The organism is Sporomusa aerivorans (assembly GCF_041428895.1).
In the GTDB taxonomy this organism is placed as follows: Bacteria; Bacillota; Negativicutes; order Sporomusales; family Sporomusaceae; genus Sporomusa; species Sporomusa aerivorans.
This window is the reverse complement of sequence record NZ_CP156926.1, coordinates 2,240,001-2,355,343: the sequence shown is the minus strand read 5'-3', so window position 1 is coordinate 2,355,343 and position 115,343 is coordinate 2,240,001. Positions and strand designations below refer to the sequence as shown.

The 115,343-nt window shown below is 45.3% G+C and carries 105 protein-coding genes, 12 tRNA genes, 1 rRNA gene, 1 pseudogene and 4 riboswitches (1 of these 123 only partly in view); of the genes and pseudogenes, 12 read left to right on the top strand and 107 right to left on the bottom strand.

What is annotated here, in order from left to right:
• Together SATMO3_RS10830 and SATMO3_RS10825 are read right to left on the bottom strand one after the other, a co-directional pair.
• Positions 1-175, bottom strand: partial view of a hypothetical protein gene (locus SATMO3_RS10830; RefSeq protein WP_371380781.1) — the 5' portion only. The gene continues 140 nt to the left of window position 1, outside the view; only the first 175 of its 315 coding nucleotides appear in the window; the start codon lies at positions 173-175; its stop codon lies beyond the left edge, outside the window.
• 1,617 nt (positions 176-1,792) lie between these two features.
• Positions 1,793-2,829, bottom strand: a pseudogene (locus SATMO3_RS10825) (cation:proton antiporter).
• Between the two features lie 669 nt (positions 2,830-3,498).
• Between SATMO3_RS10825 and SATMO3_RS10820 the strand changes: the two are divergent.
• Complete coding sequence (locus tag SATMO3_RS10820; RefSeq protein WP_371380779.1) at positions 3,499-3,942, top strand: CBO0543 family protein; 444 nt, start codon at positions 3,499-3,501, stop codon at positions 3,940-3,942.
• Between the two features lie 282 nt (positions 3,943-4,224).
• Here SATMO3_RS10820 and SATMO3_RS10815 read toward each other — a convergent pair whose 3' ends face one another.
• On the bottom strand, positions 4,225-4,560 hold the full coding sequence (locus SATMO3_RS10815) for a cupin domain-containing protein (RefSeq protein WP_371380778.1): 336 nt from the start codon (positions 4,558-4,560) through the stop codon (positions 4,225-4,227).
• Between the two features lie 189 nt (positions 4,561-4,749).
• Positions 4,750-4,926 carry a hypothetical protein gene (locus SATMO3_RS10810; protein WP_371380776.1) on the bottom strand — a complete coding sequence of 59 codons (177 nt, stop codon included), beginning with the start codon at positions 4,924-4,926 and terminating at the stop codon, positions 4,750-4,752.
• Positions 4,927-5,714: 788 nt separating this feature from the next.
• Between SATMO3_RS10810 and SATMO3_RS10805 the strand changes: the two genes are divergently transcribed.
• Complete coding sequence (locus SATMO3_RS10805) at positions 5,715-5,939, top strand: hypothetical protein (protein WP_371380774.1); 225 nt, start codon at positions 5,715-5,717, stop codon at positions 5,937-5,939.
• Here SATMO3_RS10805 and SATMO3_RS10800 read toward each other — a convergent pair.
• The 5 genes from SATMO3_RS10800 to SATMO3_RS10780 form a co-directional block, all read right to left on the bottom strand.
• Positions 5,917-6,156, bottom strand: a complete 240-nt coding sequence (locus tag SATMO3_RS10800) for a hypothetical protein (protein WP_371380772.1) — start codon at positions 6,154-6,156, stop codon at positions 5,917-5,919. The genes SATMO3_RS10805 and SATMO3_RS10800 overlap by 23 nt on opposite strands.
• Before the next feature lie 282 nt (positions 6,157-6,438).
• Positions 6,439-6,585, bottom strand: coding sequence for a hypothetical protein (locus SATMO3_RS10795; protein ID WP_371380770.1), 147 nt, complete (start codon positions 6,583-6,585; stop codon positions 6,439-6,441).
• A gap of 1,122 nt (positions 6,586-7,707) precedes the next feature.
• Entirely contained in the window at positions 7,708-7,938 is a 231-nt protein-coding gene (locus tag SATMO3_RS10790; RefSeq protein WP_371380769.1) for a hypothetical protein, read from the bottom strand.
• Positions 7,939-8,454: 516 nt separating this feature from the next.
• Positions 8,455-9,000, bottom strand: a complete 546-nt coding sequence (locus SATMO3_RS10785; RefSeq protein WP_371380767.1) for a hypothetical protein — start codon at positions 8,998-9,000, stop codon at positions 8,455-8,457.
• A gap of 175 nt (positions 9,001-9,175) precedes the next feature.
• Positions 9,176-9,400 carry a hypothetical protein gene (locus SATMO3_RS10780; protein ID WP_371380765.1) on the bottom strand — a complete coding sequence of 75 codons (225 nt, stop codon included), beginning with the start codon at positions 9,398-9,400 and terminating at the stop codon, positions 9,176-9,178.
• 350 nt (positions 9,401-9,750) lie between these two features.
• On the opposite strand from SATMO3_RS10780, the gene SATMO3_RS10775 reads away from it, so the two are divergent.
• The gene (locus tag SATMO3_RS10775; RefSeq protein ID WP_371380763.1) at positions 9,751-10,116 is read left to right on the top strand and encodes a helix-turn-helix domain-containing protein; all 366 of its coding nucleotides are present in this window, start codon (positions 9,751-9,753) and stop codon (positions 10,114-10,116) included.
• 240 nt (positions 10,117-10,356) lie between these two features.
• Here the strand turns inward: SATMO3_RS10775 and SATMO3_RS10770 are convergent, their stop codons facing one another.
• From SATMO3_RS10770 to SATMO3_RS10655, 24 genes are all read right to left on the bottom strand, one after another.
• Positions 10,357-10,668 (bottom strand): hypothetical protein, encoded by a 312-nt coding sequence (locus tag SATMO3_RS10770; RefSeq protein ID WP_371380761.1) that lies wholly within the window; start codon positions 10,666-10,668, stop codon positions 10,357-10,359.
• Between the two features lie 128 nt (positions 10,669-10,796).
• Positions 10,797-10,955 (bottom strand): hypothetical protein, encoded by a 159-nt coding sequence (locus tag SATMO3_RS10765; protein WP_371380759.1) that lies wholly within the window; start codon positions 10,953-10,955, stop codon positions 10,797-10,799.
• Between the two features lie 15 nt (positions 10,956-10,970).
• On the bottom strand, positions 10,971-11,531 hold the full coding sequence (locus SATMO3_RS10760; RefSeq protein ID WP_371380757.1) for a GH25 family lysozyme: 561 nt from the start codon (positions 11,529-11,531) through the stop codon (positions 10,971-10,973).
• Position 11,532: 1 nt separating this feature from the next.
• The gene (locus SATMO3_RS10755; RefSeq protein ID WP_371380755.1) at positions 11,533-11,850 is read right to left on the bottom strand and encodes a hypothetical protein; all 318 of its coding nucleotides are present in this window, start codon (positions 11,848-11,850) and stop codon (positions 11,533-11,535) included.
• 324 nt (positions 11,851-12,174) lie between these two features.
• Complete coding sequence (locus SATMO3_RS10750; RefSeq protein ID WP_371380753.1) at positions 12,175-12,336, bottom strand: hypothetical protein; 162 nt, start codon at positions 12,334-12,336, stop codon at positions 12,175-12,177.
• Between the two features lie 65 nt (positions 12,337-12,401).
• Complete coding sequence (istB, locus tag SATMO3_RS10745; protein WP_371371064.1) at positions 12,402-13,139, bottom strand: IS21-like element helper ATPase IstB; 738 nt, start codon at positions 13,137-13,139, stop codon at positions 12,402-12,404.
• A complete protein-coding gene (istA, locus tag SATMO3_RS10740) occupies positions 13,136-14,644 on the bottom strand; it encodes an IS21 family transposase (protein ID WP_371371065.1) in 1,509 nt (502 codons plus the stop codon). Before istA ends, istB begins: the two co-directional genes overlap by 4 nt.
• A 236-nt stretch (positions 14,645-14,880) precedes the next feature.
• On the bottom strand, positions 14,881-18,144 hold the full coding sequence (locus tag SATMO3_RS10735; RefSeq protein WP_371380751.1) for a hypothetical protein: 3,264 nt from the start codon (positions 18,142-18,144) through the stop codon (positions 14,881-14,883).
• 179 nt (positions 18,145-18,323) lie between these two features.
• Positions 18,324-22,226, bottom strand: a complete 3,903-nt coding sequence (locus SATMO3_RS10730) for a phage tail protein (RefSeq protein ID WP_371380750.1) — start codon at positions 22,224-22,226, stop codon at positions 18,324-18,326.
• An 11-nt stretch (positions 22,227-22,237) separates the two neighbouring features.
• The gene (locus tag SATMO3_RS10725; RefSeq protein WP_371380748.1) at positions 22,238-23,041 is read right to left on the bottom strand and encodes a DUF2163 domain-containing protein; all 804 of its coding nucleotides are present in this window, start codon (positions 23,039-23,041) and stop codon (positions 22,238-22,240) included.
• On the bottom strand, positions 23,041-23,412 hold the full coding sequence (locus SATMO3_RS10720) for a hypothetical protein (RefSeq protein ID WP_371380747.1): 372 nt from the start codon (positions 23,410-23,412) through the stop codon (positions 23,041-23,043). The genes SATMO3_RS10725 and SATMO3_RS10720 overlap by 1 nt, the downstream gene beginning before the upstream one ends.
• Positions 23,412-23,840, bottom strand: a complete 429-nt coding sequence (locus tag SATMO3_RS10715; RefSeq protein ID WP_371380745.1) for an NlpC/P60 family protein — start codon at positions 23,838-23,840, stop codon at positions 23,412-23,414. Before SATMO3_RS10715 ends, SATMO3_RS10720 begins: the two co-directional genes overlap by 1 nt.
• 439 nt (positions 23,841-24,279) lie before the next feature.
• Entirely contained in the window at positions 24,280-27,339 is a 3,060-nt protein-coding gene (locus tag SATMO3_RS10710; RefSeq protein ID WP_371380744.1) for a hypothetical protein, read from the bottom strand.
• A 210-nt stretch (positions 27,340-27,549) separates the two neighbouring features.
• The gene (locus tag SATMO3_RS10705; RefSeq protein WP_371380742.1) at positions 27,550-27,945 is read right to left on the bottom strand and encodes a hypothetical protein; all 396 of its coding nucleotides are present in this window, start codon (positions 27,943-27,945) and stop codon (positions 27,550-27,552) included.
• A gap of 51 nt (positions 27,946-27,996) precedes the next feature.
• Entirely contained in the window at positions 27,997-28,755 is a 759-nt protein-coding gene (locus SATMO3_RS10700) for a hypothetical protein (RefSeq protein ID WP_371380740.1), read from the bottom strand.
• 53 nt (positions 28,756-28,808) lie between these two features.
• The gene (locus tag SATMO3_RS10695; protein WP_371380738.1) at positions 28,809-29,210 is read right to left on the bottom strand and encodes a hypothetical protein; all 402 of its coding nucleotides are present in this window, start codon (positions 29,208-29,210) and stop codon (positions 28,809-28,811) included.
• 11 nt (positions 29,211-29,221) lie between these two features.
• A complete protein-coding gene (locus SATMO3_RS10690) occupies positions 29,222-29,764 on the bottom strand; it encodes a hypothetical protein (RefSeq protein WP_371380736.1) in 543 nt (180 codons plus the stop codon).
• A gap of 56 nt (positions 29,765-29,820) precedes the next feature.
• Positions 29,821-30,111, bottom strand: coding sequence for a hypothetical protein (locus SATMO3_RS10685; protein ID WP_371380734.1), 291 nt, complete (start codon positions 30,109-30,111; stop codon positions 29,821-29,823).
• Between the two features lie 12 nt (positions 30,112-30,123).
• Positions 30,124-30,717, bottom strand: coding sequence for an RNA polymerase sigma factor (locus SATMO3_RS10680; protein ID WP_371380732.1), 594 nt, complete (start codon positions 30,715-30,717; stop codon positions 30,124-30,126).
• Positions 30,718-30,999: 282 nt separating this feature from the next.
• Positions 31,000-31,290: a hypothetical protein gene (locus tag SATMO3_RS10675; protein WP_371380731.1), complete on the bottom strand. Its 291-nt coding sequence runs from the start codon at positions 31,288-31,290 to the stop codon at positions 31,000-31,002.
• 150 nt (positions 31,291-31,440) lie between these two features.
• Positions 31,441-31,653 (bottom strand): hypothetical protein, encoded by a 213-nt coding sequence (locus SATMO3_RS10670; protein WP_371380729.1) that lies wholly within the window; start codon positions 31,651-31,653, stop codon positions 31,441-31,443.
• Positions 31,654-31,949: 296 nt separating this feature from the next.
• Positions 31,950-32,135: a hypothetical protein gene (locus SATMO3_RS10665; protein ID WP_371380727.1), complete on the bottom strand. Its 186-nt coding sequence runs from the start codon at positions 32,133-32,135 to the stop codon at positions 31,950-31,952.
• A gap of 346 nt (positions 32,136-32,481) precedes the next feature.
• Complete coding sequence (locus SATMO3_RS10660; RefSeq protein ID WP_371380726.1) at positions 32,482-32,706, bottom strand: hypothetical protein; 225 nt, start codon at positions 32,704-32,706, stop codon at positions 32,482-32,484.
• A 732-nt stretch (positions 32,707-33,438) separates the two neighbouring features.
• A complete protein-coding gene (locus SATMO3_RS10655) occupies positions 33,439-33,633 on the bottom strand; it encodes a hypothetical protein (RefSeq protein ID WP_371380724.1) in 195 nt (64 codons plus the stop codon).
• 221 nt (positions 33,634-33,854) lie between these two features.
• Here SATMO3_RS10655 and SATMO3_RS10650 point away from each other — a divergent pair, with 221 nt between their 5' ends.
• Positions 33,855-34,229 (top strand): helix-turn-helix domain-containing protein, encoded by a 375-nt coding sequence (locus tag SATMO3_RS10650; RefSeq protein ID WP_371380723.1) that lies wholly within the window; start codon positions 33,855-33,857, stop codon positions 34,227-34,229.
• 245 nt (positions 34,230-34,474) lie between these two features.
• Here the strand turns inward: SATMO3_RS10650 and SATMO3_RS10645 are convergent, their stop codons facing one another.
• From SATMO3_RS10645 to SATMO3_RS10600, 10 genes are all read right to left on the bottom strand, one after another.
• Entirely contained in the window at positions 34,475-34,648 is a 174-nt protein-coding gene (locus tag SATMO3_RS10645) for a helix-turn-helix domain-containing protein (RefSeq protein ID WP_371380721.1), read from the bottom strand.
• A 517-nt stretch (positions 34,649-35,165) separates the two neighbouring features.
• Positions 35,166-35,327, bottom strand: coding sequence for a tyrosine-type recombinase/integrase (locus SATMO3_RS10640; protein WP_371380719.1), 162 nt, complete (start codon positions 35,325-35,327; stop codon positions 35,166-35,168).
• Positions 35,328-35,750: 423 nt separating this feature from the next.
• Positions 35,751-35,825: transfer RNA gene (locus SATMO3_RS10635), tRNA-Arg, on the bottom strand.
• Between the two features lie 221 nt (positions 35,826-36,046).
• A complete protein-coding gene (locus tag SATMO3_RS10630; protein WP_371380717.1) occupies positions 36,047-36,433 on the bottom strand; it encodes a zinc ribbon domain-containing protein in 387 nt (128 codons plus the stop codon).
• A 104-nt stretch (positions 36,434-36,537) separates the two neighbouring features.
• On the bottom strand, positions 36,538-37,872 hold the full coding sequence (locus tag SATMO3_RS10625) for an MFS transporter (RefSeq protein WP_371380715.1): 1,335 nt from the start codon (positions 37,870-37,872) through the stop codon (positions 36,538-36,540).
• A gap of 249 nt (positions 37,873-38,121) precedes the next feature.
• Positions 38,122-38,637: a transcription repressor NadR gene (locus tag SATMO3_RS10620; protein ID WP_371380714.1), complete on the bottom strand. Its 516-nt coding sequence runs from the start codon at positions 38,635-38,637 to the stop codon at positions 38,122-38,124.
• Between the two features lie 136 nt (positions 38,638-38,773).
• Complete coding sequence (locus SATMO3_RS10615) at positions 38,774-40,393, bottom strand: ATP-binding protein (RefSeq protein WP_371380713.1); 1,620 nt, start codon at positions 40,391-40,393, stop codon at positions 38,774-38,776.
• A gap of 137 nt (positions 40,394-40,530) precedes the next feature.
• Positions 40,531-40,606, bottom strand: a tRNA-Val gene (locus tag SATMO3_RS10610).
• A 1-nt stretch (position 40,607) separates the two neighbouring features.
• Positions 40,608-40,682, bottom strand: a tRNA-Glu gene (locus tag SATMO3_RS10605).
• 1 nt (position 40,683) lies between these two features.
• Positions 40,684-40,759, bottom strand: a tRNA-Asn gene (locus SATMO3_RS10600).
• A 167-nt stretch (positions 40,760-40,926) separates the two neighbouring features.
• Between SATMO3_RS10600 and SATMO3_RS10595 the strand changes: the two genes are divergently transcribed.
• Positions 40,927-42,039 carry an aminopeptidase gene (locus tag SATMO3_RS10595; RefSeq protein ID WP_371380711.1) on the top strand — a complete coding sequence of 371 codons (1,113 nt, stop codon included), beginning with the start codon at positions 40,927-40,929 and terminating at the stop codon, positions 42,037-42,039.
• 181 nt (positions 42,040-42,220) lie between these two features.
• Here the strand turns inward: SATMO3_RS10595 and speE are convergent, their stop codons facing one another.
• Positions 42,221-43,057 carry a polyamine aminopropyltransferase gene (gene speE / locus SATMO3_RS10590; protein ID WP_371380710.1) on the bottom strand — a complete coding sequence of 279 codons (837 nt, stop codon included), beginning with the start codon at positions 43,055-43,057 and terminating at the stop codon, positions 42,221-42,223.
• Between the two features lie 677 nt (positions 43,058-43,734).
• On the bottom strand, positions 43,735-44,247 hold the full coding sequence (locus SATMO3_RS10585; protein ID WP_371380708.1) for a YmaF family protein: 513 nt from the start codon (positions 44,245-44,247) through the stop codon (positions 43,735-43,737).
• Between the two features lie 180 nt (positions 44,248-44,427).
• Here SATMO3_RS10585 and SATMO3_RS10580 point away from each other — a divergent pair, with 180 nt between their 5' ends.
• Complete coding sequence (locus SATMO3_RS10580) at positions 44,428-45,531, top strand: GGDEF domain-containing protein (protein ID WP_371380707.1); 1,104 nt, start codon at positions 44,428-44,430, stop codon at positions 45,529-45,531.
• On the opposite strand, the gene SATMO3_RS10575 is transcribed toward SATMO3_RS10580, so the two are convergent.
• Positions 45,494-45,817: an AzlD domain-containing protein gene (locus SATMO3_RS10575; protein ID WP_371380705.1), complete on the bottom strand. Its 324-nt coding sequence runs from the start codon at positions 45,815-45,817 to the stop codon at positions 45,494-45,496. The genes SATMO3_RS10580 and SATMO3_RS10575 overlap by 38 nt on opposite strands.
• Positions 45,807-46,493: an AzlC family ABC transporter permease gene (locus SATMO3_RS10570; protein ID WP_371380704.1), complete on the bottom strand. Its 687-nt coding sequence runs from the start codon at positions 46,491-46,493 to the stop codon at positions 45,807-45,809. Before SATMO3_RS10570 ends, SATMO3_RS10575 begins: the two co-directional genes overlap by 11 nt.
• 114 nt (positions 46,494-46,607) lie before the next feature.
• Between SATMO3_RS10570 and SATMO3_RS10565 the strand changes: the two genes are divergently transcribed.
• Positions 46,608-48,125: a PLP-dependent aminotransferase family protein gene (locus SATMO3_RS10565; RefSeq protein WP_371380702.1), complete on the top strand. Its 1,518-nt coding sequence runs from the start codon at positions 46,608-46,610 to the stop codon at positions 48,123-48,125.
• A gap of 122 nt (positions 48,126-48,247) precedes the next feature.
• Here the strand turns inward: SATMO3_RS10565 and SATMO3_RS10560 are convergent, their stop codons facing one another.
• Positions 48,248-48,877 (bottom strand): hypothetical protein, encoded by a 630-nt coding sequence (locus SATMO3_RS10560; RefSeq protein ID WP_371380701.1) that lies wholly within the window; start codon positions 48,875-48,877, stop codon positions 48,248-48,250.
• Positions 48,878-48,999: 122 nt separating this feature from the next.
• Here SATMO3_RS10560 and SATMO3_RS10555 point away from each other — a divergent pair, with 122 nt between their 5' ends.
• A complete protein-coding gene (locus SATMO3_RS10555; protein ID WP_371380699.1) occupies positions 49,000-49,713 on the top strand; it encodes an SIMPL domain-containing protein in 714 nt (237 codons plus the stop codon).
• 53 nt (positions 49,714-49,766) lie between these two features.
• Here SATMO3_RS10555 and purH read toward each other — a convergent pair whose 3' ends face one another.
• From purH to SATMO3_RS10310, 49 genes are all read right to left on the bottom strand, one after another.
• The gene (gene purH, locus SATMO3_RS10550; RefSeq protein WP_371380697.1) at positions 49,767-51,308 is read right to left on the bottom strand and encodes a bifunctional phosphoribosylaminoimidazolecarboxamide formyltransferase/IMP cyclohydrolase; all 1,542 of its coding nucleotides are present in this window, start codon (positions 51,306-51,308) and stop codon (positions 49,767-49,769) included.
• A gap of 19 nt (positions 51,309-51,327) precedes the next feature.
• Positions 51,328-51,945 (bottom strand): phosphoribosylglycinamide formyltransferase, encoded by a 618-nt coding sequence (gene purN, locus SATMO3_RS10545; protein WP_371380695.1) that lies wholly within the window; start codon positions 51,943-51,945, stop codon positions 51,328-51,330.
• A 12-nt stretch (positions 51,946-51,957) separates the two neighbouring features.
• Positions 51,958-53,010, bottom strand: coding sequence for a phosphoribosylformylglycinamidine cyclo-ligase (gene purM, locus SATMO3_RS10540; protein ID WP_371380693.1), 1,053 nt, complete (start codon positions 53,008-53,010; stop codon positions 51,958-51,960).
• A 20-nt stretch (positions 53,011-53,030) separates the two neighbouring features.
• On the bottom strand, positions 53,031-54,452 hold the full coding sequence (gene purF / locus SATMO3_RS10535) for an amidophosphoribosyltransferase (RefSeq protein ID WP_371381702.1): 1,422 nt from the start codon (positions 54,450-54,452) through the stop codon (positions 53,031-53,033).
• 143 nt (positions 54,453-54,595) lie between these two features.
• A complete protein-coding gene (gene purC / locus SATMO3_RS10530) occupies positions 54,596-55,303 on the bottom strand; it encodes a phosphoribosylaminoimidazolesuccinocarboxamide synthase (RefSeq protein ID WP_371380691.1) in 708 nt (235 codons plus the stop codon).
• A gap of 44 nt (positions 55,304-55,347) precedes the next feature.
• Positions 55,348-55,839: a 5-(carboxyamino)imidazole ribonucleotide mutase gene (gene purE, locus SATMO3_RS10525; protein WP_371380689.1), complete on the bottom strand. Its 492-nt coding sequence runs from the start codon at positions 55,837-55,839 to the stop codon at positions 55,348-55,350.
• A 136-nt stretch (positions 55,840-55,975) separates the two neighbouring features.
• The gene (locus tag SATMO3_RS10520; RefSeq protein ID WP_371380687.1) at positions 55,976-57,346 is read right to left on the bottom strand and encodes an NCS2 family permease; all 1,371 of its coding nucleotides are present in this window, start codon (positions 57,344-57,346) and stop codon (positions 55,976-55,978) included.
• A 485-nt stretch (positions 57,347-57,831) separates the two neighbouring features.
• Positions 57,832-57,933: riboswitch (purine riboswitch) on the bottom strand.
• A gap of 104 nt (positions 57,934-58,037) precedes the next feature.
• Positions 58,038-58,517 (bottom strand): C40 family peptidase, encoded by a 480-nt coding sequence (locus SATMO3_RS10515; RefSeq protein ID WP_371380686.1) that lies wholly within the window; start codon positions 58,515-58,517, stop codon positions 58,038-58,040.
• Between the two features lie 218 nt (positions 58,518-58,735).
• Positions 58,736-59,263, bottom strand: coding sequence for a UbiX family flavin prenyltransferase (locus SATMO3_RS10510; RefSeq protein ID WP_371380684.1), 528 nt, complete (start codon positions 59,261-59,263; stop codon positions 58,736-58,738).
• Between the two features lie 16 nt (positions 59,264-59,279).
• Entirely contained in the window at positions 59,280-60,104 is an 825-nt protein-coding gene (locus SATMO3_RS10505; protein WP_371380683.1) for a GNAT family N-acetyltransferase, read from the bottom strand.
• A gap of 227 nt (positions 60,105-60,331) precedes the next feature.
• Complete coding sequence (locus SATMO3_RS10500; protein WP_371380681.1) at positions 60,332-61,807, bottom strand: class I adenylate-forming enzyme family protein; 1,476 nt, start codon at positions 61,805-61,807, stop codon at positions 60,332-60,334.
• Positions 61,808-62,053: 246 nt separating this feature from the next.
• Positions 62,054-62,623, bottom strand: a complete 570-nt coding sequence (locus SATMO3_RS10495) for a DJ-1/PfpI family protein (protein ID WP_371380679.1) — start codon at positions 62,621-62,623, stop codon at positions 62,054-62,056.
• 63 nt (positions 62,624-62,686) lie between these two features.
• A complete protein-coding gene (locus tag SATMO3_RS10490; RefSeq protein ID WP_371380677.1) occupies positions 62,687-63,007 on the bottom strand; it encodes a hypothetical protein in 321 nt (106 codons plus the stop codon).
• Position 63,008: 1 nt separating this feature from the next.
• Positions 63,009-64,346 carry a YeiH family protein gene (locus tag SATMO3_RS10485; RefSeq protein WP_371380676.1) on the bottom strand — a complete coding sequence of 446 codons (1,338 nt, stop codon included), beginning with the start codon at positions 64,344-64,346 and terminating at the stop codon, positions 63,009-63,011.
• Positions 64,347-64,620: 274 nt separating this feature from the next.
• Positions 64,621-64,791, bottom strand: a complete 171-nt coding sequence (locus tag SATMO3_RS10480; RefSeq protein WP_371380674.1) for a hypothetical protein — start codon at positions 64,789-64,791, stop codon at positions 64,621-64,623.
• Between the two features lie 19 nt (positions 64,792-64,810).
• Positions 64,811-65,410 (bottom strand): hypothetical protein, encoded by a 600-nt coding sequence (locus SATMO3_RS10475; protein ID WP_371380672.1) that lies wholly within the window; start codon positions 65,408-65,410, stop codon positions 64,811-64,813.
• Between the two features lie 96 nt (positions 65,411-65,506).
• Positions 65,507-65,611: riboswitch (SAM riboswitch) on the bottom strand.
• Between the two features lie 52 nt (positions 65,612-65,663).
• A complete protein-coding gene (locus SATMO3_RS10470) occupies positions 65,664-66,707 on the bottom strand; it encodes a mannosyltransferase family protein (RefSeq protein ID WP_371380670.1) in 1,044 nt (347 codons plus the stop codon).
• A gap of 307 nt (positions 66,708-67,014) precedes the next feature.
• A complete protein-coding gene (locus tag SATMO3_RS10465) occupies positions 67,015-68,304 on the bottom strand; it encodes a sensor histidine kinase (protein WP_371380668.1) in 1,290 nt (429 codons plus the stop codon).
• Positions 68,294-68,977 carry a response regulator transcription factor gene (locus tag SATMO3_RS10460; RefSeq protein WP_371380666.1) on the bottom strand — a complete coding sequence of 228 codons (684 nt, stop codon included), beginning with the start codon at positions 68,975-68,977 and terminating at the stop codon, positions 68,294-68,296. Before SATMO3_RS10460 ends, SATMO3_RS10465 begins: the two co-directional genes overlap by 11 nt.
• Before the next feature lie 39 nt (positions 68,978-69,016).
• Positions 69,017-70,666, bottom strand: a complete 1,650-nt coding sequence (locus SATMO3_RS10455) for an ArnT family glycosyltransferase (RefSeq protein WP_371380664.1) — start codon at positions 70,664-70,666, stop codon at positions 69,017-69,019.
• Between the two features lie 510 nt (positions 70,667-71,176).
• Positions 71,177-72,884: ribosomal RNA gene (locus SATMO3_RS10450) — 16S ribosomal RNA — on the bottom strand.
• A 271-nt stretch (positions 72,885-73,155) separates the two neighbouring features.
• Complete coding sequence (locus SATMO3_RS10445; protein ID WP_371380662.1) at positions 73,156-73,773, bottom strand: histidine phosphatase family protein; 618 nt, start codon at positions 73,771-73,773, stop codon at positions 73,156-73,158.
• Positions 73,763-75,103 (bottom strand): DVU_1553 family AMP-dependent CoA ligase, encoded by a 1,341-nt coding sequence (locus SATMO3_RS10440; RefSeq protein ID WP_371380661.1) that lies wholly within the window; start codon positions 75,101-75,103, stop codon positions 73,763-73,765. The genes SATMO3_RS10445 and SATMO3_RS10440 overlap by 11 nt, the downstream gene beginning before the upstream one ends.
• Positions 75,100-76,497 (bottom strand): radical SAM (seleno)protein TrsS, encoded by a 1,398-nt coding sequence (gene trsS, locus SATMO3_RS10435; RefSeq protein WP_371380659.1) that lies wholly within the window; start codon positions 76,495-76,497, stop codon positions 75,100-75,102. Before trsS ends, SATMO3_RS10440 begins: the two co-directional genes overlap by 4 nt.
• Before the next feature lie 2 nt (positions 76,498-76,499).
• Positions 76,500-76,817 carry a hypothetical protein gene (locus tag SATMO3_RS10430; RefSeq protein ID WP_371380657.1) on the bottom strand — a complete coding sequence of 106 codons (318 nt, stop codon included), beginning with the start codon at positions 76,815-76,817 and terminating at the stop codon, positions 76,500-76,502.
• The gene (locus tag SATMO3_RS10425; RefSeq protein WP_371380655.1) at positions 76,804-77,940 is read right to left on the bottom strand and encodes an aminotransferase class V-fold PLP-dependent enzyme; all 1,137 of its coding nucleotides are present in this window, start codon (positions 77,938-77,940) and stop codon (positions 76,804-76,806) included. The genes SATMO3_RS10430 and SATMO3_RS10425 overlap by 14 nt, the downstream gene beginning before the upstream one ends.
• A gap of 123 nt (positions 77,941-78,063) precedes the next feature.
• Positions 78,064-79,188 carry a DVU_1551 family NTP transferase gene (locus SATMO3_RS10420; RefSeq protein WP_371380653.1) on the bottom strand — a complete coding sequence of 375 codons (1,125 nt, stop codon included), beginning with the start codon at positions 79,186-79,188 and terminating at the stop codon, positions 78,064-78,066.
• Positions 79,167-80,228 carry an XdhC family aldehyde oxidoreductase maturation factor gene (locus SATMO3_RS10415; RefSeq protein ID WP_371380652.1) on the bottom strand — a complete coding sequence of 354 codons (1,062 nt, stop codon included), beginning with the start codon at positions 80,226-80,228 and terminating at the stop codon, positions 79,167-79,169. The genes SATMO3_RS10420 and SATMO3_RS10415 overlap by 22 nt, the downstream gene beginning before the upstream one ends.
• 43 nt (positions 80,229-80,271) lie before the next feature.
• Positions 80,272-80,712, bottom strand: a complete 441-nt coding sequence (locus tag SATMO3_RS10410; protein WP_371380650.1) for a DVU_1555 family C-GCAxxG-C-C protein — start codon at positions 80,710-80,712, stop codon at positions 80,272-80,274.
• A gap of 36 nt (positions 80,713-80,748) precedes the next feature.
• Positions 80,749-81,060, bottom strand: coding sequence for an XdhC family protein (locus SATMO3_RS10405; RefSeq protein WP_371380648.1), 312 nt, complete (start codon positions 81,058-81,060; stop codon positions 80,749-80,751).
• On the bottom strand, positions 81,053-81,823 hold the full coding sequence (locus SATMO3_RS10400; protein WP_371380646.1) for an XdhC family protein: 771 nt from the start codon (positions 81,821-81,823) through the stop codon (positions 81,053-81,055). The genes SATMO3_RS10405 and SATMO3_RS10400 overlap by 8 nt, the downstream gene beginning before the upstream one ends.
• The gene (locus SATMO3_RS10395; protein ID WP_371380644.1) at positions 81,816-82,091 is read right to left on the bottom strand and encodes a hypothetical protein; all 276 of its coding nucleotides are present in this window, start codon (positions 82,089-82,091) and stop codon (positions 81,816-81,818) included. The genes SATMO3_RS10400 and SATMO3_RS10395 overlap by 8 nt, the downstream gene beginning before the upstream one ends.
• Positions 82,092-82,291: 200 nt before the next feature.
• Positions 82,292-82,906 (bottom strand): DVU_1556 family methyltransferase, encoded by a 615-nt coding sequence (gene trsM, locus SATMO3_RS10390; RefSeq protein WP_371380642.1) that lies wholly within the window; start codon positions 82,904-82,906, stop codon positions 82,292-82,294.
• On the bottom strand, positions 82,903-83,112 hold the full coding sequence (locus SATMO3_RS10385; protein WP_371380640.1) for a DVU_1557 family redox protein: 210 nt from the start codon (positions 83,110-83,112) through the stop codon (positions 82,903-82,905). The genes trsM and SATMO3_RS10385 overlap by 4 nt, the downstream gene beginning before the upstream one ends.
• Before the next feature lie 12 nt (positions 83,113-83,124).
• Positions 83,125-85,431 carry a pyridine nucleotide-disulfide oxidoreductase/dicluster-binding protein gene (locus SATMO3_RS10380; protein WP_371380638.1) on the bottom strand — a complete coding sequence of 769 codons (2,307 nt, stop codon included), beginning with the start codon at positions 85,429-85,431 and terminating at the stop codon, positions 83,125-83,127.
• Between the two features lie 127 nt (positions 85,432-85,558).
• Positions 85,559-88,315 carry a molybdopterin-dependent aldehyde oxidoreductase gene (locus tag SATMO3_RS10375; RefSeq protein WP_371380636.1) on the bottom strand — a complete coding sequence of 919 codons (2,757 nt, stop codon included), beginning with the start codon at positions 88,313-88,315 and terminating at the stop codon, positions 85,559-85,561.
• A 79-nt stretch (positions 88,316-88,394) separates the two neighbouring features.
• Positions 88,395-89,420: a molybdopterin-binding protein gene (locus SATMO3_RS10370; RefSeq protein WP_371380634.1), complete on the bottom strand. Its 1,026-nt coding sequence runs from the start codon at positions 89,418-89,420 to the stop codon at positions 88,395-88,397.
• Positions 89,421-89,731: 311 nt separating this feature from the next.
• Entirely contained in the window at positions 89,732-91,765 is a 2,034-nt protein-coding gene (locus tag SATMO3_RS10365) for a sigma-54-dependent Fis family transcriptional regulator (protein WP_371381701.1), read from the bottom strand.
• A 186-nt stretch (positions 91,766-91,951) separates the two neighbouring features.
• A riboswitch (molybdenum cofactor riboswitch) is annotated at positions 91,952-92,067 on the bottom strand.
• Between the two features lie 175 nt (positions 92,068-92,242).
• On the bottom strand, positions 92,243-92,749 hold the full coding sequence (gene thiW / locus SATMO3_RS10360; RefSeq protein ID WP_371380633.1) for an energy coupling factor transporter S component ThiW: 507 nt from the start codon (positions 92,747-92,749) through the stop codon (positions 92,243-92,245).
• 84 nt (positions 92,750-92,833) lie between these two features.
• On the bottom strand, positions 92,834-94,168 hold the full coding sequence (locus tag SATMO3_RS10355; RefSeq protein ID WP_371380631.1) for a chloride channel protein: 1,335 nt from the start codon (positions 94,166-94,168) through the stop codon (positions 92,834-92,836).
• A gap of 61 nt (positions 94,169-94,229) precedes the next feature.
• On the bottom strand, positions 94,230-94,454 hold the full coding sequence (locus tag SATMO3_RS10350) for a hypothetical protein (RefSeq protein WP_371380629.1): 225 nt from the start codon (positions 94,452-94,454) through the stop codon (positions 94,230-94,232).
• 38 nt (positions 94,455-94,492) lie between these two features.
• A complete protein-coding gene (locus SATMO3_RS10345; protein ID WP_371380627.1) occupies positions 94,493-96,073 on the bottom strand; it encodes an L-lactate permease in 1,581 nt (526 codons plus the stop codon).
• A 128-nt stretch (positions 96,074-96,201) separates the two neighbouring features.
• Positions 96,202-97,164 (bottom strand): oxalate oxidoreductase subunit beta, encoded by a 963-nt coding sequence (locus SATMO3_RS10340; protein ID WP_371380625.1) that lies wholly within the window; start codon positions 97,162-97,164, stop codon positions 96,202-96,204.
• A 16-nt stretch (positions 97,165-97,180) separates the two neighbouring features.
• Entirely contained in the window at positions 97,181-98,425 is a 1,245-nt protein-coding gene (locus SATMO3_RS10335; RefSeq protein WP_371380623.1) for an oxalate oxidoreductase subunit alpha, read from the bottom strand.
• A 12-nt stretch (positions 98,426-98,437) separates the two neighbouring features.
• A complete protein-coding gene (locus SATMO3_RS10330) occupies positions 98,438-98,728 on the bottom strand; it encodes a 4Fe-4S dicluster-binding protein (RefSeq protein ID WP_371380621.1) in 291 nt (96 codons plus the stop codon).
• A 44-nt stretch (positions 98,729-98,772) separates the two neighbouring features.
• Positions 98,773-99,465 carry an oxalate oxidoreductase subunit delta gene (locus tag SATMO3_RS10325; protein ID WP_371380619.1) on the bottom strand — a complete coding sequence of 231 codons (693 nt, stop codon included), beginning with the start codon at positions 99,463-99,465 and terminating at the stop codon, positions 98,773-98,775.
• A gap of 57 nt (positions 99,466-99,522) precedes the next feature.
• Positions 99,523-101,682 carry a CDC48 family AAA ATPase gene (locus SATMO3_RS10320; RefSeq protein WP_371380617.1) on the bottom strand — a complete coding sequence of 720 codons (2,160 nt, stop codon included), beginning with the start codon at positions 101,680-101,682 and terminating at the stop codon, positions 99,523-99,525.
• Positions 101,683-102,060: 378 nt separating this feature from the next.
• A complete protein-coding gene (locus SATMO3_RS10315) occupies positions 102,061-102,771 on the bottom strand; it encodes a response regulator (protein WP_371380615.1) in 711 nt (236 codons plus the stop codon).
• A 49-nt stretch (positions 102,772-102,820) separates the two neighbouring features.
• Positions 102,821-104,707, bottom strand: coding sequence for an ATP-binding protein (locus SATMO3_RS10310; protein WP_371380613.1), 1,887 nt, complete (start codon positions 104,705-104,707; stop codon positions 102,821-102,823).
• 476 nt (positions 104,708-105,183) lie between these two features.
• On the opposite strand from SATMO3_RS10310, the gene pyc reads away from it, so the two are divergent.
• The 3 genes from pyc (at position 105,184) to SATMO3_RS10295 (ending at position 110,787) form a co-directional block, all read left to right on the top strand.
• Positions 105,184-108,633, top strand: a complete 3,450-nt coding sequence (pyc, locus tag SATMO3_RS10305; RefSeq protein ID WP_371380611.1) for a pyruvate carboxylase — start codon at positions 105,184-105,186, stop codon at positions 108,631-108,633.
• Between the two features lie 40 nt (positions 108,634-108,673).
• A riboswitch (TPP riboswitch) is annotated at positions 108,674-108,770 on the top strand.
• A gap of 63 nt (positions 108,771-108,833) precedes the next feature.
• Positions 108,834-110,132: a phosphomethylpyrimidine synthase ThiC gene (thiC, locus tag SATMO3_RS10300; RefSeq protein ID WP_371380609.1), complete on the top strand. Its 1,299-nt coding sequence runs from the start codon at positions 108,834-108,836 to the stop codon at positions 110,130-110,132.
• Between the two features lie 13 nt (positions 110,133-110,145).
• Positions 110,146-110,787: a hypothetical protein gene (locus SATMO3_RS10295; protein WP_371380607.1), complete on the top strand. Its 642-nt coding sequence runs from the start codon at positions 110,146-110,148 to the stop codon at positions 110,785-110,787.
• A 72-nt stretch (positions 110,788-110,859) separates the two neighbouring features.
• On the opposite strand, the gene SATMO3_RS10290 is transcribed toward SATMO3_RS10295, so the two are convergent.
• A complete protein-coding gene (locus SATMO3_RS10290) occupies positions 110,860-112,569 on the bottom strand; it encodes a methyl-accepting chemotaxis protein (protein WP_371380605.1) in 1,710 nt (569 codons plus the stop codon).
• A 185-nt stretch (positions 112,570-112,754) separates the two neighbouring features.
• Between SATMO3_RS10290 and SATMO3_RS10285 the strand changes: the two genes are divergently transcribed.
• Complete coding sequence (locus SATMO3_RS10285; RefSeq protein ID WP_371380603.1) at positions 112,755-113,699, top strand: NAD-dependent epimerase/dehydratase family protein; 945 nt, start codon at positions 112,755-112,757, stop codon at positions 113,697-113,699.
• A gap of 122 nt (positions 113,700-113,821) precedes the next feature.
• On the opposite strand, the gene SATMO3_RS10280 is transcribed toward SATMO3_RS10285, so the two are convergent.
• The 9 genes from SATMO3_RS10280 to SATMO3_RS10240 form a co-directional block, all read right to left on the bottom strand.
• Positions 113,822-114,352: a GDSL-type esterase/lipase family protein gene (locus SATMO3_RS10280; protein ID WP_371380601.1), complete on the bottom strand. Its 531-nt coding sequence runs from the start codon at positions 114,350-114,352 to the stop codon at positions 113,822-113,824.
• Between the two features lie 182 nt (positions 114,353-114,534).
• Positions 114,535-114,623: transfer RNA gene (locus tag SATMO3_RS10275), tRNA-Leu, on the bottom strand.
• Positions 114,624-114,637: 14 nt separating this feature from the next.
• A tRNA-Cys gene (locus tag SATMO3_RS10270) sits at positions 114,638-114,712 on the bottom strand.
• Between the two features lie 7 nt (positions 114,713-114,719).
• Positions 114,720-114,794: transfer RNA gene (locus SATMO3_RS10265), tRNA-Gly, on the bottom strand.
• Between the two features lie 5 nt (positions 114,795-114,799).
• Positions 114,800-114,875: transfer RNA gene (locus SATMO3_RS10260), tRNA-Phe, on the bottom strand.
• 3 nt (positions 114,876-114,878) lie between these two features.
• Positions 114,879-114,955: transfer RNA gene (locus tag SATMO3_RS10255), tRNA-Asp, on the bottom strand.
• 80 nt (positions 114,956-115,035) lie between these two features.
• Positions 115,036-115,111 (bottom strand) — tRNA-Val (locus SATMO3_RS10250).
• A gap of 71 nt (positions 115,112-115,182) precedes the next feature.
• Positions 115,183-115,257: transfer RNA gene (locus SATMO3_RS10245), tRNA-Glu, on the bottom strand.
• A gap of 4 nt (positions 115,258-115,261) precedes the next feature.
• A tRNA-Lys gene (locus SATMO3_RS10240) sits at positions 115,262-115,337 on the bottom strand.
• Positions 115,338-115,343: the final 6 nt, after the last annotated feature.

Below are 115,343 nucleotides of genomic sequence, written 5' to 3'. Positions count from 1 at the left end.
GGATTCGACGCTCCTTTTCTTTTTCTATATCCCGCTGATGCTGATCGTTCCGATGTTCGTAACCCGGCGGATCACCTGGTCTGGGTGCAGCGGCTTCAGCTGCAGAGGCAAATAAACCCACTTGCATTAATCCTACCATTGAAAATACAACCAGATTTTTAACTATCTTCCGCATGATAACACTCCCTGTATTTGAATTGAATCCATATATTAATATAGCAGTCATAAATTAGAATATGTTTAGATAGTATTGTAAGATTTTAAAAAGTTATCCAGCGGCAAAACCGAACCGAAATAAAACAGCCCATCTCCCGGTCAAATGGCTGAGAGATGGGCTGTGAATTATTGCATTACCGCAATCACTTCAGAAGCTGCTGATCTGGTCGAACGGTGTTCCTTAATGCCGAATGCTATATTTAGTCAATAGCTAATAGCAGTACCTGGATTAATATAAAGATGCCCGGCCACACAGGCCGGGCACAGCTAAGGAGATAGCTTTTCAATTAAGTAATGATCCGGAGTGGTGGATTAGGTTAGCAAGTTGAGCTAAAATCATCCTCAAAGCCGCAGAAAAATAGTAAGATGATTATAATGATTATTATAAAGATAAAACTACCTCCACCACGACCACCGAAGCTTCCAAATCCCATAAAAATCCCTCCTTTGTTGTGACGTGATGTACATTGTATCTTATGACTCACAAGGAAAATCTGTTACATTGATAATAAAAAAGAACCCGGCAGCGCTGACCGGGTAGCATGGAGATATATGTAAACCATAATATGGAGTACTTTTATTGTAATTGGCTAATTTTAGAATTACTTTAGAAAATCTTCATCCGGATTTACGTCGGTAAGGATTAAATAAAAACCGCCCCCCGGAGCATATTTTTATGTGTTTTACACATTTGGCATTAACGAATGTCTTACCCATTACAAACACCTCTTGCAGAACATGAGTTTTGCAAATGCAAGAGGAAATAAATAGAAATACCGACCATACACCGTAATATAAAAACGCCCGGCCCCACACGGGCCGGGCAGAGCTAAGGAGATAACCTAATGATCCATGGTGGGGATTAGGCGGCTAGCAAGTTGAGAAATCATCCTCACAACCGCAAAATAGTAATAAAATAATTATAATGATTATTACAACGATAAAACCGCCTCTACCACGTCCACCGAAGCCTCCAAATCCCATAAAAGTCCTCCTTTGTTGTGTGTCGTGACGTGATGTATATTGTATCTTATGATTCACAAGGAAAATCGGTTACAGTGAAAATAAAAAAGAACCCGGCAGCACCGACCGGGTATAGAGAGGAAGTTTATGTAAAGGAGATATTTTTATTATAATTGGCTAATTTTAGAATTACTTTAGAAAAGCTCCATCCGGATTACGCGGCAAGGATTAGCATAGATTGCTCAGTAAAAATGAAAAAATTTGACAAAGTCCGGAGCTAAAGCACAGCTTATAACACCCTAAACACAAAGTAAAGTATTACAGCTAACATAAGTAAACGCATCCATGTCGACCAACGCCGACGTTTAAGCACGACTTGCTGTTTGGCTAACTCATAAGTAAAAAACATCAGCATCGCCTCCCTATCTCTACTTAATATATCGTCAAACACAATGCTTGCGTATATAGGACTATCGTCTAAAATAAAAACCGCCCCCTGAGGATGCGGCAAAATCATTCGCACTAGCAATATTTTTAATTATATAGTTAAAAAGTTATTTACATTCATTAATTAACACCCTCCTCGTTTGATTGCTTTTGTGCCAGTTCTTTCCTAGTGAACAGCCCCTTTAACATGAGTGGTGTTACCAGCGTGGTTAGGATAACTACGACAATTACTGCGGTAAAGTTTTCTGGATGCAGTAAGTTGGCCTCTAAGCCGATCCGCTGCTAAAATGAGCGCAACTTCCCCGCGTGATACCATGCCAGCCCCTATTCCCAGTGATGATATATTGCTAAAACCAGTTAGTCTCGCTCCTAGCCCCGATCCTAACAGCTTGGTTAAAATGGCAACTATCGTAAGCCCGATAATCATCCAACCCTGGCCGCCTGTCCCGGCAAAAGAAACAGAAAGCCCGATACTGACAAAAAACACCGGCACAAAAAAAGCATAAGCGATAGGCTGGATTTTGCTCTCCACTTTGTGGTACTTAGTTTGCGAAATCGCTATACCGGCAGAAAACGCTCCGATGATCCCGGCAACACCAAGTAATTCAGACAAATAGGCAAAAAAGAAACAAATGATTAGCGCCGCACTGGCAACCGTTTCAGATACTCGCAAAGGAGCTAATATTCTTAATACCCACGGTACACCTTTCCAGCCAAGTAAAGCAATTGCGGCAAAGAACAAGAATTTCTTGCCGATAATTAAACTAAGACTTACTTGCTCTGCCGTGAGCAGGCTCATCACAATCGCCAGCACTATAACGACTAAAATGTCATCCAGCACAGCCGCCCCCAATATGGTTGTGCTTTCATGGCTTTTTAACTGTCCAAGTTCTTTGAGTGTTTGGGCAGAAATACTCACCGAGGTAGCCGAAAATAGCAGGCCTAAAATAACGCATGGCTTTGGTCCATGTCAATTACTAAACCGGCCAGGTAGCCAAAAAGTAATGGCGCGGCAATTCCGCCTACTGCGACGGCAATGGACGAATTAAGATTTTGATTAAGAGCCTTAATATCTGTTTCAAGACCGGCAATGAACATTAAGAGTAAAACGCCGATCTCGCTAATCTGCGTAATCATTTCGGAGGGGGAAATCCACCCCAACACCGCCGGACCGATAAGAATACCGCTAACAAGTTTACCCAATACTGCTGGCTGTCTTAGCTTAACACTTAGCGCTCCACCGAATTTAGTTGGTAAGTAAAATGATCAATATTTGTAAAAACAAAAACATTGATAGCACACCTTCCCCTGTTATATCAAGACAGTAATTTTTGACTTATTTACTTCAGTCTTATCTCTTATATCACCATCCTTTACTATGCATCTCTTATTACACAACAAAAAGCAGCCCTTTTTTTGCATAAAAAGAGAAAACTGCTTTCAAAAAGTCTGGGCCTCCCCCCTGAGTCACCCAGACGACTTGAAAACAGTTTCCTGTCCAACCGAATTTAATGTTTATTCAACTGTACTAAACTTTATCAAAAAGTGGGTAAGATGTCAAATCTAAAAGAGCCGGCGCACTAGCCAGAAGATTAGCATGACTCGTTTTCTCTATGGGCAAGCTAAAAAAAATATACTTTTTTAAGGGGAAGAATCATGGATGAAAAACATAAAGCCCCTCCCTGCCAAAATAAATTGGTTGAGGGATGGGCTTTGCGTTTCACTTCGCCAATGTCTACCTAAAAAATGATACGGGATAACATGATCGTCTTTGAGTTAAACCCGGTTAAATGACAATCCAACAGCATGACGCAAACTGTATGTTCTAGATAATTAATGATGGGAAACATTATCTACAAAGGAGGCAAGCACATGGTTTGGGCTTTTTGGATAGGTCAATTTATTTTTTCATGGGCCATGTGGCTAGCTTTTGCTAGAAAAGGAAGATGGTACGAATATCTGTCGGTATGTATATTTGCATCATGGTTATCATTAGTTGTTGAAGCTATTATGGTGTATTATTCTCTGTGGTCTTATTCTGGGCACCCACTGCTGGCGTTATTTGTAAATGGTCTTGGGAGTTATATAGTGACCATTTATTTATTTGTTCAATGGCTGCCTAATGACCGTTCAGCTAAGTCGATATTGGGGTATTATTTTAAATGGACTCTGGCAGTAATATTCTTTGAGTATATTCATTTATGGCTTGGGCACATCAGCTATCAGAATGGGTGGAACATAGGTTATTCATACTTATCTGATTGGTTTCTCTTTTGGCTGTTTAATAAATATCATAATTTCGTAACTCAAAAATAAAAGAACCCGGTATTCTGTCCGGGTAAAATGGGGGAACTCTATGAACAACTGCCATCTGTTTACTGGTTCATTATATGCAGTGATTATGAAAATACAATGAAAAGCGCATCCCTGAGGATGCGGCAAAGACTTCAATTATGTTGTTATAATGTGTACTATGCGGTATTGTTTGCCGTCTATAATTAAGTAATTGTTAAACAGACTTATATTAATTACTATTATCTTTCTATGGTAACCCTAGGAATTCGTAGTGAAAAATATTGTGGTAGAGAAGAAAAAAGGTTAAAGTTTGAGAATAAGTGCGATGAATTCTAAATCGGCATCACCGATATTCTCCAGCGAATGGCTTTCGCCGTTATCAGTAAATATAATATCGCCTGCTTTGACATCTTTTAAAGAGCCATTATCATTTACTTGGGCATGGCCAGAGACGATGTAATAAACTTCGCAGTCACCTTCGTGTTTATGATAGGGAGTTTTACGTCCTGATTTCAAGGTGATTTTGGCAAAGAGGCTGCTTTTGTTATGCAGCTGAGAATTTTCGAGTAGCGTTGTCAAAGTGCCTTCTCGTTCACCAGTTCGCTGTTCAACGTTCATATCTTGGGCTTTGATAATCATATTTGTCACCCTCCAGTTTTATTATATTACGAAGCCGATACTACCAACTGCATCCTAATATTACATTCTTCCTATATAAATACGACTCCTGCAGTTGGGCAAGTATTTAATATCAATTTCGAGTAAGGTATTCAGTTTAATGCTCCACAAACTACTTGTTTTCCTCGTGGTAAAGCCGCACTTCCCGGTTCATACTTCGGCATAAATACAGCATCCCATGCCACCTGCCTTCATGGCCGGAGCCAATCGCACATCCAGGACCCGGTCAAATTCGTAACTTTTGCCATTGGGCCAGTGCATGAAAAGAGGCTTGATATTGCCTTGTTCGTCATGCTCAGCTGTGACAGTTACAAATGTTTTTGCCATGTTACCACCTCAATCAGACGGCGGAACATATGTTTGCACTTTACAGCAAAAACAGCTGGAAAATAAAAAAAGGACCCGGTGCTTTGGCCGGGTAAAGCTAGGTAATGTATGGCTTTATTATGGAGACGCTTTTATTATATTGGGCTGATATTAGGATTGCCTTTAAGAATAAAACCGCTTGGGTGAGCGGCTAAGACCAAGCATAAGAATTCATTATAACATCTACCCAAAAGCTAGCTAGTACAAGTATCATCAAAATCGCTGAAAAAGAGGAAAAACAAACTAATTATTAAAACGAGAAACCAAAGAGCTCTATTCGTTTCTCCAAAAAACATCACGCAACCTCCTTCGTTGATGTGTTTTTATATACTATTCTTAAGCTAGCAATCGTGCAACCATGATCAGGTCAATTTTCCCAGGTCCAATAAAAAAAAACGCACACCGCGAATGCATTACTCCAGAATGCGTCGAATGGAGTGTTGACGAATGTAATGTACGAATTGCGCGGCAAAAAAATGGTAAAGTTAAATTATCCCGGTGAATAGCTTATCTGGGATGAAGATGCTGGCGACGGAAGGGTGTACCAATGACGTGAATGAATTAGTTCCGGTAATGGAAGATTTTGATTTATTATTGCCACAGGGCAGAAACGTGAAGCAATTAAAAGACATATATCAAATTAAACCCGCAGAATCCCCGGCCTAGCGTCCAGCCCAGGGGAGACACCGGACGACTGTGTACAGAAGAGATTGACAGCCACTACGGTTATTAAAGAGGAGGCAATAAAAATGTTTGTAGGTCTACCAGACCACTGCTATGTGAATTTACCGAGTACCGGGGAGGTAATAGCAATAAAACGCGAGGAGTCAGGCTACTACCCTATACAATCCCGAGCCACTGCTGACGAGTTAAATCAGGCGATAGGCGTGACCAAAGCCCAGGTAAAGGCTATGCTTGTCGGTTCAATGCTTGGCTGGGACGTACCAGGGGCTAACCCAGAAATGTACGAATAATGGTCGGGGTGTAAGCCCCGGCTGTAATGCAGGAGCCTACGTGCTGCGGCCATAGCCCCATGAAAGTAGCGATAATAAATGAATACCCAAGGTGGATGCCGACATGGACAGAATTATAGCCATGCGACAACAGTATAAAACCGAGAATACCGCCAATTAAGCGGTATTTTTCTGCCCAAAATAAAAAAGCCACCCTATCAACAATAGAGCAACTCACATTAGTTTTACCTTGCGAATTATATTAATTAATTTCACAATAGGGATATCATTCCAATATTTAATAGTTCCATATCCTCTCTGTACAGATATTAACATAGTTATACATGTTGTGCCTAATAATAATATATATATTACGTCAAGCATATAGATCCAGTCCTTTCTCTTACCTTTAGTTGACTCTATTATAACGAGAAAATCTTGCAAATATATGACGAGTTTGTGACAAATTAATTACAAATTAAAATCCGCCCACCAGGGCGAACCCGGCAGGCGGCGGTGATCACTCTTGCTTTCTTTCTAGTGCACTGGCAATCCGCTGCAACGCTTTATTTATGCCATTCAGTTGCATTAGCACGTAAATAACCACAACAACATACAAAACCATGAATATCATCCCAACCGGAAAAAATCCACCATCCATCATCATTGCCACACTCCTTTTAGATAGCTTAATCTGTATACAAAGGAGTTATTCATAAAGAATAATCCCCCGGTTTCCCGAGGGTTAGAATCAAGGTTGCTTACAATACATATAAACCAAAGAACATAAAGTAATAACCCCAACGGCCATCATGCCATATACAAAATCTAAAAGCATACTACCCCTCCAAACAAAGAATATTACAGTCTATGTCAAAAAATCCTTTTTATGCCTTAAAAAATAAAAAAATCAGACTGAATGGCGCAGACTCGCAATAAGTCATTGAAGTAACATGATACTTTAATACCAAAATCACTCGAAACCACAAAAGTTAGTCTGTGACATGACAAACTATTGTATTATTTTTCCATAAGACATTTACCCTCATCACAGAATAGGTACACTTGCTTATTCACAATCCAGCAATTATACCTCATGCCCACCCCCCCTGCTTTGAGTGATGCTGCCATACGAACGTCAAGCAATTTGTCAACCTCGTACTTACGCCCGTCTGTCCAATGTAGGCAAAGGGGTTTTATTTTGCCATCTGGATCATGATAGGCAGTTACACCTACGGGTACTTTGTATTTATTTTCCATTCAGCTCCTCGTTTATAGAACATTTGCTTGTATTTAATTTAGAACATATGTTCACGATCAACAAGCGGCAATGAGTGGAAATAAAAAAGGACCCGGCACGCTGGCCGGGGTAAAACTAGGTAATGTATGGTTTTATTATGGAGACAATCTTATTGTATTGGGCTGATATTATAATTACCTTTAAAAAATTAAACCGCTCGGTGAGCGGCTAGGTTATTAATCCTAACATTTTTTTCGTAATCCATTTATAGAATACATCGCCACATCTAATACAAATACATGTATTCCATCCGTGCATCGCTTTATATCCAGCGGTGTGAGCACGTCCTCCACATTCATGCTTAAATACCATGCTTGCCTCCCTCAACAAATTCAATGCAATAATTTTAAGCTATTTGTATTTCAAAAGAATTTGTTAAAAGCTCATATTACAATAATGAAAACAAAACCGCACCCCGGAGGATGCGGCAAAGCACAAATTCATTTTTACGTATGCGTCACTACCCCGGTTACTCCTGGGGTTCTTTTATTATTCGCGCGGAAAAGATTCCACAACAATAATTTTAATCTGCCACCGGCCATTGACATATTCGATATATTCAGAGTTCATAAAATGTTGTAATACTTGATTAAGGGCCTCTTTAGCCGCAAATAACTGCAACCCTCTATCTGGTGCCGTACTGGGATGATTAATCTCCTTATCAATGGCGTAATAATCATCTATAGTTGTTTGCAAGGCTGTTCTTAGCTTTCTGTCCATTTCTACCCCTCCCGTTTTTCCCATACTAATTCATAGCCAAGCGCATCGGCAATTTCCTCTGCTTCCGACAGTCGTAAGGTCTTATATTGTATCTTGTTATTCAAAAGTATAATTAGTGTTGTCATTCAAAGCTATATCTATATAAGAAAGTCGCATAGTAATTTTATTAGCAGTTTTGAATTTGGCTATAAAATCATCTATTTTACTTGAAAAAACTATTTGTCTATAAAACCCATCTCCATGTTAAAGAAGAAGCACCTGACTTGTCCATTAAAATCATTTCTTTCGATATTTAACATAGCAAAAGCTGTAGAATATATGCTAAAACTAAGATATTAATATAATCATAAGTTTTTTCATATAAACATCTCCTTTTTTAAGCTGCCTTGTGATGTACATTCTTTGTCGTGGGATAATTTCCCTGCAAACGCAAACAGCCGCCCACCAGGACGAGCCCGGCAGGCGGCTGCAGTCATAGTAACATTACGCTACCGGAGTCACTTCGAAGCTAGCCATTTATTCGTAATCGTTATCTTTGTGGCTCTCAGTCAATGGTTTAGTTGCTGCAGGTTGTAAGTTAGCAAAGGAGGGGCTGGTAGATTTAGTTTCAGCACGCTCAAAGACACCTTCTTGCCACATCTGATAGCCATATAACAAAATACTAATTATGTTCGCGTATACCACGTTTAATAAAGGATTCAGACTTACCTCATGAAAAATACCTCTATTGCCAAGATAATACACATGAAACAAATATATAAAACCAAAGTTTAGTATTGTATCCACTGCAAAGTATCTCCAAAATCGACCGTACAGAAAATAGAAAAGCCACATAGTAGCAATGGTATTTGCTCCGAATATATACGAAGGTGCTTTAAATGGGTAAGCTGCTTCTTCCCAAACAAACCAACCTAAGGTTTGCCCCATCTCTACAAATAGTATACATATTACTATCGAAAACAGAGCTACAGGCATAAACCGCTTTCTAGCGTCTTTGGGCATGAAGTATAATGTAAACCATGGTAGAATCATCAGGCTCCATAGTATAACTTGATTACTCATCGCTAAACCTCCTCGACTATTGACTCTGATATATTATTTTCCGAACAATTAAATTTTAGTATCAAAAAATTTTCCGTTAGGCGGCAAAATAAAAAATCCCAGCCCCCGGCCAAATGGCTGAGAGATGGATTTGAGCTATTACGCTACCGGAAGCACTTCAAAGCTGATGATTTTGTCAAAAGCCAGATACTCTTTGCTGCCGGTCATTTTGTTCAGCACATAGACCGCAGTACCAGTACCAACTGGTACGGGTGAGCCAGGTCACGAAACCGTCAAGGTCTGCATTAGGCAGCTTGTATTCTCGTTCACTGGAGTCGATCATTGTGACGCGTAGGATTGTTTGTTCGGGATCACGGGGATCTTCCGATTCTTCCGGTGCGGGATTGTACGGAAGAAGCACCTATTAAGCCCCACAATAAGCCCCAAGCACGAAAAAAGCCTTCTCAGTAAACCTGAGAAAGCTTGATTTTCCTATGGTGCTCCCGGCTCCGGAGGCCGGTGCTCTATCCCCTGAGCTACGGGCGCATAACTTAAGGCTAAGCATAGTCTACATCTTTAGGCATTTTCTCTTGTCAAATCTGCAGTATGTTTACAGGAAAGCGGGTGCTCCACCTCCTGGTGTATTGTATCATATCTTCTGAGATTCATGTGAATAGCTGTTGAAATTTTATTTTGTCTTCCATTGACAAATAACACAAAATTATGCTATATTTGTGTTAACTCAAGATTAACACAAAGGAGATGTTATAGATGGCAACTGTAAAGATAGCGAGAACATTAGGTGGACGTTTGAGGGACGCCAGAGAACGGATGGATAATATGACGCAATGGGACGTTGCGAATCGTATGGGTGTAGGTCAAACGGTAATCCAACGGTACGAAACAGATCAAGTGAAAAACCCTCGTAAGGACTATCTTGAGAAGTTTGCTGAAATCTATGGAGTAAGCTATAGCCATCTTGTAGATAATCCTTACGACCTCGATCATATTCCTGAAGAAATCAAAGAGATGCTTTACGATAAACAAGCGTTGCCCTTCATTGCTGAAGCATTCATAAGATATCAAGAGGATAAAATTAAGAGAGCTAAAGAAGCTATTGAACGTAACGTGAGATAACCGTTACGTTTTTCTTTTGTCTATCTCTTTCTTCACCAATGGCGAATACTTCAGACATGTTTAGCAATCGAGCCACTACAGGAATGAACTTCTGGAAAATCCCTCTACAAATCTCAGACATAAGTTTTCGGCTTAAGGTATGGACAGCAAAAGTTATCCTCAACAACATCATATAGAAACGACAAAAGCGGCCTACAGAGCATCCTAAGATACCCTATAGACCGCAACGCAGCATAGCTGCTAGTGTATAAGACTATAGATCAGCGCAAGAGCCAATCCGTACTTTTCAAGTTTTTCGCGTTTAATTTGAGCCTCCAATTGTTTTTCCCGTTGTTCTAGCTGATCGATGTATGCTGTCGATTTCGTCAAGGATGTCTGTACAACTTCTAAGTTCTGCTCTAGCAGTTTCGATTTGTTCCCTAATGTTACCAATTGAGTCTGCAGTTTCGTTGAGTCCTTCTGATATTGCGCCAGCTTTTGTTGCGCTGTCTGCAAGTCCGTTTCTGATTTCATTAGTTCGTTCTCTAGCTTCACTACTTTGCTTCTGAGCATCGCTGAGTCCTGCTCTAATATTGTCAACTGCGGTTCCGTCAATTGATACACTTGCTCGGCCGAAGAGCAAATAGGTACAGACACAAGCAAGCACAACAATAATACCAATGAGCGTAACTTTTGTCTTATCAATGGCAGATCACCACCAGTACTAACCCAAGTACTACTGCAGCACCGAGCCATACTTTCCACTTGGGAAACTTATGGCGTTCTGCGTAAGACTCTACAGAATCATCAATAGCATGACCAGCTTCGTTAACTTTGGTAACTAACTTTTGTTTATCCATCGCTTCGCTCACTCCTTAGTATTTAATGTTCCCATCAAAGTATTTACCGTTGATCTCAAGTGAATCTGTATACTGCCACATGTAGCCCTTGAGATCGTCACGAGTACTCCATTGCGCATTCCATACGGCACAACCTATGCTTCGCCAATCGATATAATCAGTGAGCCAAGAGTAAGACGCATAGATGCCACAATCGAGTCCTATGTTATCTACAAAAACTCTACACATGGCTGTGATCTCAGTTGAATCAAAAGCAAATCCGTGGTTAACCTTATAGTGATCTGCATCCTCCATATCGAAGAACACAGGTAGTTCCAAAAGTACTCCTGCGGAATCAATAGCTTCTCTGCAGTTTATTGCCTCTTGTAATGCATCAGATACCGAGAGTGCATAAGAATAGTGATAGGATCCAACCTTAAGTCCTGCTGCTTTTGCTCCTTGGACATGCTGCAGGAACATTGAGTCTTTCGAATGTAATCCATAAGAACAACGTATGATTGCGAATTCGATTCCTGCGTTAGCTACAGCTTGCCAATCGATATAACCATTGTTTTCACTTACGTCTATGCCTTTCATCTTAACCTCCGACAAACTTAAGTGATACATTGAACAGTCCTACTATGATTGCACCATAGACCCACTTACGGAAATCCTTCAGGTCTTTTAGGTCATCCTTAAATATCCCACAGCGTTCACTGCAGATTTTCTCTTGAACATAGTTAGTAGATATATGTGTTGATAAGTCTTTAATACTCGCGTTAGTTTCCTTAATACTTTCATTAGTTTGTTTCTGTACGTCAATCAACATGTTCATCTGTGTTGGCAACGACAGTAATGGTCTAATGTCATCCTCAAGTTTATCAACGCGTGACTCAAGATGCTCTATTTTATCCATGCATCACCTCCGTTATTTCTTTTTGAAAGCATTAGTAGTCAAATGTAATCCATAAGCTGTCAACATCGGCAACCATATGCGCATAAGGTTCTCGAAGTACTGCGGAAAATAAACTAATGTCACCACCAGGATCGGTGGTGACATTACGATTATCAGTACGAATTCTATTGTCATTGTTATGCGATTCCATGAGACATCTGTAGGCTCTGTAGAGTCCGACAGTGTTAACGGTAGGTTGCCTATGATTTGTTTAAGGAGGTCTATGAGTTTGCTCCACATAAAAATAACGCCCTATTCCGGCGTTTCTACAGGTGTTACTTCGGTTTATTCTATTGGTTCTATTGATGCTCGATAGTTCGCTATGACTTCCTCAGTCCAAACGGCGTTTGCCACCGCAATTACTCTTTCGTCTTCGTTTGATATATCATCACAGGGAGAAAGAACGTGTCTGTGATATTTCTTTGATATTTCTTCACCATCCTCCATAATACGATCTGCTTGTAAGCAGTCAATCAAAATGCAGAGTTTTCCGCCACAAAGTGCAGAGTTTTTCAAGTAATACTTTTGCGGTGCTTTAAGCGATAACTGTCACCAGTCATATTGATAATCTCGCAGTGGTGGATTAGGCGGTCAAGAATGGCTGTTGTAATCGTTGCATCGCCAAGGAACTCAGCCCACTCGTCGAACCCTTTGTTTGATGTAATAATCATCGAAGTACGCTCGGCCATAGAAGACACAAAGCTAAAGAATAAATTAGCCTCTGCCGGGGAGAGTGGCATAAACCCAACTTCGTCAACAATCACCAGAGCAGCCTTACTTAAATATCTGAGTCGACGTTTGCTGGCTCTGGAAATTTCGGACGTTTTTAGAATCTTCATAAGGGTATCCAAGGTTTCAAACGCCACTGCATAACCCAAGTTCAGCCCCTTCACCGCCAGGGACAAAGCAAGATGGGTTTTACCAACGCCGGGAGGCCCCAACAAGCAAACATTGTATGCTTGTTCAACCCACGTCATATCACTTAGCCGCAACATCTGTTCCTTGGAAACACTGCGTTGAAAACCGAAATCAAAAGAATCCATGGTTTTCTCAGCAGGCAGGCTTGCTCTGCGGCGGCGTAGCAGATTCTGTTTTTGTACTCGAAGCCGTTGCTGTTCCAGTAAAAACAGTTCTACACTCTCCACGGGTGTTAGTGAATTTTTACCTGCAAAAAGTGCTTCAAAATCCACGGGAGTCATGCGTAAATCAGAAAGTAGTCCAGTTACCCGGTCAATTGGCCGCATCATCATCGGTCACCACTTTCCTTGGCATAGACATCAAGCGAGCGCTTTTGCGTTGTCACATGATACTTTGCATTGCTCATCGGAAGGGGCAACTCTGGCGGCTGGGGTTGTTTAAAGGCATTGTGTTCCAGATAGTCTTTTATGTAATTCGCGCTGTAAAGGTTACTGTACTGGCAAAAACCTACAGCTTCCAGGACAGCGTCTACAGCATATTGGTCGCAGAGCGTATGGATCAGCTTAAATTGATCTCTGGCATACCGGGATTTCTCTGTACGGATCGTTTGGAGAAAGTCATCCGCCTTGGCAAGAAGAAGCGTACCCAGTGCAACCTGCATCTGGTTCAGAGAGCTGGTTCTGTCGCGCTGGTGGCTTCTGCTTTGGATGAGCAGACCCCGACCGTTGGAAATGCGATGTTGGCAAATGCGATCGCCAAATACAGTCTGAATGTATAAAATGCCATCTTTGGGCACAATACAAACCTCTTTTTGCGCATTGTAAGTGCCAAGTGGAACGGAATAACGGTTGCTGTCATAAATAACGGTATTGTCCTTGCGGACAGTTCTACATAGGTGAGCGCCGTTATTTTCTGCGCAATCGACCAGCGGCCGTAAGTATTCCCGTTCTTCGGCAAATACTTCGGCAGGCACACGCTTTGTTGTTCCGTGAATTTTTGCGTTTGCGGTACGCTCCAACCAATCCAGGCAGCTGCTGTTTAGAATATCATCATCCACGTAAAGCCGGTTTTCCAGAAAATTGCCTTTCACATATTTCACGGTGCTTTCCACCTTCCCCTTGCTTTCAGGGTCAGCACCACGGCACATATAAATACTCAGTTTGCACTCCTGCCGAAGTTTTTCAAATTCATAAGTATGTATGATATCACCGGCATTTTCTGCCACGCAAACGATACTATCCTGGTCAAAAACCATCTCTTGCGGCATTCCGCCCATATACCTGAAGCATTGGTGACATACTCGCACCAAATCCGAAGCGGTGTAGGGGCGGCTCTGTAATTCGGCATATTTAAAACGGGAATGTGCCAGAACAAAAGCTGCAGCATAGACCTTGATGCGGCCACCGTCTACATTTTTCAGCCACTTCTCGCCAAAGTCTACTTGCAATTGCTGCCCCATTGGCAATTCAGGAACAGCTGCATAATCTCGTTGATTGAGTGCTTTGCGCAGATCATACTCATTCCGCAGGTTCTTTACATACCGAGAGACCGTTCGTTCGCTAAAGGTCGCGCTGTAGTGTTCTTTTAACCAATCACAAACCTGTGCTGCGCTAAGCGTAGGATAATCCCGTAGCCAGCTGATGATTGTGTCCTGGTAATCGTCTAGCAGCCTGACCTTGCAGACCGTGGCGACATTAGATTCATACTCATCCACCGTCATATTCCAGTAGCGGTCCACTGTTCTCCAGTTGATGCCAAGACTTTTCGCCACGGTATCTTTTCGGAATCCGCGTTCTTTTAGTTGATGTATTTTGCTATACACAGAATATCCCTTCATTTCTAGCAGCCTCCATACTCAGCGTGCTTCTATTGTATCAGCTGACTGGAAACTGTGTAGTTATTGGCGAAAAACTGTGTGCTTTGTGGCGAGAAAGTTTGTAGTTCTACTGGCTTAAAACTCTGTATTTTAGTTTACCATTTACACTGCTCTACGTATTTGTATTTGATTTGTTTCAAGAACTTCAATTTTATCAATTACACATATTTTTTCTAACGACATTTTATATTCCTCCCTTAAGATACGTAATAAAAACCAGTTGCTACCATGCTATTTGACGTGTCCATTGCAACTTCTGTTGCAGTACTAGCCATTTGATAAATAAACAAATTTGTTGAGCCACCACTTAAGACACCGACTAAACTTCCCGTAAAGGTTAACCCATTTGCCCATAAGGAACACGCGGGGTTGTAAGATGAATTAACTGTAAATGGCAATCCACCAATTCTCATGTTTCCTGTTCCAGTATGTGCTGACAGCGAAAAAGCCAAATGAAAATACACTACGTTTCCTATTTTAGTATAAACCCCACTTTGAACGGAATACGTGCCCGTTCCAGCCGTGGTAGTTCCATAAACATACGGCGTGAAAGTTCCCTCTTCGTAATCGTCCAAAGTATTGGGATCAGATGCAGGTTTTTGAGTTGGGGGGAAAGCTAATTGACCGCCTGAGAGTGAAACAGAAGTAGCAGCATTTATTGTAACTCCACCAGTATCATATACGTTAATTCCAGCACTACCTGTCACATTATACATTGCCAAGTATGGAGTAGTAGCTTTAATAACACCCACGTAGCCTAGATTTGTGCTGCCAGTATTAAATCGTAGTACATGGCTAGAAGCACTCCGTATATATAAGTCTCCAGTATCAACATATGTTCCCCCTGAGAAAGTTGGGGCTATTATAGTAGGACTTTCTAAAGCTGCTAATGTTCTTATTTGTGGTGACTGAGCATTAGGGAATGTTATCCCTGTTTCGTCAGTAATAAGACTTATTGTAAATCCAGTACTTGGAAAGGTAGACGTGCCTCCAGCAGTTAATTGTACTTCGTCAATTTTTATAGAAGGGTAAGACCAAAACGTTGTTGTTATACCTAATAAAATGCAACAATTAGTTCCATCGTGCCCAAATCTAACGGAAGTAAATGGACAATTAGGTGAAAGAGTCGCCGCTGCATAAATCCATTGAGAACCACCACTATAATTATAGCCAGTAATATTAGCTTCCCATACTGACGCGGGACTATTTGAGTAGTTATACCCTGTTATTTTAAAACGCATCATTGTTGAGTTCCAAGTAGTTGGAATAGTTATTTTTATTGTCCCTGTTATAGTGTTATTATAAAAATATCTCGCTATGTCCTTCAGAACGCGTACGCTGCTTATAGTATTGTCTGTTACACCATCACTATTAGTGGCAGTTAATGTTTTTATCTGTGGTGCTGCTAAATTCGGAAATGTTACTCCTGTTTCTGATGTTATAAAAGACAAAGACCAACCAGTGGCAGGTACATAGTTAACACCATTAAATGACACTTGAACTTCTGGTATGTTTATAGATGGATAACTCCAAACTGTAGCTGTAGTGCCTAATAAAATGCAATAGTTTGTACCATCGTGTGCAAAACGAACTGAAGTGAATGGGCAGTTAGGTGAAAGTATCGCCGCCAAACATTCCCACTTAGAAGTTCCCGTATTTACATAGCCGCTTAATATGGCATCCCATGCTGATCCAGGTGATGCGACATGACTATAACCAGAAACGGTCAATTTCATCATTGAAATTACGGTTGTTGATGGTAACGATATTTTTAATGCTCCTGTTACAGCGTTACTATTGTAACTTCTTGCAACATCTCTTAGTACGCGTACACCGGAAATGTTGCTATCATTTGATAGTGCTGTCTTTACTACAGGCGTATTACTAGACGTTGACATAGTAATTCCAGTTTCGTCTGTAATAAACGATAAAGTCCATCCAGCAGCAGGTATTGTCTGATTATTTGTATGTGATAATTGTACTTCATCAATCTTTATCGCTGGATAATTCCATGTTGTAGTTGTTGTTCCTAAAAGTATGCAGCAGTTTGTGCCGTCATGACCAAATCGCACACTGGTAAACGGGCAGCTTGGGGATAGTAATGCCGACAAACCCGTAGTACCCCATGATGAGCCAGGATTATACCCGTTTAAAACGGCATCCCAACTTGCTAGCTCATTTCCAATGTAGTTAAAACCAGAAACCAAAATACGTAACATTGTACCAGACCAAGTATATGGTATAGTAATTTTCAATGTACCTGTAACAGTACTGGAACCATTATAGATTCTAGCTAAATCTCTTAATACTCTCACACTACTTAAAGTATTATCCTTAAATAGTTCTTCATACCAACTTCCCCATGAACCACCAGACTGATTTCTGACGAAACGTTGAAATGCTGTTGAAGGATGAGTTGTAGTTAATACTTGTGTAGCATAACCTGTTGCGTTTATCTTAGTAACCTGCAACGTGAAAGGTATAGTTACTGACACCGGAACATTCAGTAAAGATGCCGTAATAGTATTACTGTTGCTTCGATAGTCTCCCGGTGTGGTTAAATTGTTTAAATCAGTTCCTGCTGCAATGTCTATTCCTTCGTAATCAATAGTTGATAAAGTTTTTATTATAGGTGAACCGGATATGGTTATTCCTGTCTCATCGGTAATGTAACTTAGTGTCCAGCCTGTAGCTGGTATACCTGACATACCGTTGAAAGATAGCTGCACTTCGTCTATTTTTATCGCAGGATAGTGCCAAGCAGTACTTGTTACTCCAAGCAGAATGCAACAATTAGCCCCATCATGGCCGAACCTTACAGAAGTGAAAGGGCAACCAGGAGATAATAAAGCTGATACAGCAGCAGAGTTCCAAGAACCACTACCCGCTGATGCATTATACCCGCTAATAGTGACATTCCACGGTAGAGTACTGGACGAATGGTTAAAACCAGAAACAACAATACGCATCATTGCATTATTCCAAGATATAGGAATGGTGATTTTCAAAGTACCAGTAACTGGAATGTTGCTAGAAAAAATTCTTGCTACATCTTTTAAAACTCTCACATTGCTGATAGTTTTATCCAGGAAAGAGTATTTAGCATCAGACTCTGTTTTTGTGTAAGCATCTGTTATTCCATAGCCAGCCAGAGTAGTTGCTTGATTCGCCTTTTGTCCAATCTTAGCAAGCACAGTAGCGGAAAAATCAGGATCATTCCCAAGAGCATTCGCTAGTTCATAAAGAGTATCCAGTGCTTCGGGCGAGCCGTTGACCAGTTCTGCGATAGCTCCGTCAACGTAGGAGTGTAGAACTTCTTCTGACACACCTTCATCCTTAAGTACTCTAAAGTTTTCTATGATTGCTTCAAATGCTTCTTTAGGAGAACTTTTGACCCCCCATGATCCAGCATGAGTTATATTACCTTGTGCATCCCTTTGTTCGCCATATTCGAATGACATCTAATCACTCCTTTGTTAAGAGTAATGGGACATCGAAATGATGTCCCATTTTTCACCCACAGTTACATTATTGTTACATTCGTAAAAAGTTTCGTTTCTTGTCTCTAGGTCTTCAATAGAAGGTAAAACATTTATAGTTGCAATGATAGTGCCTTCTGAATTTACAATTGCCCACACCGTTACTTCACTCCTATAATCCAATAATAACAAGAACCGCCATATGTCCTCTTAATATCTAACACAGGCGGATCAAGGAATACAATAACTTCGTGTCTGTGACTACTACCAGAACTACTAGTCCCACCAGACACACTACCACTAAAGCTATGACTGTGATAACCGTCCCCATTAGAGCTACCAGTACTGCCACTAACATTAACATTTACATTGTGACTATGATTATCAAAAAAAGAATCGGTATTTGCTGAGACTAGGCTAAATTGCTTTACATATGTTCTATCGTACCCCACAGATATCGTTCTTGTATTGTAGTCAACGTAAGCGAAGGACATATAGTCTGCTGCAGTCGGCAGTTGAACACCAAAAGTACATTGTTCATGCGTAAATCCAGCAGGTAGAGGTATTGTTGCTCCATTTGCTATAGAACCCTTAACCATAGTAACAACCTTAACTTGATATCCTGCTGAATAAACAATGTCAGCCGAAAGTACACCTGATGTTATTTTATCTGCTGATATAACTCCAGCATCTATTTGATTGGCCGTAAGCTTTCCTGAAATCTCCCCTAGCTTAGCAGATATCTTATCGGCAGTAATTGCACCTGCGGCAATTTTGTCTGCAGTAATAGCACCTGCAGCTAACTTTGCGGTTGTTATAGCTCCTGCTGCGATCTTGTCTGCAGTAATAGCATTAGCGGCAATCATAGCATTCACGATTACATTAGCATCAAACAATGTATCCCCGGTGATATGCACCAGTTTGCCATCGAGAGTAATTGTGCCATTCGCGAGGTTAATCTGAGTAATCAACTGATTCGGCTGCATAGCGGAATTGAAAGTCGTTGATGTAACCCTAAGATTGATTGCAGTTAATGCCTGAACAATGGATGTATATGATGATTGATCTATAGGTTTATTCAGTTCGGTTACTATTATAGTTGTCTGGCTAGCTGTCTGTGTGATCTGGTTAGCAAGAGTCCCATCAGTCACCGTCAACTGGTTTATAGTATCATTAAACACAGTCCCACTAACGGCATCTTGAGCTTTAGCAACAGCATCTTTTATCGTAGCATCCATCTTAGCTAACGAGAGAGATTCTTCAGCAATCAGATCAGGGTCTACAGTTGGCTTAACAGTTTTTTCTATAGTTGAACTTAGCGCGCCCTCGCCAAAAAGGTCTACGTAAGCAACCTGAATATCAAAGATGCCCGAAGAAGCTTTAAATGTATAGCTGCTGTTCGGGCTAAAATAAGCGATGTCTCCTGTGCCGTTATTAATGTGAACACTTATGCCCGAGCAGTACGCAGGTAGAGCATCACAAGTAACAATGAATCCTTGGAATATATCTGTTGCTGTAACATTAGTCGGTGCTGCAGGAGCTGTTTTGTTGTACGTTAGAATACAGGGGTTACTATAGAATCCTGCAGTATTATGAGCAAACAAAAATACCGTACCTTTACGGGACGGTAACGTTGGAGTCGCTTTGTTTGCTGTTGTCCTTGCCAATAGTCCTTCTTCTGTTCCAGTATTAGTATCCATCCGCAATTCCCAAAAGGCTACATCTGCTTCAGCCATATTCCATGCGGCCGAACACATATCAGTAAAACTTAAGGTCAATCCAGTTGGAGTTCCGGGTGTAAGTGTCTTGCCTTGACAATAGAACTCAACAACAGGAGATGCATTAAAGTTGGACTTGCGATTTAGTGTGTTGACGGTCACAAACTTAAACTTATAGGTAATACCTTTGATTAAATTAGAAACACATAAGTACTCTTGTGCTTTGCCAATATATGTCCATGCACTGGACTCAAAGGAATCTATAGTCCCATCTAATTCTTCAATACTTTCACTTATCTCATCTACAGATGGATTATCGGACAACATGTAGACTTCAGCATAATCATAAAACTGATATACTGTTGACCACATAAGCTTTACTTCGTTTATCACTTGCCCATTGCCAGATTCCCTAAAGAGTTCCAGTGTCGATAGATTAGTTACAATAGGTACTTCATCGGATATTGGATTGGGAACCTGCACATAATTCTTAGGTTGTATCTGAGCACCCAAAGAATCATTGTAGATACTTGCGTTATACTGCTCTGCTTTAATACTATAGATTCCCTTTTGTTCTGAAATCTCAAGTATCCTGAAGGGCATATCCTGGAACAGCCATTGTTCTACACCATTAGGGAATATCTTCTTGGATACTGTGATAACATCTCCAGGTTCCAAGTGCATTGCCATAGTCGCCGTTTGAAACTGTACAACGATACTACAGAGTTTCATTTTATCTCTATAGAGTCTCGCGAGTCGTAAAGCTTGAGATTGACTTGTGCATCCCGTTAGGTCTACATCTTTGTTTATTATCTTGCCTCGCTCTTTTTGATCTACCGCATCCTCTACGATTACCTTTACACCCGTCCATTGGTTATCTGGATCATAGAACTTGACACTGTAGCGATTCGGCGATTGATCTATAGGATACTGGGTGTGATCTAATGTATCCTGGATGATCGTATCGTCAGTAAAAGCATAGGATACTGGGGTTTCCTTTTCGCATCGAAGGGATATCTTATCAGGAGTAAACACAAGAAAACCACCGAATACTGCAAACATATCCTGCAGAATCTCAATGTGCGACTTAGTTTCAGCAATGATGATATTGAGGCTATGTCTTGGGGTTACTTCCAGAGTATACTCTACAGGATTACTCTGAATATCTATAAGTGACTGCTCTAAACTTGCAATTTCATTGTTGATTTTCTCTTGTTCTTCTGTAGATAACTTGGATGAATGCAGGGATAGATATTGTTGTAATTCTGTGATTTTATTATAGACAGCATCTGCAGTAGCAAGCGTAGTTGGAACTCTAGTTGTCACAAGTTGATCATTATAGTCTGCAACTTCTCTAAAGCTATCCTCGTCAAGCATATCTGCAGTAATAAAATGTCCTGCTCCGTAGCGTTTACTTAAGAGATAGTCTCGCACACACATCGCGGGATTACTTGAGTAAATCTTTGCATTTATGCGGGTATCTCGTACTTTCATTCCTTTGATAATCGCAGTAACTGTTGGGTTTCCTCCGGTCAACTTTTCACTTACAGTTAAGTTAAAACGTGACCATGCGACATTCTTATAGCCACCTACAGTACTATAGTTATCTGGTGCTGGCTGCGAAGATGCGCCATTAGAAAAACGGTAAGTACATCCTTCTAATGGGTATCTTGATATAGTATAAGGACTGTCGTAGCAATTGCATTTACTTATGTTACCAATGGAACTACTTACTTTTTCACTGCCGATAGTTGTACTTGCAACCCATCCATCACTTGCGTGTCCATTAATACTATCGACTAAATATTGAACAGTATTGTGGCCTCCAAAGGGGTTAACAGTAGATACGGCAGTACCATTAGCGAATAAAGTTAATTTCCATAAGGCAGAGTGTCCACTTAGTTCAATATATGCATCCTGATACTTTGTGTTTTGAACGGAAAAAACTGTGGTTTGCTCCATCAGTAAATCATCAGCTCTGACATCAGATATACTTTCGATTTCACCTTCACACCAAACGATATCCTTACTTAATGACTGTTTATCAGATGCAGTTTTATGATAGGTCTGTTGTCCACCCCATTTGCGCGTACCATAAATTATCGGTATACGGCTATTGGAATCTATTTGGTTCATTATTTGGTCAAAATTATAGGTTGCTGAAGAATCACCATAGTTCTGCTTATGAGTCATTGACCAGAGCGATGTACCAAGTGATGCTCCATAGAGTCCAGCTAAAAGCCATTGAGTCGAACTTAAGCCAAATCTAACGCCACCACCAAGCCACCCTGCACCAAAAGCAAAACCGATAATCCCTAATATTGCCTTACCTTTTGATTTACCCATGTTTCACCTCCTTAGCTGCTTCTTATGACTAATTCATACGGGATACTGGGGAATCCAGCGTAATTCTGTGTTTGACCTAAAGCCTTGCATGAGGCAAAACTCTTGTCACAGCCGCGCTCAATCGTATAATTTGTGGGAACAAAAGAAAAAGGATAGTGCAAACTAATGACACTCCCCTGAGATGATTCGATCATTCTACTTTCGTAACCACTTGTGATTATACCGTTGATCCAATAACTATCATCACGAGACTGTTGAACTACAATAGTTTCTGCAGTTGTTCCACTTTGGCAAGTTCCCGTCTGAGTATCTTTTGATGCAAAACATGATTCCTGATCCGCAAATTCACTATTGCAGGACAACTGGAATGTACGAGAGTTCGTAAGATTAGGTACTTGTGATTTTACTGTTACTTCAAAAGTTGCTTCCTTTTGCTTAAGTATGGGAGCATCCAAATACCCTCGCATAACTGGATTAATCTGTGTTGGATCGGTGAGAGCTTCAGGGTAGAGAATCTGAAAGATATCACATATGCATCCTCTGAAGTCAGTTCCAGAGTAAAGTGCTGCAGTAAAACTATCGTCAACATTTGAAACCCTAAGTGTTGTATCGTCTACCTTTGAATCACTACTGGCTTTTACCGTATCGCGCTCAAAAGGTACTGCAAGATACTTTTGTCCGTTATAAGTTATATCTTGGTCAGCAGCGCATAGATACAACTTCCCTGTCTTAAGATGAAAAATATAGAGTTCCACTAGAAAGATACTACTGGACTCCTTGGCCTCCATAAGTTTGATCGGGAGATTGAGTGCCATTACAACGCCACCTCGATTGTTAGCTCTGCAGTAAAGCCTACGATTTTACCATGAGTTACATCTGTGGGATCAAACTCACGTATATCTGTAATAGTCAGTTTGTTCTCTGCAAACCTACAGACCTGTGTTACTCCATCAGGATCAACAAAGTTAAAAACGTTGGAATTGCCACCAACGCTATCATGGAAATTCTTAAGTATTAACCTTTGTTCTGGAGAACCTTTGCAAGTAATCTTCCAGGTTTGCAGTGGGTTTACTGCGACTCTCTGAATCTGCTTCTTTTGTGATTCAAAAGTAACTGTTCTTGTCGCATAAGTTGATGTCTCTTCGACTTCCCATACATACGGAAGAGGGAACGTTGGTATTGCCATTAGCTATCCCTCCTTCGGAATCCACTGATAAACTTTACGCCTCTCATGTTGAGCCAGAAGCGCAGTTTGTCACAAAAAGAAATCCCACCGTTATACTTAGACATCGGTGGAAACGTACTTATGAAACGACCATATGAATCTACTATTACACCACAATGAGCTTCACCATTGATTTCGAACATGACGATATCTCCGTCTTTTAGTATGTCAACATCAGTAATTCTATCGAAGTGCTTAAGGAAATATCTTGCGAGTCTATATTTATCCTTTTGATACCAATCGGGATCAATAGGCTTTCCATCAGATTCAACTAAAGGCCAACCGCATTCTCTATAGTAGAGCTTTATAACTCCAATGCAGTCAAAGCCTTCGAAGGTATCACCAAGGAACCTATATGGTACACCTATGAACTTCTTTAGGTCTGTCATAAGTTCACCTCACTTGTATAATTTTGGTATTATGTGGTATCCTTTAGCTACGGAAGTATATATGGAGTTATTATCTTGAGAAGGACTATAGTATTCACAACCAAAATTGATTACGATAGGCAATATAGCGAACTTTATATTGCAACACAAAAGGCAAAAGGGAAAATCCCACAAGAAACCTACGATAAATTCTCAAGCGCACTTAAGTCATATAACAATGCAAGTATCTTCCAGGGCAAACGATATCCAGTGTATTACTTAAGTGATGTAAAGGATATGTAGATGACATCAATAAGTTTAAGAATGAAGCACTTAGGAATGTACTTGGTAGATTTTATAAGGATTGTGCCGTATCATATATTCTAGGAGAAGCAAATAACAAGACTAGAAAATTGACTGAAGAAATACTCAAGGAGAGCAATTAAGCTCTCCTTTTTGTTTATCTACTAAAACCACTATTCCTGTGTCGACCTAAGATATTACTAAGTGCTGAAGGATTCTTCGCAAGTACCTCAAGCACCTGCTCTGATGACACCTGAGTTACCACAGGAAGAACTGTTGTATTGACACCTGGATTATTCATTAGATGATTCAACATTGCCGTTAAGACCTGCGTTTGCCTCTGTAGCTCATCTATATGATTCTGCTGTTGTTGCATCTGTACGTTGACCACAGGTTGTGTAGCTAAAGATGAATCCTTGAAGTATGGGACATAAGTATTTCTCCCTGGATAATACCCTAGTTTATTGCTTGCGTAGTCCAGGAGTTTCTTTGAATTCTGGGTATTGTTTTCTACAGGTATCGCTACTTCTTCTCCAGCTTCACCTGCGATTGTTGGAGTGGTCAAAACACCACCATTTGCAGCCTTACCGATGCCACTTTTGCCTGACTTTGGAGGAACTGGAGGTAAGGTAGAGCCCGATGAAGTACCACCACTCTTCCCTTTACCAAACATTTGAGATGCAGTGGAAGCCTCATGCTTTACTTTGAATAATGCATATATGGCATCCTTCTGGATATCGTTCCAGATTTTCTTCATGACATCCTTAAAGGAGGAGCCGTTCTGTGCCATGTCAATAAATGAGTCTGCCCACAACTTCCTTATGTTTTGTGAAGCTTGTTTGGCTAGTTCCTTTTGCTTTTCTTCGGATTTGGCTTTTGCACTATTGTTTTCATTCTGTTTATCTGTATTATTCTGTAGTGCCGCAGTATTTTCATTCTGGGCAGCAGCTAGAGCATCAGTCAATATCTTAAGTTTCTCTGTTTTCTCTACTGAATCAGCAAGGAGATTCTCTTGATCAATTTTTGTTTGGATATCCTTCATTTGCTCTGGCAGACTTGCAATTAGTTTCTTGCGCTCATCTTCAAGTTGCTGACCATAGTTAGCGTATTGCTGATACCTTTGCCGTTCTGCGGCTAAACTAATAGCATTTTCATCCCATTGATACAAAGGATTTCTTTTGTTAACTTGAGCTAAAGCAGTGCTTTCAGCTAACCCAATATTTCTTAAGTTACGCTCACGCTGCTTATCGGGATTTAGAGTATCACCTAAGAGCTCCTTATCCCATTGATTCTCAAGTTTACTTGTGTTCTTTGAGGTTTCTAATATTTTTACATCAAGCTCACTAAGAATATCCAACAGCGACTTAAGGGTTTTGAACTGTTGGAAATCTTCGCGATTTCTCACAAGGTAATCCTTACGCTCACCTTTAGACATCCCAGACCAACCTGCGATTGTCGAGGCAGCAGTAGCTTCAAACTCCTGGTCTTCTGCGAGATATTTATCAAGCTGACTTTGGTATTTGTTACGCTCTGTAGTCAACTTAGATTGTTCTGAAGTTAACTGTTGAATACGCTTGGCCATGAGATCATAGCGTTCATTAGTACTCTCGACAGTTTGACCATAGAGAGCTTCTTTAGTATTCAAGTCATCAAGAGCTTCAGAATACTTGTTAGTGCTAACGGACATGTCTGCCATGATACGTTTGTATTCTGCTTGTATCTCTATGCGCTTCCGTTGTTCCTCATTATCGGGAGCATTGGGGCCAGATGGGCCTGTTTTCTGTTCATAGTAACCCTTAGGAGCATACAATCCACTGAGTTCAGATGTAGCTTTTCTTTGTATTTCACGCTCTTTTGCGTTGGCATTATTTTTAATTTCTTCGGCCATAGCATCAGCAGTAGCAGCCTGCTCTTGAAGGATAGCACCGGAACCAGGAAAAATACCTATAGATGACATTTCAGCATTTACTAAACCTAACCCTATATCTTCTCCTAATGTAGTTCCTTGAAGACCCTCGTTTTGCTGGCTAATGAAAGCTGACTGATCACGTAAATACTTAGCCTTTCCTCTATAGTATCTAAACCAAATTTCATCAATTGTTCCCAATGCTTTTCCGATGGCATCAGCGGCTTTATCAAAAGCAATTGCTTCGTTATTAATTGCACCGATCCGATCATTAGATGCATCTACAGCATCTTTCATAAGTTTAATTTGTTCTGCCCTAAGTTCTCCTAATGCGACTTCCATTTGAGAAACTTTTTCGGCATGAACCTTTTGCTCTTGAGTGATGGCCTCTTGGATATCCTTAGAATCCAATATCCTCTTTGCTGCTTCTTCGCCAACAACTGCAGTTAATTCTTTAGTAACTGTAGCCATAGTCTTTTGGACTGTCGCAGTTTTCTCTTCATTGCCCTGGACAGCCTTTAGGTCGGCCTGGAGTTGAACGTAAGTATTGCCTAAAGTCTCCATGAAATCAATCTGTTGTTTAGACACTTCGATTTCTGACTGTTTAGCCGTAATTAAATCCGCTTGTTTTTGTGCAGTCTTTGCTTGAGCATTTGCAGCTTCTCCTGCATAGAAAGCGTAAGTAGCCAGAGAAGCAGCACCAGCAGCAATAAGCTTAGCTATAGCCCCCCAAGGAGTAGCTGTAGTCACGGCATTTAACGCTGTTTGAGCAGTAGTTAATCCTTTAGTTACTGTATTAAATGACTCAAACAAGCCAATTCCTGCACTAACATAAGACAGCATCTGTGGAGACTGTCGCTGCCCAAAGATTTCATTATAATACGACTGACCTTGCGCCTGTCGTATGCGTTCAGCATTAGCTAACTGCCGTCTTTCTATAGCAGGATCACCAGTTTTTTGTCTGGTTTTCTCTTTAGCTAGAGCTTCATTTCTCTCTTGGATTGCCTTAAGTTCAGCTTTAGCAATCGCTTGTCTTTCCCCAGATTCTTCCTGCAGTGCCTTATTGCGGTTTCTCGCAGACAGCGCCTCAAGTTCTGACAGTTGTTTCTGTAGTGTAATCTCTTGTTGCTTGAGAGCTACAACACGTTCCTCATATTTAACTGCAAAAATATCACCTTTGTCTCTAGATTGAATCAAACGATCTCTCTCAAGATTCAACGCTCGTAACTGCCGTGTTATAGCTTTATACTTTTCTTCTGCATTACCTTGAACAACTATATCTATATTTATCTTTTTATATTCATCAGACATTCAATCACCTGCCTGTTATTTCCATTTATAGTCTTCCTTCGTTATCAATCAGGTGCATAAGTCCTTCGTGGCCTTCGAGCACCTTTTTATCTTTAGTCTCATCAGCAGAATTGTTCTTGTGGAGCCCAGCAAGGATACCTTCGATTTCCATCACACTTAACATGAGTATTTCATCTTTAGATAAACTTGTGTGTTCCAGTAGGCCAGCTATTAGGCAGTCCCATTCTGGCTCTCCGTTTGCTCCGTCTTTTTTTTTACCTGTGATAACCCTATGAGAACTTGAACTATTTCTTGAGTAACACCTATGTCTAACCACTTACGTATATCTTCCTTAGATTCTTTGAACCTTAAGGCTATCTCAACTATCTCAAGTAATTCCTCAGTAAACGTTATGCCATAAATAAGTTTTCCATCTTCAGCTCTCTCAAGTGTGCCATACTCATCAGTCTCGGCAATCATAAAGTTACTAAAGAGGAAATCTGGATTTATTTTGGATAAAAATTGTGCAACTTCTTGAATATACAAAAGCGGCACAGGATAAACTTTATGTTTCTTATTGTCGGCATCATATATGAGCACTGAATGTGTATATTTGTTTTCTGCCATATGTACCTCCTAAATAAATAAAGGGTATCCTTTCGGATACCCCCGCAGTATTTACGCAAGTTTAGATATTGTGATCGAGCAGAATTCATCTGTTCCATCACCAGGATCAAGAATCTTAACAGTAATCTTAGGAGAACTTGCCTTATCTCGTGCAGTATCAATAGTGAATTTTCCATCGCCACGAACACGCTTCGCATAGATATCCACTTGATACTTATTACCTTCTTTATCTTCTGTGGTAAATGCCCAAGAGAACTCTGCAACAGAAGGCATAGCGTTCTTCAAGAGCATAGCTTTAGTTGCATTTGCAGAATCCGACTTGAACCAGAAGATATACTCTCCGGTAGTTATGCCAGTACCCCATGTAATTTCACCAGTTGCACTTACGGCAACTTGAGATGCGCCAGGAGTAGCCGCTACAACAACTACAGGAGTACCGTCAGAAGTCATACATTTGACATCAGTTACACCAGTGAGAGAAGTACCTAAGGAAGTATCCGTGGTAGCCTTTTTGATTACCCGTTGAAGTCTTTTTGCAGTACTTGAATCAAGGTCTACAGTTTGACCTACAGTAACTTGAGACAAGCTAAAGTCACATACATCGACCTCAATAGTACCTTCCTTTTTGGAAATGTAAGTATAACGAGGGAATAAGCTATCACCACCGTAGACATCTTCCATTGTTGCCGCTACGTCCAGTTTTAGGGTTTGACCAGAAAGAATCTCAAGGAACTTCCCATCAACTGTCTCAAAGTACCCTTTACCAATGCCATGCAGTAGAATAGCTTGGTTTAAATCAATGCCTGCCATTTACACATCATCCTTTCGTAAATAAAAAAAACCATTATATTTCTGTAACAAGCTTAAGAACTGACTAACTTTTTGTATCTCCATCGGTAGCATATAACACCTTGAACTCCACTTGATACTTGACCTTCATATGTAACTTGAAATTGCTCAATGTTTTTCTTTATAAGTGCATCAATTCTTCTTTTGATTAACATTGCGGCATATCGAGATGATACATATGCATTAAACTCAAGTACTCCATTGTTGATCATATAATTATCTGTTGGAAGTGTATCTATAAAAACGAATGTCACAAAAGGGATCTTCTCAACAGTTACTTCTTCAGGCATACATGCTTCCCGTCTAAAGACATTATTCAATTGATCAATGTCAGATGGATTATTAAATATATTTAGTAACTCTGTATCATTCGAGAGTATAGCGAATAGTTTATCTTGGTACTCAAAGGTGTCCATATGTCACCTCTCTATATATAAATCTTTGCAGTTAACATGAGTGATACTTCTTCAGTGATCGCTTTAGATATAGCATCAGATAAACTTTCAGCTATCTCAGGTAGTGCTGCAGTAACTTCCTCTTGCATAATGTGCATAGGCTCGTGAGGTTGCCACTGCAGGTTCCCATCACGCTCTAAGTCAAATTCTGCGAGTTTATCAGAGGAAACTAATGCTTCCCCATCGATATTCTTGTGTTCACCGGTAGAGCGACCCATGATCGGCATACGAGAGCTCTGGAGCCGCCATTGGTTAAACTGGGGTGATTGCAGGTATTCCTGAAGGTACGGATTATCGGTATCCACAAGTGAACCACTGCCGAACTCTGCGATCCATGCCTTTTGTCCAGAACCAATGATACGACTTGCAACCATACCTTTGACACTCCCAAGTAGAAACCAGTCAGCTTTAGCATTACCCTGGATACCTAAAGTTGACCAACGAGCCTTAATGCGATTACAAATGCGCTCAGACCAGAGCACAACTACACCTTCGATAACTGGAGTTAGGTTCATACTGTTGACCTCTTGATTAGTGTTTGCCTATCGGGAAAACTATCGGGCAGCATAGGCTACACCAACTTTTTCAGAATGGAGTCTGCGATAATCTTGTCATCACCTGTGAGCGTAGAGTTATACTTAATGATCGTTGCTTTGACTACAGCTAACTCTTGTTCCGTAAGATTGGCCGTATTGTAATTCGTAAGCAATACGTTAACGACCTTTGGTGTCGCGAAAGTTACCCATTCGCCATCAATATATGCCTCAGTTATGGATACATCAAAGTTATCTGTAGTCTCTCCTGCGATTGTTGCAGTCTGAATGACTCCTTTGAATTCTGTTTTTTGTCCTACAGTAATCATATTATCACCTCCTTAGATTCCACTGTATTTATTGAGGATCAATTGAATATCACCAATTACAAGTGAGTCGTTGCTAAGATCCATATCCTCCTTTCGAGCGCACTTGTTATCTCCTTCGTCAGTAGTGCAGAGTCCACAGGTTGTACTTAAGTCTCCGAAACTGTCCTGTAGGTACTCAGGGATTCTACAGATTGATTTCGATACCCACCGTTTCCCCGATCTACCGCAGTTTTTCCATTCGCCGCCGTTGTTGCATTCCTGTAGCATTTCATATGGATAACCTGCAGTTTCCGGTGAATGAGCCTCAAGCTTTGACTGTGGATCACGAAAGAGTTCTTGCACTATAGTCGGATCAAGGATAATTTTTGCACATATTTCGTGAGTTTTTTTTAACGCTCTTGATATTTTCATATGGTATGTCTCATATTTTTTTGCAATTTCCTCTTGAGTCCAGCCTTCCACAGAATATAGCCATAGAATATCAAACTGCTTCTCCGATAGATTGCGCTTGATTAGCTGCAGTAGCTCCGCAATTTCTTCCATTCGCTCTTTCTCAAGCAGCACATCTTCAGGAGTTACTGCAGTCATTACTAGGTACTCATCCATAAGTGCGCTCTTGAGACTTAAGTCTACTCTGTGTTGGTCGCATTGATTGCGCCAATCATCAAACTCAAGGTATGCTATAGCATCTGCTGTAGTTATAATCTTGTCCTTTAAATCCTGTAGTATCTTCGCTGTTCTATTTATAGTTGTACCTCTTTTCTGAAAGGATATCTAACGCAATTCTACAGATACTTTAGTTATCTCTACATTCACTGTGTTCTTCGCAATAGACGCAGCATTGGTATTTCTCCCCTTACTCAGTACCTACTGCAACTTTTCTCTTCTTTATCCCAACGATCGCACTTCATTTCTTAAGTCTATACCTCGTTTCTTTACGCCATCAAAGATATTACAGCAGTCCAGCCTCCATTTGTAGTCTACAATAGTACCTACTAAAATCTTTCGTCCCCCTTTTTGCTTCTTCCCTCGCTTATCTTTCGTTTTAACATGAGCAACATGTCGGGAAAACTGTTGAAGATACTCAAGACACTCTGCAGAGCTACATGCTGTTTCTATAGACATTAAATAGATATTACCTGTGTTGTTATCATCTATTTCAAATTGACGTACAATCATTATTACCTCCTTATGCAAAATCCCGTGTTATCTCAAGGCACACAATGTCACACTACGTTGCTACTAAAGCAAATCTTTCTTGAACCTATAGCACATCGCAGCTACTTATATGGTATCTTTGGCTAACTTTCGCTGAACTTAATAAGACCATTAGTAGACATCCTGCTGCTGTGCCTTGCGATCCTCCTTTATGTGCATCAGTACATCCAATTGGTTCGTAAGGAACTCAATCTTATCTGTAGCATCTTCAAGTTGCTCTTTGATTACTGCATAACCCTCATGAGCAGAAGCAAAAGGAGTAAACTTTTGTGTTGCCGCTTCGTATTCCTTCTCGATAACCCTATCGAGTTCCACTGCTGCCAAATCCTCTTTTGCGTTCGCCTATGAAGTTATCGCCGTGCCAATAGATACTTATAGACTATCCCTTGGCCTATCCGTTGGCCTTTCTGAATCTCAACAGGGATAAATCATAACCTGCGGAATTCTTAGTTTTACGCTGTGGGAAACTAATGTCCTCTGCCGTTAGAAATTGCTTTGAATCCTCTGATTAACTTAGGTTCTAACCAATAGCACAAATCAGTTAACCCAATAGATATCGACTGCACCCCAGAGGCAAATCCTCCAGCTAAACTAATGATTTATAAAGCCAACAATGGTCATTAGTTCTTCCTCACTTTCTGTAGTTCAGTTCTTGTACATCCTATAGTTCTATCTGAGAACTTCACATGAATTACTTCAGTTCCCCCGCGCTCTTCGCTCAGCTCTACTTCTCCAATTTTCCAGAAGTAGTCTTCCCAAGGAGGAGACTTGTAGATCAGCCTTACAATATCTCCTTTTTTAATCATGATAGCTACCTCGGCATTCTTTTATATATTCCTTATAGACATCCACCCTAGTCCATCGTATTTATGACCCAAGAAAAAACATGCGATTTTCTTAAGAATTAACATAGCTTTCTCCTCCTTCTCTTGCGCCAATCCCCGTAGCTCTCTATATGCCTCGCCCAATGTGAACACCTTCAGGCATATTGTGTTTGCTTCTAAGGGATGATTCTGTAGTTGGATTATCATTGTGCCAACGAACTATACTCTTGAATTCATTCAGAATAGCCGGAGATATCTACTCGTGATTAACCATCTGATCTATATTGAATTTGCCTATGCAGTGCATTGTAGATTTCTGTAAGTATAATCACTCGCTCACCTCTGCTTTCTCAACAGCCTCGCCTTCACTGCCGCCAAAAAGAACCTTATTGTACCTCTCGCACTTTTCCTCAAGTCTTTCTATTGTGATTTGCTGTTGGAGTATCAGCATGTCTTTCTTGTGCAACTTCTCAAAGAGACTGTCGATGATACCTGCGGACTCTAATAGGAGTTGCCGCAGTTGATCATCAGATAATAACGATGGGTTTTGCATTAGGACTCCTCCTTCGGGAAATGCTTCAGTAAGAAATCGCGCAACCTTAGTATCATCGCTCCTTCTAGGGCCATAAAGTGCTTATCGCATGATGTCTTGATGTTCTCAAGACTATCGATAGTTACATATTCCAGTTGTTTCACTTTCGCTTTGCTCAGATTCTCGCGAGTCCAGATGACTTCAAAGCCCGAAGGCTCTTCTATAGGTGTTGTGCAGTCCCGTCCTCAAGAATCTTAACAGTATCTGCAGTGGTAACCTTCATAATGTCGAAATCTTTATCTTCATACGTCAGGTCATCATTATGAGTATCCAGATCACACCTTAAGGTGCTCCCGTAAGTGCGAGTCATATATTTGTAATGCGCGATTTGCATCTGTAAGTAAGCTTTCGATCGCTGCGGTTCTCCATATGCGCACTGTTGCCATCTCCTTTATGCCTTATTTATTCTAAAATTCGTGTTATTTATAGGCAGACAAAATCCCTAACAAATGCTTAAACGCGAGTTTATCATCAGTATCTGCACTGTACCCCGCAAGTTGATTTTGTAGTGCAATCTTGAGCTTCTCCCGTTGTTCTTCCGTGAGAGAAATCATTTGGTCTCCCTTTACGAATTTTATTATATCACCAGATTATTCTTTCTCCAACACATTTTCTGTGTTATTATCGGTTAAACGAAAGAATTCTCGAAAGAACTCCCTCATTCACTTCTAATGCAAGGTTTTGCGTACATCGTCAAGCCTCCTTAAGTAATAGCTCAATGTTGTACCTCTTGTTGTTGTCTGTCACCTTTGGGTTAATAATGCTGCATCCTTCGCTAAATAGGGCTTTCTTAATATCATCTACAGCTTGCTGGAGGGTATCGTAAGTGCTTTGCGCGTTCCCTAGCTTTCCCTCGGTATTAACCGATGTATATTCTAATGTTACCATACGTTTCTCCTCTCGTTACGTACTTCGCTTGCGCTATGTGGTACTGCAAGAGCTTCAGCTTGTATCGTGCATGATGTCCACCTCTTGTTCTATATAATATAACACACCGTTATATTCGTCAATATATTTCTCACAAAAAAAATAAATTAACTTTATTTATCACATATGTTTCAAATCAAGAACGCTTATTATATACTAGAGAAGACAGGAGGGGTCTTCTAATGAATGTTAATGAAAAACTTAAGTATGTCAGGAAATTACTGAAGATAACTGGCGAAACGGCTGCAAAAGCCATAGGTTTCGATTCGGCATCAACAATATATCAATATGAAAATGGCATAAGACCAATATCCGTAGAAGCACTAAAAAGTCTTGCAGCGTATTACAAAGTTCCTATTGGTTTTTTTCTTGACGAGAATTCCATGACTCTCGAAGAGTATATAGAAGACAAGCGCATAGTAGACACACTAAGGGACTCTAATAGCAAATACTTTGGATACATCTCAGTGGTTCATAAGGCGCAACAGGACAAAATAACTCCAGAGGAGCTTAAAGAAGCATTAGATTTTATCCATAAAATTCGCAAAAGTGACTAAAGGATGCTTTTTCTTAAACTCTTGCTCATACATTGGATCAACTAGAAAGATTCTTTCAGAAAATAAAAAATACCACTTAATTTTAGAACTCCAGTTGTAAATAATGTACTTCATTTGCATCGCCCTCCGAACATATGTTCTGAAATTAGTATAGCACAATCTTATGAATACCTAAAGTACAATTTTTTGACCTCTTTCGACAAGCAGATAACAAAAAAACCACCGTTGTTACACGGTGGCGTTGACTATAGTCTCTCAAATAATTTCTCTCGACCATCTAGATCAAAGGCTTTGCATAATGCTGTGATTTGATCCTCGTGAATATCTCTAAGGTGAATCTCAATTTCACCCAGAGTATTGCGAGGAATGCCTGTTAGATTCGATAAACGTTGTTGTGTCCACTTGTTTTTCTTACGCAACTCCTTGATCCGATTGTGTCTAATGTCCTCTCCTTTCCGATAAATTATAGTCAACAACAGTGTAAACTAGTAAATATTATAGTTTCAATATAATGTCTCCTGGTCTATTCTGAGCAAAAATGTAAACTCCTGCTAATAATTAAGAAATATTTTAAGAACTATTGTTCGCCTAGTACAACCAATCTTTGTTATCTTATGGATTATATTTTGCGTGCTGTAGTTTCATCTCCTCATCGTTAAGACTTAAGTATTCCCTGGAAGTCTTTAGGTCAGCATGTCCATGCCATGATCTTCTGTAAGCTGAAGATATCCCCACCGTTGAGAAGATAGTTCCTTGCAGAGGTGTGACTAGAGATTTTCCCACCAGTAAGCTTTAGTTCTTTCTTTAGCTTCTGAAAGAGCATATTGATACCACTGCAGGTAAGCCTGCGTTTTTTGCTGCTCGGGAATAACCCTTTGCAGCTTTCGTCATCCAGAAATTTTTCGCGCATTCTAGGGTACTGTATTAATGTTCTTCTCAAGGTTTTGCTAAAGGTACATAGTGTTCATTGTTGCCCTTAACGTATTCAATCCGCAGTAAATCATTAGTAATGTTCAGGTCTGCTATCCGCAGGTTCAGCAGTTTTGTCTTACGGATACCCGTAGAAAAGAACACGCACATAACACAATAGTTCCGCATACCAAAAAAATCAGCAAGCTATTGAGTAGCTTGCTGATTTCTTTTGCGGTGAATGTTCGCATTTGCTTTTGTTTAACATTAGGCGCGGTTATAGTTTTTATGGTACTGTTGATGTAGTCCTCAGGATACAGAAAAGAGAAACAATGTTTTAACATGTTAAGTTCTGTTATGTAGGTCTCCAGTGTTCTTCCGGTAATATTTTGCGCCTGTTTCACCGTTAGGAAAATTCTCTTGGCTGTTCTTAAGTCCATTTTGTGACCAACTTCTGCATGTTCATGTGTATTTACTATTGATTTATACAATTGAAATGCCATTGAGCTACGCGTAGAACTTAAGCTGGTGCTCTACAAAAGAAAAAACTAAGTAAACCTTATGGTCTACTTAGTCTTAATCCCATGAATCTTCTGGATTCGCAGGTTCCTATGGTGCGCCCGGCAGGAATCGAACCTGCGCTCCCGGCTCCGGAGGCCGGTGCTCTATCCCCTGAGCTACGGGCGCATTATAAACTGTTAGATAAAGTCTGTGAGCTATGAAAAAAACTTACCTGTTATATGCATTCCAGGTGCTGCGCTCACCTCACTTAAAGGATTATAGCATACATTACATAACAACGCAAGTGGTTTAACTCTGAAATTTATTATTGAGCCACTCCCTGATTTTTGTTAGCGGATGAGTGGCTGACTGCTGCATGATTTTCGGCCATGTTCGTCAAGAAAAATCTACTTGGCATCGGTAGCAGTCTGGCAGTAGGGGCATACCCGCCATTCACGGTTAAGTTCCTTGCCGCACGAAGTACAGGCTGGTTTCAGTGTAAATCCACAGTAAGGACATGCTTTATAATCCTCTTTAATTTTACCTGCGCACATCGGACATTTAATTGTCTCTTCTACCGGTGTTGCTTCCACGTCAATAATATCATCATTACGGCGAGCTTTAAACTGAGGCTTCCGGCCAAGCAGCAAATACAGCGGCAAGAATATAAACAGCGCAGCCAACGTGCCAATCGACCACAACAGTGCTGTACTCATTTCATGGCCGCGTCCCCGGGCATCGTTATATACCCAGTAAGCCGCAATAGCCGCGATCACCAAACCCAAAGTCATCATAAAATACTTTCCCCCTGGCAATAAGCTATACATAAAATTATACCATGCCTCGGCCTAACAGGCAAAAAGAAACACCGGAGCCATCGCCCGGCGCCGTTTTGCTGTTATTGGCTGATCTCATCCAGCGTCCTGCTCTTTGTTTCTTCGCCGAATAACCAAACGACAACAGCCACAGTCAGCATTACTCCGGTAAACATCGTAAACACCTGTGCAAAACCTTCCGGACCTGTAATCAAATATCCCACGATAACAGGAGCCAATATCCCGCCAAAACGCCCTACCGCCGCCGCCCAGCCTGAACCAAAAGCCCTTATCCGGGTAGGATACAGTTCCGGCGTATATGTATAAACAACTCCCCAGGCGCCAAGATTAAAAAATGACATTAGACTACCCCAAAAAAGCACTACTTCAGCGCTGCCGGCCTGCCCAAAGCAGTAAGCGCTGACAGCACTCATCGCCAAATAGATAGCTAGCGTAGCCTTGCGGCCAATGCGATCCACTAAAAAAGCGGCACTAAAATATCCTGGCAATTGCGCCAATGTCATAATAAGTACATATTCAAAAGTTTTAATCACTGTATGTCCTTGTTTAACCAATAATGAAGGCAGCCATGTAAATATTCCATAGTATGAATAAACAATCCCAAACCATATGAGCCAAAGCAGGATGGTCCGTTTGGCAAGTGGAGCAGCCCACAACTCGCTAAAGGCTATTTTGGTACCTGCTGCTGCCGGCATGTCTGTTTTCGCCGCAGCCATAGGCTGCGCCGCCGGCCGGATGCCTGCGGCTTGTTCAATCCCGGACACAATGGCAGCCGCTTCGTTCTGACGCCCTTTATCAATAAGAAAACGGATCGACTCCGGCACGGCCAGCCGGATAAAAAAGACGTACAGCGCCGGCACCGATCCGAGAAAAAAAGCGCTTTGCCAACCATAGTAGGGAATAACAAGGTATGAGATGAGTGCAGCAGCCAGCCAGCCACCAGCCCAGAAGCTTTCCAACAAGACAATGAAGCGGCCACGGCTGGCAGCCGGTGAATATTCCGCCATAAGAGTAGCCGCAACCGGCAATTCCCCGCCCAAGCCAAAACCAACTAAAAATCTAAATACCAGTAATGATTCGTAATTCCATGCCAGCCCACACAGACCGGTTGCAATACTGTAGATAAGCAGCGTAACAGCGAAGACTGCCTTTCGTCCCCACTTGTCGGCAGCTGAACCGGCCAGAACAGCGCCTATTGCCATGCCAAAAAGCCCAATACTGCCGATAACACCAACTTGCGTCGCCGTTAAGGCCCATTCTTTAGCCAGCACCGGCAAAACAAAAGCTATGATACCGGTATCCATAGCATCAAATAACCAGCCAAGACCGGTCATTACCAGCAATTTATAATGGAAGCGGCTAACCGACACCTGCTCCAAGCGACTGATGATATCCATATTTTCCTCCATCTTTACACATATATTTACACCTGTCTTGTCACTATGTTTATTATATCTATACTGTCTAAAAATGGCAACCATTTTAAAATCCATGCTAACCAAGCTATAGCGGTTTATTTTATGTTTTGCATTTATCCGTTCAAGCATTCATACCGGCTTAACTACCTTACCCAGTTATACTTTCATCATTTAAGAATAAAAAAACCGCCAGTTCACGGCTGACAGCTTTTTATCAAAAATTTTAAATTAATCGAGCAGTATCCCAAGCGCTCTAAGCTCAACTCTAATTTTTTGCAGCACCTCATCAGAGGGTGCTTCAACTGTATGCAGATGGACGCCGCCGGTAACCAGGGAAAGAGGCACGGCGCCACTCTCAGCTGTTCTCCGTAAAAACTCCGTCAAATCACGGCGCGAGGTAAGCATCAGATTCGCTTTTATTTCCCCGTAAACAGGATGCTCCACACTGACATCCAAGACTTTGCCGCCATTATCAACAATAACAGCGAGTTCTTCTTCCATGTGGTCACGGTCGTGACGGCAGGCTAGCCGGGCTTTTACAGCACTTGGCGCTGCAGTCGGCAAAATAACATACCCTTGCGGCGTTGCGTAAATATCAATACCTGCGGCCCGTAAAATAGCAATATCCCCCACAATAACTTGTCGGCTAACACCCAGTATTTTTGCCAGGGCTGTACCGGTTATCGGCTGCCTGGTTTGCTGCAATAAAGAGTTAATTCTTTCACGCCGCTCTTTTGCTTCCATAAATCACACTCCAGCATTAGCTGTTCTAAAGCCAGTTTATAATGACCCAAAGCTTCCGTCTTTATCTGTTATTTGCTCTCAATAAAAATAATCCTGCTTAGAAAAACCATTTGCAATTTTTCACCTAGACCGCATGCTAGAGAATGACTGGCACATAATCATCGGTTGCCGGCGGCAGCAGTACAGTGAAGACAGTCCCCATATCCTTTTGGCTGAGCACTTTTATTTTTCCCCCATGATTGCCAACAATGCTAAAGCATACGGATAAACCTAAGCCGGTACCGTTTTCCTTGGTGGTAAAAAACGGAGTACCTAGCTTTTCAATAATGTCCTGCGGAATACTGTCGCCGTTATTTTCCACCGTCACAGCCAGCATATTCTGTTGCCTGTCAATTGCAATATTGATATGGCCGCCAAAGGGGGCCGCTTCAACAGCATTTTTCATTAAATTAATAAAGACCTGTTTAAGCTGGGGCATGTCGCCGACGGCAAAACAGTCTGCAGTCGATGGCTGCAGCCGCACAGTTATATTTTTATTATGTACTTGCCCTTCCATCAATAAGGCCACGTCTTCCACCAATTTGCAGATATTCACCTTCTGAAATTCAGGTTCTTTGAGCGGGCGGGCCAGCATTTGAAATTCACTGATAAGATTATCAATACGCCCAATCTCGGAGAGAATAATTTCAAGATGCTCGGGCGTTGCCGGCCTGTCCGACCGCCGCGACATGAGTTGAATAAAGCCCTTTATTGATGTTAGCGGATTACGGATTTCATGGGCAATCCCGGCGGCAAACTGATTCACGCAAGTCATCCGTTCCAGTTTAAGCCGTTCACGTTCGCGTTCGTGGCGCTTGGCCTGATAGCCAACACCGTACAAGAGCGCCAAGCAAAGCGCCAGCAAAAAGAAACTGCGGGCATCCTCCAGCGATTTTCCCAAAACTCTCATATATAAAGAGGCTAATGGTACAGTTGTCGCCACATGCCAGTCTGCGTTATAGAGTTCGGAATAAATGATAAGCTTATCAATGCCGTCCAAAGGCGAGGTAAATTCATCGATTCCGACATTTTTACGCACCAATCCGGTCATTTGCTCCTTGAGCGGCTGACTCTCCGGATAAAGTTCAGTTATGTGTGGATGGTATAAAAACTGACCATGGCTGTCTAACACAAAGAAATACTGTCTTTCCGGCACGCCTTCTTTCATAATAGCCATCGATATGTCACTAAGAGGAATATAGGCCACAAGCACGGCAATAACACGATTTTCCTCTATTACCGGCACATGAATACTGATAAAGGCTTTAGTTAAACCACCATATATCATCCGGCCTGATATTGCTGTTTTCCCTGTTAGTACGGTCTGAAAGGCATCCCTAAATCGTTGATCCTCAAAGGGAGCACTAATATACCCCGGCATGGATGAGCAATCGCAAATCAGTTTTCCCTTGGTATCGTATAAGGCAATATTGTCGACTCCCAGGGTGGCAGCCGCCTCCAATAGATTCCGCCTCGCCCGCAGAGTTTCCAGACTGCGCACATCCTGGTAATTGGCCAGTAATTTCAGACCGATTAATTTTGTATTAAAATACGTATCAAGAATAGTGGCTTCGTCCTTAAGGCGCTCCCGTTCGCCCGCAACTATTGTTTTATATTGAAAGTTAAAGTAATTTACTATTAATCCAGCTATGACCATTAATAGACATATACCGACAAAAGTCATTGCTATTGAATTTTTTGTTCTGGGTAGCCCCACTAATTCCACCGCCTTTTTTGACATATTTCGCTAAAATTCAAACTATTCCTGCCTCATGCTAATGAACAATGCTGTTTTTTTCACAAAGAACAAATAAAAAAAGCTTTCAGAGTTGTACTCTGAAAGCTTTTTTTATTTGGTGGGCGATGACAGGATCGAACTGCCGACATCCTGCTTGTAAGGCAGGCGCTCTCCCGGCTGAGCTAATCGCCCATGGTGACCCGTAGGGGATTCGAACCCCTGATACCGCCGTGAAAGGGCGGTGTCTTAACCACTTGACCAACGGGCCATGGCTCCTCGAGTAGGACTCGAACCTACGACAAATCGGTTAACAGCCGATTGCTCTACCGACTGAGCTATCGAGGAATCATCGTAACATACTGAATTATATAATAGGAAAAATAAAAATGCAAGTGCCGGACGTATTATTTTTATTTGAACAGCTATCTGTCAAAGGATATTTTTGCTAAAACATCAAATACTGATAAATGGCAGGATAATACCGTGAAAAACCATGTTAAGGAGGAACTAATTTGGATCCAAGAATAAAAACTCTCGTCAAAAATTTGATTGGCTATTCAACCAGTCTCCAGCCAGGCGAAAAAATATTGATTGAAATGTTTGACGATGCTCTCCCACTGGCCAAAGCGCTGATTGATGAGGCTTATGCCGCCGGCGGCGTACCTTTTCTTGAAATCAAAAACAGTCAGTTGCAGCGCTCGCTGCTTATGAAAGCATCTGCGGAACAGCTCAAAATGGCCGCTTCCTGGGAACAAGCCAGAATGAAGGAAATGGATGCTTATATTGCCATCAGAGCCAGTTTTAATATTACCGAAATGGCTGATGTCCCCTCTGCGCAGCTAAAAAGCTACCAGCAGCACTGGGTGAAACCTGTACACCTCGATGTCCGCGTTCCCAAAACCAAGTGGTGCATCCTGCGCTGGCCCAATGCCTCTATGGCCCAATTAGCCAATAGCAGTACGGAAGCTTTCGAAGACTTTTATTTTAATGTGTGCAATCTGGACTACGCGAAAATGGCCAAGGCTATGGACCCGCTTGTTGAGCTTATGGAAAAAACCGATAAGGTAAAAATAACCGGGCCAGGGACTGACCTCAGCTTCTCCATCAAAGGCATTCCTGCCGTTAAATGCTCCGGCCTCAGAAATATACCTGACGGCGAGGTGTATACCGCCCCTGTAAAAGACTCAGTAAACGGAGTCCTGGCGTACAATACGCCGGCGGTATATCAGGGATTCACCTACGACAATATTCGTCTTGAGTTCAAGGATGGAAAAATTGTCAAAGCCACCGCCAACGACAATAGCAAAATTAACCAGATTTTCGATACCGATGAGGGAGCTCGCTATATCGGCGAATTCGCATTGGGTGTAAATCCTTATGTTGAGCATCCAATGAAAGATACCCTCTTTGATGAAAAAATCAAAGGCAGTTTCCATTTTACTCCCGGTAACGCATATGATGCCGCCTTCAATGGCAATAAATCGGCCATACACTGGGATCTTGTCTGTATCCAGAACCCTGAATACGGCGGCGGTGAAATTTGGTTTGATGACCGGCTGATCCGTAAAGACGGTAAGTTTGTCCTGCCTGAGCTAAATGGCTTGAATCCGGAAAACTTAATGTGAGTAAAGAACTCGGCTTGCGCCGGGCCTTGGACAAAGGCATCCGCCAGCCGCGGCAGCCCTTATAAGAAGAAAGGTATGCTTTCCATCAGAACAAAAAAAGCGAGGCAGCTTCGCAGGTTTTTTGAGGATAATACCTCCGGCGAAGCCGTCTCGCTTTTACTTTATTGATCGCTATATGTAACTACTTCAGTAGTTCTTGCACAAAAGCAGGCAGCGCAAAGCAACTTTTCTGAATCTCGCGGTTGTAGTAGCGGGTGCCTAAGGTTTCCGGAATGCCGGTGACATCCACCTCAGCCGGATCATATTGTTTGGACCCGATAGTAAAGCAGTGCAACCCGCCGGGATAGAGCGGAATGCTGGCCAAATACAACCGGGTAACAGGAAACAAAGAGGTAATATCCTGGTAAAGCCGTCTTATCAGCTCCTGATGATAAAACGGCGATTCTGTTTGCTGGACAAATAAACCATCCGGCTTTAATGCACGATGTACATTCTGATAAAATGCATGCGTAAACAGGCCCTCGCCTGGGCCAATTGGATCTGAGCAGTCCACAATAATTACGTCGTATTTGTTTTCTACTTCCTGCATGTGTTTAATGCCATCACCAATCTTAAGACGTAATTTGGGGTGATTTTCATTTAAAGCCTGGCTGATTTCCGGCAGATATTTTTTGCTGACGTCAACCACGAGGCCATCAATCTCCACCATCTCGGCCACCTCTACCGACTGGTGTTTGACAACTTCCCGGATGGTACCGCCATCACCGCCACCAATAACCAGTACCGTTTTAGGATCGGGATGTGCAAAGAGCGGCACATGAGCAATCATCTCATGATAGATAAACTCGTCAAATACGGAAGTCTGAAAGACACCATCAAGTACCAGCATCCGGCCAAATTCATGCGAATCAACAACTGCAACCTCTTGATAGTCTGACTGGCCGGAAAATAGTGTTGCTTTTATCCTGGCGGTTAACCCTAGATTTCTGGTCTGATATTCTGTATACCATAACTCCATAGGTAGGATTCCTCCCCTGCCATTTTACCTTTTAATTATATTCTACCTTATATCATTTGTTTAGGCACAAATTTTATCATAAAATTTGCCACATTTAAAGATAAATCTTTGAAATTGGTATCGGTGCCAATATTTTTTTTAAAAAATAAGTGAAATTAATAACTTTTTTCTTAAAACGTACTTTCTTTCACATTCATAATGGTGTATAATAAACTTACAGATCAGGTTGCCTTTTCCAGTTTATAGCTATTTTATAGATGGGAGGGGGTGAGCTTGTGTTCAGGAATATTACCTTTTACCTGATGTTGGCAATTATTAGTCCGCTGTTTACTGCGACTCTGTTTTTGCTGATATTCACGTCACCTATTTGGTTCTTCATCACATTACCGTATCACATCGGTCAACGCAGTCAACCTGAAGCTGTCGTGTCATTAAAGTAGTCCTCCTCATAACAAAGCTCTTTCGTTGTTGATTCGTATTTATCGGATAAATAACCAAAGAGCCTTGTTTTTTTATCCGGTTAGAAGTCTTAACCGCCCGGATAAGGGCAACATCGGCTTGCACTTTCGCCAAAGTCTCGGTGCAAGCCGTGTTTTTTTTTATTTTCTCTCTCGATTTTTCATCTCAAAAATGTGAGCCGTCAGTACTATATGCTGACGGCTCTTGTAAGTAGCGTCTTATTCTTCCTGGGGACGTTTGCCAAATTTATATTTGTATTTTGGCATTTTCATCGGCGGATCACAAACGTCCTCTTCCTCTTCTTCTTCATACATGCACTCGTCAATTGATTCTTCTTCACAATCCTCTTCCTCTTCCGAATCCAAACAGGCACATGGCCCAAGGCCTGTGGCACCGGCAAAACTGTGACAGTGATTATCTTCTTCGCTTGTCATACCTTCAAAAAAGTGAACATGGAAACCTTCCGGCATCTCAATAGCCGGTCCGGTCATAACATCCTGGGTATGCCAATGACCCAGTTCACCCTCTTCACAGATAAAAGTTGTTCGGCCATGAATCCGGTGGCAATGGCTCCTCCCCTTTTCTCTCGCCGGACCGCTGACCCCCATAATAACATGCTGATGATCATCTGCCACATCCACTTCCGTTAAATAGGTGTGAACATGCGGCATCATTTCATCGTTATAGCCAGGATGATGTTTATGCTTACGGTCTTCCTCCTGAACAGGCATACTCTATCGCACCTCCCAATTGTTATCGCACCATATTCTATGCCGAAAATCAGCTAAATGCTACCCATCTTGTTTACATATTATCCAATATGTGTCAACTAGTTTAAAGTAAGCATATAGTATAGCAGAAGCCACATACCAATTGGGAGGTGATTTATCATTCTCAAAAGCAATGATGACATGTTAAGAGCATTTTCTACCCGCATGTTCGTCCTGGCTCTCGCGACAGGCATTCTAATCTCCTTATCGACGCCCCTCACCTATCTATGCTTAGCCTGGAAAACCAGACAAGCGGAAACAGCCGCTTTAACCCACCAAATCGCCCGCGAAGCGCAAGAAATTATTATCAGTAATTCTGATAACCTTGAGTATACCGTACTTCAGCTTAATAACTTAGTCGCCCGTTATCAGCAGAAGCCGGATATTAAACACATTAGAATAACAACACACCGGATTACAAGTGAAGCCGCGCTGACGACAACGCCGCCTTCCCTTTTTGATACCGTTCAGCGCGCAGATATCAATGTTCGCGGTACAACTCCCGGCTATGTAGAAATCACAGCCACCCTGGCAAGTACTATCATGTCAACAACATTGCTGCTAGGTATCTTCCTTGGTTTGGCACTGCTGACAAACATGTTATTATACTGCCTTCCTGTCAGTATTGTAGATGAGAATAGTACCATATTACGCAATATGTCAGACAAACTAAAAAGAACTGCCGATGAACTGTCGCATGTAAAAAGCATATTGGAACAAACAGCCCTTTTAGATTGTAAGACAGGTCTGTATAATGCCAGTCAATGCATTAAGCGGCTGGATGAAGAGATGAACCGAATACTTCGTTACGGCGGAGCAGTAACCCTACTCATACTGGATATAGATCATTTTCGGATATATAACGATCTTCACGGTCATATCCAGGGGGATGAAGCGCTTGTCACCCTGGCCATGTTACTAAAGACCCAGATCCGCAGTAACGATCTGGCAGGACGTTTTGACGGCGAAAAATTCTTTGTCGTTCTGCCTGACCTTGAAAAAAATCAGGCGGTTACTACGGCTGACAGGCTGCGAGCCAGCATAGCCATTCATCCATTTCCAAATGTAGAACAGTTACCCGGCGGCAAACTTACAGCCAGTATCGGCATGAGTATTTACGCCGGCGGTTCCCTAACCAGTCAGCAATTTATCGAGCAGGCTGATCAGGCACTCGCCCAGGCGAAAAACTCCGGACGTAACAAAGTAGTTATATACCAAGCCAGCGCAATGACAACATTGCCGTAAGTCCCAGCCCCATAGTTATTATAGCGTTCCGGCAGGTATAAGCTACCACAGCCGCAAGAATCCCAGCCAGAAGATAGTGATTGCTGAAGGAAAAATCCACATGCCCTTGCGGCAAAAGCAGTGAAGGCACAATAAGCGCTGTCAGAACAGCCGTAGGAACATGTTTAAGCCAGCGTTCAAACCATTTTGGTAAACCAGTCTGTTTTAGTAGTGCCAAAGCACCGAATCGCGTAAAAAAAGTTACTATTGCCATCCCAAAAATTATAGAAATAAATTCATACCGCATCTTCATCCCCCTTTTCTAATAAGCCGCCTGTAACGCTAGCCGTCAAACAGGCGGCTATTATATACCATTTGCCCGGAAGAAAGGCAGCGCCCGCTACCGCAGTTACTGCAGCCACAAGGCAAACAGCAACACTAACCGGATTGATCAGTCGCGGCATCAGCATGGCTAAAAAGGTAGCCGGCATCGCAAAATCCAATCCCCATGCCAGCGGATCGGGAATATAGCTTCCCACCATTACGCCTGCCACTGTTGAAATTACCCAGGTAAAATACAAGGCCCAGCTGCAGCCCAGCTGATACTTGTCATTATAGCCGTCTTTCGTCACCCTGTTGACGGTAATAGCATAGGCTTCGTCAGTCAGCGGAAAGGTTAACAATAACTGCCTTGCTAACGGCAGCTTGATAAGGTGCGGCGCAAGTGACGCTCCCATTAATAAATGCCGCAGATTTATCAATAAGGTTGTAAATACAATAAGTCCCCAACCGGTAATACCTGCACCTATCATAGTAATACTGATAAATTGAGCTGCTCCGGCAAATACCAGCAGGGACATTGCCACAGTCTCCAGCGGCGTTAATCCTGCCGTCAGTCCCATAACGCCACAGGTAATGCCGAAAGGGATAACCCCCAGCAGTATCGGAATACTGTCGCGCGCTCCTTGTACATACTCTTTCAAACTGCCACCACCTTTTTTTGATTTATTCCATATTACCCGGCAGGAAAAACATTGTAAATATCCAATTATAAGTTTTACTAAGATTAATTGGATATCAAAGGAGATTTGTTAGAAATGGATATATCCAAATTAGTTAAATTCGGTTCACTTAATCCCAAGTCGACCATTCCTTTGTACCGGCAGATTACCACCATACTATCAGACTATATTAAAAACAATACCCTTCCATCCGGCTGCAAATTGCCACCGGAACGGGAGCTTGCTGTTCTTTTGGGTGTAAGCCGTACAACAGCCATTAACGCATACCGGCAGCTGGAAGAGATGGGACTTATCAGCACCCGTGTAGGCAGCGGCACATATGTAGCCGAACAACCTAAACCGCAGCCGGCAGTACGGGCAGTTCCCTGGTCGCAGCTCTTCACTCCCACTCCTAATACCCAGCTTTCCTCTATCATCCGCGAGCTCATCGCCGCAGCCGCCGACGGAGACACAATTCCACTCGCAGCCGGTATGCCAGATCCCGCCTTCTATCCGTTTGACGACTTTAACCGGCTGTTTGCGCTGCAGTCTTCCCGGTTCAAAAGTTCTGACCTAGGACATATCCCAACAGAAGGATATCTGCCGCTCCGCCGTACTTTAGCCGGTTTACTGACTGAGAGAGGGATCGATGCCGCCGTTGAAAATACTATGATTGTCAGTGGCTCTCAGCAAGGATTGTATTTAGTAACGAAACTCTTTCTGGAACCAGGCGACTACGTTATTGTCGAGTCTCCGACCTATCTGGGCGCCATCCAGGTTTTTAGCGCAGCTAACGCCAGATTGCTCAGTCTGCCGGCCTCCAAACGTTTTGCCCTGGATATACTGGAAGATTACCTGATTCGCTACCGCCCAAAATTACTATATATGATGCCGACTTTCAAAAATCCAAGCGGTGATGTTATGGCTCTGGAGGAAAGGCGGGAACTGCTACGGCTGGCCGCCAAACACCGCTTAGTTATTGTCGAGGACGACCCATATGGTGAATTATATTACGAACAGCAGCCTCCCCCTTCACTCAAGGCGCTTGATACCTATGGCGGGGTAATTGCACTCGGCACTTTCTCAAAAATACTGTTTCCCGGATTACGAACCGGATGGGTTGTGGCTCCCGATATTGTCATAAACCGTTTCGCTATGGAAAAGCAGTATATTGATTTACATAGCAGCAATTTGTCACAAAGAATGCTGTATGATTATTTATCTGCCGGCCTGCTTGCCGGTCACCTGACTTTGGTTCGCGAGCAATATAAAAAGCGCCGTGACTTTTTTGCCGGCGCACTCAAGCAGTACTGCAGTCCCTACTTATCATTCACAATGCCATTAGGCGGGTTTTATTTCTGGGGCACGCTCAGCCAAGGCATGCTAACCCGGCAGTTACTGCATGAAGCTGCTAAAACAGGCGTGTCTTTTGTTCCCGGTGAGGCTTTTTATGCGGATAATTCCGGCAACCGGGAACTAAGACTCTGTTTTGTTACCCATTCGGAAGCACGCTTGCTGGAAGGAGTTAAGCGCCTGGGCCAGGCTTTGCAGGTTATGGCCCAGAACAGTAGTCCTGCCAGCCAGGAGCATCCGGCAATTACACCAATCATCTGATGCATAATACAGCAATAATGCATTACGGCCTTAAACCTTTAAAGAATATGCGCGTCTCCTCCGCTTTGCATTGCAAAAAAATCTACGCGAACTTTTCTATCGGTTTTAAGAACGGTGAAGTACTAGCTCTCAAGAAATTTAAGCAGCTTGAGCAGATTTTGCCTGGCGTTCTCCTCAAACTTTTCCCGGAAATATTGAGTTTGATAGATTGTTTTTTTATCGAGAAAAAATCGAACAACCTGTATTCGTCCCTGCCGGTAAGCCTTTTCAGACAAAGAGCTGTATTCAGCTCTAATCTGCCGTTCATAGTCCATAAACCCCTGCCAGCTTTGACCGAATATTGTCAAATCAATATCTGTAAAATATGCACCGTCATTGTCACTGGCGGTCGCCTTATGATTTGTCAGCAATATCAGTTCAGCTGCCCGGGCTCCAAAGCGGTCAGACAGGCCAAGCCGGTTTGCAGCATAACCAGCGGCTGCGGCGCTTAGCATTTCATTGCTGCTTGCACGGGGCACACAGACGATGTCATGAAACCATAAGGCATATTCCACAACTTCCGGGTCATTCAGCGCCGGCCTGATTCCGTCCAATTGGATAAAACAGCCGGCAAGATGACCCAATTGGTGATACTGCCGAAAATACTGGCTGTAGCTGTCTACAATGGCGCCATAGATGCTTTCCGTACTTTGCGGACTGCACCCTTGTATTCCGCAAAAACTGTACCAGCGTTTTTTTAACAAGTCCTGCATAATAACCTCCGGATATTATCAAGTAGGTTCCAAAAAAATAATTCAGCCTTCGATTATTTTTTCATTTTCTCCGTTACTTTTTGCTTATTGCCGCGTTTATATAAGTGAAGGAGTTGATAACCATGTATAAATCATTAAGAATTTTAGTTTTAGCGTTGCTTGTTTTGACCACCGTACTGCCGGCGGCCTGGGCTGCTGAAAAAAATTCCGGCAATACCGAAATTCAGGTAAGCGGCAGTCACCAGGAGGAAATCACCCCGGACATTGCTTATATCAATGTAGGCACGCTTACCGAAGCTGAGACAGTAACAGCCGCACAAACCAAAAACGCCGAAGTATCAGAACGGGTACGCAGCCAGCTCGAAGCGCTGGGCATCAAATCTGAATACATAAAAACGGCGAATTACTCAGTAACACCCCTCTATAAAAATGATGACAACGGCAAACGTTTGCCAACTGTCAAAGGCTACCAGGTGAATAACAGCATTATCGTTACGGCTAATGCGGACAAAGCCGGTGAAGTTGTTGATACTGCCCTGAACGCGGGCGCAAATCAGGTGAACAGCATCCGCTTCGGCAAACGGGCTGAAGGTGATGTCAAAAATGCCGCCCTGGCGCAAGCCGTCCGGGATGCACTCAGTAAAGCCGATGCCATCGCCAGCGCTTTGAATAAACGTGTTGTTAAGGTTACGAGTGTAAGCGAAAACGGGATTAATCTCCAGTCACCGGAAGTTTCCACCCGTCTCTATGCCAAGGCCGACAGCCTGGGCACCCCCATATCCGCCGGATTGCTAACATTATCCGCCAACGTTCAGGTAACTGTTGAATTAGATTAGCAAAAGAGATTGCTGCCCGCGCAGCAATCTCTTTTTGCTAATTTTTTCATTAATTAATGTTTAAAATGTCTCATACCGGTGAATATCATAGCAATACCCTGTTCATCGGCTGCCTTAATAGAATCTTCGTCATTAACTGAGCCGCCAGGCTGAATAATAGCGGTAATCCCCGCTTTAGCGGCAGCTGCGACGGTATCGGCGAAAGGAAAGAACGCATCAGATGCCAAAACCGCACCCTTGCTTTGCTCGCCAGCCTGAGCCAAAGCAATGCCGGCGGCGCCAACCCGGTTCATCTGTCCGGCGCCGACTCCCAGGGTTTTATTGTCATTGGCAATCACGATTGCATTGGATTTGACATGTTTAACCACTTTCCAGGCAAAAAGGAGCTGTTTCCATTCAGCGTCAGTCGGTTGCCGTTTCGTAACCACCTTCATCGCCCCCCGGGGAGCGGTTGTCATATCGGCCTGTTGAAATAATATACCGCCAGATATTGCTTTAGCGTCAAGCCGGGCTGTATCCGGCTCAGGCAATTCCGTGGCCAGCAACCGGATATTTTTTTTCTGAGTCAGAATAGCAAGCGCTTCCTGCGTAAAACCGGGAGCAATAATAACCTCAACGAAAATCTGGCTTATTAGCTGTGCCGTAGCTTTGTCAACCTCACGGTTTAATCCCACAATACCGCCATAAGCCGACACCGTATCTGCCTGATATGCTTGCTGATAGGCTGCGGACAGGGTTTCGCCGATTCCTGTTCCGCAGGGGTTAGTATGTTTTATAATAGCAGCTGCCGGTTGCTCAAATTCTGCGGCAAGCGCATAGGCGGCTTCCACATCGACAATGTTATTGTAGGACAGCTCCTTGCCATGAAGCTGTTTAGCATTGGCTACACCCGGTCCGGAGTAATACTGTTCCCGGTAAAAGGCGGCGGCTTGATGCGGGTTTTCCCCATAGCGCAAATTCTGTGTTTTCTCATAAACGAGATGCACCGTCTCAGGAAACAGGCCTTGTCCAAGCTGTCCGCTTAAATACCGGGAAATATAAGCATCATAGCCGGCAGTATGACTAAACGCCTCCTGAGCCAAGGCCATACGATTGTTAAACGCCACCTCGCCGTCAGCAGTCAGTTGTGCAATCGCTTCTTCATAACGCGCCGGATTAACGATAACGGTCACATAGTGAAAATTCTTCGCTGCTGCCCGGATCATGGCCGGTCCGCCGATATCAATGTTTTCGACAGCATCTTCCAGTGTCACATCCGGTTTTGCCACCGTCTGCCGGAAAGGATACAAATTAACGGCTACCAGATCGATGCCGCTGATGCCATGCTCCATCATAGCGGTCTGATGAGCGGGGTTATCGCGAATAGCCAATATACCGCCATGAATATAAGGATTCAGCGTCTTAACCCTGCCGTCCATAATCTCAGGAAAGCCGGTTACTTCACTAACATAAGTAACCGGGACGCCGGCGTCCTTGATGGCCTTCATGGTACCGCCGGTTGAAATAATTTCAACGCCTAATATATGTAGATTACGGGCAAACTCAACAATGCCGGTCTTATCCGACACACTCAAGAGCGCGCGTTTAATTTTCATCACGGTCCCTCGCTTCATTTTACTCTTTGTCAGTAATATAAACCCGCCGTCCGGCAACAGTCAGCCGCCCTTCGCAATATAACGCAAGCGCGCGGGGATATAGAATATGTTCGGCATGTACAATCCGGTCCGCAAGAGCCTCTACTGTATCATCTTCCAGGACAGGTACGGCTTCCTGGAGAATAATCGGGCCGGTGTCCATGCCCTCGTCCACAAAATGAACAGTACAGCCAGATACCTTCGCGCCATATTCGAGCGCCTGCTGCTGCGCATTTTCCCCAGGAAAAGACGGGAGCAGCGAAGGGTGGATGTTCATGATTTTCCCTTCAAACCTGTCAATGAAGTACCGGCTTAATATCCGCATAAATCCAGCCAGTACCACCAGTTCAACGTGGCGAATGTTAAGTTCTTCAGCAATAGCGGCTTCAAAGTCCTGACGGCTGGAAAACTGCCGCCGGTCAATACATAGCGACGGTATATCATAGTTCACCATGCGCTTTAGCACATTGGCCTCAGGATTATCACTGATGACCACCCCGATCTTAACATCCAGCCTGCCAGCCTGAATGGCGTCAATGATAGCCTGCAGATTACTGCCACGACCGGACGCCAGTACACCGATCACGGTTTTGTTCATGATACAGCCCCCTTACCTAAGCTCCACCTGACGCTCGCCGGCCGTTACCTTACCGATAATATACGCTTTTTCATTGCGGTCGGCAAGCTCGGCCTGTATAGCCGGTACATCTTCTGCGGCAAGAATTAAAATCATGCCAATCCCCATATTGAAGGTGCGGTACATCTCGGCTTTGGGCACACCGCCCCACTCTTTTAACAGGCCAAAGACAGGCGGTTCAGGCCAGGCAGTTGTATCTACCTCAACACCACAGCCTGACGGCAGCACGCGCGGGATATTATCATAGAACCCGCCGCCGGTAATGTGAACCATGCCGTGAATATCGAACTTCTCAATCAGCGGCATGCAGGTTTTGGGATATAACCGTGTGGGTTCCAGAAGCTCCTGCCCCAGAGTGCGGCCTAATTCGGGAATATAGCTGTCTACGCTAAATTGCTTTACCTCAAAACAAATTTTACGCACGAGTGAGTAGCCATTGGAATGAATGCCGCTGGACGGCAAGCCTATCAGCACATCGCCCGGTTTAATCTTTTCCCCGGTGATGATTTTGTCTCTGTCAACAACACCAACGGCAAAACCGGCAATATCATATTCTCCGTCCGGATAAAACCCAGCCATTTCGGCCGTCTCACCGCCAATGAGGGCACACCCGGACTCACGGCAGGCCATAGCCACACCGCTGACAATCGAGGCAACCTTCTCAGGCTCCAATTTACCAACCGCCAGATAGTCCAGGAAAAATAACGGCTCAGCACCCTGAACCAATATATCATTCACACACATCGCCACGCCATCCTGACCAATGGTGTCATGTTTGTCAGCCATAAATGCAATTTTAAGTTTAGTGCCGACACCGTCAGTACCGCTCACCAGCACCGGTTGCCGGTACTTACCGGCATTTAGCGCAAATAAACCGCCAAAACCGCCAATATCACCCAGGACTTCCGGTCGATAAGTGGAGCGAACATGACGTTTCATAAGCTCAACCGCCTTGTTGCCTGCGTCAATATCGACACCTGCGTCGCGGTAGGTTAGTTCGGGATTGGATTTTTGGTTACCGGTCATTTTGCGACCTCCTGCACTATTCATTTATTAACTTTAGGCTCAAATAAAAATTTATTATTGGCGCAATCACACTCAGATGGAGTCTGCGCCGGATAATCACAGTTAAAACAGGCATTGCAAAGCGTTTTCTCCGAGATATTGCCAATGGCTGCATGGAGTCCTGCCAGAGACAGGTAGTGCAGGGAATCCGCACCGATAAATTGCCTGATTTCCTCAACTTGTTTTGTTGCGGCAATTAATTCTTTACGGGCCGAGGTGTCAATTCCATAATAGCAGGGAAAGCCGATCGGGGGAGAACTTACACACATATGCACTTTAGTAGCGCCGGCCTCTTTCAGCATCCGGACGATTTTACCGCTGGTAGTGCCGCGGACGATGGAATCATCTACCATGACAACAGACTTTCCTTTAACAACAGAGGTAACTGCATTAAGTTTAATCCGGACACCCATGTCGCGTTTCTTCTGTTCTGGCTGGATAAACGTACGGCCAATATAACGGTTCTTCATTAGTCCTTCGGCAAAAGGAATTCCCGCCTCATGGCTGTAGCCCAAGGCCGCAGTAGTACCCGAGTCAGGTACTGAGATGACAATATCTGCTTTAAAGCCGCTTTCCCGCGCTAACGTGCGGCCCATATTAAACCTGGCCTCATAGACGCTCTGTCCATCAATCACGCTGTCCGGACGTGCAAAATAAATGTATTCAAAGACGCAGCCCGCCCGCCGGTCCGGTGTTGCAAAATGCCACGACTCCACACCGTTATCATCGATGATTACCATCTCACCCGGCTCGATATCCCGGATAAATTCGGCGCCTACCGTATCCAGCGCACACGATTCGGACGCCAGCACCCAGCCTTCACCCAGGCGGCCAAGGCAAAGCGGCCTAAAACCATGCGGGTCACGGACGCCGATTAGTTTTTTCTCCGTCATAATTACAAGACAATAAGCGCCATGTATATGAACAAGACTCTCTATAATCTGCTCCTCAATGGTACCTTTAGGTGAGCGGGCAATCAGATTAACGATCACTTCGCTGTCGATTGAAGTTTGAAAGACACTGCCCTTTTTCTCCAGTTCCTCCCTGATCTCGTGTGCATTGGTCAGATTCCCGTTATGGGCCAGGCTAATCTGACCACCGGCGTAATTGACCAACAAAGGTTGCGTATTCCTCAGCAGACTGGAACCAGTAGTCGAATACCGGACATGACCAATAGCTATATGAGCAGGCATTTCAGGCAAACCTTGCCTGAATACCTCATTTACCAAGCCCATACCCCGCTGCACATCCATTACTGTTCCATCGGTAACCGCAATACCGGCACTTTCCTGACCACGGTGCTGCAAGGCATATATACCCCAGTAGCTAGCCAGCGCCACATTCTCCTGGTGGGAAAAAATGCCGAAAACACCGCACTCTTCCCGCCATTTGTCACTTTGCATATCATAAAGCACAATGAATTCTCCTTTTTCGTTTTCCTCGCTTGGAGGGAACGCCCGAACTGACAACACCGTCTTCTTAAGCAGGAATTGACGGCAGTAGCTTATATAACAGCCCGCGCAGCTGAGCGTTTATAATCAGTCGCCTAAGCTTGACCGGTTAGTCTTCTCAATACTTCCTGATAGGCCTCTTCGACATCGCCCAGATCACGACGGAAACGGTCTTTATCCAGCTTTTGATGCGTTTCGGTATCCCAGAACCGGCAAGTATCAGGTGAAATTTCGTCGCCAAGCAGCACCTCGCCTTTGTGTACGCCAAATTCAAGTTTAAAGTCGATAAGCTCAATTTTTCGTTCTTTCAGGAAGGCAGATAAAATCTCATTAATTTTAAGAGCATACTTTTCCATGATTTCGACCTGCTCGGCAGTTGCCAGCCCAAGAGCTTTAATGTGATAGTCGTTAATCAGGGGATCACCCAGCTCATCATCTTTATAATAAAGCTCGATAACGGTACTTGGCAGTTTGCGACCTTCTTCCCAGCCAATACGTTTTGCCAGACTGCCGGCGGCTATATTGCGTACAACTACCTCAACCGGCAGGATGTCCAGTTTTTTTACAAGCATCTCCCGGTCACTCACCATTTTTATAAAATGATGGGGAATTCCTTTTTCAGCTAACAGATTAAAAAAGAAGATAGAAATTTTATTGTTTAAAACACCTTTATTGCCAATTGTACCGCGTTTTTCGCCGTTAAAGGCGGTAGCGTCATCTTTAAAATATACTAGCAATTCATCAGGATTATCAGTAGCAAATACTTGTTTGGCTTTTCCTTCGTACATTGGTTTTTGAGTCATGTTGGTCAGTCTCCTTTTCACATTTCTTATAATGGATTTATTAGTTATTTGCCTAACTTTGCCGCCAGTCTGGCGTCCTTTTCTTCAACTTCTTCCGCCATCGCCTGCCGGTGAGCCGCCAGCTTGCCGGCAAGTTCTGTGTTATGAACGGCCAGTATCTGGGCGGCAAACAATGCCGCATTTTTTGCCCCGTTGATCGCCATAGTGGCAACCGGAATACCTGCCGGCATTTGAACTATGCTTAACAAAGCATCCATGCCGCCTAGCGGTGTGGCATTAACCGGAATACCAATCACCGGCAGGGTGGTAAAACTGGCCACAACCCCCGGCAGATGAGCAGCCGCGCCGGCGGCCGCAATAAATACCTGAACACCGCGGTCTTTCGCGCCAGCAACAAAGCGATGAACCTTGTCCGGAGTCCGGTGGGCAGATGCCACCAGTATTTCCGTTTCGATGCCGAAATCCGCCAATTGGGTGACTGCAGGTTCAAGAACCGGCCAATCAGAGTCGCTGCCCATAATAATTGCTGCTTTCATATCATCATCCTTTCTTGTTGGCTGTGATTATAGTATATAAATTTAAGAGCAACCGCAGGGTAAGTAAGCAAAAGTTACATTTTTCCGGGTAATAAAACCCAGATATTTGAAACAAATATCTGGGTTAGTTTCCCCGCTATTCTGCCAGGAATACGAATCGGAACACGACCAGCACGGCCAGGATATAAACAATCCAGTGTACTTCACGGCCCCGGCCGGTAACAAGTTTTAATAATGGATACATGACAAGACCGGCTGAGATGCCGTTGGCAATGCTATACGTGAAGGGCATCAGGACTATGGTCAAGAATGCAGGTAAACCTTCTGTAAAATCACCGAAATCAATATTGCGGATGGACTCCAGCATTAAAGCGCCAACAATAATGAGCGCCGGTGCGGTTGCGGCGTCAGGAATTAAACCGGCCAGCGGTGTAAACAGCAAAGCTAAAAGAAAAAGTACGCCACAGACAACAGCTGTCAAACCGGTTCTGCCGCCAGCACCAACACCGGCGGCGCTTTCCACGTACGCAGTAATGGTGCTTGTACCCAGCATAGCGCCCAGGCTGACACCGGTAGCATCCACCAGCATAGCTTTACCAATACCGGGAAATTTGCCGTTTTTGTCCATAATGCCGGCTTTGGAAGCCGTACCAACAAGTGTTCCCATAGTATCAAACAATTCAACAAAAGTGAAAGTGAATACAATGGCCATTAACCCCATATTTAAAGCTCCCATAATATCCAGGGCGAAAAAGGCATTCCTACTGAAATCCGGCATGGCTACCGGGCTGAAACCGGCAGGAATTTTAACAATTCCCATCAAAATACCCAGAACAGTAGTTGTAAAGATGCCAATAAGGATTGATCCTTTAATTTGACGAGCCATCAAAACTGCAATAAAGATCAAACCGAATACGGCCAACAGAACTTCCGGGTGAGTGAATTTACCCATTTCAATAATAGTTTCAAAAGATAACGGCGTGCCATTCCCTTTGGCTGCCACGATTTTTTCCAATGTAGGCGGTATAAGCGACAAACGAATGCTCATAATTCCGGAAAGTTTCAAGCCGATGATGGTAATAAATAAACCGATTCCAACGGTAATGGCATGTTTTAGAGAATTAGGCATGCCTTCGACCAGTAATTGCCGCACTTGGGTCACTGTCAGTAAGATAAAAATAAGACCGGAGATAAATACGGCGCCTAAAGCAACCTGCCAGGAAACTCCCATACCAATAACAACAGAGAAGGCATAAAAAGCGTTAAGCCCCATACCCGGAGCCAAAGCAATTGGGTAATTGACAAAAAGCCCCATCATGATAGAAACCAGACCGGCGCCGATAGCCGTAGCCAGCAGCACGGCATTCTTGTCCATACCCGCGGAACCAAGAATGCTGGGGTTGACAAACAGTATGTAGGCCATAGTCATGAAGGTGGTAATACCGGCAATCACCTCGGTCCTGACATCTGTTTTGCGGGCACTCAGATCAAACAATTTTTCTAACATTTTCGTTTCTCCCCTTTAGCGAAATTTGTGGTGTTAGTGTACACCAATTAACAATACACCATGAGAAGAACATAAAGAAAACACAGCTTACGCCGAGCCTTTGGCGAATGCGGAAGCTGATGTTGCCCTTATCCAGGCGGAAAGTTATACTTTCTATCAGGATAAAGAAAACACAGCTTACGCCGAGCCTTTGGCGAATGCAGAAGCTGATGTTGCCCTTATCCAGGCGGAAAGTTATACTTTCTAACAGGATAAAGAAAACACAGCTTACGCCAAACCTTGGGCGAATGCGAAAGCCGATATTGCCCTGTACTAAAAGAAATATACTTTCTTTCAGTACAAAAAAACCCTGACAGGGAAATTTCGCACTTAATTGGTAGAGCGAAACTTCCCCGCCAGGGTTTTTATCCCATCGGTGTAGTGTTAGCAGCTAACACCTGCGCCACTTGGTCACAGACCGCAATTCACGCAACACTGCGCGGAACCCTAGGCGCACTTTCACTCGTAGTCGGGCGATTTACGGTCGCCTGGTAGAAACGTTTGAGCCATATTCTCAAATATATACGAGCAGTATGTATTTTCTTGTTTTATTGTACCAGCAGTGCCCAAAAGCTGTCAACAGAAATTCGAACTTTAAATATCATTTTTTAAATATTGTTCGGATCATTGTCTCTAAAGCACAGTATTTTGCTTATTTTTTTACACTTATGCGCCGCGCTCCCAGATAACGCGGCTTCCAGTACGGCTCGTCCAGCCGGCTGATCATAACCCCTTTGCTTGAGGAAGCATGAATAAACTTATCGTTGCCATAGTAAATTCCCACATGAGACGCCCCCGCGGCATATGTGTTAAAAAAGACCAGATCACCAGGCTGAAGCTTAGTACGTACGACCTTTTGACCGCTTAGGTATTGCGCATCAGTCGTTCGCGGCAATTTTGCGCCATTCTTATCATAAACGAATTTGACAAATCCCGAGCAGTCAAAACCTTTCGGCGTATCCCCACCGAACCGGTAGGGTGTTTTCAAATACCGTTCGGCTGTCCTAACAATGGTATCCTTCTCAGATCCAAAGTTAGCCGTTGGCCTGGAAGCCGCCAGTGATGGCAGAGCGAACAGACTGAACATTAAGAGGCATAGGCATAAGACGGGTAGTTTAATTGTAGGCCGCAAGGAAACTCACCTCTGCTTCAAATACTGACATTTGACAGTATTCTTTCGGCAAAATTATGGAATTTCCTCTATCTTTTTTGAAATTTTTCCCTTAATATGCTATTTTCACCGGTTCAGCCGCCCATACATCCAATAAAGTAGACTTGGCTTCCAGGTGGGGTTTTAGTTATCAGCTAAAGATTGACAAACGGCAAAGAGTAAAAGCGCAGGCAGCAGTTTCATTTCTCTATGTTGAAAATATTCAGCACCCTATCAATTAAAGAAGTCACTAATTCATCCAGTTCCTTGGGGCGGTTATGAAAGTCCGGCGCTGCCGGCATAATTACAGCGCCGGCTTTGGCCAGTCTGAGCATATTCTCCAAGTGAATTGTGGTTAGAGGAGTTTCCCGTGGCACCACCACAAGTTTCCTGCCTTCTTTTAAGGTGACATCAGCCGCTCTTGTCAATAGGTCCCGCCCGCTGGCGCCTGCCAAAGCTCCCAAGGTATGCATCGAGCAAGGAGCAATGACCATTCCGCCTGTTTTAAAGGATCCGCTGGCCACCGGCGCAAACAGATCGGTATTTTCGTAGACCACGGCATATTTTTTAACATCCTCCATGCCCAAACCGCATTCATATTCCATGACTTTCCGGCCCATATCCGTATACACGGCGTGAACCTCCACGCCCAGGTCCGCCAAGCTTTTTATGAGCGTATAACCATATACCGTTCCGCTCGCGCCGGTAACGCCTACCGCTATGCGCATGGATATATTCCCCCAGTTAAATTTCGTATTTTACAAGCAGATAATCGCTATAATGCGTAAAACCAATCGCCTGATAAGCTCTAACAGCCGTGACATTATCCTGCCTGACCATCAGTGTTGGCGTCTTTCCATACAACTGACTCCGCCGGCACAATTCCGACACAATCATTTTACAGTATCCCCGGCCCCGGCTGTGTTCAGATGTATATACTCCGGCAATCTGCGTCACACTGCGGGTAACAGACTGAATCATAGCCTGCGCCTTGGGGACCCCGTCGTCCAGCAGAAAGACAAAATCCTCCTCCGGTCCGCGGTCATCCAGCAATCTTGCCGCCAGTTCCAGGTTAAAGCGGCGTTTAAACCCCTGACGGTATGCTTCCACAACAAATTTAAGAGCCTGTGACCGGCTTATGTCTGTTGCGGCAACAACCGGCAGCAAACGTTCCTTATATAACTTTTGGTTATGGTTAACCAGGTAGTAACTATTCTCATAGTATTGCGCTTTTTTATGCTTGCGCAACGCCTGGTCCAAGGGAGTTACTACCCTTTTCATACCGGCCATTACCTCAAATCTGCGCTGACCAATTAATTCGGCGAATCCTAAGATAGCAGCAGGTGTTTCAAAATGAGGCACAACACTTCCCAGATTATAAAAAGCTAACAACCCCTGTAGCCGGTTGCCAGAGAAAAATCCGTAATAATCACCTGCCCGCCGGCTCATTCTATCGTTTTCAAGCCCACAACGGCTAATATTACTGGCAAGTAAAACGGTTTCCACTGTATGTTGCTCAAGATAAGTCCAAACCGCGGCACTGTCGCCGTTTGTTAACCGTTTAATCACAAATACCGACCTTCCGTCCTGGCAAATATACGTAAGCCAAATCTGCTATTTATAAATATACCACACGTCCATTAAAATACAAACGGAAAGAAAGCATGGCATCAGCCATGCCTTAGGCGAAAGTGGATAAAGCAGACCTAGCTCCAGGCGGGGTTTTAACCCCAGCTGAAGCTAAGTCGTCGGATAAAACAACCGGGCTCTTATCATTCAGAGCCCGGCTGTTTTCTTTATCCTGCCTGATCGCGCAATACGCGCTTCAATATTTTGCCTGTCTGATTCTTCGGCAAAGAACTTACGACGACAAAATCCCGTGGTATTTTAAAAGCGGCAAGATTGGCCTGCAAATATTCCCGTATGGCCTTCTTGTCAAAGGCCTGTCCCTCCGCCAGCACAATATAGGCACGGGCCACCTGCCCTCGCAACGGATCGGCAACACCAATGACACTGACCTCAATGACACCCGGGAAGGCGTATAATAACTCCTCAACTTCGCGCGGGTAAATATTTTCACCATTTGATATAATCAAATCTTTTAACCGGTCGACGATATAGAAATACCCCTCTGCGTCCTGGTACGCCAAATCACCGGTGTGCAGCCAGCCATCCCGCAAAGCGACGGCAGTCTCATCAGGCAGATTAAAATAACCTTGCATCACGCTGGGGCCACGTACCACCAGTTCACCGACAACACCCGGCGGCTGAATCTCCCCCTCAGGGTTAACGACTTTAACCGCGAGCCCCGGCAGAGGCTTGCCAATGGAACAGTATTGGGGATTTTTCAGCGGGTTTAGCATTACAACCGGTGACGCTTCGGAAAGACCGTAGCCTTCAATTATTTTTTGGCCGTATTTATCAAAAAACTGCCGGGCCACCGTTTCCGGCAGTGATGCGCCACCGGAAATAAAATACCGCACACCGTCAAGCGCATCCGGGTCTCCTCCCCGGACAAAAAAATTATATATCGGCGGCACGCCGTACACCACGGTTATGCCGTACTCTTTAATAGCGGTCAGTGTTTCCTTGGGCGCAAACGCTTCCAGTATCGTGATGGAAGCACCGCAAAGCAAGGAGTTAAGGATTGCGCAGGTCCAGGCAAAGCAATGATACATCGGCAGCACACATAACACATTATCTGCCGCAGTGACCGGCAGCGCCTCCCTGAATGCGCCAGCGTTGCTGACAAGGTTTTTATGTGTTAACACGGCTCCTTTAGGGCTGCCTGTGGTTCCGGAAGTGTAAATAACGGCACAGAGACAATTTTCGGTAAATCCTTTATTAAGCAGCGGAGCCGCAGGAAACTGTCCCTGCTCCAGGGCTTGCTTAAAATCAGGAATAACAAGCTGAGCAACTGGCTGTTCGTACCCTTGCTGAGCAAGCTCGTTATCTATAGCCAGCAGCTCCATAGAAATCAGTTTTGTCATTCCCGCATCTTTAACAATAAAGGCAATTTCCCTGGCAGTAAGCTGGAAATTGATCGGCACGACAACGGCGCCCAGACTGACAATAGCCATATAGGAATAAACAAATTCGACCGAGTTGCGGGAAAAGAGACCTACATTTTCTCCTTCCTGGACACCTGTTGTATAAAAATAATCACGATATTGCGCTACCTTCTCTCTAAAAACAGCATATGTCACACTGTCCTTGCCATGAAAGGCAATCCGGTCCGGTGCTCCTTGCAGAATAAGATCCTGTACAAACAATAGCTGCACTCCTTTCTTGGTGCCGACAAACAGCCCCATCCGCCATTTTAGCTTGAATGCATTACTTTGTCTATATGTAGTATGACCGAAATACCGGATATATAAAGAAAACACGGCTTGGGCCGAGCCTTTGGCGAAAGCGGAAGCCGATGTTGCCCTTATCCAGGCGAAAGTTATACTTTCTAGCAGGATAAAAAAGAGATTGCATTACTGCAATCTCCAAAGTTCTTTTTCTATCTGATTCCATTAAATACTAATTTTAGCTCCCAATAAATCAACAAAGGCTTTTAACCATGCGGGATGATCAGGCCAGGCCTGTGCGGTTACAAGATTACCGCTGACAACCACCTGTTCATTTTGCCATTCAGCTCCGGCTAACTGGCACTCGGCTGCGCAGGCCGGATAAGAAGTTACGGTTTTTCCTGCCAGCACATTGGCCGGAGCCAGGAGTTGCGTACCGTGGCAAATGGCGGCTACCGGTTTGCCGGCTGCAAAGAAGTCCTGAACAAGTTTGACAACTTCCGGATACATCCGGATATACTCGGGAGCACGCCCGCCGGGAACTACCAGGCCGACATACTCTTCGGCTTTGGCGTCTTTTGCCGCAATATCGACCGGAATCCGGTGACCGGTAAGTTCAATATAGGTATCCAGTCCGGTAAAATCATGAACAACAAGCTGCACCATATCGCCGGCGTTCTTATTGGGGACAGCCACATCAACCTGGTAGCCCAGCATCAAGAGTGCCTGCTGCGGTACTTTAACCTCATAGTCTTCTGCGCAATCGCCTGTCAATATAAGAATTTTCTTCGCCATTTGCCATTACCCCCTTAAAAAATAAGATAGGTAACTTATTCTATATCAGTAATAATTATCCTGCTACATAATCCCCCACTGGCGGCGGTACTCCAAATATATCTGGTATTCTTTGTCGGCGAAACCATGTGCGGCTAGCAGCTGTTTGGCCTTAGCCGCTTCTACGCTCTCTGAATCAGCATATATATATTCTTTATTGGCCTTGAAGGTAAAACCGACGCTTGCCAGCACCTCAAGCATGGTTGCCGTCCGTTCTGACGCCGCCGCTGCCATGGCCCCGTATTTTCTGAGACTTTCGGGGCCGGGCGCAGAACCAACAATCTGCTTTCTTAACTGTTCAATTTCTTTGAGACTGATAATTATGCGGGTAGTATAATCCACCATGTTATTTAACCCCCAGCCAGTACTCTACAAACAGAACGTTGGATAATAAGTATCCCAGCGGCACATTGATAGCTACCCCGGCTGCAAAAGCCGCCAGAGGCTTCCAGCCAAAGGAAGTAAGATCTTTCAGCCGGGTAGTCAGGCCAATACAGAGGAAAGCCCAGGTAAAGGTCCAGCCGCGTAAAGATTTGACAGGACCGATAACTTCTTTCGAAAACGCAGTGCCCAGCTTGGGATCAAGATAGGCTATCACTAAGGTAGTAAAGACAGAGGCGGCAAAAAAGCCTATGATGAATTTGGGAAACCGTCGCCAAATTTCACCTGCGCTGACGCGACTGGCTTCTTCCACCGTTTTGTTTTCCCAGCGTGTTACCGAAAGAAAAGCAACCATCAACGCCCAAATCCCGACAAACATATCACGCCCGACAACTTTCATCAGCGTGAAAGTCTTTACCGCCCGCTCGTCGGCCATAGCTTCAGCGGCAGCAAAACCGGCTGCATCAGCAAATTCTGAAGTACCAATCCAGGCCCCTGCCGGGCCAGGAGCTAATCCCAAAGATTTAGCCAAAAAGGGTAAAAGGAAGATCATCGCTACTGCCCAGATAATAACCATCGAAATTGATACAGAAACATGTTCCTTTTCTGCCCGACAGGCGCCGCCTATCGCGATGGATGCTGAGACGCCGCAGATGGAACCGCCGGCTGCCAGTGTTGCGCCAAAACGCGGATCAAGACCAAACAGGCGGGTGCTGGCGAAATAAATGGACGCAAACGTGATTCCGGCCACAATAGTAGCCTGCAAAATGGCAAGCGGCCCCGCCTGGAGGATCACCGTAAACGGCAAAGTAGCTCCCATCAGAACAATACCTGTTTTAACATAAAACTCGGTTCGTAACCCACTCTGGAACCAAGCAGGAAGTTTCACAGTATTGCTGATAATCATACCCACTAATAACGCCAGCAGCGGTGTTTCTAACTGCCAGTCTTTCAGAACTTGGTTGGAACCCAAAACTGTAACCACAACAGATAAGATAAATAATACCGAAAAGCTTGCCAGATAATCACTCGAACGGTAGCCTAATATACGGCCGGCGCCCGTAAAAACTACGGCAAAAAAACCAAACAAATAAGCAATACCCAGCCAGTTACCTGCCAGGAAACCACTGATTTTGCTAAAATCAGCCGACCAGCCGGGAACATTGATTGCCATTGCCGCAAGCAGCTTAGCCGACCCGTTGAAAAAAGCGATCGTGCTGACTAAAATAAGTCCGAGAGCAATAATAATGGCCCAATAATCCTCTTTCCTGTACCATGTATCAATCGTTGTTCTTGTCGCCATGTCATCCACTCCTTCTTTTAGTTGCGAGCCGGTCATCACATAATTACCTACCATCATTGCGAACATATAAACCGGCTGCTTTGTCTTTTTGACAGAAAAATAAAAAGGCCAAGGAACTCTCTGCCAGAGAAGTCCTTAGCCTTTGGTCTTTCCAATCAGCCAACTATTTTATTAATGTAATGATAGTATCATAACACCAAGCCGGTGTCAATAACCATTCATATGCTGCAAACGGTATGCCTGCATCAATACCGTTTGCAGCATAACCCCGAAGTCATATTCCGTCCCCGTACATGCCTTCCACCAGTCTGTTGCCGGACTTTTGCATGAAGGCAACTACGGTTCCGTCACGAATTATGATCACAACCTCATTGCTAGGTTTCGTCAGCCCCGGACTAACACTTTCGTATTGCTCACCATACCTCTTTTTACAGTAATCTATCATATCATTTCTACCTCTTTACCTATTTAACTGAGAACTGCTTTTCAATAGCCTGCTGCGCTTGCCTGTTGAATCGGCTTTCCGTCAGAATCTCTATTAACCCGTACGATTCGGACATGCGCAGTACAGGGATGTTTCTTTCCGCCAATATCTCGATTAAGGCAGTAATCATTGTAAATAACGGCTGCCCGCTGTTTTCCCGCACTGAAATTTTTGTACAATCTGCAACAATTTCCGGATATAGCGCCAACTGTTGCAAACAGTCGCACATGGCTGGCAAACAGCACTCGCCGACAACGAAACTGATTTTTGCCGGCTGGACGGAAACCATCGTAAAAGGAATACAGGCTTGCGCCAAAGCTGCAAAAACCGTGGCAGCTTGCTGATCAGAATCAGCCTGTTGCGGACAATTGATAAGAACAAAAGCCACGGCTTTATCATACGCGATATCAAGAAACTCCCGGTCTCTGATATCGTTAAATTCATTATTCTTTAGAGGATACAGAGCCCCGATCTTTGACACAGGTTTGATACGACGCATTCGCAGCTGCCTGAAAGTTCTTGGTGGATTTTCATAATGCTCTACTGCATCGGGACGAACGGTAAGAGAAACTACACACATGTTTTAAAAGCACCTCCGGACAGCGTAGTAAACTATTTTTATTGCACATAGTAAAAGCCCCTTTCCGAGGAAAGGAGCTTTTATTGCAGCACTTTCCTCTTATCTGCCAGGATAACTCCTGCTGGAATTAGCACCACTGCAGAAGACTCTGCCGGTTGCCGGGCGTCATCGGGCCAGTCCCTCGACCACTCTAGATAAGAGCTCTGTTCAATTAGAACTAATTTTACATGAAGAATAAGCTACTGTCAATACATCAACCCAGCCAGTACCAATTAAGGAACCAGGCTGTACAAAAAAGCAGTCCGGCGGCGCTCAGGCATGCTAAACTATAAAACAACGCTGAAGGAAGCCTGGCTAAAAACAAATACACAGGCAGGATTACGATCACAAAGCGGGCCATACTGTACAAAGGATAAACAGGTGATGTCGAGAACATCGGCACCAGAAACCACAGCCAGCCTGTTATAAGATAAGGCGCGGGAAGCCTGTAACGGGGCAGCGTCGATGCCGCAACCAAAGCGACGAAAGCAAGCGCCACCAGCAGGGCATCTAAGTAAACACCGGCTTCGGTAAGAGGAACACCCGCACCGATAAGCTGAAGGTTGTTCCGGAAGTTTTCCCATGGCAGCCCAAAGCGCCTTCCCCATAACTGCTGTGAATGAACAAATGCCAGCCAGTCACCAAACATGATATGATTGTAAACGCAAAAGGCGGCAACGGCTATTATGGGAAAAAGAAGTGATGCCATCGCGGTTCTTAGTTGCCTCACATTTTTATAATATCTGACATATTCCGCTAACAAAACAACAGCAAGCAATATCCCCAGACTCCGGGTCATAGCAGCCAGCGCCGCAAACCAGCCGGCGCTCCACCAGCTGCCTGAGCGAATACAATATAGACAGGCAAGTGAAAATACGATAAACACCGGTTCGGTATAGACGCTATTTAAAAAAAAGGCCGTGGGCATTACTGCATAAGCCAGAAGCGCCAGTCTGGTCTCCCGGGCGGAAAAATCCAGCAAGAATGTTTTGGCCATCAGGCAGTAACTAATCATAGTAAAAACATTGCACAGAATAAACCCTGCGGTAACATAACTTATGCCTAATCCGGCCAAACCCTTAATTAGCAGAATGATGGCAGGAAAAAAAACGATACTTTGACTATCATAGCCATATTCGGCAATAAACGTATACCAATGCGCATCCCACTTAATAAATTTCTCTATAAATAGTGGCTGGCCTGTTACCGATGGATTAATAAAACCCGTCGCCTCACGAACCGGTAAACTATTGCTCAAAAACACCCCTGCAAAAATAATTATTGTATGAATGCAAAACGGTATTGTAACTATCTTTATAATATTAACATCTCGCTTAACTGTAAGCTTAAGAATTCTGGAAACAAAAATACCCAGCAAATTCCCGTTCGGCAATAACAGATACCTCCAAAAATATACTCTCTAATAGCTTCGCCTTATCAGGCGTAAATATTCAAAAGACCCGCAAGTCAACGGCTTGCAGGCTTTTGTGCTTCTGACCAAAGTATTACTTTTTGGGCACTTTCGCTAACGGCCCGGCACATCTAAATCAGGCAAACAGTGTTATTTAGCAGGGCAGACTGACAATAAATGTACTGCCAACGCCAACTGTACTTTCAACTTTTATCGTCCCGGAATGCGCCTCCACTATCCACTTGGCAATAGCTAACCCCAGCCCGGTACCGCCTGCTTCTCTGGATCTTACTTTATCTATGCGGTAAAACCGCTCGAAAATAAGCTTTTGCTGTTCCGCAGGAATACCGACGCCATCATCCTGTACGCTGATATATACTGTCCGTTTCGGGCTAGTCGTCTGTTTGACGGAGAGTAGGACCTCGCCGCCTTGCCGGCCAAATTTCAAAGCATTATCGATCAAAATTACCAGTAACTGGTTGATTCGTTCTCTGTCTGCATGAACCAAAAGTTTATTTTTGCCGTTATAATCAAGCCTGATCCCTTTTTCATTGGCCAGCGGCTTAAAAGAGCGGGCAACTTTATCGGCAACAAGGTTTAAATCAAAATTTTCTTTTACAATTGTATCAGCACTGGCGTCAGCCCTGGCCAACGTCAGCAAGTCTGCTACAATTTTTGTCATCCTTTTGATTTCACCTTTCATGTCATCGAGAACTTGTCCGGAAAACTGCGAAATCCGATTTTCATCATCGGTCTGAATGGCATCTACAGAAGTAAGCATAACGCTGAGAGGAGTCCTTAGTTCATGGGATGCATCAGCAACAAACTCGCGCTGTCTGAAAAAAGAATTCTTAAGCGGAATTATGGCCCGGCCTGCCAGCAAATGACCGGCAAAAGTGGCAATAAACAAAAACAGCAGGGACATGCTGATCAGTACAAGTAACAGTCTTTGCAGCATCTCATAATAAGATGTGATATTCTTACCCACGAAAACAGTGCCTAACACCTGCTCACTGTCAGCAATCCGGATACCGCAGATCATATAGTAATTCTTTTTGCCATCAGGCAGGTATATCTTGGTAAATACTACTTCCCCGTCCGCTCCTTTCCAGTTCTGGATGCTGTTTAAAACAGCGTCACGCAAGTCACCGGGCGGTTCGCTTGACGAAACCGGCTGTCCTGCCAGGTCAAATGCATAGTGGAAGATTGTTTCGCCATTTTGATCATCATCCTCCACCGGCGGCTTCCCAGTCAACTGAATCTGCCGGAACACAGCCACGTGTTCCCGCGCTTCTTCTTTGGCAAATGCCTCGACATCCTGCTGCTCTTCTCGGTACAGCACCCAGACCAGGCCGGAATAACTGGCGATAATAAATGCCAGGAGATAACATATCATGACCGCCGCATACACCATGGTTAAATGGTTACGAATTTTAGTAAACATGATGAGCCTCCAGCTTGAAGCCCACTCCTCTTACGTTTTGAATTACCACATCGCCCTCAGGCAGATTGATCTTCCGCCTTAGCAGCCGCACATAAGCATCCAGATTGTTGGGCGATACATCAGCCTCCAGGCCCCAGACCCGGTCTAAAATTACTTCCCGGGGAACAACCTGTCCTTCGTTTTGGACCAGCAAATCCAGCAATTGAAATTCACGGCTGGTAAGTTGCACCTCGTTATCGGCAAACCGTACACTACGAGTGGAGCGGTTCAGCACAAGGTCGCCGACTTGTACCTCCTCCTCTTGTAGCCTGGCGCTGCTACGCCGTGATAAAGCCCGCAGCCTCGCAAGCAGTTCTGCAAATTCAAACGGTTTTACAAGATAATCATCAGCGCCCGAATCCAATCCGAGTACCCGGTCAACAACATCATCCTTCGCCGTAAGCATCAAAATAGAGCTCTGATAACCATGCTTCCGTAAATATTTGCAAGCCTCCAGCCCGGTTTGACCAGGCATCATCCAGTCTAAAACAATTACATCATAGGGTGAATACATGGCATACTCTATCGCCGTGTCTCCCTGAGTAACCCAGTCAACCTGGATTCCAGATTTGATCAGCATTGCATTTATTAAATTCCCCAGCTTGGCATCATCTTCAGCAAGCAAAATACGCATGTATCTACTCCTTCCTCCAACGCTTAGCAGTACAGTCAACTAACCGTTAAGAGCATAGTAACTAAACCCGTTTTTTCTTTGCAAAAATTTGGGATTACACCCCTCCGCCTCTTTTAGAAATTTATCTGTTTTTGCTTCAGGTACTATAATTACTATACTATCCTTTGCGGAATTCGTCACGAACTTTGCTAACGATTCGGTCGGCATCGTATATTTGCTTGACCAGCTCAACACGTCTGCCGGTGCTGTTGTTACAGTATCTGCCGGCATAATTTTTACAATTGTTCTGCCGCTGTAATATACGGCGGATGTACTGTAAAAATCGTAGAAACCCATTTTCTGTCCGTTATATTCGAGCAGGGTTTGTCCAAGCTCTTTTCCCGATTTGCTGTCCGCCATATTAGGAAAAACCAAAACTGACACCGCTAAATACACCACAATTTGGCACAAGCCGAGTAGACCAAGAACCTGTTTTGCCTGTTGTCTCTTAATCTGCCACCAGGCAGCCAGCATTATAACCAGCAGACAAAACAATGCTGCAGCCAGCCAAACAAAATCCAGAAAACGATAAGCTGCAACAAAATATCCAAGAGTTGATAAAAGTAAAGGTATACCTATCCAGTAGATAAGCGCCCTTTTCTTATTTTGTGTTATCAATTTCTCCAGATACATTCCCGTTATGATCGCCAGTGGAAAAAATATCGGGAATGTATAGGTAAGATATTTGGTAGCCATAAGCGTATAAAAGATAAAATAAACACCGACCCAGATAATACTCAATACCCACAGTGTTGACCTTCGCCATTCGCCGCATTTACAGCCGTCAACGATAGCCTTTGCCGTGATTGGCGACCAAGGCAGCATGCCCAGCAAAAAGACGACCACATAATAATAAACTACATTATCATTGGGATGCTCGGAAACAGTCGCCCGCAGATAATTATGCACACCAAAGAATGTATTGATAAAATCAGAGCCATAAGCATAATACATAGCGCCATACCACGGCAAGGCAAGCAGAGAAAAAAGCAGTATGCCGGCCGGTATTGACATTCTTCTGATTTCGGACCAATTACGCTGCAGGGTAATAAACAATACCATTACAAGCCCCGGTAAAAGTAAACCTACGGGTCCCTTGGTCAACACCGCCAAAGCCATACTGGTATACATGGCAATATACCATCGCTTTGTCCCTTCTGCGCCAATGTAGCCAAGGTAAAAAAATACCAAGGCCGCACTGTTAAAGACAAATAGAACCATATCAGTAATAACAAACTTGGCAAGCAAAAAATACTCCAGTGAGGTTCCCATTACAAGCGCCGCTAGCAACGCTACTGACTGGCTGGAAGTCTTGGCCAGAAACCAGTATACCAATACCACTCCTAAACCAGAAAAAACAGCAGGCGCCAAACGGGCTGCCAGGTCGGAAAATCCAAAATATTTAAAAGAAATTGCTGTCAACCAATAGAAAAAAACCGGCTTATCAAACCATACCTGCCCATATATTTGCGGTGAAAGCCAGTTTGAGCTGGTTACCATTTCCTTGGCAGTAAGGACATAATTTGATTCGACCGGATCTGTGATTGGCACAAGATGGCTAAATAACAAATAAGAAATAAAGGATACCAGAAACAATCCCACACATATGTTGCGTGATCGGACAGTTGCCACAGAAATTGAAGCAGCCATAATAATCCCCCTTGTATCAGTACATGCTAGATTATCTGTAATATAAACAGAGACGAATAAATATGTTTACTGTTATATTGCGCTTTAGCATTCTTTTTTCTCTTACAGACAGACATAGCATATCAGTCATTTTTGACTCTGATTCTTAGGAATTATACCAATTGATTCTGAAAATAAAATGAAAAAACAAAGCCTGCAGCAATTCACTGCAGGCTTTGGCCCAATTATCTGAGCTTTGGGTAGCAAAAACAGAGCGGACGCAAATGATATTCGCGTCCGCTCTGTCTAAAAATCGCTTTCCGTGTTCCCTCAAAACCAAACAATGTAAATGATACTACAGCCACCGCATATGGTGCGTCTAGTATCGTAATGCTTTGCCAGATGTCCGCACATCGAATTAAGATAGACTTGTTTACGACGGTCTATCAGAAATCTACAACCTGTAGACTCCCTCGATGGCATCGCCGACCTAGGATTTCGGACTATGTTTCAAATCCGTAATCTCCCTAGAAAGGAGGTGATCCAGCCGCACCTTCCGATACGGCTACCTTGTTACGACTTCACCCCAATCATCGGCCCCACCTTAGACGGCTGGCTCCTTGCGGTTACCCCACCGGCTTCGGGTGTTTCCAACTTTCGTGGTGTGACGGGCGGTGTGTACAAGGCCCGGGAACGTATTCACCGCAGTATGCTGACCTGCGATTACTAGCGATTCCGACTTCACGGAGGCGAGTTGCAGCCTCCGATCCGAACTGAGAGCTTGTTTATGCGTTTCGCTTACCTTCGCAGGCTTGCTTCGCTTTGTTTAAGCCCATTGTAGTACGTGTGTAGCCCAGGACATAAGGGGCATGATGACTTGACGTCATCCCCGCCTTCCTCCGCATTGTCTGCGGCAGTCTCCCTTGAGTTCCCGCCTTTACGCGCTGGCAACAAAGGATAAGGGTTGCGCTCGTTGCGGGACTTAACCCAACATCTCACGACACGAGCTGACGACAGCCATGCACCACCTGTTTTCGTGTCCCCGAAGGGAGGAACTAATCTCTTAGTTTTTCACTCAATGTCAAGCCCTGGTAAGGTTCTTCGCGTTGCGTCGAATTAAACCACATACTCCACCGCTTGTGCGGGCCCCCGTCAATTCCTTTGAGTTTCAACCTTGCGGCCGTACTCCCCAGGCGGGGTACTTATTGCGTTAACTCCGGCACAGGAGGGGTCGATACCTCCTACACCTAGTACCCATCGTTTACGGCCAGGACTACCGGGGTATCTAATCCCGTTCGCTCCCCTGGCTTTCGCGCCTCAGTGTCAGACACAGTCCAGAAAGTCGCCTTCGCCACTGGTGTTCCTCCCAATATCTACGCATTTCACCGCTACACTGGGAATTCCACTTTCCTCTCCTGCACTCAAGATCCCCAGTTTCCTGCGCCCATACGGAGTTGAGCTCCGCACTTAGACACAAGACTTAAAAATCCACCTACACGCCCTTTACGCCCAATAATTCCGGACAACGCTTGCCACCTACGTATTACCGCGGCTGCTGGCACGTAGTTAGCCGTGGCTTCCTCCTTTGGTACCGTCATTACCTTGCATTATTTACACAAGATACGTTCGTCCCAAACGACAGAGCTTTACGATCCGAAAACCTTCTTCACTCACGCGGCGTTGCTCCGTCAGACTTTCGTCCATTGCGGAAGATTCCCCACTGCTGCCTCCCGTAGGAGTCTGGGCCGTGTCTCAGTCCCAGTGTGGCCGTTCATCCTCTCAGACCGGCTACTGATCGTCGCCTTGGTGAGCCATTACCTCACCAACTAGCTAATCAGACGCAGACCCATCTCTAAACGGTAGCTTATATATAGAGGCCACCTTTCTTAACTTAGTCATGCAACCAAGTTACCACATTCGGTATTAGCACCACTTTCGCGGTGTTGTCCCCAATTTAGAGGCAGGTTGTCTACGCGTTACTCACCCGTTCGCCACTATCTGCTATTCAACACCGAAAACTCAGGTGTTGTGACGGCCCTGGATGGGCCTAATGTCGAGCTTGCCATGGACGGCAATAAAGCTCGACTTCCTTGCGTGAAGCGCTCTCTATCGTTCGCGCTTGACGCTGTCGGAGTTCACATCACCAAAACCCTCGGTGTTGAACAGTAGACCGTTCGACTTGCATGTGTTAGGCACGCCGCCAGCGTTCGTCCTGAGCCAGGATCAAACTCTCCATAAAAGTTATATTTATGGAGCCTTTTGTGGCTCATAAAATTTAAAAGAAATTATTTAATGTGCTCAAATGAGCACCGCACATCTGGCTTTTATGATGCATTACTTACATTGTTCAGTTTTCAGGGAACGTATCGCTTATTATGCAGCGACATTTATAGATGATAACATATGTTTTCATCTATGTCAAGTTTTGTAACGCTGCCGATTCACGACTTAGTTATATTATCATTCCCGAGAGGGGTATGTCAAGACATTCTTTGGAATTCTAACCAGCCTTACCATACCAGTTTGTTCACTAATCGCACACAATATTGTCCGTTATGACTTGCTAACATATTAATACACCCGTAATCCTGAGAAATACGGAACAAATTTTCAATTGGCATACCAAGAATATGACAGAGCAGCAATCTGTTAATGCCTGCATGGCCAACAATAAGCAGATTACCTTCCGTATTGCCGACTATCTCAGAGAAAGTTGCGACAATTCGGTCTTGGCACTCTGCAAAACTTTCGGCGCCCGGAATACGATAGTTACCGATATTACTTCCCCTATTAGCATACTCTTTCGGAAAAAATTGCTTTATTTCCCCAACTGCCTTTCCTTCCCATTCGCCCATGCTAATCTCGCGCAATTCCTTTCTGATTACTGTTTTTTTTTCAGTGTTTTCAGCAATTATCCTGGCAGTAGTGACAGATCGAGTCAAGTCGCTGCAGAAAACAGCGGCAATATCCCTGCGGGCAAATTCGGCCTGGAGCAGTCGGGCTTGTTTTACCCCCTCTGCTGATAAAGGAATATCAATATGGCCTATATACCGGCGCTCATTATTCTCCATTGCTATTTTACCGTGGCGAATTAGATAAATAAGCTTTTCCTCTTGTTCATGTCGCACTCCTGACACCCTCCATAATACGAATACTTCTTTTACCGGAATAATGGGGAAAATAGTGGGCAATCCTGGCTCCGATCGCCAGCAGGCCTGCTCGCTCGGCCATGTGAACACCAGGTATCAGCCTGAGAGAATTTAGAATTACCTGCTCAGAATGGGTTATGTCCCCGGAAAGTATTTCTACCTGCACTGTCAGTTTTGCAGGCCGGTCATACACCACCTCGGCCGTAAAATCCGCCACAGCCGGCAATGCTAGCAACACTTCATCAAGTTCAGCCATTGTTATTGCCTGGTGTTCTCCCAAAACCACCCGGCTGTTCAGCCTGTTTTGTACCCGCGCCAACCGCCGCAGACTGCTGCCGCAAGGACAGGGCTCAGGAATAAAGCGGGAAATATCCCCTGTCCGGTAGCGAATGAGCGGCATACCCTGCCGGGTAAGAGTAGTAAAAACCACCTCGCCGTACTCCCCGTCCGGCAACGGTCGGGCTGAAACCGGGTCAATAACCTCAAAATACAGATCGTTTTCCCGTAAGTGATAGCCCTGATGGGCCTGACATTCCAGCCCGCCGCCCAATCCCATTTCAGTCATACCGTAGTGTTCAAATACTTCACACTGCCAGATTCGTCTGAGCTCGCTGACAATGGCGGCGGAAACATAATCGGTGCTTAACAGCGCACAGCGAGGCGCCCGTTTGCTCCCTTGCCATTTTTCCCAGTAACGGGCCATTGCCAAAACCTGTACCGGAACACCGACAAGACAAGTAACCTGCTCACGGCACATAGCCTCCACAGCAGCCGGCAAATTCTTTACAAGACCATGGGCGACAGGCACTCCCCCCAGACGCAGCAAGCCCTGACGCAGTAAATCGCCCACACTGCCCGGACGCTCGCCCGGTAAAAGAATCATGGTTTTATCGCCAGTCCCCACTAAGGTAGACATGCCGCACCGAAAGAAATCAACCGTTAACTCCTGATCGGCGGCGCTGAAATAGACTCGCTTAGGTTCACCCGTGGTTCCGGAAGTATCCAACGTTACGACCCGGCTGATTTCACTCTGAGAACCACAAATCATTTGCATAGCATGGGCAGTAATATCAGCCGGTGTCGTCAGGGGACAGCCGGCCAGGTCTTCCAGTCTGGCAACTGCCGCTCTCGCCATCCCGGCCAAATGCCGCCGATAGAACGGACTTAAGGTTCGCGCCCGGGCTATGCTGTCATTTAGCCGGGACAGCTGATAGCGTTCAACTTGTTCTCTTGTCAGCGTTGAGCCCGTACTACCTGTTTTCAACGCTATCCAGGCTTCTAAAGGCGTTACTTTCAGGCCGCTCTTCATGGTGACCGCCGGTATAAAGACTGTCCCTGCCGGTTGGTGAGATTATAGGCGCAAAAGGGAATTAACCGGTCATCAGGTCCCACGACATGAATGAAACATTGTTTTAACCGGTCTAAATCCAGCGTCCAGGCATCCTGAAACGCCATACCGGACACGGCCAGCGTATAGGTCTCTACACGTTCGAGAAACTCGTCAAGACTGGCTATATTGCCAACACCGCCAGAGGAGCCCGCCTCCACTGCAGGCGTATTGCGTTTATCCCGGGCGGCCGACCATTGTCTGGCAACAAATTGTCTGGCCCGCTTTGCCCCCCCTGTGGCGTATTTGCCCTGACAGCAGCAGGCACTGCTGTCTGGTGCAGGCGCCAGGGGTTTTAGCTGTCCGCCCGGCGTTAATATAAAGTTGCCATGAAAAGAACAGTGAGCATGCTCTCCTCCCGGCGGGCGGAAATGGCTTATTTTCATTTGACCGTTGGTCTGCTTTTCAATCTCGCGCATTACCTGGGGAAGTGTCATCCGCGCCGAATCAGCAGGTTCCACCGGATATCTCCCAAAGTAACTGACCGGCTGAAAATGTACGCCGCGTACAACGGGCATCCTGTTAACAGCCAGCCGTAGAATATCGCCAATCTGCTGGTCGTTTATACCGGGAACTAAGGTAGGCACCAGCACAACACCAAGCTCGTGAGCCTCACACACTGCAATCGCTTGTTGCTTTATTTCAAGAAGCGGCTTGCCGCGCAGTTTAAGATAAACATCGTCACTTATACCGTCAAACTGAAGAAAAACACAGTTAAGCCCTGCCGCTTTCAGCCTGCCGGCATACTGTGCATCGCTTGCCAAGCGAAGTCCGTTCGTATTGACCTGAAAAAACTCCAAACCAAGTCTTCTCCCCATAGCAATAACTTCCGGCAAATCATCGCGGATGGTCGGTTCGCCGCCTGATAACTGGATATTATACGGCCCGCCGCTATTCATAAGCATCCGGTACCATCTCTCAATATCAGCGAGAGCGGGATCGCTTGTACCCGCCGGTGTTGCTCCGGCAAAACAAATAGGACAATGCAGATTGCATCTTTCTGTTACTTCCAGTAATACGCAGCAAGTCTGCTGGCCATGTTCGGGACATAGCCCGCAGTCAAACGGGCAGCCCCTGTCGGTCTGGGTAGCGCATACCCCCGGCTTAGACGGTTCAGACGGGTTCGTCCAATCCTCATACCGGGGTTCCCCCTGCCATATACATACTTGAAACAGTCCATGCTCGGGACAAGTTTTCCTTAGAAAAACCTTGTCGCCGATAGCCGCCCGTTCGGCCGGAATGCGCCGCAAACATTCGGGACAAACACTCTTGGTTGCAGAAAGCCAACTTTCCTTATGTTCCTGAATATCATCCATGGCTACTCCCTCTCTCCTGTTACAATATGCTTTGCCAGCATTTCCGCCAGTAAATTGTCAAAACTGTTTTTGCTTGTCGCGGCATCACCGTCAGGAAAACTGACTTTTATGACAGAATCATTGATTACGCCTTTAAAAGATGTGCCGTCGGCAAGAGTTGTTTGAAAAAAAGGGCGCGGAAAGTTCCTATGACATGTAAGCGAGCCAAGGCCGCCAAAGCATGCCAGTAAGGCTTCGTCTATCCTGACAGCAAGTCGATACTCATAAACGTTGGCTCCGCCAAAACAATTCTCAACCTTTTTCCATTTAAAATGGTTCATGCAGCATCATCCCAATTGCTTCCAGGCAATAATCAACTTCTGTGTCGGTAGTAAAGCGCGATAAACTAAACCGGATAGTCCCCCGTGGAGCCATTCCTAAAAAGGAGTGAATCTGCGGCGCGCAATGCAGTCCGGCGCGGCAGATAATGCCAAAGCTCTTGTGCAAGGCTTCCCCGGCGTCTTCTACCGTCCAATGCTTTAACGTACAGGAAATCACCGGGGTCCGCGGCGATCTGACATCAATAATATCAGCGCCAAGGGCGGTAAGGCCTGCCGCCAGCCGGTCAATCTTACCCTGCATACCGTCAACATTATCCAGCGGGTTTTCACCGGACCAGGCTAACGCGGCCGCCAGCCCGGCAAACGCCGCGTCATTGGGTGTTCCTGCTTCGAAACGAACAGGCAGGAGAGCAGGCATCTCGTCAAGGTCGCTTTGTATGCCGGTCCCGCCTACCCATACCGGATTTAGCTCTGTGCCGGGAGCTATATAAAGACCGCCTGTACCTGTAGGTCCTAACAAGTATTTATGTCCGGTAAAGGCTAAAAGATCAATCCCCCAGTGTTCCGGCAAAACCGGTACCAGTCCCAGAGTTTGTGATGCATCCAGAAGCGTTGCAGCACCGGCAGCCTTAGCCATCCCGGCCAGCAAGGCAGCGTCATTTATCGCCCCGGTTACATTAGAAGCATGGGTAAATACGGCCAGCTGCGGCTTGTATTTGCCAATCGCCGCCTGCCATTCTGCCGGTATAATCCGCCCCTCCTTATCAACAGGAACCTTATAGACGGATAACCTCCTGGTCTTGGCGAGATAGTAGAGCGGCCGCAATACCGAGTTATGTTCGGCAACAGAGGTAACTATGGCTCCTCCCTTTCGCCAGCCGAAACCCTGCAACGCAATATTTAAAGCATGGGTGGCATTCGGACAAAAAACGATGCGTTCAGAAAATTTCACCTGCAGTAAATCTGCCAGCAAACTGCGGCATTTACCAGGAACATCCGGTCCGCTAAAACCGGCGCGGCCGGCATGATGAGGCAAACCGTTAATACAGGCAGCTACTGTTTCTCCTACCTGCGGCGCCTTAGGCCAGGAAGTCGCGGCATTGTTAAAATATACCGGCTCCATAACTTTTACCTCCTATTGCCATACTCTATAGTATCCACCAAAGATTTACAGCCAGGCAGTGAGTAAAACGCAGGTTTAGCGCCAGCAGCGAGCGTTACTCACTGCCCGGCTATAAAAAAATCTTTATTGGATTTCATATAATTCGTCAACACTATTAACGCCCAAAAGGCCGGCAACCCGCCCCTGGATGATTTCGGCAGTCTGCTGGCGACGCAAAATAGAAGCCAGTATTTCGGGACTGCCGGCAAATCGCTCCAGCGCAGGCTTAAAGCGTTCGCTTAAGGACACTCTTTGTTCGCCTTGCACTAACTTATCGGCCAGAAACACAAGCGCCGCTTCGTCAATATCACGCTCTGCCGCAAATTCCAAGTCCATGTGAGAAGCTACAATGCCTGCCAGACTGGAAAACCCCATACTCCGCACCATTCTTGCCCCGCGTTCCGGATGGTTTGGCTTGCCTTTGGCCAAGTCATGCACCAGACCGCCGGCGACAACTAACTCAGTACAAATACTAAATCCCGCCCCGGAGAGCAGTTCTGCCAGCCGGCGGCCGACTTTGGCCACTTCCAGCCCATGACGTTGGACTCTTTCACTGGTCTGATACTTATGTAACATACCCAGACACTCTTCGCTGGTAGGCACTTTGCGCCGTTCGTAAAACTGAATAAGCTGCCTATAGTCCTCTTGTGTATCGATATCAAGCAGCACCCCCTGATCGGCTACCGCCACCTCTACACTGTCTGCAGTAAACCGGTCTAAAATATGCCGGAGTCCGCCTGCCCCATCTCCCGTTAGGATACTATCATACAGCTTGGCGCTGATAAGCGGCGGATGTCCCCGCTGCCCGTTAAAAACAGGATATATAACGGCCGCACCGGTCTGACGGAATACCCTTATCAAATCCTTAATGCTGCGTTTTCTAATTAAAGGGGTGTCTCCGGGCAACAGAAAAAAAGCTTCTTCTTCACCGCTAAAAGTTTTAAGCCCCGTGATAACCGAAGAAAACATGCCTGCCGCATAATTCCGATTTTCGATAACGTCCACCTGCAATCGTTCCAATAAAGGGTATAATTCGGCTGACCGGTAGCCGACTATCACCCGGATATCCTTAATACCGCTGAGACGCAAACTGTCTACTGCCGTCTCAATTACCGTTTTCTCACCTACCGGCAGCAGGGGTTTAAACGCTCCCATGCGGGAAGAATACCCTGCCGCCACGATTAGACCTACGACCCTTGAATTGCACATATTTCCCGCTCCGCCCTGGCTTTAATCAGCTCGGCCACAATGCTTACCGCTATTTCCTCCGGCGTTTCAGCCATAATGTCAATACCTATCGGGGAATGAACCCGCCTTAAGTTTTCCTGACTGACACCTTTTGCCAGTAGATTCCGGAATATATGTTCCCGTTTCTTCTTGCTGCCAATCATGCCAATATAGGCGGCATTAGTCTCTATAGCCTGTTCCAGAACGATATTGTCATGCAAATGCCCTCTGGTGACAATAACAAGGTAGCTGTCTTTGTTAATGCTAAGCTGCGATATACATTCAAAATTTTCTACCACAACAACTTCCGCCTGGGGAAAGCGTTCCTTATTGGCAAAAACAGGCCGGTCATCGATAACCACCGTAATAAAACCAACCATATCTGTCAGGCGGGCGATTTGCCGGGAAACATGACCGGCACCAAACAGGTAGGCCACTCCGGGCGTCCTGATTGGCTCAACCAAAAAGTTCCGGTCTTCCTTAACATCGGCATGAATGGAAATCTTGGCCGGACCAGCGGCGAGCTTTTCTAAAAACGCCGGTTCGCATACAAAATTTCCAACGATAGTGCCATTCTGCTTAACCAGGCATTGTTGCCTTTTCCGGCCAGCCACCGGTTCGCTGGTAAGCTCGGTTATCAGCCACGCCTTTTGCGCCTTGTCCATAATCGATAGAACAGCTTCATAAATCAATGTGTTACCCGGGTCGTTCGCATCTAAGTAATCGAGCAGAATTTGTCCCTGTCCGCCACAGATCATCCCTGTACTGGCAGCATCCGCGCCTCTTAAATCAAATGGTTGAATCATCGACTGGCGGGTTTGCCGCACTGCTTCGGCCAGTTTGATTGTCTCGGCTTCCAGCTTTCCTCCGCCAACCGTGCCAATAATGGATCCGTCTGCGCAGATAATCATTTTGGCCCCTGCCGACCTGGGCGCCGAACCCGCACTGTGAAAAACAGTAGCCACCACTACGCTTTGACCGGATGAAAGCAGTTGAATTAAGTTCTGATATAGCTTTTTCACATCCACCCTCCTAGCCGCCACTTTTTTATAGTGGACCACTAAACTAACTGCCGGAAAGGGTATATCCATTGGCCGCCAGAATTTCTTCGACTTTACTTAGAGTATCTATAACAAGCTGTGGACAACGTGTTACCCTATTGGCAGGATCACCTTCCAAAATGTTGTCACAGTTAGTTCCCTCATAACCGGCGCACGCTGTTCCTTCGAACCAGTTTACTAATTCCCGGATCATGTCGTTCTCACGGCTGTCCTCCATCTCTTCCAGAGTTCCCTTACCGGTATAGAGGCCGATCAGACACGCCCCACCGGTCAAAGCTCCGCAAGTCTTGCCACAAAACCCCACTCCCCCGTTTAAACCGGACATGGCCCGCACCAGTTCAGGGTTTTCCTTACCTTGGGCCTCCAAGCCAATTATAAGCAGGATCTGACTACAAAAGAAGCCTGCTTGTGATAGCTCCAGCAGCTTAAAAAACAATTCGTTCACAGTCATCCTCCTTTTTTTGCCCGCACCGTTTACTCGCTATATTACCTGAATAAACACTTCCATAACGCCTCCGCAAACCATTCCTTCATCGGCCGCCGCATCATTGAGCATTCTTACCGTATACAGTTTGGACCGGTTGCCGTCAAGTGCGGTTAAGGCCTGCCGCCTGACTTCAGCTTCGCCACAGCCCCCGCCAATAGTACCAAAGGATCTGCCATCCGGTAAAACCAGCATTGTACTGCCGGCTTTACGGGGCGTCGAACCGCGCGTCTCCACAATGGTAATCAGGGCGGCTTTTTCACCCTGATTTTGCAATTGACAAATTTCTTGTAAAAATGCTTTATCCATGACTACACCCTCTCGCCGCGCTTAATGACGCGGCCGATCCACCCCGAAAAACGGCTACTACTTCGGCGGCAATGCTGACTGCTATTTCAGCAGGAGTTTCCCCTTTAAGATCAAGGCCAATCGGCGCCCTTAGCCGATTTTCAATATCCGGCGGCGCTCCTTCTTCTTTTATCAGCTTGATAATTTCCCTAATCCTTTTTCTGCTGCCAATCATCCCGAGGTAGCCGGCATTGCTGTCCATAGTAGAGCGCAGACAATCGAGATCATAGCGATGCCCGCGGGTAACAATAATAACTGCCGTATCACTATCCACTGATATATGCTGGACTGCCTGCTGGAAGTTTTCACAGATTACCTTGCTGGCCCCGGGGAATCTGGCTGTATTGGCAAACTCCGGCCGGTCGTCAATGACCGTCACAGCAAAATCCAGTAATGAAAGCATTTGTACCAGCGGTTGGCTGATATGCCCGCCGCCAAACACCACCGCACTGCGCTTTTTCACCAGCCGGTCCCAAAACAGCCGAACACTTCCTCCCTGTTGAGCCTCCAGCGTGATGATTACCGGTTTAACCCATACGCTTTTCTGCACCGTTTCCTTTATTTTTTCGAGAAGCGTCGAATCCAGCTGTCCAGCCGCATTTCCATCTTTCTCAACAATAATCATTTGCCCGATCTGAACTGCATCTGCCGGCACACAGTCAATGACAGTCAGAACATTTACACTTCCGCCAGCCTCCACTGCCGACAAAAGCTTATTAAACATGATTTACATCCTCTTTCGTATCACACCGTGCTTTGTCAGGACCTTTACCAAGTAAATCGTTTATTTTGGCGAGTGCGGCTTCAGATAAAAAATTGATGTGAGTTGTTGTTCCATCCATGGCTTCGCCGGTTAAAACTATGCCGTTATCAGTTTCCAAATAGCCTACAGGTAAATTTCTTCTAAACATTTGTCCTGTATTTTTGTCAACCACTTCGACAATAACCCAGTCTGCTTCAATTTTATCAATCAACACGTTTTCTTCCTTCATGCCGGACCCCTCCCTATATCTTATTTTGCCGCAGAAAGTATTAAACGTGGTCCCATTCTGCAGTTTGGACAACTCCGCCCTTCATTGGTGCCGTCACAACTCTTGCAATACACGGTAAAACACCTGCAGCACTGATACAAAGGTGCATTGTCAGCCAACTCCTTATCACAGCGGGGGCATGTTGTTTTCTCCAAAGTGTTTCATCCTTTCGTTGCTTTTTTTTCAGCTACCAGCAAAAAGTATCCTATCTTTTTCCCGGAAGTTACTACACATTGCCAAAGTTCTTCCATTGAACCATGCTCCATAATATAGCGAGCAACGAATTCTCGCAAAAAAGCCGACTGGTCTTCCCAGACAAGGCTGGTAAAGCCGAGCTCCCTGAGAATTGTCTGCTGTTGTTTTTTGTTCAGATACCCGGCCGAACTATCGGAATCGGCCAAATAGAGGTCAGTGATAGCCATTTTCCCCCCTGGGACAAGAACGCGGCTGATTTCCTGTAAAGCTAAGCCTACATCCTGCATAACCGACAGGCTGCACTCGGCTAGCACCCCATCAAACATAGCAGGCGCAAACGGCAGGCTTTCGCCTGACGCCTGAATGAACGTTAGGCCTGGCGAACACATTCTGGCCTCATTCAAACGCTCTGCCGATGAATCTATCCCGATTGTCTCCAACCGGCAGACGCTATGGATATACCGCATCGTTGCGCCTGTACCGCAGCCAACATCAAGCACCTTGGCGCCAGGTACAAACGAGCATAATTCAATAAGCCGCCGGGTAAGCGCAAGTTCGCCAGGGTGTTGGTGAAGCATCATTTATCCTCCAGCGCAGCTTCTACCTGTTGCATTTTACCGTTGGCCAACTCTTCCGGAATATACACCAGCCCGCATTGCGAACATCTATACAGTTCAACCGGAAAGCTGCTGCCAAGATAAGTCAAAGTTACCTTGCCGAGTGTTAAGGCAATGCCGCACTTAAAGCAGGTAATATTTACCTGCTGTTGTCCTGTCATGTTGCTCATTTGCATCCTCCGCTATCCGGTAATATTGATTCTGTGACAATAAGCGTTACGAACGATAAAGCCATCTTCGTGCGGCTGGTATTCTACCCAGTAGGTGACGCTGGCCGGCTGGAAATATGCAATATAATAACCTTTTTCTGCATCTTTTAGTTTATTGCCGTTGCTTTCGGCCTGCGCGATCACTTGCGTAACATCATCAACCAAAATCATTCGCTCTTCCATAACCCGTAAGACGGCATCGGGAATAACAACTTTAACAGAAGCTTGCTTTGCGTTCACCTTTTCACCCCATACTTCATGCAATAGTGATGTTTTTAATCTTGCTCTGTTTTCTTGCCGTTTTGAAAGCCCCGGTCCTTCTCCGCCAGTCACCTCAGCATCGGTCTTGCCAAAAATTAAATCCAGCAAATGATACGCTTGTTTGCCCCGGCCGGCAAAATTATCACGGCACATGGCGCAATAGGTTAGATAATCTGACTCACTTTCTTTAATCCTTCTATTTATAACTTTATGCGTAACCTCTTTATTGGCATAAAGCATTAAGCCTCCATAACCGCAGCATACTGTAGTCTCACGGCATAAAGGCAACTCTTCAATTTCATATCCCAACTTGCCGGCGATATTCCTTACACTGTTTTGCAGCTCGGCATCATACCGCGTTGTACAACTGTCATGTATCGCCAGCCTGCGCGGCTCACCATCCAAACATTGACCTGCCGGCAAACCGATCCGCTCAAACAGCGTCCATAAACTTTCCACATTCATGTCAGGGTAATTTTGTTTCAACAGGCTATAACAGGTAGGACATGCGGTGATAACCTTGGGGCTGCCCAGACTGCGCCAGCCTTCTTCCAGATTTTTCATTGCCGCCAGAAATAACTTTTCCTGCCCGGCCCAGGTGGCCGGCGCCCCGCAACATCCCAGCATTAAGCCAACTCCGCCAGTCGTCTTCTCACGCAAGAATTGATAGATCTGCTTGACATAGCCTGGGAAAGATGCGGCTAACTGACAGCCGGGATAAAATACCAGTTCACTTGAGGCAAAACCTGGCTGGTGCTTGATAAGCGTAAATTGTTCGCCTGTGCTAAATTGCATATCCCGTAAGGCAAAATCATGCACTGACGGCGGCATCTTACCCTTAGTCACCATTATTTTACGGGCCTCAGAGAAAATTTCAGCCATATTCAGCTTGCCCGGACACACCCTTTCGCACAGACCGCAAAGACTACAGGAATTAATTAGTCTATTGGCACGATGAATCCCCATTACAATTGATAAATTATTATATACCTCACGTACATACCGTTTGGGATACGAATTGTAATGAGCTAGGTATTCGCACGCTTTTACACATTCAAGACACTCGCATAACAGGCAGCGGTTGGCTTCCTGACAGGCTTCCTCCTTGGTATAACCGCTCGCCGGCTCACTTGCCTGTACCATATGCTCCGGTTTTAGGCCCATGATATTTGTGTAGAGCGCTGTTTCAAAAGGTCCTTCATTTCCTCGGTTGGCCGTAAGCGATGCATTCTGTAATAACCGGTCAATGGATACTGCCGCGATCTTACCGTCGGCTATGGAGCTGATTGGCGAAGAAATTCCGGCCTTGCGGCGGAGGCTTCCCCCTGCAAAAACTTTACCATGGCTGGTTGCCAAGGTTAGCGGCTCAATTTTTATTCCGTCCTCAGCATCCAAAGCGAGGTCGAAGCTTATGCTCCTGTCCCGAACAAGCCCGGTGCCGAAATAAATAGCATCATACTTTTCATAAAGACTGTCTAGCGATGTCACGGGAGCATTATAGGCGACTTCCAATGGCAATCCTTCCAGAACGGAAAAGTCGTTTTGAATTAACTGACGGGGCAACTGAGACTCTGGTATATCCCAGATACTCCCTCCCAAGCGGTCGGTTGCCTCAAAAACAACTACCTTATATCCTTTGCGTGCAAGCTCACAGGCTGCCGTTAAGCCGCTCAGGCCAGCTCCCACGACAGCCACTTGCTTGTCTTTAACTTTGGGAACGGCAAATCTGGCGGCTGCGGCGTTATCAACACAGATTTTCTCCATTGCCCGGATAAAAATAGGATCGTCAAGCTCGCTACGCTTGCACGCCTGCTGGCAGGGCTGGTCGCATATCCTGCTGATAATTCCCGGAAACGGAACCATTTTCTGGAGCACGGCAAAACCTGCCGCATAGTCTTCCTGCCGGACAGCATTTACTATACCGCGTACATCAACATGGACCGGACATCGGGCAGTACAGCCGGGTGGATTCTCTTGAACACATTTCGCTTCCCGTTGACGCAGTAGTTGCTGATCCATAGCGAACCCCCTCTCCACTGTAAAAAAACGTAAGTAGTGAGTAATCCATAACCTTATTCTACTGGATAAGGTTGACTACGCTTCAGTTGGGACAAGCCCAACTGAAGCGTAGTCTTACATTATCAGATTATTTGCCGCCGGCGGCTTGTTCTTTAGCTGCCAGTGTCTCTAAACCGGCTTTTATTTTTTCCGGCAGTGCCGGTACTGAGAAGATACGAACGCCGCAGGCATTATAGACTGCATTAAGAATAGCGGGATGCGGCGAAGTTAACGGACCTTCGCCTACGCCGGCAGCACCATACGGTCCATGCTCACGCGGAGTAATGTTGTAGATGATTTCCATATCATCCGGAATATCCTTGATAAAGGGAAAACCGCAGCCGACAAGGCTGGTATGCTTTTTAAGGTCTTCGAAGTCCTCGGTAAGAGCAAGACCAATTCCCTGGGCCAAGCCGCCATAGACCTGGCCGTCGCATGTTGACTTGTTGGTAATCGTGCCAATATCCTGTACGGTTACAAATCTGACTACGGTAGCTTTACCGGTTTTCATATCGACTTCCACTTCCGGCATAAAAACAGCATACATGTAGATTGGGAACGGATTTCCCTGGCAGGTATCGGGACTGCAGTCGGTACACATGGAGGCAGTCCAGGAGCCGTTATAATGAAGCGGAATGTTTTCCGCCACCATTTCGTCATAAGTACGGAATGTCCCATCCGGTTTGCGCATTGCATTTACCAGCATTTCGCAGGCAACCCGGGTTGCATTGCCGGTCATAACATTTTGACGGCTGCCGCCCGACGGTCCGCTGGCCGGAGTATAGGCCATATCGTTCATTACCAGTTTGATCTGTTCCGGCGTTATTCCCATTTGCCGGAGGGTTTCATGGGCGTGAGTTAAAAATGCAAGGTCGGCGCCTTGGCCATGATCCTGCCAGGAACTGCCGATGGATACACCTTCTTTGGTTAATTCAGCCCAGGCGTGCGAGCTGTCCGGGCCGTCCAAGCCGCAGCCGTACATGCCAATTGCCAAACCTACGCCGCGTTTTTTCTCAGGCGTGGAAAGCTCTTTACAACGCTTTTTGGCTTCTTCCCAGTATGGACGGATTTTATCAAGCATTTCCGGCAGACAGAAAACTTCCGGCACCTGACCGGTTGGCGTAGTTGCCCCGGGACGGTAGACATTCTTGTAGCGGAATTCCAGTGGATCCATACCCAGTTTTTCCGCCAAGACATCTATGCATATTTCCGAGGACAGGAAAGCTTTGGGCGAACCGTAAGCGCGGAAAGCGGAGCCCCAGGCGTGGTTGGTGCATACGCACTTGCCTTTGCCGCGAATGTTAGGAATATTATAACCAGCCCCTGTAAACTGACCCTGGCGCATTAAGTTCAGATCGCCGAACTCGCTGTATGGGCCGTGATCAAGCCACCAGTTGGTTTCCATAGCAAGCAGTTTGCCTGTTTTGTCGGCAGCCAGCTTAGTTTTTACGAGCGCAGGCGAACGCTTGCCGGTATAGGTAATTTGCTGGTACATATTGAAATTAAGTGAAACCGGTTTACCATCGCAAGCCAGGCAGGCAACCCCCAGCAAAGCTTCATTGGTCGGGCTGAATTTGTAACCAAAGGTAGCGCCTGTCGGGTTGGCGACCAGGCGGCACTTTTCCGGCTCAATGCCGATACCGGCAACAATCATGGCATGGTGCAGGTGGAGGGCAATACTCTTGGAGTGGATTGTCAAACGACCTTCTTCATCAATGTAAGCCGAACCGCAGTCAGGCTCCAGCGGCAAGTGCGGCTGACGGCTGCAGTAGGTTTCCACTTCGGCGGTAATAACACCGGGATCATCCATAATCGGCTTGGTGTCTTCGCCTTTTACAACTCCTTGCTCATAATACACATTGGGTGTACCGGGATGTATTTCAATGGCGTCAGGAGCCATAGCAGCAGGAGCGTTCATATAGGACGGCAGGATTTCAAGATCAACCTTGACGGCTTTAGCTGCCGCTCTGGCGTGCTCTTCGGTATCGGCGGCGACAATAGCAATCGCATCGCCGTACTGGAATACTTTCTCATCGCAAAGAATAGGGCGGTCCCAGCCATCACCTTTGTTTGTCGGGAAAGTAATCAGGCCGGTAATCCGGTTTTTGCCTTTAACATCCTTATGAGTAATTACTTTGAATACACCAGGCATTTTTTCAGCGGCCGCAGTATCAATGCCTTTAATATTTGCATGCGATACTTCTGCCTGAACAAGTGCTAAGCGCAATGTCCCCGCCGGCATTTGCAAACCAACATCAGCGCCAAAATCCCAGGTACCGGTAACTTTCTGCAACGCAGACGGACGATGATAGGTGGTGCCGTAAATTTTATTACCGACAGGTTTAAACATCAGCTCGTCTTTACGAATTTCGCCGCGGACAACCCGGGCAGCTGCCATAACAGCATCGACTAAAGGCTTGTAGCCTGTGCACCGGCATGCATTACGATTCTTTTGGAACCATTCGCGGACCTCTTCCCTGGCGGGATTGGGATTCTCATCAAGCAAAACTTTTGCCGACAGGATAAAACCAGGACTGCAGAAGCCGCATTGTGCACAGCCATATGCCATCCAGGCCACCTGCAGCGGGTGAAGGTTGTTAGGTGTTCCCAAACCTTCAATAGTAGTGATTTGCGCTTCATCAGGCACTCTTTTCATCTTCATAACGCAAGATCTGATTACCCGGCCATCCATAATAATCGAACAAGTCCCGCATTGACCTTGATTGCAGCCAACCTTGCAGCCGGTTAACAGTAATTGTTCCCTGAGTACGCTTGCCAGAGTGGCTTCAGGATCAACAATTAGCGTTCTGGGCAAACCATTGATGTTCAGCACTTTTTTTTGCATCTGCTCTTGTCTCCTTTTTGAAAATTTCTATATTTCAGGAGATTTCTGCATCTCCGAAATATACAAGGCTTAACATTCATTAAATGCCTTTGCCAAAGCCGCATTCGGGATAGCGGCATTCTTCGCATACCAAGCACAAACCGCCGTGCCCCAACTTGGTAATATCCCGCCTGTCCAGCACTTCCCCTGCTAACAGCCGGGGAACCACAAGATCAAAGATTGTACTTTTGTGATACATTACACAGCCGGGTAAGCCTAGAACCGGAACAATGCCAAAGTAAGCCAGCATAAACATGGCCCCGGGCAAAGTTGGCGCTCCATAAGTGACAATTAGCCCGCCGGCAGCCCGAATACCGGAAGGAGTAACATCATCGGGGTCCACAGACATGCCACCGGTAGTAACAATCATATCGGCCCCCTCGGCAAGCAAGCCATGAATGGCTTTCACAATCTCAGAAACATCGTCAGGCACAAATACCTGCCTTAAAACCGAACTGCCTAACCCTTCAAACTTCTCAGTAAGCACAGGGCCAAAACAATCTTTTATCCGGCCGTGATAGATTTCACTGCCGGTTGTCACAACGCCGACTTTGTATGGTAGTAACTGCTTTACCATTACTACCGGCTGATAATCAGTGCATATCTGCTCAATTCTCTGCAGTTTCTCCGTGCCGATTACTAAAGGAACGATTTTACAGGCTGCAATTTTCTTGCCTTCAGTCACCATCTGATTGGAGTGAAGGGTAGCGATTGCAATTTGCTCAATATCATTAATCCGGTCCAGTGCATCGATGTTGACTTTAATCAACCCGGTCCTGCCGGCCTTTATTTCCACCTTCCCCTCGGCTGCCTCTGCCAGCACGACGCCAGGTCCGGCCACTGCTTTGGCAAATCTGGCTGCGGCTTCATTCTCATGCAGGGTCTTATCATTTACTTCCCAGACATAGATGTTCTCTTTGCCAATGTTAAGCAGTTTATCAATGTCTTCTTTACGAATTACATGCCCTTTTTTAAAAGCTCTACCTTTTCTCTTTCCCGGAATAATCTCGGTAATGTCATGACAAAGTACCATGCCTTCAGCCTGGTATACAGGTATTACTCTCATGGACCGCCCTCCTTAGCTAAATCTTATCTGCGTAACCATCGCCTTACCACCTGTTTGCTATACCTTTAGAACGCAAGATTCATACCAACCTTGCGAATCCTACATAAATAAAAAATACGGTCCCATCAAGTATACTGTCAAAGCACGAGCCGCAGAGCCTCTAATTAATCAGAAAAATTTCACAGTATATCAAAAAAAAAGGAAGAATCAACCGGCCTTTGTCCAGTTGATTCTTCAAAATTATGTAATCTGCTCCGTTAAGTGTCCCACAAGTGTCACTTTTATGTGACACTTGTGGGACACTTTATGCTTTAGTTGTAGATAGCGTACTGCTTCATTTTCCGGTATAAGGTATTACGCGACACCCCCATGGACTTGGCCGTCAAACTGACATTGCCCCGGTGACTGGATAGCAGAGCCACAATTTCCTGGCGTTCGTTTTCCGCCAGGTAAACCCGGCGCTGTTCCCGCCTGCAGACAGATTCCGGCCGCGTATCATCCGGACTGTTTGCAACTATGCCTGCTACACTCGCCGGTTGCCGGTTACAGATATCCTGCGGCAAATTTGCCAGCGTTATAAGCTGACCTTCTGTCAGGCTCACAATCCGCTCCACTACATTCTGCAGTTCACGTACATTACCCGGCCAGCTATAGCGTACAAGCCGTTCAATGACTTCCGGACTAACGACAAGTCTCCGGGACTGTTTATCTAACTTTTCCAGAAAATGATTAAACAAGGGGACAATATCTTCCGGGCGTTCCCTTAAAGGCGGTATGGTAATGGAGATAACATCCAGCCGGTAATACAGATCTTTACGGAACGTTCCTTTTTCCACTTCTTTCATTAAGTGCTTATTTGTAGCGCAAATGACACGCACATCAATGGGAATTACTTTATCACATCCGATTCTGTTTACCTTTCGTTCCTGTAATACCCGTAATAAGGCGACCTGTTGTTCTAGCGGCATATCGCCAATTTCATCCAAAAACAGGGTTCCGCCGCAGGCCAGTTCGAATTTTCCCGGCTTGCCGCCACGTTTGGCGCCGGTGAAGGCACCATCGCCGTAGCCAAACAGTTCACTGCCAATCAGTTCCCGCGGTATAGCCCCGCAGTTAACGGCAATAAAGGGACCGGCGCGCCGGTCACTGCGATTATGAATAGCCTGGGCAAAAATCTCTTTGCCAGTGCCGCTTTCCCCCTGGAGCAAAACATTCGCCATCGTTGTCGCAGCCAGCGAGGCTATCCGGATAGCTTCCAATATAGCCTTGCTTTCACCGATAATGTCACTAAACTGCAGTGTCCCATAATGCCCGATAAAGCGGTTAACTAAGCTCTGAATCTGTTTTATCGGCCGCAGGATAATAACACCGCCGGTAACAAAGCCTTGTTCATCGGTAACCGGTTCCCCTGAGGCCAGGCAATGACTAAGCCCCTGACCGGTATCAAGCATAATTTCCACATCAAGACAGGATTCTTTACATTTCAGCATTCTGCGAATAAAGGTTTGTTTCGTCCCCAAGATGCTCTCCACCTGAACCCCCGGCTTGACTTCCGGTTTACCCAAATCAGCATCAAGTATCTTTTGGGCGACAGGATTTAGTTCGCTGATAACACCGTTATTATCAACCAGAATCACACCATCGGACATTGTGTTAAATATATTTGTCAGGCGGTGATTAATTACTTTTAGTTCATTATTCTTTTTGCGGATGCCTAGTTGAGCCATAATCGCCTCAGCAGCTGCAACAACCATTCCCAGCGTATGCAGATGCGCGGCCGTAGATTCCCCGGAAACATCGAGAATCCCCAGAAGATTTCCCTGCGCATCGAGAATGGGGGCGGCGGAACAAGTCAGACAGTGGTGTTTGCGGCAATAGTGTTCCGAACCTGATACCTGTATGGGCCTCTTTATTACCAGAGCTGTACCAATGGCGTTGGTGCCAGCCTCTTCCTCACTCCAGCTTGCCCCCTGAAAAAAACTGACTGTTATCGGGTTAAGCAAAGTGTCTTTGTCTCCCAATATCTCCATAATATATCCGCGTACATCTGTCAGGCAAACTACAAAACCGGAACCGGTTACAATCTTATACAGGTTTTCCATAAAAGGCTTAGCAATTCTGATAAGTTCCTGATTCTGCCGCAACATAACCTGAAGGCTAGTGTATTCGAGCTGAAGATGTATGCGATTATCAGTCGGGCTCACCTTGGCCTCACGGCATCGTATCCATGATTCCAATATATCTCGTCTAACGGCATACTTATAGTTTTTATCCTTATTTTTTAGCGGTGACGTAAACCTTAGCCATCCGGCCAGCGTGCCATCAAAATTATTCTCAGCATACATAGTCACAAAAAAAACACCTGCCTGTCTTAAATTTACTCAACAAGGTGCGACTGTGAAAAAATAACATACGCGCGAAAAAGATCTAAAGAGCGAGGCCGATGTAGCCCTTATCCAGGCAAAAGTTATACTTTACTTTCTATCAGGATAAAGAAAAAACAGGACACGCCAGAAGGATGAGCGCCCTGTCTCCATCATGCACTGACTCCTTTCCGCAGCGGGAGGTCGTCCGGTTTCCCGGAAAACCCATCGATCTGATGGTCATAGTTTCCATTAGACCCTCAGATTTGGAGTTACTGAATATTCTATTTATTGTTTTATATATATTCGTTACTTAGTCGTAAAATCCTGCATTTTCCAAATACCTTTCCATATTTTTGTAATTAATTTAAATTACTTTTTTCCTTAGTAAGCCAAACAAAAAAAGCTTTCTATTTCTGCAAATTAGAAAGCTTTCTGAAAACAAGCCACCGTCCGAAATTAATCAGCCCTGTCGCCAATATTAAGTTTTTTGGTAAGTACTGCCGGAATGGCTGTTTTATACAATACGTAGGCAATAATACTACCGCCTACTGTGCTGACCATAAAAGGAACAATAAAGAAGAACCCTCCGGCTGATGAGCCAATAAAATATTTAGCTATAGGATAGGCCAGTAATGCGCCGAAAATGCCGGTTCCAACGACTTCACCAATAATGGCGCCCCAGATGCTATGCGTTCTTTGATACATCATGCCAGCCAGAGCCGCCCCTACCATACTTCCGGGAAAGGCCAGAACGGAGCCAGTGCCCAAAATATTACGCAGTAAAGCAATGCCGAATGCGGCTGAAACGGAATATCGCGTGCCTAAAAGTACAGCCAGCAGGATGTTAATTACATGCTGTAACGGAAAGCACTTAGCGACACCCACCGGAATATAAACCAAATGCGCCGATAATACGCCAACAGCCATAAAGATAGCGGTATACGCCAGTTTCCTAATTTGCATATTGTCCAAACTTCCTTTCCGGGAATTTGCTTATCCTCTTTTTTCTAAAGCGTTACTATGCCCATACGCAATGACAGCTAAAAGTTACCTGTCCCTGCTGTCTGTATTCTCTTTGTTACAACATCTTCCTGCATTGATTTTAGCATTAATTGCTAAAAATGCCTTTTTGGCCTCACGCCGGGCGCATCTAACTGTTTTCCCCTCGTCATCACACAGAAAGGGAACCTTACCGGAAAAAATTATTTGACTGGGGTAGACACTTCGGTGCCCGGCGACTAAATAACTGATTAAACAACTCACCGCAGTATACGGCAGCACTTCACCGCCAAAAAGCTCGGCACTCATAATCACAGCCGCTACCGGAGTATTTACAGCTCCAGCCAGTAAAGCCGCCATACCAATGGCGGAATAAACGGACACATCGAGGCTTCCTAAAATCTGCCCGAACAAATTGCCGGTTGCCGCCCCGACAACAATAACGGGAGTGATAATGCCCCCTGTTCCACCGCAGCCAAGCGTTATGCCGGTTGTTACTGTTTTCCAGAAAAAAGCAGTCGCGGCTAAGTTTTGGCCGTTGATACCGGCCTCAAATAATTCCAAGCCTAAGCCCAGATACAGCGGACTAATAAAATAACCTACCAAGCTCAGCAATATACCGCCAATAATGGTATTTATATATTGAGGTAAACGCCAGCAGACAAACAGCTCTTGCCACCATTGAATACTCTTTATAAAAAGCACAGCCACTGAACCACAAACTAGTCCGAGCAAGATGGCCTGCACCACCAGCCAGCCACCTGCTGCAACATAAACAGGCTGATAAAAATAAGCGACCCCCAATAGCTGGCAGGTTAAGTAGGCTGTCACTGCCGCCAGAAAAGCCGGATACAAAGTATCATAGAGCAGCTTGCCGATAAACAGCACTTCTACACCAAAAACAGCACCGGCGACAGGTGTCCCGAATACACAGGCAAATCCAGCACATAAACCGCAAATAACTATTTTGCGGCAATCATTATTTTCAATATTTAGCAATCGTGCCCACGCCGACGCAAGAGTTGCACCCAGTTGGGCGGCGGGTCCTTCTTTGCCGGCCGATCCGCCTGCGGCAATAGTAATAACAGTTGCCCCCATTTTTGCCGGGATTCCGGCTAAGGAGAGCTTACCATTTTGGCGATGAATGGCCTCAAGGACCATATCGCTCCCGCCGGCACTGTGAAAAGCCAGCAGATTAACCAAAACACGGTTTAGTAACAGAAAAACGGGTAAGAAAAAATAGTAATATTCCATCTCTGACCAAGCGCTGATAGACCAGGACAGCAGTCTTAAAAAAGCGGCTACGCCGGCTCCTACGATAACTCCGGTTGATATCGCCAGACTAGTCCATCGCAAAATATAGTAAATTACACTTATAGTCACCGGCATACCTCCCTTTGAGTAAGAAATAAGGAAATGCCGCAACAGCGGCATTTCCCCTCCATTATTTCTTTGTAACCAGTGGCACCAGGCAGGACAGAGTAAATATCAGGTACGACAAATTAATCATTGTGCTATTGTTGGTGACTCCGCCCTGATGCGCGAGATAAAAGCCAATCCAAAATCCCCAGAAGGCGGCATTCATAAGCGGGGCACGATATTTTTTCCGCCAGGATACCGGCGCTATGACGACTGTAGGATTGGTATTAGGCGCAGGGTTTGCACTCATTACAATACCTCCTTTGTATAATTCATACGCCTTTTAACCTAAGGCAAATCTTTAAACAGCATGTAGGCAAAGATCCAGGCATTTATGCCCACAAGCAGCGAAATAATTATACAATAAGGTATTGTCCGGTTCATGACCTCGCTTTCACGGCCGTCAAGCCCAACGGTAGCCGAACCAATCAATACTTTTGACGGGGCAATGGAGCAACCGACTGAACCGCCGACAGACTGTACGGCGCACATAATAACCGTACTGATCCCCAATACTTTAGCCGTCTCATACTGCAACGCGCCAAACATAACATTCGAGTTTGTATTGCTCCCGGTCAGGAAGGCTCCCAGCACACCGATAAATGGTGAAAATACCGGGAATAAGATGCCTGTCGATTTGGCAATACCCTGAGCCAGTAAATTGGTCATTCCTGTATCATTCATGATTAGGGCCATCATAACCATGCTTGTGATCCCGATACTGGTGGGAACACATTGGGAGATAGTAGCCTTGAGCGCTCCGTCAAACGCGCCCTGCTTCCACTTGCTGGTCGCTTTGAAAATCATAAATGCGCAGAATGCCGCAAAGAGCAATAGTGGCGCCGGGTGGGAAAAAATATTAATTTTGGAATACATTTTTTCCGCTTTTACAGCAAAGCCGGCAGCCGTCGTTATAGCCGGATAATCCAGTCCCCAGGTATATGGGTTGAAAATACTTGCTATTGATTTGATCTGCGTCATAATACATAAAGTAATTAGAATATAATAAGGAGAAAACGCCAGATGAAAGCCCATATACGGCTTTTCATCGTCTTCTTTAGTTCCATCGGCTTCATGACGGTAAATGGTTTTAGCCAAAATGGCCATTGTCCCACAGCCGAAGAGCGCCGGAATTAAGGTCGCTAACTGAGCCGCGCCCAGCTTATTCATAAACCAGCACATGAAGGCCATTACAGTACCTGTTATCAGTACTGCCGGCAAGCCTTTTTTAACAGCAGGGAACCCGCCATAGATATGGCATACCGCAATGCCGGTAGCGTAAATGGGAATAGCAAACAAGATAGCCATCCACGGTCCGATAATATCCCCTGGTATCTTTGTTGCCAGTTGGATAGTGTAGTAAGACGAACCCATGGAACCAAAACTTATTGACCAGGAATGACCAACTAGACAGGTAGCCGCAGCAACAGCCGGTGAAAAGCCCATAACCAGCATAATTGGCGCGACTACGGCCACAGGTACGCCGAAACCGGCTATTCCCTGCATAAAGCTGGCAAAACACCAGGACATAAGTAAACACTGCAGCAGTTTTTCTTCGGTAACTTTAATCATGGTATCACCAATTACTTTGATAGCACCATTCTTATCAACAAAATTGTAGAGAAAAACCGCTCCCCAGATGATCAGTAACACATACAGTGACATAGCCATACCTTTACTATTTGCCAGAGCTAAGAGTCGCGGGTCGCCGCCAAAAGCAACCAGTCCGATGAATACTGCCGTAAACCATGAGACTGCTCCAGATTTTGGCGCACCCCAGTTGAAAAGTAAAATAGTGGATAGTAATACTAAAATAGGTAGGAAAGCAAGTATCCAGTTTGTAAAGGTTAAGGCAACACCCTTATCCATACAACCGTGCCTCCTTCCAATTCCTGATTTGCGTGCCGGTCGAGTCCTTGCATTAGTAAGTCCCTGGTTCCTTTTGTTCATAGCGGAACCAGGGACTTATGGCTTAACGCCTATTTACTTGTGACACGCTAGTTAGCTGGCGGAAGCGGTACTTCCATACCCAGCGCTTTCGCACGGTTATTGACAAACCCCTGAATTGTGGCCACATGTTCAGGCTGCAGGTGACAGAAGCGTTTTTGGGTTTGGAGATACTCGTCAACAGGCTTAAGAGTCTTAGGAGCAATATTGAATTTCTTGTTGGCCCAGTTGCCATCTTCAACTTCATAGAGATTCCACATGCCGGTATCAACTGCCAGTTTTGCAATCTCGATTGTCCGATCGGCAGGGAAAGACCAGCCCTTCGGACACGGAACATGCAGGTGGACAAAAGCCGGGCCATCCTGTGACAGACCTTTGCGAACCTTATTCATCAGGTCGATTGGATAGCCGATGGAAGCGGTCGCGCCATATTTAAGATATGGATGGCCGCCGGCACAGAATATTGGCATCGGATCTTTCAGGTGATGTTTCTTGGCTTCCGGGATAGCCGGACCAGCCGGAGTGAACATAGTGGTAGCGCCATACGGAGTTGACGGCGAAACCTGAATACCGGTATTGGCATAAGATTCGTTGTCATACATGACGCAAAGAACCTTATGTCCGCGATAAAACATAGCCGACATAGCCTGAAGACCGATATCAGAGCAACCGCCGTCACCGGCCATTACGATAATGTTGGGGTATTCGTCCTGAATTTTCCCCTTCTTAATCATCATCCGGAAAGCTTCGGCAATACCGGAAGCCACGGCACCGCCGTTGGTGATTTGGGCATGGGTCCAGGGCACGGCCCAGGGACCGCAGGCATAACTGGTATTGGCAACATACATGCAGCCAGTTGGACCAATAAAGATAGTATTTTTACCGGCAGCTTTGGCTACCAGGCGATATCCGAGAGCCGGGCCGCAACCTGCACAGGTACGGTGTCCGGGGACATAAGTGTCCACAAGATCCGTTGTGTGTGCAATGGACTTAATTAACTCAGCAACTGCCATCGTTTACTCCTCCTTATTATTTACTGGGGGCAGCTTCGGCTTTAGCAGCATTAATCTGGGAAGCGCCTTCATGATAATCATTGAAATTAACCCAGGTACCGGCCTGAATGAGCTTACCGGTCTTGAGGGTTTCCTTCATCATTTCGGCCATGGCGAAGAACTCTTCGTGAGTAATGGTCTCGCCGCCCAAACCGGAGGTAAAGCTTTGCAGGATTGGTTTATTGGCAACTTCGGACATCGCGGCTTTCACTTCTGTTGAAAGAACACCGCCGGCGCAGGGAGCGCCATAGGAAGTACCAGTGTCCACGATACCGGCGACTTTAAATTTAGGCAGAATTTGCGCCAATGCTTCATCCGGGAATGGACGGATCCAGCGAAGTCTGCACATGCCAACTTTATAGCCTGCTTCACGCAGATATTTGATAGCGCTGCGGCAGGTTACGGCGTGAGCGCCCTGGAGCACAAATACCATCTCGGCATCTTCAGTCATATACTCTTCGACAAACGGAGCATACGTCCGGCCAAATATTTTGGCAAACTCTTCGGTTACCTGAACAATTTTTTCTTTAACCTTGGTCATAACCACATGGCGGTCCCACTCCAGAGGAGGTCCCATTTCCGGCTCAATTTGCGGTCCCATAATAACGGGATTCTTGACGTCAAGACGGAATTTAGGATTAAATTTAGGCAGGAATTTATCAACTTGCTCTTGATCAGGCATTTCGTAGTCCTGAGCAATGTGAGTAACAAAATAACCGTCCATGGCTACGACCTGCGGCAGCATAATTTCAGGATCTTCACCTATACGGAAATATATCAGGCTGTTATCCAATGATTCCTGGGCATCCTGCGCCCAGCCATAAATCCAGCCGTTATCGCGCAGGGTCAGGCAATCAGTATGCTCGGAACCAAAGTCGCCGGGGGGATCCAACGTACGGTCGCCAATAAGGGCCTGGATCGGACAGCGGCTGCCGGCAATTGGTGAATACGTTTCAAAAGCATAAGTTACGCCTACACCGGAAGTACCGGTAGTGGCACGGGCGCCAGCCATGGAAGCGCCATGAGCAATACTGAACTGCGCATGCTCGCCTTCGCCATGAACCATTTCGCACTGCATGGTTCCGTTAGCAATACGCTTTGCTAATTCAGCCATAACCGCAGTATACGGGCGGATAGGATAGGATGCTGAAACATCGATATCGGCAAGCTGCCAAGCGTCGGCAACCGCAGTTAAACCTGTACCTCTTTTCTTAATCGGCATCTTATTCACTCCTTAATCATCAAAATCAAGTTCAGGCACGCGACTTACGGCTCCTACCGGACAAACGTTGCTGCAAATACCGCAGCCTTTACAATACTTTAAGTTAAAATCGATTCCGCTGTCCTTAGAGTAATTAACACAGGCATCAGGACAAAAAATATAGCAGGTTTTACACTCGGTGCATTGCTCTTTATCAACGACTGGACGGAGATACCGCCAGTTCCCGGTAATCATACCCTCGTTTTCTTTCTGAGGGGAAGGAACAATAGCCGCAAATGGCACTTGTTTATAAACTTTTGCCATGGTTACACCTCCTCAAAATTTACCTTTACCAGCATCAAAACCACCTATTTCCATTCAAGCTCCAGTTTGCTCGGATTTACAGGGCAGCCGGCTTCACCGTTACAAAAAGGCAATATAACAACTCTTTCCCAGCCTTGTTCAACAGCCGTTTTATTTTCGGCAATTTTGAGCAGGGACTCCAATTTAACAATACCGCTGGCCTTGGCAGCAGCAGCGGCCATGGCGGCACCAACGCCTGCACCAATCTTAGTATCGTCAATACACCCCTCAGTGCCGTCGAAGGTATGGAAAACACCGGCTCCCAAAGCATCAGCGTCGATAGCGGCAAGCGCTTTTACCTTGCCCAGGTTTTCTCTAGGTGACAGATATTTGACCAGCTTGTTAACATCCCGCTTGGTATTGATTACAACAACAGTCCCATCCTTGCAGCCCTTCAAAATGTCATTGCCCTTGATAAGTGTTTCTTCAGCCAGCACAACAACATCCGGATGATAGTTCTCATATTCGTAATAGGTCTCAATTGGCTCAGGGCTAATCCGGGCGTAACTCTTAACCGGAACACCGATCCGGTCAGGCAAATCTACATAGTTGTCGAAAAATTGATTATACTTGCCTTCGAGGCTACCGGCTTTGGCGAGCAGGGTAGCCGTATCACGGGCTTCTTTGGCTAGGGTTACGCCCCTAGTCCATACAGTAACTTCCTGCATCTTGGCGTCAACAGCAACCGCCAGTGTCATTTTCTCTCCCCCTTTAATTCTTTGGATTTGACTTAAGGTGACCGGTGAGAACCGAAATTACCGTTCTTTGGCCATCACCCCCGTTTGGCAACCGCCATCTGTTTTTTGAGATACTTGACGCAGTCCGTAGCTAAAGTCATCCATCAATACCTTAAAACCCTCAGACATAGCAGCTACATTCCGCGGTTGACTAACATAACGTTTCATAGCGGACAAAGAAGCATGCTTGCAAATTGCTTCAATATCCGATCCGGCCATGCCAGCGGTCGGGTTTACCAAGAACCGGAGATTAACATCGACTGCCAGCGGCATAGTCGCGGTATGAATCCTGAAGATCTCCAGGCGTTCCTCTGGCCCGGGGAGCGGTAATTCAACAATGTAATCAAATCTCCCCGGACGCATAAGCGCCGGATCAACCATATCAGGCCTGTTAGTTGCGGCAACAACAATCACATTGGCACTCGCCATAAGGCTGTCTAATTCCAAAAGCAACTGGCTCACCAGCCGGTCTGTTCCGCTTCTGTCGGTAACTGCGCGGACAGGCGCCAAAGCATCAATTTCATCAAAGAACAAGATACAAGGTGCAATCTGTTTGGCGCGTTTGAAGATTAAGCGCAATCCTTTTTCCGCTTCACCGAACCAGCGGGAATTAAGCGTTGCGGCATCGACGGCGATAAAATGAGCTTCACTGGAACCGGCCAAAGCCTTTACCACAAGCGTTTTGCCTGTTCCTGGCCGCCCTGTCAGTAAAAATCCCTTGGGCATGTTGTGTTGAATTTCTTTAACAAGATCATAGTGCTGCAGGGGTATTTCAATCATTGCCTGGAGATTTTTCTTAATATCCTCGAGGCCCCCAACCTGCTCCCACTTGACTGTAGGGCGTTCAGAGAAAAACTCCCTGGTTGCCGTAGGTTCCACTTCCCGGAATGCGACATGAAAGTCTTCCATAGTTATTGTCAGTTTATTTAAAGCTTCTTCCGTAATGCCTGCAGCAAAATCAATCTGCGGCAGGAGCCGTCTAACGGCGTTCATTCCGGCCTCTTTGCAGAGAATGGCGATATCAGCGCCAACAAAGCCATGCGTCATTTGCGCAAGTTTATCTAGATTAACGGAAGCATCCACTTTCATCGAACGGGTGTGTATTTTTAATATTCTCAATCTTCCGAATCTATCAGGTGGATTAATTGATAATTCCCTGTCGAACCGTCCCGGGCGTCTAAGCGCCGGATCAACCATATCCGGTACATTGGTGGCGCCGATAACAATAACCTGTCCCCGGTTCTTTAAACCATCCATCAAAGCCAGCAACTGAGCCACGACCCGTTTTTCGACATCACCAATTACATCAGTTCGTTTAGGCGCAATGGCATCAATCTCATCAATAAATATGATACCCGGAGCGCGTCGTTGGGCAGTTTCAAATATTTCTCTTAAGCGGGCTTCGCTTTCACCATAAAACTTATTAATGATTTCAGGTCCGTTTACATGCAGGAATGCCGCGTTAGTTTCACTGGCTACCGCTCTGGCCATCAGGGTTTTTCCCGTACCAGGCGGACCGTACAGCAGCACTCCCTTAGGGGCTTCCACACCTAACTGCCGGAAGATCTCAGGAAATTTCAAGGGCAGTTCTACCATTTCCCTTACCCGTTGCAACTCCTTGTCAAGGCCACCGACATCTTCATAAGAAGCGCGAAAACTTCTGTCTTCCGAGGCATCCGCTTTTGTGACTTTGATTTTGGTAGCCGTATTCACTATAACCGGTCCTTGCGGCGCAGTGCCGATAACCGTGAAATACTGACTTCTTGCCCCGGCAAGGCTAACCTTAACCCGGTCACCGGTAATCATCGGCAATCCGTTTAAGACCCGCTCCAGATGTTTGATATCCTGGGCATCGCTAAAATCTATCGTCACATCCAGCGGGCTCAAAACCACCGTTTGAGCCTGCTGACGTATAACCTTCCGCACGGTTACTCTCTCGTCGATACCTACGCCGGCATTTTCTCTAACGATGGATTCCAGTTGGGCCAAATTTTGATTCTTGAATTGGCTGTAACAGGGAACCGCTTTAGCTACTGTCGTTTTGCGGCCCTGAATTTCCACAATGTCGCCTATGATAATCTCCAGTTGCTCCATATCCGCATTATCAAGCCGGACATAGCCTTGACCAACATCTTCAGGCATAGCATCAGCAACTCTAAAGGACAGTACCTTTTCCACTTTTGGTTATCCCCCTTTAGAAGGCGGTCTGTTTTGGATGTGCTTTACAATTCTCATTATAAGGTACACGCCCCAACTTGACTATTATATGGTAAATAAGGATACTTTTGTAAATATAATTCATACAAACCGCTCTAATTGTGCATAAAGAAAACACGGCTTGCACCGAGTCTTTGACGAAAGTACAAGCCGATGTTGCCCGTATCCAGGCCTAAGTTATACTTTCTATCAGGATAAAGAAAACACGGCTTGCACCGAGTCTTTGACGAAAGTGCAAGCCGATGTTGCCCGTATCCAGGCCTAAGGTTAGACTTGCGAACAGGACAAAAAAGAGACAGCAAACTCTCGCTGCCGAGTTGTTTACTATCTCCTTAATCACTACATAGAAAATGAATCATTCTTAATGTATTTGTGTAACGGCCTCCCCACCGGACCATAGGAAAGAATACCTTTGAGCCAGCCGTTATCAAATAAATAGTTTAAATAGCGCCTTACGGTGACTCTGGATATGCCAACCAGTTTGGAAATTTCGCCGGCGGTGAAATATCCGGACTGATCATTAATTGTATAGAGAACAGATTCCAGAGTCACCTTGTCCAGTCCCTTGGGAATATGGTCCTTCAAATCATCCAGACAACTGGCGACAGTTTCTCCCGAAACTGCGCCCTTTAGACAGTCAATGTCCCGCTGACAGAGCTGCTGAGCGTTGCTTAGCCTATCATAGTATTGCTGATAATTCTTTAACGCTTTTTTAAAACGCTGGAAAGTAAACGGTTTAATGATATAGTCAACCACCCCGCATTGCATGCCTTGTTGGATTGTATCCGCACGGTGGGCGGCAGTAACCAGAATAACATCAATGTTAATGCCCTCAGCTCTTATTCGCCTCAATAAATCAATACCGCTTTCACCCGGCATATATACATCCAGTATAACTAACTGCGGCCGGCTTTTCTTGATGATTTCATACCCATCGGCGGCATTTGCCGCTTGCCCGATCAGTTTGTACCCTTTGATCTGGTTAATGTACTGCCGGTGAAGTTCCAGAACCATAGGGTCATCTTCCACAATAGTAATAGTGATTCCCATAATCCGGTTCCCTCCCTATCTTGCTCTAGGTTTACCGTATTGGTATCTCTTACCGTATTGGTATTTTTACCTGAAATGTACTGCCTTCATTTTCGCGCGAATGTACGGTAATCGTACCTCCGCAAATCTTCACCTCCTGCCTGACTAAAGCTAATCCGCCCCCCCTATTCCCTTGTTTTGTTGAAAAACCGCGCTGATAAATCTTTCTCTGAACAGACGCGGGTATCCCTTTTCCCTGATCACTGACCGTAATATTAAGATACTTCCTGCCTTCAAACACATAGACACTTATAGCCCGCCGTTCGGCCGGCAGGCTCTCAACCGCTTCCATGGCATTGCTGATTAAATTGCCCAGGACGGTTACCATAGATAAGCTACTGAAGCCAGGCGGCAACGCCATCAGTTTACTCCGGGAATGCAGTTTCAGCGAAATTCCCTGTTCGCTTGACTGGCTTATTTTCCCAATCAGCAGACCTGCTGTGGCTTGATCCTTTATTCGCCTGACGATAGAACTGACCATATCCTGCTGACTTTTATACATTAAAGTAATAAGCTCAACTACTTTATCATATTGTTTCATCTGAATCAGCCCGGATATGGCATGAAGTTTATTGGCGAATTCATGCGACTGAGCCCGCATCGACTCCAGGAGGCTTTTCAGGCCAACCAGTTCCTCGGCAAGCAATTTTACATCCTGTTTATCCCGAAAGGTGGCAATGGCCCCGATAACAGTCCCGTTTACAATTAGCGGTACCCTGTTGGTGATGATGGCTTTATTTCCTACTTCCTGCTCCTGATCGTATTCGGCCTGCATCGTCTTAATAACTAACGGCAGACGTGAATTGGGAAGCACCTCCCAGATATGTTTGCCAATAATATTATCCTGGCGGCCTAATAAGCGTTGACCTTCGCTATTTATCATATCGATAAAGCCATCGGCATTGATGGCAACGACACCTTCGCGCATACAATGCATGATTGCCCGTTTTTGCTCCAGGATAACGGTTACCTGATGAATACGCTGCTGAAGCTTAAAATCGGCATCGCCGTATAATTGCGCATTATGAACAGCGATAGCAGCATGATTGGCAAATGTCTTAAGGAGTTTGTGATCAACCTGGGCTTTTTCCCTGCTGGAACGAAAACCAATGATCAGAACTCCCATATCCACTTCATGCAAATACAACTTTATTACTGTTACATTAGCCAGACCTTCCCGCTCAAAGACAGTCTTAACCTGGCCGGATTGGAGCGTATCATGCCTGATCTCCATAATACTTGTGGTATAGACTATCATCCCGGAAATAATGGCTGCAGAATGGTTGTCCTGCCAACCGGCCATAATAGGCGCATGCCGGTCACCATTCTCATTAATCAATAAAATGCTGCCACAATCAGCGCCAAATAAACGCAGCGCACTAACCACAATAAAATCCAATACCTCCTGTAAGTCAAGCGAAGACGTAAGGCAGGCGGCAATCTCATTAATAGCCTGTAATTGCTCAAATTGCTTATAAACCGTTTCCTCATATAAAGAAAAAAAATAATCGGAAACAAAAACCCGTGTTCTATCCAGCAAGGAGTCAATCTCTCGCCGGTAACGGTTAAGGCTGGTCCAATCATCTTTTAGGAATAAAGACATGACATCTTTCACAGACTTTTCATATACATCAAAAAGCAACATGATATCAGATAGTTTAATCCCCTGCTCGAGCCTAAGCTTGCAGACCCGGCTAAGATAAACATTCAAGGGTGTAAACGTGTCATATGCGATGGACTGAATGAGCGCTTTTGTCAGTTGGATAATTTCCTGCTTTAGTTCTTCCCGGGGCATGCTGGCGTAAGAAACCGGCTCGCCTGCAGTGTCTAGTTCAAAGACAGTACCTGCATTGACTTCATCCTGGATAGATTCCAGAATAGTTGACAACCGACTCATAGAACCACCTTACTCCACATTTTTTTGTTACTTTATTTGCTTTTGTTATTGTTTCGTTGACTAAATACAGTACTAATGTTTATTATATAACTAAATTACATCTTTTTCCATTACTTTTTTCAGACTTTACAGATAAATCATGGGGAGGTCAGCCAAGTGACGCCACTGGATAAAAACCGGCCCTCCGGCGCCCAAATTGATGAAATTTCACCTGACAGCGAACAAACTGACGTATATCCCATTTTATCTTGCAATCTAAAATATAAAATTTTACAGAAACTAAAAATTATTATAAAAGATTATATTGAATACTCAAAAAATGTGGAGTTATAAAAAACTGCAGCTGTATCTATAAAAAATAACTATACTATTATTTTTTGGCAATTCCACTTGTGTTTTTTGTAAATCGGTGGTAAATTACGAATTACAGTTGTATTTTTTAAATGCACTATTGGTGGTTTTAGGAGGTAAAGTCAATGAAGAAAATTAAAACGGTGCTGGTTGCCAACCGGGGAGAAATTGCCATCCGAGTCATCCGGGCCTGTAATGAGTTAGGCATACGCACAATTGCAGTCTATTCTAAAGAGGATATCTTTTCACTGCACCGCTACAAAGCCGATGAAGCTTATTTAGTAGGCGAGGGCAAGAGTCCGGTCGACGCCTATCTTGATATTGAAGGAATCCTGCGTATAGCCAAGAATCGCGGCGTAGATGCTATTCATCCTGGCTATGGCTTTTTATCTGAAAACATTAACCTTGCTAAGCGCTGCCATGAGGAAGGTATTATTTTCATTGGTCCTACTATTGAACAGCTGGCTATGTTTGGCGATAAAATTAATGCCCGCGCACAAGCCGTGGCTGCAGGCCTGCCGGTTATTCCGGGAAGCAACGGTCCTGTACACAGTCTTGAGGAAGTCAAGGCTTTCGCTGAACATTTTGGCTATCCGTTCATTATTAAAGCCATCTTAGGCGGCGGCGGCCGCGGTATGCGAATTGTCCGCACAGCGGCTTCCATCGAGGAATCTTATTTACGGGCTAAATCAGAAGCCAAGGCATCTTTTGGCGACGATCAGATATATGTCGAGCGCCTGCTGGAATACCCGAAACATATTGAGGTACAGATTTTAGGCGACCAGCAAGGCAACGTCATTCATTTGTACGAAAGAGACTGCTCAGTGCAGCGCCGCCACCAGAAGGTAATTGAAATAGCGCCCAGTATCTCGCTTTCAGACGAACTGCGTCATGAAATCTGTAATGCGGCCGTCCGCCTGATGAAGGCTGTTGGCTACATCAGCGCCGGTACGGTTGAGTTTTTGGTAACACCTGATCAGCAGTTTTATTTCATTGAGGTTAATCCCCGGATTCAGGTAGAACATACTATCACCGAGATGATCACCGGTGTTGACATTGTTCAGGCCCAGTTATTTATCGCCGACGGCACCAGCCTGAGTGATGAACGGATTGGCGTCCCCGATCAAAGCAGTGTCAAATGCAACGGTCATGCCATCCAGTGCCGGGTAACCACCGAAGACCCTGCCAACCAATTTATGCCTGATACCGGCAAAATTACGGCTTACCGCAGTGGCGGCGGCTTTGGCGTCCGGCTGGACGCCGGCAACGCGTATGCCGGTTCAGTGATCACCCCTTATTACGATTCACTGTTAGTAAAAGTTTCTACCTGGGGCCTGACTCATAAAAGCGCTATTGCTAAAATGAAGCGCTGCCTGGGTGAATTCCGCATTCGCGGTATAAAATCCAACATTCCGTTCCTCTATAACGTAGTCAACCATGATGATTTCCTAAGCGGACATTATTATACTACCTTTATTGATACCTCCCCGGAATTGTTCGTATTCTCCCAGGCTCAGGACAGAGGCAGTAAACTGCTGCAATATCTGGCCGAAACGACAGTTAACGGGTTTGAAGGTCTGGCCAAACGCGCCAAGCCATCTTATCCGCCGGCCAGACTTCCCCAAACGCCCAAAGGCTCTTTAGCTGACGGCACCAAACAAATACTTGATCAGCGCGGCCCTGACGGCCTCGTAGCCTGGATTAAAGAACAAAAAGAAGTTTTAATTACTGATACCACCCTCAGGGACGCCCATCAGTCCCTGCTTGCCACCCGGGTTCGCACTCACGACATGCTGAATATCATCACCCCGACCGCCCACATGCTGCCTAACCTGTTTTCGTTCGAAATGTGGGGCGGCGCCACCTTTGACGTTGCCTACCGGTTTTTGAAGGAAGATCCCTGGAAACGGCTGGAGGCTCTTCGCAAACAGGCACCTAACGTTTTATTTCAGATGCTGCTGCGCGGCTCGAATGCCGTTGGCTATACCAGTTACCCGGATAATGTCATACGCGCGTTTGTGGCTCAGGCCGCCGAATCGGGTATTGATGTCTTCCGCATATTTGACAGCTTGAACTGGCTGGATGGCATGAGGGTTGCTATCGATGCAGTACGGCAGTCAGGCAAGGTTGCCGAAGTCGCAGTATGTTATGCCGGGGATATTCTGAACCCTGCCCGTCCTAAATATGACTTGAACTATTACGTAAAATTGGCTAAAGAGATTGAACAGGCCGGCGCACATATTCTGTGTATTAAAGACATGGCCGGTTTGCTCAAACCGGAAGCTGCCTATCGCCTGATTTCGGCCCTCAAAGAGGCTGTAGAACTTCCTGTTCACCTGCATATGCATGACACCAGCGGCAACGGTATCTATTCGTATGCCCGGGCAATTGACGCCGGCGTCGATATTGTTGATACTGCCGTCTCCGCCATGTCCGGCATGTCTTCGCAGCCGAGCGGCAATACTCTGTACTATGCATTAGAGGCTCATTCGCGCCAGCCTAAATTAGATATCCACGCTTTAAATCAATTATCCCATTACTGGGAAGATGTCCGCGCCTATTATAAAGATTTCGAAAGCAGCCTCTTCTTCCCTAATCCTGAGGTATATCAGCACGAAATGCCTGGCGGACAATACAGTAATTTGCGGCAGCAGGCAAAATCACTGGGGCTGGAAAGCCAATGGGATAAAGTCAAAGAAGTTTACCGGCATGTAAATGATATGTTCGGCGATATCATAAAAGTAACGCCATCATCTAAAATAGTCGGCGACATGGCCTTATATATGGTTGAAAACAATTTGACGGAAGATGATATCTACGAGACTGGTGATACGCTGGCCTTCCCCAACTCCGTCGTAGAATTCTTTTCCGGCCAGATTGGTCAGCCCTACCAGGGTTTTCCGAAAGAGTTGCAGCGCATTATCCTAAAGGGCAAAAAACCGTTAACCGCAAGACCCGGTGAAGCCCTTGAAGCTGCTAACTTTAATGAAATTCGCGATGGCTTGTCGGGAATTTTGCAGCGGCCTGTAACCACCTGCGATGTATTGGCCCATTCGTTATATCCCAAAGTGTTTGCAGATTGGGCGGATTTTGTCAATACTTATGGTGATGTGTCTATTCTGGATACACTTACTCTGTTCCATGGTCTAAACTTAAGAGAAGAAATCAGGGTAGATATTGAAGAAGGCAAAACACTGGTTATCAAACTGGTTTCTATTGAAGATCCGCTTCCAGATGGCACCCGGATTGTTAATTTTGAGCTGAACGGCTTGCCGCGCGAAGTCATAATAAAGGATAAGAGCATAAAAACAGTTGTACTTTCCCGAATAAAAGCCGACAAAGAGAATCCCAATCAGATTGGCGCTTCGATGACGGGGAAAGTTGTAAAAGTCATGGTAGAAAAAGGCGATCATGTCAAAAAGGGCGATCACTTACTGGTCACAGAAGCTATGAAAATGGAGACTACAATTCAGGCTCCTTTTGACGGAATCATAAAAGAACTCTTTGTAAAACCGCAAGATCCCGTGGAAACAGGAGATTTATTAATTGAACTCTTGAAATCAACCAAAGCATAGCTTATAATAGGTGCAATATAAAATTTATTAAAGTTTTATTAGTTATAGCTAGGGGTGCCAAATGGCTGAGAGGATTTTATCCAACCCTCGAACCTGATGTGGTTAGTACCACCGTAGGAAAGCATTCATATGTTCATTAAGGAAGCTTGCCTGCCCCACCTCTTTCTATAGCTAAAAATATTAAGAGGAGGGGTATTTTTATGTACACTACACAGATGGATGCCGCGAGAAAAGGAATCATTACAGAACAGATGCGTAAAGTAGCGCTGGAAGAGCAGCTGGAGCCTGAGCTCTTGCGCCAGTCAGTAGCAAGCGGTAAGGTCGTAATTCCGGCCAATCGTCACCACACCCGGCTGAGTCCCAAGGGTGTCGGCGAGAAACTCCGCACTAAGATTAACGTCAATTTAGGTGTTTCCAAAGATTGCTATGACCCTGAGCTTGAATTGGCGAAAGCTAAGAAGGCAATCGAATTAAAGGCAGAAGCAATTATGGATTTGAGCTGCTATGGCAAAACCCGTGATTTCCGCCGGAAATTAATTGAGATTTCCCCGGTAATGATCGGTACTGTTCCCATGTATGATGCTGTCGGCATGCTCGACAAAGATCTAAAGGATATCACGGTTGACGAGTTCTTCTCTGTGGTGGAAAGACATGCCGAAGACGGGGTCGACTTCATGACCATCCACTGTGCCATAAACCAGAAAACAGCTGAACGTGTGAAAAAAAATAAGCGCCTCACCAATATTGTTTCCCGTGGCGGCTCGTTGCTTTTTGCCTGGATGGAACTTAATCATCGGGAAAATCCCTTTTATGAATACTATGACCGCCTGCTCGACATCTGTGAAAAATATGATGTTACCATCAGTCTGGGAGATGCCTGTCGTCCGGGCTCAATCAATGATGCCACCGATCCGGCGCAAATTGAAGAACTTATAACTATGGGTGAATTAACCAAACGTGCCTGGGCAAGAAACGTGCAAGTTATGATCGAGGGGCCCGGACATGTACCGCTTAATGAAATTGCCGCCAACATGCAGTTGGAGAAGAGCTTATGCCATGGCGCCCCTTTCTATGTATTGGGCCCGCTGGTAACTGATATTGCCCCTGGCTACGACCACATTACGAGTGCTATCGGCGGAGCCATCGCGGCTGCCAACGGGGCCGATTTCCTCTGTTATGTAACACCGGCCGAACATCTCCGCCTCCCTAACCTGGATGACATGAAGGAAGGTATTATTGCGGCCCGGATTGCCGCCCACGCAGCCGATATTGCCAAAGGTATTCCCGGCGCCAGGGAATGGGATAATCAAATGAGTGCTGCCCGGGCTGAAGTAGACTTCCCTAAAATGATTGAATTAGCTATTGACCCGGAAAAGGCCAGGCAATACCGTAAGGAATCTGCGCCAGAATGCGAAGACACTTGCACCATGTGCGGCAAAATGTGTCCTATGAAGAACATGAAGAAGATTCTGGACGGAGAAGATTTGAGCATTCTGTAAGGGATGGAATGTCATGAAGAATGTTTCGGAAATAAAGCAATTACAGGAGTTAATTGAATTTTACCGTTCGAAACTATTGCTGGCATACCGTTGTCGATCCGACAATACACATCATCAATTTTTCAGAAGCATGACGCAAGCCCTTGTTTATTGCCAGCAGTACTTTGCTCTTCAACGCCGGTTACTCCCCCCTGCCGCTACCGGCGAATCCGAATTTCGCTGGTTTATAACTTTTGTATTTTTTCGGACCGCTTTTGCGTGTAATGAACAGATCTTATATCAATTGCTCAGCCAGAAAGCACCGGACAATATGCTTAAGATACATGACTGGACGCTAGGTAAAGCTTACCGGGTACTCTCCGGACATATAGTTACAACAGCAACACATTACCGGGCTTTTGACTTATTGGATGCGATGAATACCCTGCTTAACCGCCAGCAATACAGTCTGTATGAAACTGGCCGTGAATCTCTAACAACTTATCACGACCGGCCTTTCATCAGTACATACGGTCAAAAAGCTGACTTAATTAATCCCACACTTCTTTTTGCAATCCTTAAAGACATTGGTGAGCTGTTCGCCGGCCAAATCGCCGATACAGCCACACCGGCAGCCTGTTCAGCGGCGCCGGGACCTAAATCTTCCCACCGGTAGGAAATAGCAAACACTCCTCTCCAGGTATTTTATGGACACGAATACCTGCGAGGAGTGTTTTTTTGATTGTTTTTAGACCTTAAACCGGCCGGTACTCTTACGTAATCCCTCCGCCAGCCTGGCAAGCGCCTGACTGGATGATGCAATTTCCTCCATAGCAGCCGACTGTTCCTCTGTCGCCGCCGATACGGTCTGGGTCTGGCCAAGAATATCTTTACCGGTTTCACTGACATGCCGGATGGCTGTAACAATCTGGCTGCTATGAAGGGATATATCCTGAATCCCCCCGGAAATACCCTTCGTTTGTTTTGATACCAGGTCGATGAAACTGACAATGTCCTGAAATATCTTGCCTGAGCCATGCACTTGCTGCGAGCCTAGTTCTACTTCCCTGGACCCCTTGTGCATAGCAACTACGGCCCGCTCCGTCTCCTGCCGTATTTCGTTAATAAGTCCGGAGATTTGTTGCGTGGCGGCCTGAGACTGCTCTGCAAGCTTACGAACCTCATCCGCGACTACGGCAAATCCCCGTCCCTGCTCACCAGCACGAGCCGCTTCAATTGCTGCGTTGAGCGCTAACAAATTCGTTTGGCTGGCAATATTGGTTATCACACTCACGATTTGACCAATTTCCTCAGAACGCGTGCCAAGCCCAGTGACTACCTGTGACGATTCCTTTACCGTTTGTTCAATACAATCCATCTGGGCAACTACGGCTCCAATCTCCTTACAGCCAGTCTGCGCTGCTGCGGTAGTCCGGTCAGCATCAGTGGCGACGGCAGCGGCATTTGCAGCAATTTGTTGAATAGCCGAAGATATCTTTTCTACCGCTTTAAGAGAACCGGTCAGTGCTGAAAGCTGCTCTTGAGAAGCCTGGGAAATATCAGAAACCGAAGTGGCTACCTGGTTGGCAGCCTGGGCAGACTGTCCGGCGCTTGCCGTTAACTGCTTGGATGCAGTGCTTACGTGTTCTGCTGATTCGATGACCTCTCTGATTATATGACACAACTTCTCCGTCATACTGTTAAACTCCGACCCCATCCGGCCAAATTCATCTTTTGCAGAAACCGGTACGAGCTGTGTAAGGTTCCCGTCGGCAACCTGGCGTACTCCGGCTGTGAGCATAGTCAACGGTTTAGCAATCATCTTTACTAACAGTCGGCCAAAAATACATGCCAGCAGAACTGCTGCTGCCGTCACACCCCAAACAGCACCTTCCACCTGCGTGGCCGCGTTAATTTCCTGCAAGTTTGATTGCAAGGCAAGATTTTTATTGTAATCGATCAATTCCCGTCGAAGTTGTGTTGACCCGTTAAAGATGGACGCGCTGCCGCTGTATAGGTCAAACGCTTCTTGTTGCCTGCCGGAAGTGGCGAGGGTAATGATATCCTGCCGTACTTTCCGGTACCCTGTCAGCTCTTTCTCCAAATTAGCCAGCTTGTCAGTCTGGTAAGCATCCAGACTACTTTTCGCATACTCCGCCTGCAACTGATTAATCCGGGTTGTATTATCCTGAATATTCTTAATAATTATTTGTTGCTTATCCCGGTCATCAGTTAAAATCAATTCCACTAATTTGGACTCCGAGTCTTTGCTGAGTAACCGAACTTCTCCGAGTAATTGAATGGGAATCAGTCTGTCCTGATACATTATTGTCATTTCCCGGCTCAATGCTCTTACGGAATACAAGCCTACCCATCCTACACCAATTAAACATAGTACCATAAATATGATTAGAGAATAGATTTTTGCGGCTGTCTTAAAATCGGACAGAATGCGCATACAAATCACCTCCTAAGCTACTATTTTGTAGACATTCGTTGCTTTCCATAACTTACCTGCCTGCTTTTTATGATTCTTATTTACAAAACTGTACCCGGGCAGGAAATACACTAAAGCACGCGAACACAGTGCATTATAACCCGGCTGGGCAACCCATATAGTAAGTATTAATAGGGGGAACACTCATGAAAATTGTTCTGGCCGGTGGTGCCGGCGATGTGGGAAAACATCTATGTGTCTATTTGCTAAAACATGGCCACCAGGTTACTCTCTTTGATAAAGAAGAAGCATCCTTTACAGCAATAGCTGGCACAAAGCCTGCAATTCTTAAAGCCGACCTTAGAGACATACCACGGCTAACAGATATAATTGCCGGCAATGATATTGTCGTCAATCTTGCCTGGAGCTTTAGCGACGACCCCCATGAATTGTTTAGCAGTGATATTTTAGGACATATTAATCTGTTACAAGCCGCTGCAGCGGCCCGCGCCAAACGGCTTATTTATGCCAGTACGGCAGGAGTATACGGCGTTCCTGCCGCCTCTGCCATTGAAGAAACTCACTGCTGTCATCCCGAACAAGCGCGTAAACCGCTTTATTCGGTTGCCAAACATTGTGCCGAACAGCTCAGTGCGGTTCTTGGCTGTACATATGGCATCCCAACAACAATTTTAAGATTCTGGTGGGCTTTTGGGGATTCGATCGCCGGCAAGCATTTACGCGAACTTATCAAGCTGGCAATCGCCAATCGGCCGATACGTACGGTGGCTGAAGCCGGCGGTATGTTTGTCACCATGGACGATATCGGACTTGCTGTTGAGTTAGCGGGAACCCGTCCACATGCCACCGGCACAGTTTATAATGTCGGCAGCCTATATTTATCCTGGCTGGAGATCATTCAGTTAATCATTGATTTAACCGGTTCTAAATCCCCGCTGCAGTTAACGCCTTCAGCCGAATGGACCGGTCCGGCTTTCTTAAACGAGACTTGGGAGCTTAGCTGGTCTAAGGCAAATAATGAACTTGGCTATCGGCCATTATTGGATAATACCAATACACAGCAGTTATTTCGCCAGGCCTTAGCCACCTGTGTTCAACAGGTCATGAATACTACGAGTTCCGGCAAATGAAAAAAACGCCCTCAATGGACGCTCATAAACGATTGCGCGTATTCAAACATTCAGCACCTATTCCCCGGATTGAATTATAACGCTCATTAAACAATATATTGCTCACGATTTGCTTCTTCTGTTTATCTCCTCTCGGGTGTGAATGTAGCAATACAGATATTTGCCATAATTTTATAGCCTTCAGTATTGGGATGCACGGCATCATCATAAAGCATTTGCGAGGATTTTATGAAGCCGGCATGAAAGTCTATAACTGTTATACTATTATCCATTGCATATTCCCGCATATCCTCACGATATACCCCAAGTATATATTCATCTTCCCGATAGATGCAGGGTATAGGCAAACCGATCAGTGGAACCACTCTATTATTTATCGCTTGTTCAGTCATCTGCCGGATATTGTTAATAACAATTGTCTCGTCCACTCTGGCGAAGGCATCATTTGTCCCCCCCATAATGATAACATGCGAAGGAGCCAGATTGATAACATCCTGCTTAAACCTACGCAGCATGCCAGTAGTTGTGTCACCGTTAATACCTTGATTAATAAAGGGAATACCTAATTCCCGACCGGTTATATGAACCCAGGATTGAGCAGGTGTGTAGGGAAATCCATACGTAATGGAATCGCCTATCGTAACTATTTTCATATATTTTATCACCCTTCGAATAAACATACTGTTTCGTCGGTACGCTTTGGCTATCAACTGTTGCCTAGCACTCTAGCTAATATTAGCGCTTTATCATGAGCGTAAGCAACAATCTTTAAAACTTCTCAACCTCAATTGTAATATAAAAAAGCTTACAGATCAAACTCTGTAAGCTTTTATACTGGTGCCGAGGACCGGAATCGAACCGGTACGGAAATTTCTTTCCGACGGATTTTAAGTCCGTTGCGTCTGCCAGTTCCGCCACCCCGGCATATTTAATTAAGTTGGAGGCGACACCCAGATTTGAACTGGGGAATAGAGGTTTTGCAGACCTCTGCCTTACCACTTGGCTATGTCGCCACATAAATGGAGCGGAAAACGAGATTCGAACTCGCGACCCTCGCCTTGGCAAGGCGATGCTCTACCGCTGAGCTACTTCCGCTTAAATGGTGCCTCAGGACAGAATCGAACTGTCGACACGAGGATTTTCAGTCCTCTGCTCTACCGACTGAGCTACCGAGGCGAATGGCGACCCCGAACGGATTTGAACCGTCGATCTCCGCCGTGACAGGGCGGCATGTTAGACCGCTACACCACGGGGCCGCATTATTCGATTTTCGACTTTAGACCTTCGATGTTCGATAATTATCGAGTGTCGAGCGTCTAGCATCCAGTATCGAAATTGGTGGGCGATGACAGGATCGAACTGCCGACATCCTGCTTGTAAGGCAGGCGCTCTCCCGGCTGAGCTAATCGCCCGTATTCGACGTTCGATTTTAGACATTCGATTCTCGATCGAATGTCGCACCTCGAACATCGCATGTCGAAATTGGTGACCCGTAAGGGAATCGAACCCTTGATACCGCCGTGAAAGGGCGGTGTCTTAACCGCTTGACCAACGGGCCAGAATGGTGACCCACCCGCGACTCGAACGCGGGACACCCTGATTAAAAGTCAGGTGCTCTACCGACTGAGCTAGTAGGTCGACGTA

Coding starts and splice junctions, on each gene's coding strand:
- SATMO3_RS10820 (WP_371380779.1), top strand. CDS start 3,499: ATGGTTTGGGCTTTTTGGATAGGTCAATTTATTTTTTCATGGGCCATG.
- SATMO3_RS10815 (WP_371380778.1), bottom strand. CDS start 4,560: ATGATTATCAAAGCCCAAGATATGAACGTTGAACAGCGAACTGGTGAA.
- SATMO3_RS10810 (WP_371380776.1), bottom strand. CDS start 4,926: ATGGCAAAAACATTTGTAACTGTCACAGCTGAGCATGACGAACAAGGC.
- SATMO3_RS10805 (WP_371380774.1), top strand. CDS start 5,715: ATGTTTGTAGGTCTACCAGACCACTGCTATGTGAATTTACCGAGTACC.
- SATMO3_RS10795 (WP_371380770.1), bottom strand. CDS start 6,585: ATGATGATGGATGGTGGATTTTTTCCGGTTGGGATGATATTCATGGTT.
- SATMO3_RS10790 (WP_371380769.1), bottom strand. CDS start 7,938: ATGGACAGAAAGCTAAGAACAGCCTTGCAAACAACTATAGATGATTAT.
- SATMO3_RS10785 (WP_371380767.1), bottom strand. CDS start 9,000: ATGAGTAATCAAGTTATACTATGGAGCCTGATGATTCTACCATGGTTT.
- SATMO3_RS10775 (WP_371380763.1), top strand. CDS start 9,751: ATGGCAACTGTAAAGATAGCGAGAACATTAGGTGGACGTTTGAGGGAC.
- SATMO3_RS10770 (WP_371380761.1), bottom strand. CDS start 10,668: ATGCTCAGAAGCAAAGTAGTGAAGCTAGAGAACGAACTAATGAAATCA.
- SATMO3_RS10765 (WP_371380759.1), bottom strand. CDS start 10,955: ATGGATAAACAAAAGTTAGTTACCAAAGTTAACGAAGCTGGTCATGCT.
- SATMO3_RS10760 (WP_371380757.1), bottom strand. CDS start 11,531: ATGAAAGGCATAGACGTAAGTGAAAACAATGGTTATATCGATTGGCAA.
- SATMO3_RS10755 (WP_371380755.1), bottom strand. CDS start 11,850: ATGGATAAAATAGAGCATCTTGAGTCACGCGTTGATAAACTTGAGGAT.
- SATMO3_RS10750 (WP_371380753.1), bottom strand. CDS start 12,336: ATGGAGGATGGTGAAGAAATATCAAAGAAATATCACAGACACGTTCTT.
- istB (WP_371371064.1), bottom strand. CDS start 13,139: ATGATGATGCGGCCAATTGACCGGGTAACTGGACTACTTTCTGATTTA.
- istA (WP_371371065.1), bottom strand. CDS start 14,644: ATGAAGGGATATTCTGTGTATAGCAAAATACATCAACTAAAAGAACGC.
- SATMO3_RS10735 (WP_371380751.1), bottom strand. CDS start 18,144: ATGTCATTCGAATATGGCGAACAAAGGGATGCACAAGGTAATATAACT.
- SATMO3_RS10730 (WP_371380750.1), bottom strand. CDS start 22,226: ATGGGTAAATCAAAAGGTAAGGCAATATTAGGGATTATCGGTTTTGCT.
- SATMO3_RS10725 (WP_371380748.1), bottom strand. CDS start 23,041: ATGGCACTCAATCTCCCGATCAAACTTATGGAGGCCAAGGAGTCCAGT.
- SATMO3_RS10720 (WP_371380747.1), bottom strand. CDS start 23,412: ATGGCAATACCAACGTTCCCTCTTCCGTATGTATGGGAAGTCGAAGAG.
- SATMO3_RS10715 (WP_371380745.1), bottom strand. CDS start 23,840: ATGACAGACCTAAAGAAGTTCATAGGTGTACCATATAGGTTCCTTGGT.
- SATMO3_RS10710 (WP_371380744.1), bottom strand. CDS start 27,339: ATGTCTGATGAATATAAAAAGATAAATATAGATATAGTTGTTCAAGGT.
- SATMO3_RS10705 (WP_371380742.1), bottom strand. CDS start 27,945: ATGGCAGAAAACAAATATACACATTCAGTGCTCATATATGATGCCGAC.
- SATMO3_RS10700 (WP_371380740.1), bottom strand. CDS start 28,755: ATGGCAGGCATTGATTTAAACCAAGCTATTCTACTGCATGGCATTGGT.
- SATMO3_RS10695 (WP_371380738.1), bottom strand. CDS start 29,210: ATGGACACCTTTGAGTACCAAGATAAACTATTCGCTATACTCTCGAAT.
- SATMO3_RS10690 (WP_371380736.1), bottom strand. CDS start 29,764: ATGAACCTAACTCCAGTTATCGAAGGTGTAGTTGTGCTCTGGTCTGAG.
- SATMO3_RS10685 (WP_371380734.1), bottom strand. CDS start 30,111: ATGATTACTGTAGGACAAAAAACAGAATTCAAAGGAGTCATTCAGACT.
- SATMO3_RS10680 (WP_371380732.1), bottom strand. CDS start 30,717: ATGGATGAGTACCTAGTAATGACTGCAGTAACTCCTGAAGATGTGCTG.
- SATMO3_RS10675 (WP_371380731.1), bottom strand. CDS start 31,290: ATGATTGTACGTCAATTTGAAATAGATGATAACAACACAGGTAATATC.
- SATMO3_RS10665 (WP_371380727.1), bottom strand. CDS start 32,135: ATGATTAAAAAAGGAGATATTGTAAGGCTGATCTACAAGTCTCCTCCT.
- SATMO3_RS10660 (WP_371380726.1), bottom strand. CDS start 32,706: ATGCAAAACCCATCGTTATTATCTGATGATCAACTGCGGCAACTCCTA.
- SATMO3_RS10655 (WP_371380724.1), bottom strand. CDS start 33,633: ATGGTAACATTAGAATATACATCGGTTAATACCGAGGGAAAGCTAGGG.
- SATMO3_RS10650 (WP_371380723.1), top strand. CDS start 33,855: ATGAATGTTAATGAAAAACTTAAGTATGTCAGGAAATTACTGAAGATA.
- SATMO3_RS10640 (WP_371380719.1), bottom strand. CDS start 35,327: ATGCGGAACTATTGTGTTATGTGCGTGTTCTTTTCTACGGGTATCCGT.
- SATMO3_RS10630 (WP_371380717.1), bottom strand. CDS start 36,433: ATGATGACTTTGGGTTTGGTGATCGCGGCTATTGCGGCTTACTGGGTA.
- SATMO3_RS10625 (WP_371380715.1), bottom strand. CDS start 37,872: ATGGATATCATCAGTCGCTTGGAGCAGGTGTCGGTTAGCCGCTTCCAT.
- SATMO3_RS10620 (WP_371380714.1), bottom strand. CDS start 38,637: ATGGAAGCAAAAGAGCGGCGTGAAAGAATTAACTCTTTATTGCAGCAA.
- speE (WP_371380710.1), bottom strand. CDS start 43,057: ATGGAGTTATGGTATACAGAATATCAGACCAGAAATCTAGGGTTAACC.
- SATMO3_RS10585 (WP_371380708.1), bottom strand. CDS start 44,247: ATGCCTGTTCAGGAGGAAGACCGTAAGCATAAACATCATCCTGGCTAT.
- SATMO3_RS10580 (WP_371380707.1), top strand. CDS start 44,428: ATGTTAAGAGCATTTTCTACCCGCATGTTCGTCCTGGCTCTCGCGACA.
- SATMO3_RS10575 (WP_371380705.1), bottom strand. CDS start 45,817: ATGCGGTATGAATTTATTTCTATAATTTTTGGGATGGCAATAGTAACT.
- SATMO3_RS10565 (WP_371380702.1), top strand. CDS start 46,608: ATGGATATATCCAAATTAGTTAAATTCGGTTCACTTAATCCCAAGTCG.
- SATMO3_RS10560 (WP_371380701.1), bottom strand. CDS start 48,877: ATGCAGGACTTGTTAAAAAAACGCTGGTACAGTTTTTGCGGAATACAA.
- SATMO3_RS10555 (WP_371380699.1), top strand. CDS start 49,000: ATGTATAAATCATTAAGAATTTTAGTTTTAGCGTTGCTTGTTTTGACC.
- purH (WP_371380697.1), bottom strand. CDS start 51,308: ATGAAAATTAAACGCGCGCTCTTGAGTGTGTCGGATAAGACCGGCATT.
- purN (WP_371380695.1), bottom strand. CDS start 51,945: ATGAACAAAACCGTGATCGGTGTACTGGCGTCCGGTCGTGGCAGTAAT.
- purM (WP_371380693.1), bottom strand. CDS start 53,010: ATGACCGGTAACCAAAAATCCAATCCCGAACTAACCTACCGCGACGCA.
- purF (WP_371381702.1), bottom strand. CDS start 54,452: ATGCAAAGTGACAAATGGCGGGAAGAGTGCGGTGTTTTCGGCATTTTT.
- purC (WP_371380691.1), bottom strand. CDS start 55,303: ATGACTCAAAAACCAATGTACGAAGGAAAAGCCAAACAAGTATTTGCT.
- purE (WP_371380689.1), bottom strand. CDS start 55,839: ATGAAAGCAGCAATTATTATGGGCAGCGACTCTGATTGGCCGGTTCTT.
- SATMO3_RS10520 (WP_371380687.1), bottom strand. CDS start 57,346: ATGTTAGAAAAATTGTTTGATCTGAGTGCCCGCAAAACAGATGTCAGG.
- SATMO3_RS10510 (WP_371380684.1), bottom strand. CDS start 59,263: ATGCGCATAGCGGTAGGCGTTACCGGCGCGAGCGGAACGGTATATGGT.
- SATMO3_RS10495 (WP_371380679.1), bottom strand. CDS start 62,623: ATGGCGAAGAAAATTCTTATATTGACAGGCGATTGCGCAGAAGACTAT.
- SATMO3_RS10490 (WP_371380677.1), bottom strand. CDS start 63,007: ATGGTGGATTATACTACCCGCATAATTATCAGTCTCAAAGAAATTGAA.
- SATMO3_RS10485 (WP_371380676.1), bottom strand. CDS start 64,346: ATGGCGACAAGAACAACGATTGATACATGGTACAGGAAAGAGGATTAT.
- SATMO3_RS10480 (WP_371380674.1), bottom strand. CDS start 64,791: ATGATAGATTACTGTAAAAAGAGGTATGGTGAGCAATACGAAAGTGTT.
- SATMO3_RS10475 (WP_371380672.1), bottom strand. CDS start 65,410: ATGTGTGTAGTTTCTCTTACCGTTCGTCCCGATGCAGTAGAGCATTAT.
- SATMO3_RS10465 (WP_371380668.1), bottom strand. CDS start 68,304: ATGTTTACTAAAATTCGTAACCATTTAACCATGGTGTATGCGGCGGTC.
- SATMO3_RS10460 (WP_371380666.1), bottom strand. CDS start 68,977: ATGCGTATTTTGCTTGCTGAAGATGATGCCAAGCTGGGGAATTTAATA.
- SATMO3_RS10455 (WP_371380664.1), bottom strand. CDS start 70,666: ATGGCTGCTTCAATTTCTGTGGCAACTGTCCGATCACGCAACATATGT.
- SATMO3_RS10440 (WP_371380661.1), bottom strand. CDS start 75,103: ATGAAGAGCGGCCTGAAAGTAACGCCTTTAGAAGCCTGGATAGCGTTG.
- trsS (WP_371380659.1), bottom strand. CDS start 76,497: ATGGATGATATTCAGGAACATAAGGAAAGTTGGCTTTCTGCAACCAAG.
- SATMO3_RS10430 (WP_371380657.1), bottom strand. CDS start 76,817: ATGAACCATTTTAAATGGAAAAAGGTTGAGAATTGTTTTGGCGGAGCC.
- SATMO3_RS10425 (WP_371380655.1), bottom strand. CDS start 77,940: ATGGAGCCGGTATATTTTAACAATGCCGCGACTTCCTGGCCTAAGGCG.
- SATMO3_RS10420 (WP_371380653.1), bottom strand. CDS start 79,188: ATGTGCAATTCAAGGGTCGTAGGTCTAATCGTGGCGGCAGGGTATTCT.
- SATMO3_RS10405 (WP_371380648.1), bottom strand. CDS start 81,060: ATGGATAAAGCATTTTTACAAGAAATTTGTCAATTGCAAAATCAGGGT.
- SATMO3_RS10400 (WP_371380646.1), bottom strand. CDS start 81,823: ATGTTTAATAAGCTTTTGTCGGCAGTGGAGGCTGGCGGAAGTGTAAAT.
- SATMO3_RS10395 (WP_371380644.1), bottom strand. CDS start 82,091: ATGAAGGAAGAAAACGTGTTGATTGATAAAATTGAAGCAGACTGGGTT.
- trsM (WP_371380642.1), bottom strand. CDS start 82,906: ATGATGCTTCACCAACACCCTGGCGAACTTGCGCTTACCCGGCGGCTT.
- SATMO3_RS10385 (WP_371380640.1), bottom strand. CDS start 83,112: ATGAGCAACATGACAGGACAACAGCAGGTAAATATTACCTGCTTTAAG.
- SATMO3_RS10380 (WP_371380638.1), bottom strand. CDS start 85,431: ATGGATCAGCAACTACTGCGTCAACGGGAAGCGAAATGTGTTCAAGAG.
- SATMO3_RS10375 (WP_371380636.1), bottom strand. CDS start 88,315: ATGCAAAAAAAAGTGCTGAACATCAATGGTTTGCCCAGAACGCTAATT.
- SATMO3_RS10370 (WP_371380634.1), bottom strand. CDS start 89,420: ATGAGAGTAATACCTGTATACCAGGCTGAAGGCATGGTACTTTGTCAT.
- SATMO3_RS10365 (WP_371381701.1), bottom strand. CDS start 91,765: ATGTATGCTGAGAATAATTTTGATGGCACGCTGGCCGGATGGCTAAGG.
- thiW (WP_371380633.1), bottom strand. CDS start 92,749: ATGCAAATTAGGAAACTGGCGTATACCGCTATCTTTATGGCTGTTGGC.
- SATMO3_RS10350 (WP_371380629.1), bottom strand. CDS start 94,454: ATGAGTGCAAACCCTGCGCCTAATACCAATCCTACAGTCGTCATAGCG.
- SATMO3_RS10345 (WP_371380627.1), bottom strand. CDS start 96,073: ATGGATAAGGGTGTTGCCTTAACCTTTACAAACTGGATACTTGCTTTC.
- SATMO3_RS10340 (WP_371380625.1), bottom strand. CDS start 97,164: ATGGCAGTTGCTGAGTTAATTAAGTCCATTGCACACACAACGGATCTT.
- SATMO3_RS10335 (WP_371380623.1), bottom strand. CDS start 98,425: ATGCCGATTAAGAAAAGAGGTACAGGTTTAACTGCGGTTGCCGACGCT.
- SATMO3_RS10330 (WP_371380621.1), bottom strand. CDS start 98,728: ATGGCAAAAGTTTATAAACAAGTGCCATTTGCGGCTATTGTTCCTTCC.
- SATMO3_RS10325 (WP_371380619.1), bottom strand. CDS start 99,465: ATGACACTGGCGGTTGCTGTTGACGCCAAGATGCAGGAAGTTACTGTA.
- SATMO3_RS10315 (WP_371380615.1), bottom strand. CDS start 102,771: ATGGGAATCACTATTACTATTGTGGAAGATGACCCTATGGTTCTGGAA.
- SATMO3_RS10310 (WP_371380613.1), bottom strand. CDS start 104,707: ATGAGTCGGTTGTCAACTATTCTGGAATCTATCCAGGATGAAGTCAAT.
- pyc (WP_371380611.1), top strand. CDS start 105,184: ATGAAGAAAATTAAAACGGTGCTGGTTGCCAACCGGGGAGAAATTGCC.
- thiC (WP_371380609.1), top strand. CDS start 108,834: ATGTACACTACACAGATGGATGCCGCGAGAAAAGGAATCATTACAGAA.
- SATMO3_RS10295 (WP_371380607.1), top strand. CDS start 110,146: ATGAAGAATGTTTCGGAAATAAAGCAATTACAGGAGTTAATTGAATTT.
- SATMO3_RS10290 (WP_371380605.1), bottom strand. CDS start 112,569: ATGCGCATTCTGTCCGATTTTAAGACAGCCGCAAAAATCTATTCTCTA.
- SATMO3_RS10285 (WP_371380603.1), top strand. CDS start 112,755: ATGAAAATTGTTCTGGCCGGTGGTGCCGGCGATGTGGGAAAACATCTA.
- SATMO3_RS10280 (WP_371380601.1), bottom strand. CDS start 114,352: ATGAAAATAGTTACGATAGGCGATTCCATTACGTATGGATTTCCCTAC.